The 115,343-nt window shown below is 69.8% G+C and carries 108 protein-coding genes, 2 tRNA genes, 3 rRNA genes, 3 pseudogenes and 1 riboswitch (1 of these 117 only partly in view); of the genes and pseudogenes, 80 read left to right on the plus strand and 36 right to left on the minus strand.

What is annotated here, in order from left to right:
* Positions 1-88: 88 nt before the first annotated feature.
* Positions 89-955 carry a helix-turn-helix transcriptional regulator gene (locus O7632_RS11785; RefSeq protein ID WP_278113989.1) on the minus strand — a complete coding sequence of 289 codons (867 nt, stop codon included), beginning with the start codon at positions 953-955 and terminating at the stop codon, positions 89-91.
* 103 nt (positions 956-1,058) lie between these two features.
* Here O7632_RS11785 and O7632_RS11790 point away from each other — a divergent pair, with 103 nt between their 5' ends.
* A complete protein-coding gene (locus tag O7632_RS11790; protein ID WP_278113991.1) occupies positions 1,059-1,817 on the plus strand; it encodes an SDR family NAD(P)-dependent oxidoreductase in 759 nt (252 codons plus the stop codon).
* A 25-nt stretch (positions 1,818-1,842) separates the two neighbouring features.
* Complete coding sequence (locus O7632_RS11795) at positions 1,843-2,049, plus strand: tautomerase family protein (RefSeq protein WP_278113993.1); 207 nt, start codon at positions 1,843-1,845, stop codon at positions 2,047-2,049.
* A gap of 99 nt (positions 2,050-2,148) precedes the next feature.
* On the opposite strand, the gene O7632_RS11800 is transcribed toward O7632_RS11795, so the two are convergent.
* From O7632_RS11800 to O7632_RS11810, 3 genes are all read right to left on the minus strand, one after another.
* Entirely contained in the window at positions 2,149-2,727 is a 579-nt protein-coding gene (locus O7632_RS11800; protein WP_278119912.1) for a hypothetical protein, read from the minus strand.
* A gap of 565 nt (positions 2,728-3,292) precedes the next feature.
* A complete protein-coding gene (locus O7632_RS11805) occupies positions 3,293-3,763 on the minus strand; it encodes an NUDIX hydrolase (protein WP_278113994.1) in 471 nt (156 codons plus the stop codon).
* Between the two features lie 24 nt (positions 3,764-3,787).
* Positions 3,788-4,978: a helix-turn-helix transcriptional regulator gene (locus tag O7632_RS11810; RefSeq protein WP_278113996.1), complete on the minus strand. Its 1,191-nt coding sequence runs from the start codon at positions 4,976-4,978 to the stop codon at positions 3,788-3,790.
* Positions 4,979-5,452: 474 nt separating this feature from the next.
* On the opposite strand from O7632_RS11810, the gene O7632_RS11815 reads away from it, so the two are divergent.
* The 4 genes and pseudogenes from O7632_RS11815 to O7632_RS11830 form a co-directional block, all read left to right on the plus strand.
* Complete coding sequence (locus O7632_RS11815) at positions 5,453-5,782, plus strand: hypothetical protein (RefSeq protein ID WP_278113998.1); 330 nt, start codon at positions 5,453-5,455, stop codon at positions 5,780-5,782.
* A 52-nt stretch (positions 5,783-5,834) separates the two neighbouring features.
* Positions 5,835-5,990 (plus strand): hypothetical protein, encoded by a 156-nt coding sequence (locus tag O7632_RS11820; protein WP_278114000.1) that lies wholly within the window; start codon positions 5,835-5,837, stop codon positions 5,988-5,990.
* Between the two features lie 58 nt (positions 5,991-6,048).
* Positions 6,049-6,189 carry a hypothetical protein gene (locus tag O7632_RS11825; RefSeq protein WP_278114002.1) on the plus strand — a complete coding sequence of 47 codons (141 nt, stop codon included), beginning with the start codon at positions 6,049-6,051 and terminating at the stop codon, positions 6,187-6,189.
* Positions 6,190-6,404: 215 nt separating this feature from the next.
* A pseudogene (locus O7632_RS11830) lies at positions 6,405-6,799 on the plus strand (DUF2637 domain-containing protein); the annotation flags it as partial.
* Between the two features lie 172 nt (positions 6,800-6,971).
* On the opposite strand, the gene O7632_RS11835 reads toward O7632_RS11830, so the two are convergent.
* Positions 6,972-7,286, minus strand: coding sequence for a CPCC family cysteine-rich protein (locus O7632_RS11835; RefSeq protein ID WP_278114004.1), 315 nt, complete (start codon positions 7,284-7,286; stop codon positions 6,972-6,974).
* Positions 7,287-7,470: 184 nt separating this feature from the next.
* On the opposite strand from O7632_RS11835, the gene O7632_RS32220 reads away from it, so the two are divergent.
* Both O7632_RS32220 and O7632_RS11845 read left to right on the plus strand, forming a co-directional pair.
* Positions 7,471-7,695 carry a hypothetical protein gene (locus O7632_RS32220; RefSeq protein WP_347403565.1) on the plus strand — a complete coding sequence of 75 codons (225 nt, stop codon included), beginning with the start codon at positions 7,471-7,473 and terminating at the stop codon, positions 7,693-7,695.
* A 93-nt stretch (positions 7,696-7,788) separates the two neighbouring features.
* Positions 7,789-7,914 (plus strand): hypothetical protein, encoded by a 126-nt coding sequence (locus tag O7632_RS11845; RefSeq protein ID WP_347403566.1) that lies wholly within the window; start codon positions 7,789-7,791, stop codon positions 7,912-7,914.
* Positions 7,915-8,085: 171 nt separating this feature from the next.
* On the opposite strand, the gene O7632_RS11850 is transcribed toward O7632_RS11845, so the two are convergent.
* Positions 8,086-8,159 (minus strand) — tRNA-Gly (locus O7632_RS11850).
* Positions 8,160-8,396: 237 nt separating this feature from the next.
* On the opposite strand from O7632_RS11850, the gene O7632_RS11855 reads away from it, so the two are divergent.
* The 6 genes from O7632_RS11855 to O7632_RS11880 all read left to right on the plus strand — a co-directional run bounded on the left by O7632_RS11855 (position 8,397) and on the right by O7632_RS11880 (position 13,854).
* Positions 8,397-8,470, plus strand: a tRNA-Pro gene (locus tag O7632_RS11855).
* A 165-nt stretch (positions 8,471-8,635) separates the two neighbouring features.
* The gene (gene tig / locus O7632_RS11860) at positions 8,636-9,982 is read left to right on the plus strand and encodes a trigger factor (protein ID WP_278114007.1); all 1,347 of its coding nucleotides are present in this window, start codon (positions 8,636-8,638) and stop codon (positions 9,980-9,982) included.
* Between the two features lie 167 nt (positions 9,983-10,149).
* Complete coding sequence (locus tag O7632_RS11865) at positions 10,150-10,794, plus strand: ATP-dependent Clp protease proteolytic subunit (RefSeq protein WP_278114010.1); 645 nt, start codon at positions 10,150-10,152, stop codon at positions 10,792-10,794.
* Between the two features lie 11 nt (positions 10,795-10,805).
* Positions 10,806-11,468, plus strand: coding sequence for an ATP-dependent Clp protease proteolytic subunit (locus O7632_RS11870; protein ID WP_278114012.1), 663 nt, complete (start codon positions 10,806-10,808; stop codon positions 11,466-11,468).
* 209 nt (positions 11,469-11,677) lie between these two features.
* Positions 11,678-12,967: an ATP-dependent Clp protease ATP-binding subunit ClpX gene (clpX, locus tag O7632_RS11875; RefSeq protein ID WP_278114013.1), complete on the plus strand. Its 1,290-nt coding sequence runs from the start codon at positions 11,678-11,680 to the stop codon at positions 12,965-12,967.
* A gap of 89 nt (positions 12,968-13,056) precedes the next feature.
* Entirely contained in the window at positions 13,057-13,854 is a 798-nt protein-coding gene (locus O7632_RS11880; RefSeq protein WP_278114014.1) for a carbon-nitrogen hydrolase family protein, read from the plus strand.
* Positions 13,855-13,926: 72 nt separating this feature from the next.
* Here the strand turns inward: O7632_RS11880 and O7632_RS11885 are convergent, their stop codons facing one another.
* Positions 13,927-14,145, minus strand: a complete 219-nt coding sequence (locus O7632_RS11885; protein WP_278114016.1) for a hypothetical protein — start codon at positions 14,143-14,145, stop codon at positions 13,927-13,929.
* Positions 14,146-14,900: 755 nt separating this feature from the next.
* Between O7632_RS11885 and O7632_RS11890 the strand changes: the two genes are divergently transcribed.
* The 3 genes from O7632_RS11890 (at position 14,901) to rrf (ending at position 20,060) form a co-directional block, all read left to right on the plus strand.
* A 16S ribosomal RNA gene (locus tag O7632_RS11890) occupies positions 14,901-16,417 on the plus strand.
* Between the two features lie 347 nt (positions 16,418-16,764).
* Positions 16,765-19,867 (plus strand): 23S ribosomal RNA (locus O7632_RS11895).
* 76 nt (positions 19,868-19,943) lie between these two features.
* Positions 19,944-20,060 (plus strand): 5S ribosomal RNA (gene rrf / locus O7632_RS11900).
* The 16S, 23S and 5S rRNA genes sit together here, the layout of an rRNA operon.
* Positions 20,061-20,244: 184 nt before the next feature.
* Here the strand turns inward: rrf and O7632_RS11905 are convergent.
* Positions 20,245-20,913, minus strand: coding sequence for a hypothetical protein (locus O7632_RS11905; protein WP_278114017.1), 669 nt, complete (start codon positions 20,911-20,913; stop codon positions 20,245-20,247).
* A gap of 76 nt (positions 20,914-20,989) precedes the next feature.
* On the opposite strand from O7632_RS11905, the gene O7632_RS11910 reads away from it, so the two are divergent.
* The 3 genes from O7632_RS11910 to O7632_RS11920 all read left to right on the plus strand — a co-directional run bounded on the left by O7632_RS11910 (position 20,990) and on the right by O7632_RS11920 (position 25,517).
* Entirely contained in the window at positions 20,990-23,692 is a 2,703-nt protein-coding gene (locus tag O7632_RS11910; protein ID WP_278114019.1) for a valine--tRNA ligase, read from the plus strand.
* Between the two features lie 77 nt (positions 23,693-23,769).
* On the plus strand, positions 23,770-25,041 hold the full coding sequence (locus tag O7632_RS11915) for a folylpolyglutamate synthase/dihydrofolate synthase family protein (RefSeq protein ID WP_278119990.1): 1,272 nt from the start codon (positions 23,770-23,772) through the stop codon (positions 25,039-25,041).
* Positions 25,038-25,517, plus strand: a complete 480-nt coding sequence (locus O7632_RS11920) for a DUF4233 domain-containing protein (RefSeq protein WP_278114021.1) — start codon at positions 25,038-25,040, stop codon at positions 25,515-25,517. Before O7632_RS11915 ends, O7632_RS11920 begins: the two co-directional genes overlap by 4 nt.
* A gap of 69 nt (positions 25,518-25,586) precedes the next feature.
* Here O7632_RS11920 and O7632_RS11925 read toward each other — a convergent pair whose 3' ends face one another.
* Positions 25,587-27,221, minus strand: coding sequence for a VOC family protein (locus tag O7632_RS11925; protein WP_278114023.1), 1,635 nt, complete (start codon positions 27,219-27,221; stop codon positions 25,587-25,589).
* 355 nt (positions 27,222-27,576) lie between these two features.
* On the opposite strand from O7632_RS11925, the gene ndk reads away from it, so the two are divergent.
* The 4 genes from ndk to O7632_RS11945 all read left to right on the plus strand — a co-directional run bounded on the left by ndk (position 27,577) and on the right by O7632_RS11945 (position 34,249).
* A complete protein-coding gene (ndk, locus tag O7632_RS11930) occupies positions 27,577-28,002 on the plus strand; it encodes a nucleoside-diphosphate kinase (protein ID WP_278114025.1) in 426 nt (141 codons plus the stop codon).
* A gap of 176 nt (positions 28,003-28,178) precedes the next feature.
* Positions 28,179-29,789, plus strand: coding sequence for an alkaline phosphatase D family protein (locus O7632_RS11935; protein WP_278114027.1), 1,611 nt, complete (start codon positions 28,179-28,181; stop codon positions 29,787-29,789).
* Between the two features lie 334 nt (positions 29,790-30,123).
* Positions 30,124-33,408: an isoleucine--tRNA ligase gene (gene ileS / locus O7632_RS11940; RefSeq protein WP_278114029.1), complete on the plus strand. Its 3,285-nt coding sequence runs from the start codon at positions 30,124-30,126 to the stop codon at positions 33,406-33,408.
* 91 nt (positions 33,409-33,499) lie between these two features.
* Positions 33,500-34,249, plus strand: coding sequence for a lysophospholipid acyltransferase family protein (locus O7632_RS11945; RefSeq protein WP_278114031.1), 750 nt, complete (start codon positions 33,500-33,502; stop codon positions 34,247-34,249).
* Here O7632_RS11945 and O7632_RS11950 read toward each other — a convergent pair.
* On the minus strand, positions 34,236-35,528 hold the full coding sequence (locus tag O7632_RS11950; protein ID WP_278114033.1) for a hypothetical protein: 1,293 nt from the start codon (positions 35,526-35,528) through the stop codon (positions 34,236-34,238). The two genes, O7632_RS11945 and O7632_RS11950, sit on opposite strands and share 14 nt — an antisense overlap.
* Positions 35,529-35,693: 165 nt before the next feature.
* Between O7632_RS11950 and O7632_RS11955 the strand changes: the two genes are divergently transcribed.
* From O7632_RS11955 to O7632_RS12005, 11 genes are all read left to right on the plus strand, one after another.
* On the plus strand, positions 35,694-37,691 hold the full coding sequence (locus O7632_RS11955) for a TIGR03960 family B12-binding radical SAM protein (RefSeq protein ID WP_278114035.1): 1,998 nt from the start codon (positions 35,694-35,696) through the stop codon (positions 37,689-37,691).
* Between the two features lie 134 nt (positions 37,692-37,825).
* Positions 37,826-38,620 carry a TIGR03936 family radical SAM-associated protein gene (locus O7632_RS11960; protein ID WP_278114036.1) on the plus strand — a complete coding sequence of 265 codons (795 nt, stop codon included), beginning with the start codon at positions 37,826-37,828 and terminating at the stop codon, positions 38,618-38,620.
* Between the two features lie 142 nt (positions 38,621-38,762).
* Complete coding sequence (locus O7632_RS11965) at positions 38,763-42,062, plus strand: Rne/Rng family ribonuclease (RefSeq protein WP_278114037.1); 3,300 nt, start codon at positions 38,763-38,765, stop codon at positions 42,060-42,062.
* 188 nt (positions 42,063-42,250) lie between these two features.
* The gene (gene rplU / locus O7632_RS11970) at positions 42,251-42,565 is read left to right on the plus strand and encodes a 50S ribosomal protein L21 (protein WP_278114039.1); all 315 of its coding nucleotides are present in this window, start codon (positions 42,251-42,253) and stop codon (positions 42,563-42,565) included.
* Between the two features lie 9 nt (positions 42,566-42,574).
* Entirely contained in the window at positions 42,575-42,832 is a 258-nt protein-coding gene (gene rpmA / locus O7632_RS11975; RefSeq protein ID WP_278114042.1) for a 50S ribosomal protein L27, read from the plus strand.
* Between the two features lie 101 nt (positions 42,833-42,933).
* A complete protein-coding gene (obgE, locus tag O7632_RS11980; protein ID WP_278114044.1) occupies positions 42,934-44,382 on the plus strand; it encodes a GTPase ObgE in 1,449 nt (482 codons plus the stop codon).
* A 113-nt stretch (positions 44,383-44,495) separates the two neighbouring features.
* Positions 44,496-44,957 carry a GNAT family N-acetyltransferase gene (locus O7632_RS11985; protein WP_278114045.1) on the plus strand — a complete coding sequence of 154 codons (462 nt, stop codon included), beginning with the start codon at positions 44,496-44,498 and terminating at the stop codon, positions 44,955-44,957.
* A 60-nt stretch (positions 44,958-45,017) separates the two neighbouring features.
* The gene (locus tag O7632_RS11990; RefSeq protein ID WP_278114046.1) at positions 45,018-45,422 is read left to right on the plus strand and encodes a hypothetical protein; all 405 of its coding nucleotides are present in this window, start codon (positions 45,018-45,020) and stop codon (positions 45,420-45,422) included.
* Positions 45,423-45,547: 125 nt separating this feature from the next.
* The gene (locus O7632_RS11995) at positions 45,548-45,967 is read left to right on the plus strand and encodes a hypothetical protein (RefSeq protein WP_278114048.1); all 420 of its coding nucleotides are present in this window, start codon (positions 45,548-45,550) and stop codon (positions 45,965-45,967) included.
* A gap of 3 nt (positions 45,968-45,970) precedes the next feature.
* On the plus strand, positions 45,971-46,198 hold the full coding sequence (locus O7632_RS12000; protein WP_278114050.1) for a helix-turn-helix transcriptional regulator: 228 nt from the start codon (positions 45,971-45,973) through the stop codon (positions 46,196-46,198).
* Positions 46,199-46,247: 49 nt separating this feature from the next.
* On the plus strand, positions 46,248-47,240 hold the full coding sequence (locus tag O7632_RS12005; protein ID WP_278114051.1) for an NAD(P)-dependent alcohol dehydrogenase: 993 nt from the start codon (positions 46,248-46,250) through the stop codon (positions 47,238-47,240).
* 101 nt (positions 47,241-47,341) lie between these two features.
* Here O7632_RS12005 and O7632_RS12010 read toward each other — a convergent pair whose 3' ends face one another.
* The 3 genes and pseudogenes from O7632_RS12010 to O7632_RS12020 form a co-directional block, all read right to left on the minus strand.
* Positions 47,342-47,749: a hypothetical protein gene (locus O7632_RS12010; RefSeq protein WP_278120565.1), complete on the minus strand. Its 408-nt coding sequence runs from the start codon at positions 47,747-47,749 to the stop codon at positions 47,342-47,344.
* A 17-nt stretch (positions 47,750-47,766) separates the two neighbouring features.
* A pseudogene (locus O7632_RS12015) lies at positions 47,767-47,898 on the minus strand (SAM-dependent methyltransferase); the annotation flags it as partial.
* Positions 47,899-48,187: 289 nt separating this feature from the next.
* On the minus strand, positions 48,188-48,406 hold the full coding sequence (locus O7632_RS12020) for a DUF397 domain-containing protein (protein ID WP_278114053.1): 219 nt from the start codon (positions 48,404-48,406) through the stop codon (positions 48,188-48,190).
* A gap of 111 nt (positions 48,407-48,517) precedes the next feature.
* On the opposite strand from O7632_RS12020, the gene pepN reads away from it, so the two are divergent.
* The 9 genes from pepN to O7632_RS12065 all read left to right on the plus strand — a co-directional run bounded on the left by pepN (position 48,518) and on the right by O7632_RS12065 (position 59,099).
* A complete protein-coding gene (pepN, locus tag O7632_RS12025) occupies positions 48,518-51,061 on the plus strand; it encodes an aminopeptidase N (protein ID WP_278114055.1) in 2,544 nt (847 codons plus the stop codon).
* A gap of 57 nt (positions 51,062-51,118) precedes the next feature.
* Positions 51,119-51,748 (plus strand): nicotinate-nucleotide adenylyltransferase, encoded by a 630-nt coding sequence (gene nadD / locus O7632_RS12030; RefSeq protein ID WP_278114056.1) that lies wholly within the window; start codon positions 51,119-51,121, stop codon positions 51,746-51,748.
* A gap of 92 nt (positions 51,749-51,840) precedes the next feature.
* On the plus strand, positions 51,841-52,239 hold the full coding sequence (rsfS, locus tag O7632_RS12035; protein ID WP_278114057.1) for a ribosome silencing factor: 399 nt from the start codon (positions 51,841-51,843) through the stop codon (positions 52,237-52,239).
* Complete coding sequence (locus tag O7632_RS12040; protein ID WP_278114060.1) at positions 52,236-52,865, plus strand: histidine phosphatase family protein; 630 nt, start codon at positions 52,236-52,238, stop codon at positions 52,863-52,865. The genes rsfS and O7632_RS12040 overlap by 4 nt, the downstream gene beginning before the upstream one ends.
* Positions 52,866-52,947: 82 nt before the next feature.
* A complete protein-coding gene (locus tag O7632_RS12045; RefSeq protein ID WP_278114061.1) occupies positions 52,948-53,814 on the plus strand; it encodes a DegV family protein in 867 nt (288 codons plus the stop codon).
* A gap of 104 nt (positions 53,815-53,918) precedes the next feature.
* Positions 53,919-54,782, plus strand: coding sequence for a ComEA family DNA-binding protein (locus tag O7632_RS12050; RefSeq protein WP_278114063.1), 864 nt, complete (start codon positions 53,919-53,921; stop codon positions 54,780-54,782).
* Entirely contained in the window at positions 54,779-57,301 is a 2,523-nt protein-coding gene (locus O7632_RS12055; protein WP_278114065.1) for a ComEC/Rec2 family competence protein, read from the plus strand. Before O7632_RS12050 ends, O7632_RS12055 begins: the two co-directional genes overlap by 4 nt.
* A 197-nt stretch (positions 57,302-57,498) precedes the next feature.
* Positions 57,499-58,485: a DNA polymerase III subunit delta gene (gene holA, locus O7632_RS12060; protein ID WP_278114066.1), complete on the plus strand. Its 987-nt coding sequence runs from the start codon at positions 57,499-57,501 to the stop codon at positions 58,483-58,485.
* Between the two features lie 5 nt (positions 58,486-58,490).
* Complete coding sequence (locus O7632_RS12065; RefSeq protein WP_278114068.1) at positions 58,491-59,099, plus strand: hypothetical protein; 609 nt, start codon at positions 58,491-58,493, stop codon at positions 59,097-59,099.
* Positions 59,100-59,256: 157 nt separating this feature from the next.
* Here O7632_RS12065 and rpsT read toward each other — a convergent pair whose 3' ends face one another.
* On the minus strand, positions 59,257-59,523 hold the full coding sequence (gene rpsT, locus O7632_RS12070) for a 30S ribosomal protein S20 (RefSeq protein ID WP_278114070.1): 267 nt from the start codon (positions 59,521-59,523) through the stop codon (positions 59,257-59,259).
* A 111-nt stretch (positions 59,524-59,634) separates the two neighbouring features.
* Entirely contained in the window at positions 59,635-60,735 is a 1,101-nt protein-coding gene (locus tag O7632_RS12075; protein ID WP_278114072.1) for a phosphotransferase, read from the minus strand.
* A 233-nt stretch (positions 60,736-60,968) separates the two neighbouring features.
* Between O7632_RS12075 and lepA the strand changes: the two genes are divergently transcribed.
* From lepA to O7632_RS12090, 3 genes are all read left to right on the plus strand, one after another.
* Positions 60,969-62,855, plus strand: coding sequence for a translation elongation factor 4 (gene lepA, locus O7632_RS12080; RefSeq protein ID WP_278114074.1), 1,887 nt, complete (start codon positions 60,969-60,971; stop codon positions 62,853-62,855).
* Positions 62,856-62,860: 5 nt separating this feature from the next.
* On the plus strand, positions 62,861-63,391 hold the full coding sequence (locus O7632_RS12085) for an NUDIX hydrolase (RefSeq protein WP_278114075.1): 531 nt from the start codon (positions 62,861-62,863) through the stop codon (positions 63,389-63,391).
* Positions 63,392-63,469: 78 nt separating this feature from the next.
* On the plus strand, positions 63,470-63,748 hold the full coding sequence (locus O7632_RS12090) for a GlsB/YeaQ/YmgE family stress response membrane protein (protein WP_278114077.1): 279 nt from the start codon (positions 63,470-63,472) through the stop codon (positions 63,746-63,748).
* A gap of 155 nt (positions 63,749-63,903) precedes the next feature.
* Here the strand turns inward: O7632_RS12090 and O7632_RS12095 are convergent, their stop codons facing one another.
* From O7632_RS12095 to O7632_RS12105, 3 genes are all read right to left on the minus strand, one after another.
* Positions 63,904-64,806, minus strand: a complete 903-nt coding sequence (locus O7632_RS12095; RefSeq protein WP_278114079.1) for a phytanoyl-CoA dioxygenase family protein — start codon at positions 64,804-64,806, stop codon at positions 63,904-63,906.
* Positions 64,807-65,127: 321 nt separating this feature from the next.
* Positions 65,128-66,018 (minus strand): hypothetical protein, encoded by an 891-nt coding sequence (locus O7632_RS12100; RefSeq protein WP_278114081.1) that lies wholly within the window; start codon positions 66,016-66,018, stop codon positions 65,128-65,130.
* A 211-nt stretch (positions 66,019-66,229) separates the two neighbouring features.
* Positions 66,230-67,030, minus strand: coding sequence for an enoyl-CoA hydratase-related protein (locus O7632_RS12105; protein WP_278114082.1), 801 nt, complete (start codon positions 67,028-67,030; stop codon positions 66,230-66,232).
* Between the two features lie 17 nt (positions 67,031-67,047).
* Between O7632_RS12105 and hemW the strand changes: the two genes are divergently transcribed.
* On the plus strand, positions 67,048-68,271 hold the full coding sequence (gene hemW / locus O7632_RS12110) for a radical SAM family heme chaperone HemW (RefSeq protein WP_278114084.1): 1,224 nt from the start codon (positions 67,048-67,050) through the stop codon (positions 68,269-68,271).
* Positions 68,272-68,405: 134 nt separating this feature from the next.
* Here the strand turns inward: hemW and O7632_RS12115 are convergent, their stop codons facing one another.
* A complete protein-coding gene (locus tag O7632_RS12115) occupies positions 68,406-69,002 on the minus strand; it encodes a DUF4870 domain-containing protein (protein ID WP_278114086.1) in 597 nt (198 codons plus the stop codon).
* 363 nt (positions 69,003-69,365) lie between these two features.
* Between O7632_RS12115 and hrcA the strand changes: the two genes are divergently transcribed.
* The 10 genes from hrcA (at position 69,366) to recO (ending at position 77,995) form a co-directional block, all read left to right on the plus strand.
* Positions 69,366-70,388 carry a heat-inducible transcriptional repressor HrcA gene (hrcA, locus tag O7632_RS12120; protein ID WP_278114087.1) on the plus strand — a complete coding sequence of 341 codons (1,023 nt, stop codon included), beginning with the start codon at positions 69,366-69,368 and terminating at the stop codon, positions 70,386-70,388.
* 68 nt (positions 70,389-70,456) lie between these two features.
* Positions 70,457-71,590 carry a molecular chaperone DnaJ gene (gene dnaJ, locus O7632_RS12125; protein ID WP_278119992.1) on the plus strand — a complete coding sequence of 378 codons (1,134 nt, stop codon included), beginning with the start codon at positions 70,457-70,459 and terminating at the stop codon, positions 71,588-71,590.
* Positions 71,591-71,625: 35 nt separating this feature from the next.
* Positions 71,626-72,369 carry a 16S rRNA (uracil(1498)-N(3))-methyltransferase gene (locus O7632_RS12130; RefSeq protein ID WP_278114089.1) on the plus strand — a complete coding sequence of 248 codons (744 nt, stop codon included), beginning with the start codon at positions 71,626-71,628 and terminating at the stop codon, positions 72,367-72,369.
* A 57-nt stretch (positions 72,370-72,426) separates the two neighbouring features.
* Positions 72,427-72,777: a histidine triad nucleotide-binding protein gene (locus O7632_RS12135; protein WP_278114091.1), complete on the plus strand. Its 351-nt coding sequence runs from the start codon at positions 72,427-72,429 to the stop codon at positions 72,775-72,777.
* Positions 72,778-72,928: 151 nt separating this feature from the next.
* A complete protein-coding gene (locus tag O7632_RS12140; protein WP_278114093.1) occupies positions 72,929-73,987 on the plus strand; it encodes a PhoH family protein in 1,059 nt (352 codons plus the stop codon).
* 17 nt (positions 73,988-74,004) lie between these two features.
* Positions 74,005-74,472, plus strand: coding sequence for an rRNA maturation RNase YbeY (ybeY, locus tag O7632_RS12145; RefSeq protein WP_278114095.1), 468 nt, complete (start codon positions 74,005-74,007; stop codon positions 74,470-74,472).
* A gap of 11 nt (positions 74,473-74,483) precedes the next feature.
* A complete protein-coding gene (locus O7632_RS12150) occupies positions 74,484-75,878 on the plus strand; it encodes a hemolysin family protein (RefSeq protein WP_278114096.1) in 1,395 nt (464 codons plus the stop codon).
* Positions 75,871-76,248 carry a cytidine deaminase gene (locus O7632_RS12155; protein ID WP_278114098.1) on the plus strand — a complete coding sequence of 126 codons (378 nt, stop codon included), beginning with the start codon at positions 75,871-75,873 and terminating at the stop codon, positions 76,246-76,248. The genes O7632_RS12150 and O7632_RS12155 overlap by 8 nt, the downstream gene beginning before the upstream one ends.
* Positions 76,245-77,123 carry a GTPase Era gene (era, locus tag O7632_RS12160; RefSeq protein ID WP_278114100.1) on the plus strand — a complete coding sequence of 293 codons (879 nt, stop codon included), beginning with the start codon at positions 76,245-76,247 and terminating at the stop codon, positions 77,121-77,123. The genes O7632_RS12155 and era overlap by 4 nt, the downstream gene beginning before the upstream one ends.
* Positions 77,124-77,224: 101 nt before the next feature.
* Positions 77,225-77,995: a DNA repair protein RecO gene (gene recO, locus O7632_RS12165; RefSeq protein WP_278114102.1), complete on the plus strand. Its 771-nt coding sequence runs from the start codon at positions 77,225-77,227 to the stop codon at positions 77,993-77,995.
* A gap of 20 nt (positions 77,996-78,015) precedes the next feature.
* Here the strand turns inward: recO and O7632_RS12170 are convergent, their stop codons facing one another.
* Positions 78,016-79,227, minus strand: a complete 1,212-nt coding sequence (locus tag O7632_RS12170) for an RNA-guided endonuclease TnpB family protein (RefSeq protein WP_278114103.1) — start codon at positions 79,225-79,227, stop codon at positions 78,016-78,018.
* 155 nt (positions 79,228-79,382) lie between these two features.
* Here O7632_RS12170 and O7632_RS12175 point away from each other — a divergent pair, with 155 nt between their 5' ends.
* The 7 genes from O7632_RS12175 (at position 79,383) to O7632_RS12205 (ending at position 85,130) form a co-directional block, all read left to right on the plus strand.
* The gene (locus O7632_RS12175; protein WP_278114104.1) at positions 79,383-80,192 is read left to right on the plus strand and encodes an isoprenyl transferase; all 810 of its coding nucleotides are present in this window, start codon (positions 79,383-79,385) and stop codon (positions 80,190-80,192) included.
* A 25-nt stretch (positions 80,193-80,217) separates the two neighbouring features.
* On the plus strand, positions 80,218-80,904 hold the full coding sequence (locus O7632_RS12180) for a nucleoside/nucleotide kinase family protein (RefSeq protein WP_278114106.1): 687 nt from the start codon (positions 80,218-80,220) through the stop codon (positions 80,902-80,904).
* Between the two features lie 263 nt (positions 80,905-81,167).
* Positions 81,168-81,413 carry a hypothetical protein gene (locus O7632_RS12185; RefSeq protein ID WP_278114107.1) on the plus strand — a complete coding sequence of 82 codons (246 nt, stop codon included), beginning with the start codon at positions 81,168-81,170 and terminating at the stop codon, positions 81,411-81,413.
* A 126-nt stretch (positions 81,414-81,539) separates the two neighbouring features.
* Entirely contained in the window at positions 81,540-82,625 is a 1,086-nt protein-coding gene (locus tag O7632_RS12190) for an iron ABC transporter permease (protein WP_278114109.1), read from the plus strand.
* 29 nt (positions 82,626-82,654) lie between these two features.
* Positions 82,655-83,653: an ABC transporter substrate-binding protein gene (locus O7632_RS12195; RefSeq protein WP_278114111.1), complete on the plus strand. Its 999-nt coding sequence runs from the start codon at positions 82,655-82,657 to the stop codon at positions 83,651-83,653.
* On the plus strand, positions 83,650-84,435 hold the full coding sequence (locus tag O7632_RS12200) for an ABC transporter ATP-binding protein (protein ID WP_278114113.1): 786 nt from the start codon (positions 83,650-83,652) through the stop codon (positions 84,433-84,435). Before O7632_RS12195 ends, O7632_RS12200 begins: the two co-directional genes overlap by 4 nt.
* A complete protein-coding gene (locus O7632_RS12205; protein WP_278114115.1) occupies positions 84,432-85,130 on the plus strand; it encodes a class I SAM-dependent methyltransferase in 699 nt (232 codons plus the stop codon). Before O7632_RS12200 ends, O7632_RS12205 begins: the two co-directional genes overlap by 4 nt.
* Positions 85,131-85,322: 192 nt before the next feature.
* Here the strand turns inward: O7632_RS12205 and O7632_RS12210 are convergent, their stop codons facing one another.
* The 5 genes from O7632_RS12210 to O7632_RS12230 all read right to left on the minus strand — a co-directional run bounded on the left by O7632_RS12210 (position 85,323) and on the right by O7632_RS12230 (position 90,791).
* Entirely contained in the window at positions 85,323-85,835 is a 513-nt protein-coding gene (locus tag O7632_RS12210) for a hypothetical protein (protein WP_278114116.1), read from the minus strand.
* Between the two features lie 11 nt (positions 85,836-85,846).
* Entirely contained in the window at positions 85,847-87,559 is a 1,713-nt protein-coding gene (locus O7632_RS12215; protein WP_278114118.1) for a PHP domain-containing protein, read from the minus strand.
* Between the two features lie 197 nt (positions 87,560-87,756).
* On the minus strand, positions 87,757-88,575 hold the full coding sequence (locus O7632_RS12220; RefSeq protein ID WP_278119993.1) for an energy-coupling factor transporter transmembrane component T: 819 nt from the start codon (positions 88,573-88,575) through the stop codon (positions 87,757-87,759).
* Between the two features lie 89 nt (positions 88,576-88,664).
* On the minus strand, positions 88,665-90,107 hold the full coding sequence (locus O7632_RS12225) for an ABC transporter ATP-binding protein (RefSeq protein ID WP_278114120.1): 1,443 nt from the start codon (positions 90,105-90,107) through the stop codon (positions 88,665-88,667).
* 48 nt (positions 90,108-90,155) lie between these two features.
* Positions 90,156-90,791, minus strand: a complete 636-nt coding sequence (locus O7632_RS12230) for an ECF transporter S component (RefSeq protein WP_278114122.1) — start codon at positions 90,789-90,791, stop codon at positions 90,156-90,158.
* A riboswitch (TPP riboswitch) is annotated at positions 90,788-90,891 on the minus strand. Its footprint overlaps the gene before it by 4 nt.
* A gap of 275 nt (positions 90,892-91,166) precedes the next feature.
* Here O7632_RS12230 and O7632_RS12235 point away from each other — a divergent pair.
* The 3 genes and pseudogenes from O7632_RS12235 to O7632_RS12245 all read left to right on the plus strand — a co-directional run.
* On the plus strand, positions 91,167-92,123 hold the full coding sequence (locus tag O7632_RS12235; protein WP_278119994.1) for a permease: 957 nt from the start codon (positions 91,167-91,169) through the stop codon (positions 92,121-92,123).
* On the plus strand, positions 92,120-92,926 hold the full coding sequence (locus tag O7632_RS12240; protein ID WP_278114124.1) for a TIGR03943 family protein: 807 nt from the start codon (positions 92,120-92,122) through the stop codon (positions 92,924-92,926). The genes O7632_RS12235 and O7632_RS12240 overlap by 4 nt, the downstream gene beginning before the upstream one ends.
* A gap of 152 nt (positions 92,927-93,078) precedes the next feature.
* Positions 93,079-93,549: pseudogene (locus tag O7632_RS12245) on the plus strand (DUF6328 family protein); the annotation flags it as partial.
* 76 nt (positions 93,550-93,625) lie between these two features.
* Here the strand turns inward: O7632_RS12245 and O7632_RS12250 are convergent.
* From O7632_RS12250 to O7632_RS12280, 7 genes are all read right to left on the minus strand, one after another.
* The gene (locus tag O7632_RS12250; protein ID WP_278114126.1) at positions 93,626-94,231 is read right to left on the minus strand and encodes a hypothetical protein; all 606 of its coding nucleotides are present in this window, start codon (positions 94,229-94,231) and stop codon (positions 93,626-93,628) included.
* Between the two features lie 87 nt (positions 94,232-94,318).
* Positions 94,319-94,762 (minus strand): transcriptional repressor, encoded by a 444-nt coding sequence (locus O7632_RS12255; protein WP_278114128.1) that lies wholly within the window; start codon positions 94,760-94,762, stop codon positions 94,319-94,321.
* Positions 94,763-94,785: 23 nt separating this feature from the next.
* On the minus strand, positions 94,786-95,085 hold the full coding sequence (locus tag O7632_RS12260) for a metalloregulator ArsR/SmtB family transcription factor (RefSeq protein WP_278114130.1): 300 nt from the start codon (positions 95,083-95,085) through the stop codon (positions 94,786-94,788).
* 86 nt (positions 95,086-95,171) lie between these two features.
* Complete coding sequence (locus O7632_RS12265; protein WP_278114131.1) at positions 95,172-96,059, minus strand: metal ABC transporter permease; 888 nt, start codon at positions 96,057-96,059, stop codon at positions 95,172-95,174.
* Positions 96,056-96,805, minus strand: a complete 750-nt coding sequence (locus O7632_RS12270; RefSeq protein WP_278119996.1) for a metal ABC transporter ATP-binding protein — start codon at positions 96,803-96,805, stop codon at positions 96,056-96,058. The genes O7632_RS12265 and O7632_RS12270 overlap by 4 nt, the downstream gene beginning before the upstream one ends.
* A gap of 5 nt (positions 96,806-96,810) precedes the next feature.
* Positions 96,811-97,848: a metal ABC transporter substrate-binding protein gene (locus O7632_RS12275; protein ID WP_278114133.1), complete on the minus strand. Its 1,038-nt coding sequence runs from the start codon at positions 97,846-97,848 to the stop codon at positions 96,811-96,813.
* Between the two features lie 184 nt (positions 97,849-98,032).
* Positions 98,033-98,290 (minus strand): DUF6703 family protein, encoded by a 258-nt coding sequence (locus O7632_RS12280; RefSeq protein ID WP_278114135.1) that lies wholly within the window; start codon positions 98,288-98,290, stop codon positions 98,033-98,035.
* 44 nt (positions 98,291-98,334) lie between these two features.
* Between O7632_RS12280 and O7632_RS12285 the strand changes: the two genes are divergently transcribed.
* The 5 genes from O7632_RS12285 to ppdK all read left to right on the plus strand — a co-directional run bounded on the left by O7632_RS12285 (position 98,335) and on the right by ppdK (position 105,142).
* Positions 98,335-98,676: an antibiotic biosynthesis monooxygenase family protein gene (locus tag O7632_RS12285; protein WP_278119997.1), complete on the plus strand. Its 342-nt coding sequence runs from the start codon at positions 98,335-98,337 to the stop codon at positions 98,674-98,676.
* A gap of 25 nt (positions 98,677-98,701) precedes the next feature.
* The gene (locus O7632_RS12290) at positions 98,702-99,421 is read left to right on the plus strand and encodes a hypothetical protein (RefSeq protein WP_347403567.1); all 720 of its coding nucleotides are present in this window, start codon (positions 98,702-98,704) and stop codon (positions 99,419-99,421) included.
* Positions 99,422-99,490: 69 nt separating this feature from the next.
* The gene (locus tag O7632_RS12295) at positions 99,491-100,885 is read left to right on the plus strand and encodes a glycine--tRNA ligase (protein WP_278114137.1); all 1,395 of its coding nucleotides are present in this window, start codon (positions 99,491-99,493) and stop codon (positions 100,883-100,885) included.
* Positions 100,886-101,014: 129 nt separating this feature from the next.
* Positions 101,015-102,190: a tRNA dihydrouridine synthase DusB gene (dusB, locus tag O7632_RS12300; protein ID WP_278114139.1), complete on the plus strand. Its 1,176-nt coding sequence runs from the start codon at positions 101,015-101,017 to the stop codon at positions 102,188-102,190.
* A 216-nt stretch (positions 102,191-102,406) separates the two neighbouring features.
* Positions 102,407-105,142: a pyruvate, phosphate dikinase gene (gene ppdK, locus O7632_RS12305; protein ID WP_278114141.1), complete on the plus strand. Its 2,736-nt coding sequence runs from the start codon at positions 102,407-102,409 to the stop codon at positions 105,140-105,142.
* 74 nt (positions 105,143-105,216) lie between these two features.
* On the opposite strand, the gene O7632_RS12310 is transcribed toward ppdK, so the two are convergent.
* On the minus strand, positions 105,217-105,708 hold the full coding sequence (locus O7632_RS12310; RefSeq protein ID WP_278114143.1) for a roadblock/LC7 domain-containing protein: 492 nt from the start codon (positions 105,706-105,708) through the stop codon (positions 105,217-105,219).
* Positions 105,709-106,190: 482 nt separating this feature from the next.
* On the opposite strand from O7632_RS12310, the gene O7632_RS12315 reads away from it, so the two are divergent.
* The gene (locus O7632_RS12315; protein ID WP_278114145.1) at positions 106,191-106,550 is read left to right on the plus strand and encodes a VOC family protein; all 360 of its coding nucleotides are present in this window, start codon (positions 106,191-106,193) and stop codon (positions 106,548-106,550) included.
* A 100-nt stretch (positions 106,551-106,650) separates the two neighbouring features.
* On the opposite strand, the gene O7632_RS12320 is transcribed toward O7632_RS12315, so the two are convergent.
* A complete protein-coding gene (locus O7632_RS12320; RefSeq protein WP_278114146.1) occupies positions 106,651-107,163 on the minus strand; it encodes a hypothetical protein in 513 nt (170 codons plus the stop codon).
* Positions 107,164-107,400: 237 nt separating this feature from the next.
* On the opposite strand from O7632_RS12320, the gene O7632_RS12325 reads away from it, so the two are divergent.
* Positions 107,401-108,720, plus strand: coding sequence for a deoxyguanosinetriphosphate triphosphohydrolase (locus O7632_RS12325; RefSeq protein WP_278114147.1), 1,320 nt, complete (start codon positions 107,401-107,403; stop codon positions 108,718-108,720).
* A gap of 55 nt (positions 108,721-108,775) precedes the next feature.
* On the opposite strand, the gene O7632_RS12330 is transcribed toward O7632_RS12325, so the two are convergent.
* Positions 108,776-109,072, minus strand: coding sequence for a hypothetical protein (locus tag O7632_RS12330; RefSeq protein WP_278114149.1), 297 nt, complete (start codon positions 109,070-109,072; stop codon positions 108,776-108,778).
* A 386-nt stretch (positions 109,073-109,458) separates the two neighbouring features.
* Between O7632_RS12330 and dnaG the strand changes: the two genes are divergently transcribed.
* Together dnaG and O7632_RS12340 are read left to right on the plus strand one after the other, a co-directional pair.
* The gene (dnaG, locus tag O7632_RS12335) at positions 109,459-111,336 is read left to right on the plus strand and encodes a DNA primase (protein ID WP_278114151.1); all 1,878 of its coding nucleotides are present in this window, start codon (positions 109,459-109,461) and stop codon (positions 111,334-111,336) included.
* Between the two features lie 2 nt (positions 111,337-111,338).
* The gene (locus tag O7632_RS12340) at positions 111,339-111,926 is read left to right on the plus strand and encodes a hypothetical protein (protein WP_278114152.1); all 588 of its coding nucleotides are present in this window, start codon (positions 111,339-111,341) and stop codon (positions 111,924-111,926) included.
* 51 nt (positions 111,927-111,977) lie between these two features.
* On the opposite strand, the gene O7632_RS12345 is transcribed toward O7632_RS12340, so the two are convergent.
* Positions 111,978-113,168, minus strand: a complete 1,191-nt coding sequence (locus tag O7632_RS12345) for an ROK family transcriptional regulator (RefSeq protein WP_278114154.1) — start codon at positions 113,166-113,168, stop codon at positions 111,978-111,980.
* 295 nt (positions 113,169-113,463) lie between these two features.
* On the opposite strand from O7632_RS12345, the gene O7632_RS12350 reads away from it, so the two are divergent.
* The 3 genes in view from O7632_RS12350 to O7632_RS12360 are tightly spaced (at most 41 nt apart) and all read left to right on the plus strand, a layout consistent with a single transcriptional unit that may run on beyond the window.
* A complete protein-coding gene (locus tag O7632_RS12350) occupies positions 113,464-114,402 on the plus strand; it encodes an ABC transporter ATP-binding protein (RefSeq protein ID WP_278114155.1) in 939 nt (312 codons plus the stop codon).
* A gap of 12 nt (positions 114,403-114,414) precedes the next feature.
* Positions 114,415-115,020 (plus strand): GNAT family N-acetyltransferase, encoded by a 606-nt coding sequence (locus tag O7632_RS12355; RefSeq protein WP_278114156.1) that lies wholly within the window; start codon positions 114,415-114,417, stop codon positions 115,018-115,020.
* A gap of 41 nt (positions 115,021-115,061) precedes the next feature.
* Positions 115,062-115,343: the 5' portion of a nitroreductase family protein gene (locus O7632_RS12360; protein WP_278114158.1), read on the plus strand. The gene runs 60 nt beyond the window's last position; only the first 282 of its 342 coding nucleotides appear in the window; it begins with the start codon at positions 115,062-115,064; its stop codon lies off the right edge, out of view.

A 115,343-nucleotide genomic window follows, 5' to 3' on the forward strand; every position in this document is an offset into this window, starting at 1 on the left:
GGTCGGAACCTAAGTCCGACCGGGCCGGAGCGCGTCCGGACGGCGGACGGCGGACCGCCGTACCAGGCACGACGCAGTGAGGTTCGCGCTATCGGGCCGTCACCGTTTCCGTACCCGTACCCGCGAAGTCCTGATGCCCGAGCACCGCGAGCAGCCGGATCTTCTCCTCCGCCTCGCTGCCCGGCCGAGGCGTCAGCACCAGCAACGCCTGCCCCTGGTCCTCGGTGAACAGCGCCTGACAGTCCACCTCGATGTCGCCGACCTCGGGATGCACCAGCGTCTTGTGGTCGGCGAACCGGCGAGCCACCTCGTGCCGCTCCCAGAGCGCGCGGAACTCACCCGACGCGGCTGACAGCGCCCGTACCAACTCGCCGGCCCGCGACCCGGGGCCCGCCGCGCCGTACGCCACCCGCAGCGAAGCGACCAAGCTACGGCCCTGCCGGTCGTGATCCTCCGACGGATACACCGACCGGGCGGCCGGGTCGGTGAACCAGCGGTAGACGTCGCTGCGGGCCAAACCGGTCCGCGACGCCGGATCACCGAAGATCGACACCGCCAGGCGGTTCGCCACCAGCACCTCGCTGAGCGACGACAGGATCAGCGCCGGAGTGTCCGCCATCCGGTCCAGCACCCGAAGCAAGGTCGGAGCCACATGCCCGTCCTCGGGTGTCCGACGCGGCGCGTTGTGGCCGACCAGCCGGTACAGGTGATCGCGTTCGTCAGCGGTCAGCCGCAGCGTACGGGCGAGCGCGGCGAGCATCTGCTCCGACGGCTGCGGCCCCCGCCGCTGCTCCAACCGTACGTAGTAGTCGACCGACATCCCGGTCAACGCCGCCACCTCCTCGCGCCGCAACCCGGGCGTACGTCGGCGCTGACCCGACACCAGGCCGACATCGGCGGGACGCAGCGCCGCACGACGACGGCGGAGAAAGTCGGCCAGCCCTGCACGATCCATGCCTGCCATCCTGCGACGCGCGGGGCCGGCGCAACCAGGGATCGCCGGTCCCCCGATCACCGGGTCTCTGCCGCCGGGGGTACGCGGCGCCGAAGGTGGAGGCATGAACCTGACCGGAAACACCATCTTCGTGCCCGGTGCCACCTCCGGCATCGGGCTCGCCCTGGCCCAGCGGCTGCAGACCAACGGCAACACCGTGATCGTCGGCGGGCGGCGCACCGCCCTGCTCGACGCGCTCGCCGCCGAACACGGATTCGGCACCGTACCCATCGACATCGCCGACCCGGAGTCGGTCGCGACGGCGACCGCGAGCGTCGTCGAGCGCTACCCGGACCTGAACGTCCTGATCGCGATGGCCGGCATCATGCGTGCCGAGGACTGGACCACCGCCGGCTTCCTCGCCGACGCCGAACAGGTCGTCACGACCAACCTGCTCGGCCCGATCCGGCTGATCGCCGCGTTGACCGAGCACCTGCGGACCCGCCCCGGCGCCGCGATCGTGACCGTCTCCTCGGGCTTGGCGCACGTCCCGCTGCGCGTGACGCCGACCTACAACGCCACCAAGGCCGCCATCCACCGGCTCAGCGAGACGCTGCGGCTGCAACTGGCGCCAGTGGGTGTCCAGGTGATCGAGTTGGTTCCACCCTCCGTACGGACCGCGCTGTTGCCCGGGCAGGAGACCTCGGAGTTCGCGATGCCGCTCGACGAGTTCGCCGACGAGGTCGTCAGCCTGATCCAGGCCGACCCGAACGCCGACGAGATCCTGGTCGACCGGGTCAAATTCCTGCGGTACGCCGAGGTACGCGGCGACTACGACCAGGTGGTGGCCACCCTCAACGCCGCCGACCCGCACGCCCGCTGACCCACCCCTGTCAGGAGGAAACGCCATGCCGTACGCCAACCTCAAGGTCCCCGCCGACACGCTTACCGCGGAGTCGAAGAAGAAGCTGCAGGACGCCGTCACGGATGCCTTCGTGTCCGTGTACGGCGAACGCGCCCGGCCGACCACCCTGGTCATCGTCGACGAGGTGACCGATGGTGGCTGGAGCCTGGGCGGCACCATCCTCGACGCCGAGCTCCTCGGCCGCAGTTGACCGACGTGATGTAGCGGCTGCCGCTGAACATGCGTCGAAGGGCCGGGCCCCGGTGGTCGGGGTCCGGCCCTTCGTGTGTCCTGCCCGTCTGGCGGTGGGTCAGCTGTTCCAGTGCTGGGCGACGAGTTCGGCGGCCTGGGTCTCCCACTGGGCGTAGTGGTCCGGGTACGCCGACACCTGCACCACCTGCGCGGCCTCGGTCAACGCCATGTCCTGCCAGCCGTCCACCTGCTTGAGCCCGGTCAGGAACGCGGTGGTGGAGTACTCGACGTCGGTGATCTGCTCCACCGTGCCCCAGCCCGACGACGGCCGCTGCTGGAACAGGCCCTGCGAGTCGTGGTCGTTACGGTCACCCAGGTGACCCAGGTTCTCCAACTTCGACTCCTGCAGGGCGGTCGCGATCGCCACCACGGCGGCCCGCTCGTCCATGCCGGCCTTCTTCGTCGCGGCGATGATGCCCTTGACGTTGTCGGTCTGCTCGCCCGACAGGTCGATCCGGGACTGCTCGCCCCGCACACCGTGCGGGATCAGCTTGTCGTTGTCGACGCTCGCGGCGGCGACGGGGGCGGCCAGGGCGGTCGGGGCGTGCTCGGCGGCCAGGGCGGGGGCGGCGATCGCCCCGCCGGCCAGGGTCAGACCGGCGATGCCCAGGGCGGTGTTCCGCAGGCTGGTACGCAGGGTACGGGTGATGATCGTGGTCATGGGGGGTCCACCTTCCGTTTCCGGGGGGCGCGGGCCCGGACCGGGGGTCGGGGCGCGCGGGTAAACGGTCATCCGGGTGGTACGGGGATGATGCGGGGGTCGCCGGACGCTCACTCGCCGGCCGGCACCGTCGGGGGCACCGTCACCGTCGGGTGCGGGGCGCTGGTGAGCGTCGTGACCATGCACAACGACCCGGCCCACCGGATCATTCCGGCCCACGTCCGCCGGAGGTGGGCCGGGACGTTTCCCACCGATTACGTCTGCCCCGGAAGACGTCAATAGGCACTGCGGTGTAGCACGCGATGGCCCGCAAGATCGACAAGGGCTTACCAGGAAGTGGATACCGGTCTCGGGAACCGCCGCCGACCTAGCCGCAAAGCGGCCCGCAGCCGATCGCCCTACCCTCGACATCGAGGCCGACCACCCCCGCGATCGTCACGGCCGTCGTGCATCTTCTGGGGCCGATGCCGCATCGGTCGGCTGGGGCCGGTTGGGGCCGCATCGGGTGTTGTCTGTCGTAGAGACTCGTGAAGCAGCGGGTTCAGTGTGATCCGATGCCGTGCTCTGCGTAGCTGTTGCCTTTTCCGGTTCGGTTGGTTACGGCTGTCCGGATTCGCCGGGTCAGGCGATCGGGGCCGTAGCTGTCGAGGCTGTCCGGAGCGATGAACCGGTACTCGGTGACCTCTCGATCCTTGAAGATGATCCGGTCCTGGTCGTCCGCACTCATGGTGCCGGCGTCGAAGATGAAGAGGAGCTTGTCGCCTTCGGCGGGCGCGGGTGCCCAGTCGACGACCAGGAGGCGTCCGACTTCAACGGTGAGTCCGAGTTCCTCGGCGATCTCGCGTATGCATGCGGCGCGGGGTGACTCGCCGGGCTCGACGTAGCCGCCGGGGATGTCCCAGTGGTTCTTGTAGGCAGGCCGTACGAGGAGGATGCGGCCGGCGTCGTCGAAGAAGAGTGCGCCAGCGGCAACGCGTGGGGTCGCCATGGGCGGTGTCTCGGGCTCGGTCACCCTTGGCAGGGTAGACGGGGTGGGTCAGTCCAGCACGTTCAACCGGCGGGCGAGGCCGACGAGTTGAGTTGAGGGCTTGCCGCGCTGGCGGCGTACCCAGGTGAGGGCGAGTTGCCGGCTGAGGTAGTGGTGGCGGACCTGTTCGGGTGCCATCTGCTCGGCGTCGAGGAGGATGGCTTGTGCCTCGTCGGTGCGGTTCCACGAGCTGAGGGCGCGGGAGACTTCCAGGGCGTGGCGTATCCGGCGTTCCATCGGTAGTGCGCTGGTGTCGATGCGCGGTCCGAGGTCTACGGCAACCTGGATGTCTCCGAGTTCGGCGGCGGTGGCTACCCGGTGGATGGCGACGTTGGTGGGGCCGAATGCTGTCCAAAGGTGGTTGGCATCGTTCCCGAGTCTGGCGGCGGCCTCTTCGGCGGCAGTCAGGAAGGTCCTGGTGGTGCTTGCGTCATCGGACCGGGCTGCGGCCATCGATCCCGCGAGCATCAGCGTGCCGTAGACGGAGAGCAGAGCCGGGCTGGCGGTGGTGCCAACGTGCGGGGCGAGGTAGGCGGCTGCGTCCTCGGTGAGGCGGACTGCTTCGCGGTATCGGCCGGTGGAGTGCAGCGCGTGGGACACCGAACGGAACAGGGAACCCATGATGACGGGGTCGCCGGTGGGCCGTACGGCGGTTAATCCGCGGTCGGCGGCAATCCACGCGAGGTCAGCTTCTCCAAGTTTGGTGAGCTGCGTGGCGGCGAGTTGGTAGGTGAGGCCGAGCAGCTGGCGGGCCTGGTCCTGGTCGGCGCCGTCGCTTCCGTCGACTGCCGCGTGTGCGTTGTTGATCAGCGCGGGTAGACCGCTGGTGACGTAGCCGAACCGGGAGCCCTGGTAGGCGCTCCACAGGTCGTCGACCTGGCGTCGGAGGTCTGCCGTGTCGGGTGCCTCGTCACGGCTGCCGCTCCCGGCGAGCTGGGTGACTGCGTGGTAGTCGGTGAGCGCTGCCCGGAGGGCGGGGACGGTGCTGGTGCCGCTGTCGCCTGTCCACTCCAGCAGGGTTGGTTCGGCCAGGAGGTCACCGAGTCCGACGTCAAGGACATCGGCGAGGGCCGTGATCACTGACAGCCGGTCGAGGTCGATCCGGTTGTTCTCGACCTTGCCGAGCCAGTCCGCCGTACGGCCGACAAGTCCGGCCAGGACTTGTTGGGAGAGACCACGGCGGCGACGATACCAGGCCACGCGTTCGCCGATGGTAAGTGAAGTGTTCTTCCCACGCATGGTGATGACCCTCCCGCGCCGTGGCTGTGGTAACCCGGAACGATTTTCCGGGTTGCGGGGCCAGTTGTGCCACAGCCTGTGTCCATGAACGAGCACAACCCGAACAGCTACCGCCTCCCGCACTGGGTCCGGGCGGAGTACCTCACCCGACGGACCGGCCTCCAGACGTCGCCAGGGTGCGGATCGCGGACAGGCGTTGGCGCGTCGGTCGTGTGTGTACTGATCCGGTTCGGGAAGGGCCAGTGGCGTGAGCTGGGCACCGGGACGACCCGTACCGCCTGCGGCGGCGGCCGGGTGATTGAGACAGGGCGCCGGGCTGGGTGCTGGGTAGGTGGCGTGCTGGCCGTGCCGCTGATCCCGACAGCGGTGCACGTGGGGGCTGCTGATCCCCGCCCGGCTCGGGCGCCCATCCAACCGTTCGGGGGTGGCCCGGTGATGGATCTGAAGGTGGGGGATGTGCTGCGGATCGGTGCTGCGGCGTCGGTGCAGTTCGCCGGTGACCGGGCGTTGATCTTCCGGGTGACCGCGATCCGGAAGGAGCAGACGTACATGGGCTGGTGTTGGTTGACGGGTTACGTGCTGGATGCGACGGGTTCGGCGGTGGAGCGGCGGGAGGTGTTCGTCCGGCGGGCGGGGCTGCGTCGGATCGTCGTCCACGACCGGCGGCCGCCGGCCGGGGGACAACGATCGGCGTCGGGGATGACGCCGGCAGGGGCGAGGATGGAGGGTAACCGTGGCGTTCGACATCCGGGTCAGACTCGGTGACACGATCCGACTGCGACCGACGGATCGGTATCGGCCGGCGGACGGTCCGGTCGTGATGCGGCTGACCGGCGTACGGCTGATCACGAACCGGCCGGACAGTGACGAGTGGATCTGGCTCGAAGGTCTGAAGCTCAACCTCGACGGTACGTGGGGCGATCACGCGTTGGTGATGGCGCGGGCGTCGCTGCTGGCAGCCGACCGGAACTGAACCGCCGCCATGCGCCGCCCGCCGCCGTATGTCGAGCTGCGTGCTGCGCAGCGGCTGCTTGACCGGCATCCCGGACCTGACCGTGACGGCCGGTGTCCGGGGTGCGGCCGGTCGGACTGCCGGCCGGCGGCGGATCGCGTTGCGGGTCTTCGGCCGGTACGGCTACCTACCGCGACAATGGCCGAACCGGCAGACCTGAGGCACCCGGCGGTGACGGGACAACCATCACTCACCGGCGACCGGATTCCGGAGCTTTCCCGGGGGTCGGCTACGTCGTCCTTGACGGTGTCCGGGAACCCGTCCGGGTTCGGTTCGCCTTCCTGTCCGACGACCACGTTCGTGGGCTGGGCTCCGGACCTATCGGCACCTCGACGACACCGACAACGGCGCTGGTGGCGGGCCGGGGGTAGTCGCGTGACGGCCTCGACCGGTGGACCGACCAGCGCGGAGCGGGCGGAAGGTGTGCTGTTGGTGGTGATCCTGCTCGTCGTCGGTGGTCTGGCGGGGGCGGCGTCGTTCACCCACGTGCACGAGTGGACGAGGATAACTCCCCGGCGGGTACGGGGGAGTGGTTCGGCTGGGCCAACGCCGCGATCTCCGAACTGATCCCACTGGCCGCGTCGCTGACGATCCGGCGGCGGCGTCGTACGGGTGGGCCGGTCGCCTATCCGATGTTCTTGCTCGTCTGCGCGGTCTGCCTCTCCCTGGCGGCACAACTCGCCGTCGCCAAACCGGGGATCTCGGGCTGGCTGCTGTCGGCGGTGCCGGCGTTGGCGTTTCTCGGCCTGTCGAAGCTCGTCCTGTCCACCAAACCCGCCCCGCCCCGGTCCCGGCCGGTGTCGACCAGCCGGACAACCAGCAGTCGGCGAACGTCGACCAGGTCGACACGGACTACGCTGCCGCAACCGGCGGCGCCCGTTCGGACCGCTGTGGTGCCCGTCGCGGCGGGTGTCTCTCCACCCGTAACGGTGCCCCAGCAGGTCAGGTGCCGTCGTGACCAGCCGGCGGATGCTCCTCGGGTCGTGGCGGTCGTACGTGTTTCAGGTCGCGGCGATCGCTCGCGGCGATCGCGGCGAAGTTCTTCCGGGCATCGAGCAGGCTCAGCCCTCGGTTGGGGCCGCCGCGCACCCGAGCCGCGTCGTGTTCGTCCTGGCCGTCGTCCTCCCAGAAGCACACCGGACAGATCTCGTAGCTACCACGCTCAGCCAACGTCAGGTAGCCGCAGCACGGACACGCGTACGGACCGTGCTCCGGACCTCGGAACACGTTGACGAACGGTCCCTGATCAGCCGTCATGCCCGGCAGCGTGCCATGCCGATCTCCCGATCGGAGTCCGACCGATGAGGCTTCCAACCCCTGGCCAAAGACGCCCTACGGCAGCTGGCGGAGCAGCATCAGGTGTGCGTACGGCCGGTGGTGCTGCGCCGCACCGACACCGTGACCGGCCACCGATATCGTCGAAGTCCCCTGCTGGGCGACCTTGGCGGCGAAGTGCAAGCCGTGCGCGGAACGCGGCCGACGGCTGCGGATCCAGCAGATCCGGGAAGGCTGGCACCCGACAAGCCGGGTGAGGACGTCCTGTCGCTGGTCCAGCTCCGGGCGCACCTCGAATTCGAACGCCATGCCCTGGCCTACGAACCGATGCATCCGGACGCGGGCGGCGCAGGTCGCCGACCTGGACGCGGCGATCGTCGAAGTCGACTAAGCGCTGGCGGAATCGAACCTACGCGGCAAGCTCACCCCGACAGAGCGGGACGAGTGGCCTCGGCGTCGGCACACCGGCAACAACCTGGCGGCGGTGACGGGTGCGAGTACCCGTGACCTGATGTCCCGGATGGGGCACGCCAGCATGCGGGCGGCGCTGATCTACCAGCATGCCAACAGCGAGCGGGATCGGGAGATCGCGGCCGGCATGACCGGGTGATCACCGCTGGGTTGCCGCGTCCTGCGGGCCGGCAGACGAGTGCTCCGGACGGCACGCCGAAGGGCTCGGCCGGAGCTAGCGGCACGCGGATAGCCCGCAAGATCGACAAGGGCTGACCGGGAGAGTGGTCACCGGTCGCCGGAAAGCGCCGCTGACCTGGAGCGGAGCGTCTGGAGCGGGCGACGAGAATCGAACTCGCGTAATCAGTTTGGAAGACTGAGGCTCTACCATTGAGCTACGCCCGCGCGCGCCCCGGCGGCCGGGGTCACGGCGTCTAGCGTACAAGTTGTCGTCGGTGTGCCGCACGGGGGTATCACCAGCGGATGCCGCGGCCGGTGGTCCTCCGGACCGCTGGGGTGGTGGACCTGCGGTCGGACCGCGCCCGCCGACGGGTTTAGCCAGAGGCCACGGAGCGCTCCGCGCGTCGGGGCGGATACCGGGCGGCGTGGTACTTGGCCGACCGCATAGACTGAGCGACGCCACGGGGTGTGGCGCAGCTTGGTAGCGCACTCGCTTTGGGAGCGAGGGGCCGTGGGTTCAAATCCCGCCACCCCGACTGTGAGCCGCCGGCACAGGCGCCGGGCGCAGGATGTCCGGCGTTTCGCCATGCCTACACTCGATGGGCTGTGCGACAGCCATGTGCCGGGCGGACCCTTCCGGGAGTGGCCCGGAGCGGACAGCGACGACCGGACAAGACTGACATGCATCAAGGAGTACGCCTGTGAAGAGCACCGTCGAGACCTTGAGCCCGACTCGGGTCCGGCTCGCCATCGAGGTGCCGTTCGTCGAGCTCGAACCGAGCCTGCGGAAGGCGTACCGGGAGATCGCCCAGCAGGTCACCATCCCCGGCTTCCGCAAGGGCAAGGTACCCGCCGCCGTCATCGACCAGCGGGTCGGCCGGGGCGCGGTGCTCAACGAGGCCGTGCAGGAGGCGATCCCGCAGAACATCCTGGCCGCGGTGCGTGAGCACGAGGTCAGGACGCTGGGTCGCCCGGAGGTCGAGATCACCGAGTTCACGGACGGCGAGCCGCTCAAGTTCACCGCCGAGGTCGACGTACGGCCGCAGCTGACCCTGCCGGACCTGTCGGCGATCGAGGTCACCGTCGACGAGCTGCAGATCGACGAGAGCGAGATCGACGAGCAGATCAAGGGGCTGCGTGAGCGGTTCGCCACCCTCAAGACGGTGGAGCGACCCGCGCAGGACGGCGACTACGTCCAGATCGACCTGGCGGCGACGGTCGACGGCGAGGAAGTTCCAGGCGGTTCGGCCACCAACATCTCCCACGAGGTCGGCAGCAAGCAGCTGCTCCCCGGCTTGGACGAGGTGCTGGTCGGCATGGCCGCCGGCGGGTCGACGAGCTTCGTGACCCAGCTGGTCGGCGGCGACTTCGCCGGCCGGGACGCCGACGTCGCGGTGACGGTACGCACCGTCAAGGAGAAGCAGCTGCCCGAGCTGGATGACGAGTTCGCGCAGCTGGCCAGCGAGTTCGACACCCTCGACGAGCTCCGTGGCGACCTGCGCGAGCGCGTCGAGAGGGCGAAGCGGGTCGAGCAGATCTACGCGGCCCGCGACAACGCGCTGGACCAACTGGTCGAGGCCGCCGGGGTGCCCGCGCCCGAGGGCGTGGTCCGTGAGGAGGTCGAGCACCGCAAGCAGGCGATGACCGACCAGTTGGAGCGGATCGGTGCCTCCTGGGAGGACTACCTCGCCTCCGAGGGCAGGACCGAGGAGGACATCGACACCGAGTTGACCGAGGCCGCCAGCAAGGGCGTCAAGATCCAACTTCTGTTGGACACGCTCGCCGACGCCGAGGACGTCCAGGTCTCCGACGACGAGTTCGGCCACGAGATCGTGCACCGGGCGCAGCGGGCCGGCATGGCGCCGCAGCAGTACTACGACCAGCTGGCCCGCTCGGGCGCGGCTGGCGCGGTCTACGGCGACGTCCGTCGCGGCAAGGCGCTGGGCCTGGTGATGGAGCGGGTCTCGATCAAGGACGCGGCGGGTAACCCGGTCAGCATCGACGCGATCCGGGCGGCGAGCGAGGCCGAGCACGACCACGGTCACTGAGTACGGCGGCGGCGGTTGTCCGCCGGGCACGATGCCCGGCGGACAACCGCCGCCGGAGTTCGGGACACCGACCTGCGCTGTGAGCGAACAGCACCTGGAGAACGGCGCCCGGCCCGTTCCCAACGGTTAATGTCGGGCTAACGACGCACGGAGAGCGAAGGGCTGCCATGACCGATCTGCACATCCCAGCTATGCCCATCCGGGTGAGCGAGGCCCGCGGCGGTGACTCACTCAGTGGCAACCTCGACGACACGGTCTTCAACCGGCTCCTGAAGGAGCGGATCATCTTCCTCGGCAGCGAGGTGACCGACCAGGTGGCCAACCGGATCTGCGCCCAGTTGCTGCTGCTGGCGGCCGAGGACCCGGAGCGGGACATCAACCTCTACATCAACTCGCCGGGCGGTTCGGTCTACTCGGGCATGGCGATCTACGACACCATGCAGTACGTCAGCAACGACGTGGCGACCATCGCGATGGGCATGGCCGCCTCGATGGGCCAGTTGCTGCTCTGCGCCGGCGCGGCGGGCAAGCGGTACGCCCTGCCGCACGCGCGGATCATGATGCACCAGCCGTCCGGTGGCATGGGCGGTACCGCCTCCGACATCGCCATCCAGGCCGAGCAGATGCTGTACACCAAGCGGATGTTCCAGGAACGGGTGGCGTTCCACACCGGGCAGGAACCGGCGCAGATCGAGGCGGACTCGGACCGTGACCGTTGGTTCACGGCGGCCGAGGCGCTCGACTACGGATTCATCGACCGGGTGATCACTGGAGCCACGCAGGTCCCGACCGGCGCTGGCACCCGCAACTGAGGAAGGCGACGATGACTGACCTGACCATGCCGCCCGGGTTCGCTCCGGTGCACAACCGGTACGTCCTGCCGTCGTTCGTGGAGCGGACCTCGTACGGGATCAAGGAGTCGAACCCGTACAACAAGCTCTTCGAGGACCGGATCATCTTCCTCGGCGTACAGGTGGACGACGCGTCGGCCAACGACGTGATGGCCCAGCTGCTGACCCTGGAGGGGACCGACCCGGACCGGGACATCATCATGTACATCAACTCGCCGGGCGGGTCGTTCACCGCGATGACGGCGATCTACGACACCATGCAGTACGTCCGCCCCGACATCATGACGGTCTGCCTGGGTCAGGCGGCCAGCGCCGCAGCGGTCCTGCTGGCGGCGGGTACGCCGGGCAAGCGGATGGCGTTGCCCAACTCCCGGATCATCATTCACCAGCCGGCCACCGAGGGCGGCTACGGCCAGGGCTCGGACATCGAGATCCAGGCGCGGGAGATCCTGCGGATGCGGACGCAGCTGGAGGACATGCTGTCCCGGCACTGCAACCAGCCGGTCGAAAAGGTCCGCAAGGACATCGACCGTGACAAGATCATGACTGCCGAGGAATCCCGTGAGTACGGGCTGGTCGACACCATCCTGACCAGCCGCAAGAAGGGCCTGCTGGCGGCCAGCTCGGCCAGCTGACACGGGGCGGTCGGAGGCCGGCCGGTCGATGAGTAGACTGGCCGACCTCTGACACACCCGATTTTGGGGGTCGGAGTTTGACCCGGTAGCGGGTAACGTCGAGATGCACCGTCTGACGGGGCTGACCGGCAGCAGATGTCCCACTGACGAGGCAGACCGTCCTTAGGCCAGGGCCGGCGTGACCGGCCGAGAGCGCAGGGAGAACGTAGGTGGCACGGATCGGCGACGGCGGCGACCTACTCAAGTGCTCCTTCTGCGGCAAGTCGCAGAAGCAGGTGAAGAAGCTCATCGCGGGCCCCGGGGTCTACATCTGCGACGAGTGTATCGATCTGTGTAACGAGATCATCGAGGAGGAGTTGGCCGAGTCCGGCGAGGTGAAGTGGGAAGAGCTTCCCAAGCCGATGGAGATCTGCCAGTTCCTGGACTCCTACGTCGTCGGCCAGGACCACGCCAAGAAGGCGCTCGCGGTCGCGGTCTACAACCACTACAAGCGCATCCAGGCCGACGCGGCTGGCGCTCCCGGGGCCAACGACACGGTCGAGGTCGCCAAGTCCAACATCCTGCTGATCGGGCCGACCGGCTGCGGCAAGACACACCTGGCGCAGACCCTTGCCCGGATGCTCAACGTCCCGTTCGCCATCGCCGACGCCACCGCGCTCACCGAGGCCGGCTACGTCGGGGAAGACGTCGAGAACATCCTGCTCAAGCTGATCCAGGCGGCGGACTACGACATCAAACGCGCCGAGACCGGGATCATCTACATCGATGAGGTCGACAAGATCGCCCGCAAGTCGGAGAACCCGTCGATCACCCGGGACGTCTCCGGCGAGGGCGTCCAGCAAGCGCTGCTCAAGATCCTCGAGGGTACGGTCGCCAACGTCCCACCGCAGGGTGGACGTAAGCACCCCCATCAGGAGTTCATCCAGATCGACACCACCAACGTGCTGTTCATCCTCGGCGGGGCGTTCGCTGGACTGGACCGGATCATCGAGGCCCGCACCGGCCAGGGCGGCACCGGCTTCGGTGCCCGACTGCGGGCGGTGTCCGAACGCTCGACCGATGACATCTTCAGCCAGGTCATGCCGGAAGACATGCTCAAGTTCGGGCTGATTCCCGAGTTCATCGGCCGGCTGCCGGTGATCACCAACGTGCGCAGCCTCGATCGTGAGGCGCTGGTGCGGATCCTGACCCAGCCCCGGAACGCCCTGGTACGCCAGTACCAACGGCTCTTCGAGCTAGACAACGTCGAGTTGGAGTTCGAACCCGCTGCTTTGGAGGCGGTCGCGGACCAGGCGATGCTGCGGGGCACCGGCGCGCGCGGGCTACGGGCCATCCTGGAAGAGGTCCTGCTCTCCGTCATGTACGAGGTGCCCAGCAATCCGGACGCGGCCCGCGTGTTGATTACTCGGGAAGCCGTGTTGGAAAATGTCAATCCGACGATCGTGCCCCGGGAGTTCACCGGCCGTCGCCGCAGGGACCGTGAGGAGAAGTCGGCGTAGTCGGCGTCGGTTCAGGCATCGGCTCCATCGTCCGCTGATGACCCCGCCGCCCGGCGCCTCGGGCCACGGCCGAAGGAACAGGTGATCTCGTGCGTGTGGCGGTCTGTCAGCTCAACAGTCGGGACGACCAGGACGCCAATCTGGCAACCGCTCGCAAGCTGGTGGAGGCGGCCGCTGCCGGCGGAGCGGACCTCGCCGTCCTGCCGGAGTACGTCGACTACCTCGGCACCGCTGCCGGCCTGCCGGACCCCGAACCGATCGACGGTACGGTCGGCACCTACTTCGCCACCGCCGCGCGGGAGCTGGGCATCTGGGTCCTGGTCGGGTCGTACCATGAGCGTGGCCCCGACCAGCGACGGACCTACAACACCTCGTTGATGTTCAACCGGCAGGGCGAACTCGTCGGTACCTACCGGAAAATCCATCTCTACGATGTCGAGATTCCCGGCCGGGTCTCCTATCACGAGTCGCGCAACGTCGCGCCGGGCACCGACCTAGTGGTGGTGGAGTGCGAGGGTGTCCGGATCGGCCTGTCCATTTGCTACGACCTGCGGTTTCCCGAGTTGTACCGGCGGTTGGCCGTCGACGGCGGAGCACAGGTTCTGGTGGTGCCGGCGGCGTTCATGACCCACACCGGGCGGGATCACTGGGAGGTCCTGCTCCGAGCCCGGGCGATCGAGAACCAGTGCTACGTGCTCGCCGCCGGGCAGATCGGTGAGCACCAGCCCGATCGCACATGCTACGGCCGCAGCATGGTGGTGGATCCGTGGGGAACCGTCGTGGCGCAGGCCCCGGACACCGTGGGGATCGTGCTTGCCGATCTTGATCTGGCTCGGCTGGCGACGATCCGGAGCGAACTGCCCAGCCTGGCCAACCGCCGTCTGTAGCACGGCGCGGTCGGCGGCCTGAGCGTCTTCTTTACGGTGCCGGTTCGGGTTCAGCCCGGCTGCGCGGCCATTTCACCAGGTCGAGGTCAGGACACCGATGATCGCCAGGCCGATGATCGCTCCGCCGAGCACGAGCAGGGCGTTCGTCATCCGCGACCGACCGCGTCGGGCCAGCCGATGGATCGAGACGACGACCGCGAGTACGACCACCGCGCCGATCACCAGCTGCCAGAACGGCAGGAGCAGCGCGGAGATCGCGTCGATGGCGAGCGGCGATCCTTCGACAGTCATGACGCCACTCTGGCACGGGTCGCCCGTCGGTGGGGGCCCAGCTGATCGCCCTCCGCTGGGACCCGGCTGCGGGCGCGACTACGTCGGGTTAGGGCTGAAGGCTGCGGCATCAGGGCGCGTGGTGGGTGCCCACACGTCGGTGAGCTGCGACTTTGTCGGACTCGACCCGGTCTTTCAAGATCAATTTGCGTTCGAGCGGCAAGCCGCGTAACTTTCTCTCTGCAAGCGGGACACGGACAAAACGGCCGGAACCGCAAGCGCCAGGATGGGGTGGGTGACCACCGAACCAGACTGGACCGGGTGGTGCGGATCGCCGGCAAGCCGGACTTGAGTTCGCGAAACCAACCGGGTAAGGTAGGAAGCCGGCAGGAGCCGGGCCGAGCTTCGGTTGACGAAGTGGGCCGGTTTGCTGGACACCCCGACCTAACGACCGCGACTGCGGTTGACGAAGCACGGGGAAGCCTGGGCGGTGCGAAGGCGAGAGCCGAAACTGGTTCTTGACAGCGCGAAGCCGACCGGGTAAGGTAGAGAAGTTGCCCGGCGGATGCCGGGTGTGTGGTTGGCCCTGGTGGGGTTGCCTGGTTGTTCTGGGTGGTTCTGCTGGTGTGTGTTTGTTCTTTGAGAACTCAACAGGGTGCTTGATAAGCCAGTGCCAAAGTTTGTTTGGTTCCCGGCTGGTTTCTGCCACGTTGGTGGTGGTTTCTGGTTGGTGATTCCTTGGCATTTTATTATGCCGGGTTTGATTTTCCAAGTTTTTGTTGGAGAGTTTGATCCTGGCTCAGGACGAACGCTGGCGGCGTGCTTAACACATGCAAGTCGAGCGGAAAGGCCCTTCGGGGTACTCGAGCGGCGAACGGGTGAGTAACACGTGAGCAACCTGCCCCAGGCTTTGGGATAACCCCGGGAAACCGGGGCTAATACCGGATACTACATGTTGCCGCATGGTGGTGTGTGGAAAGTTTTTCGGCTTGGGATGGGCTCGCGGCCTATCAGCTTGTTGGTGGGGTGATGGCCTACCAAGGCGACGACGGGTAGCCGGCCTGAGAGGGCGACCGGCCACACTGGGACTGAGACACGGCCCAGACTCCTACGGGAGGCAGCAGTGGGGAATATTGCACAATGGGCGGAAGCCTGATGCAGCGACGCCGCGTGAGGGATGACGGCCTTCGGGTTGTAAACCTCTTTCAGCAGGGACGAAGCGTAAGTGACGGTACCTGCAGAAGAAGCGCCGGCCAACTACGTGCCAGCAGCCGCGGTAAGACGTAGGGCGCGAGCGTTGTCCGGATTTATTGGGCGTAAAGAGCTCGTAGGCGGCTTGTCGCGTCGACTGTGAAAACCCACAGCTCAACTGTGGGCTTGCAGTCGATACGGGCAGGCTAGAGTTCGGTAGGGGAGACTGGAATTCCTGGTGTAGCGGTGAAATGCGCAGATATCAGGAGGAACACCGGTGGCGAAGGCGGGTCTCTGGGCCGATACTGACGCTGAGGAGCGAAAGCGTGGGGAGCGAACAGGATTAGATACCCTGGTAGTCCACGCTGTAAACGTTGGGCGCTAGGTGTGGGGGGCCTCTCCGGTTCTCTGTGCCGCAGCTAACGCATTAAGCGCCCCGCCTGGGGAGTACGGCCGCAAGGCTAAAACTCAAAGGAATTGACGGGGGCCCGCACAAGCGGCGGAGCATGCGGATTAATTCGATGCAACGCGAAGAACCTTACCTGGGTTTGACATGGCCGCAAAACCTGCAGAGATGTGGGGTCCTTCGGGGGCGGTCACAGGTGGTGCATGGCTGTCGTCAGCTCGTGTCGTGAGATGTTGGGTTAAGTCCCGCAACGAGCGCAACCCTCGTTCGATGTTGCCAGCGCGTTATGGCGGGGACTCATCGAAGACTGCCGGGGTCAACTCGGAGGAAGGTGGGGATGACGTCAAGTCATCATGCCCCTTATGTCCAGGGCTTCACGCATGCTACAATGGCCGGTACAATGGGCTGCGATACCGTGAGGTGGAGCGAATCCCAAAAAGCCGGTCTCAGTTCGGATCGGGGTCTGCAACTCGACCCCGTGAAGTCGGAGTCGCTAGTAATCGCAGATCAGCAACGCTGCGGTGAATACGTTCCCGGGCCTTGTACACACCGCCCGTCACGTCACGAAAGTCGGCAACACCCGAAGCCGGTGGCCCAACCCCTTGTGGGAGGGAGCTGTCGAAGGTGGGGCTGGCGATTGGGACGAAGTCGTAACAAGGTAGCCGTACCGGAAGGTGCGGCTGGATCACCTCCTTTCTAAGGAGCGCTCTCCCGGCGAAGGTCGGGTAGGGAGCCTGCCGCCTCCGAGTGTGGGGTGGGGGTGCTCATGTGGCGGAGACACTGGTGAGTTCGTGTCGGCAACGGCTGATGCTGCTAGTACTGCCTCTTTCGGGGGGTGTGGAGGGTGGTGTTGGTGCGGCTGGTGTGGATGGTGAGCATCCTGTTGGGTCCTGAGGGAACAAGCCACGTGTGGGTTGTTGTCTTGGTTGCCAGGCATGGCCTGGTCTCGCATACCGGCTGCCGGTTGGTGGTGCTGGTGTGGGGCTTGGGGTTGTGGGTTGGTCGTTTGTTGAGAATTACACAGTGGACGCGAGCATCTTTGTGGTCAAGTTGTCAAGGGCGAACGGTGGATGCCTTGGCACTAGGAGCCGATGAAGGACGTGGGAGGCCGCGATAGGCCTGGGGGAGCTGTCAACCGAGCTGTGATCCCAGGGTGTCCGAATGGGGAAACCTGGCATCAGTCATGTGGTGTCACCCGCATCTGAACACATAGGGTGTGTGGAGGGAACGCGGGGAAGTGAAACATCTCAGTACCCGCAGGAAGAGAAAACAATTGTGATTCCGTGAGTAGTGGCGAGCGAAAGCGGATGAGGCTAAACCGGCTGCGTGTGATACCTGTCAGGGGTTGCGTGGTCGGGGTTGTGGGACTCTGCTGATCGGACTGACATTCGGTCGAGAAGTGAGAAAGCCAGTTGCTAGCTGAATGGTGTGGAAAAGCCAACCGTAGACGGTGATAGTCCGGTATGTGAAAGCTTCTGGTCTTCTGTGGATGTTCCCGAGTAGCGGCGGACCCCTGAAATCTGCCGTGAATCTGCCAGGACCACCTGGTAAGCCTAAATACTTCCTAGTGACCGATAGCGGACGAGTACCGTGAGGGAATGGTGAAAAGTACCCCGGGAGGGGAGTGAAATAGTACCTGAAACCGTTCGCCTACAATCCGTCGGAGCCTTTAGGGTGACGGCGTGCCTTTTGAAGAATGAGCCTGCGAGTTAGTGGCATGTGGCGAGGTTAACCCGTGTGGGGTAGCCGTAGCGAAAGCGAGTCTTAATAGGGCGTTGAGTCGCATGTTCTAGACCCGAAGCGGAGTGATCTAGCCATGGGCAGGCTGAAGCGCGGGTAAGACCGTGTGGAGGGCCGAACCCACCAACGTTGAAAAGTTGGGGGATGACCTGTGGTTAGGGGTGAAAGGCCAATCAAACTCCGTGATAGCTGGTTCTCCCCGAAATGCATTTAGGTGCAGCGTCGCGTGTTTCTTGCCGGAGGTAGAGCACTGGATGGTCTAGGGGGCCTACAAGCTTACCGAAATCAGCTAAACTCCGAATGCCGGTAAGTGAGAGCGCGGCAGTGAGACTGCGGGGGATAAGCTTCGTAGTCGAGAGGGAAACAGCCCAGATCGCCAGCTAAGGCCCCTAAGCGTGTGCTAAGTGGAAAAGGATGTGGGGTCGCTTAGACAACCAGGAGGTTGGCTTAGAAGCAGCCACCCTTTAAAGAGTGCGTAATAGCTCACTGGTCAAGTGGTTCCGCGCCGACAATGTAGCGGGGCTCAAGCACACCGCCGAAGCTGTGGCATTCACGCGTGTACTTCGCTGATCCTTTTGGGGTTGGTGCAGGTGTGTGGATGGGTAGGGGAGCGTCGTGCCGGGGGTGAAGCAGCGGGGTGACCCAGCTGTGGACGCGGCACGAGTGAGAATGCAGGCATGAGTAGCGAAAGAAGGGTGAGAAACCCTTCCGCCGGATGACCAAGGGTTCCAGGGCCAGGCTAATCCGCCCTGGGTGAGTCGGGACCTAAGGCGAGGCCGAGAGGCGTAGTCGATGGACAACGGGTTGATATTCCCGTACCCGCGAAGGAGCGCCCATGATGAACCTCGTTGTGCTAACTGCCCGAACTTGGTGAGGTTTTCGGACTGATCTGAGGGAGCGCGGGAACCTGGCGGGTAGTAGTCAAGCGATGGGGTGACGCAGGAAGGTAGCTGATCCCGGCCGGTGGTTGTGCCGGGGTAAGCGTGTAGGCTGCATCATAGGTAAATCCGTGGTGCGTGAAGGCTGAGACGTGATGCCGAGCCGATTCAGGTGAAGTCAGTGATCCTATGCTGCCGAGAAAAGCCTCTAGCGAGCTTCTAGCGGCCCGTACCCCAAACCGACACAGGTGGTCAGGTAGAGAATACCGAGGCGATCGGGCGAACTGTGGTTAAGGAACTCGGCAAATTGCCCCCGTAACTTAGGGAGAAGGGGGGCCGGAGACGTGAAGCCCCTTGCGGGTGGAGCGTTGTATGGCCGCAGAGACCAGGGGAAAGCGACTGTTTACTAAAAACACAGGTCCATGCGAAGAAGTAATTCGATGTATATGGACTGACGCCTGCCCGGTGCTGGAACGTTAAGGGGACCGGTTAGCTCTTCGGGGCGAAGCTGAGAACTTAAGCGCCAGTAAACGGCGGTGGTAACTATAACCATCCTAAGGTAGCGAAATTCCTTGTCGGGTAAGTTCCGACCTGCACGAATGGCGTAACGACTTTCCTACTGTCTCAACCACAGGCCCGGCGAAATTGCAGTACGAGTAAAGATGCTCGTTACGCGCGGCAGGACGGAAAGACCCCGGGACCTTTACTATAGCTTGACATTGGTACTCGAATTAGCTTGTGTAGGATAGGTGGGAGACTGTGAAGCTGGTACGCCAGTATCGGTGGAGTCATTGTTGAAATACCACTCTGGTTGCTTTGGGTATCTAACTTCGGACCGTGATCCGGTTCAGGGACAGTGTCTGGTGGGTAGTTTAACTGGGGCGGTTGCCTCCTAAAGGGTAACGGAGGCGCCCAAAGGTTCCCTCATCCTGGTTGGCAATCAGGTGTTGAGTGTAAGTGCACAAGGGAGCTTGACTGTGAGACTGACAGGTCGAGCAGGGACGAAAGTCGGGACTAGTGATCCGGCACTTGCGTGTGGAAGCGGTGTCGCTCAACGGATAAAAGGTACCCCGGGGATAACAGGCTGATCTTCCCCAAGAGTCCATATCGACGGGATGGTTTGGCACCTCGATGTCGGCTCGTCGCATCCTGGGGCTGTAGCAGGTCCCAAGGGTTGGGCTGTTCGCCCATTAAAGCGGTACGCGAGCTGGGTTTAGAACGTCGTGAGACAGTTCGGTCCCTATCCGCCGCGCGCGTAGGATACTTGAGAAGGGCTGTCCCTAGTACGAGAGGACCGGGACGGACGAACCTCTGGTGTGCCAGTTGTCCCGCCAGGGGCACGGCTGGTTGGCTACGTTCGGAAGGGATAACCGCTGAAAGCATCTAAGCGGGAAGCTCGCTTCGAGATGAGGTATCCCACCCAGTGATGGGGTAAGGCTCCCAGTAGATGACTGGGTTGATAGGCCGGAGATGTAAGCCAGGTAACTGGTTCAGTTGACCGGTACTAATAGGCCGAGGACTTGACTTACGAAGATGTACGCGTCCACTGTGTGATTCTGGGCAAACGGGCATACCTGTGGGTGTGTTTGGTTTGTTGTGAGGGTTACGGCGGTTATGGCGGAGGGGAAACGCCCGGTTACATTCCGAACCCGGTAGCTAAGCTCTCCAGCGCCGATGGTACTGCACTCGTGAGGGTGTGGGAGAGTAGGTCACCGCCGGACATCATTAACAGTTGAGGGCCGCTCCCTGCGGGGAGGCGGCCCTCAACTGTTTGTCTGTTCCTGTGTTTCTCCACCCCTGCCAGGCCGGCGTGTCGGCGGGGGAGCTTCGAAATCTCGCTCCGAGATCGCTCCGAGATCGTGCCGGCCCCGTTGGCTCCCGCTAGCAGGCCCGTGTTCCTCGGTGTCAGTCTCGCTGCTGGATCGCGTCGCGTAGCTCAACGAGCAGCGCGGCGGATTCGTCGACGCCACGCTGTGGAAAAAGTGCCACGGCGATGCTCCCGTGGTCGGCCCATCCGCATACCGGCATCTGGGTGTCGTCGACCGGGGTCGTGCCGCATTTCATCACGCCACCGAGGCGTCCCGCCGGCACCTGGTGCACCCCGGAGACGGTGCCCTGGTCGTCGCCGACCAGAGCGAGCATCGTGTCCAGGTCTCGTTCCGGAGACCACAGCAGCGTGGTCCCGCCGACCAACAACACCGCGCGGTCCTCTGCGTTCGGGTCGGCGTACACCACGCCGATGCTGCGGTCGAGAGCTATCCCGGCGGCGAACGCCGTGTTGAGGTAGTCGGCGGTAGCGCTGGCCTGCTCGCTGTCGTCGCGGAGCAGCCCGGCCGCTTCAGCCGGTGCGCTGAGCGCGGCGTCGGACTGCTGCAGCACCCGCCACGCGGGGATGCCGATCAACCCGGCCCCGACCAGCCCGGCAGCGGCGACGGCGGCGACAGCGATGGTGCGGCGTCGGCGTGCCGGTCGGTCGTCGTGGTCCGCGTCCGGTCGGGTCGCCGCCGGCAGCGGTGTCACATCGATCGGCTCCCGATCGGGTGCTCGCCGTCCCCCGAACATGTCGTCGACCATGTTCGACACCGTACGCCACCGGCTGACGTGGCCGGGTGCCTCGCTACGCCCCCCGGGCGCTCCGTAAACTCGATGGGTGACCGAGACTGCGCAGACCCACCGCGTCGATGCTGCCTCCTTGCCGGCCCAGTACCAGCCCGGTGAGGTAGAACAGCGACGCTACGAGCAGTGGGTGGCCGAGGGCTACTTCCGGGCGGACGCCCGCAGCGGGAAGCCGCCGTTCTCCATCATGATTCCACCACCCAACGTGACCGGGTCGCTGCACGTCGGCCACGCGCTTGATCACACGGTGCAGGACACCCTCACCCGACGCAAGCGGATGCAGGGCTTCGAAGCGCTGTGGCTGCCGGGCATGGACCACGCGGGAATCGCCACCCAGAACGTCGTGGAGCGGCAGCTGGCCGCCGAGGGCCTGTCCCGGCACGACCTCGGCCGGGACAGGTTCGTGGAGCGGGTCTGGCAGTGGAAGGCCGAGTCCGGTGGGGCGATCCTCGGCCAGATGCGCCGGCTGGGTGACTCCGTCGACTGGGACCGTGAGCGGTTCACCATGGACGCTGGGCTGTCGAAGGCCGTACAGACGATTTTCAAGCGACTCCACGACGACGGCCTGATCTACCGCGCGGAGCGCATCATCAACTGGTGCCCGCGGTGCCTCACCGCGCTGTCGGACATCGAGGTCGAACACACCGACGACGAAGGGGAGCTCGTCTCCATCCGCTACGGCGACGCAGACGCGTCGATCGTGGTCGCCACCACCCGGGTGGAGACGATGCTCGGCGACACCGCTGTCGCGGTGCACCCCGACGACGACCGTTACCGCCACCTGATCGGCACCGAGGTCGAGCTGCCGCTGACCGGGCGGCGGACCCCGATCGTCGCAGACACGCACGTCGACCCGACCTTCGGTACCGGTGCGGTGAAGGTGACCCCGGCGCACGACCCGAACGACTTTGAGATCGGTCAGCGGCACCAGTTGCCCAGCCTGACCGTGCTCGACGAGCGGGCGGTGGTTACCGCCGCAGGCCCGTTCGAAGGGCTGGACCGGTTCGAGGCCCGACCGGCGATCGTCGCGGCGCTGCGCGCCGAAGGCCGGATCGTCGCCGAGAAACGGCCCTACCTGCACGCGGTCGGACACTGTTCCCGCTGCCGGACGACCGTCGAGCCACGGCTGTCGTTGCAGTGGTTCGTCCGTACCGGTCCGTTGGCGAAGGCCGCCGGTGACGCGGTGCGGGACGGCCGGACCCGGATCGAGCCGCCGGAGTTGGCGCCCCGCTATTTCGCCTGGGTCGACAACATGCACGACTGGTGCATCTCGCGGCAGCTGTGGTGGGGCCATCGGATTCCGGTCTGGTACGGCCCGAACGGCGAAGTCGTCTGCGTCGGGCCGGACGAACAACCACCGTCCGGTGCCGGCTGGAGCCAGGACGAAGACGTCCTCGACACCTGGTTCTCCAGCGCGTTGTGGCCGTTCTCCACGCTGGGCTGGCCGGAGCGGACCGAGGACCTGACCAGGTTCTACCCCACCAGCGTGCTGGTGACCGGCTACGACATCCTGTTCTTCTGGGTGGCCAGGATGATGATGTTCGGCCTGTACGCGATGGACGGCCGGCAGCCGTTCGACGTGGTCGCCCTGCACGGCATGGTCCGCGACCAGTACGGCAAGAAGATGTCGAAGTCGTTCGGCAATGTGGTCGACCCGCTGGACTGGATCGACCGGTACGGTGCCGACGCGACCCGGTTCACGCTGGCCCGTGGCGCCAACCCAGGTGCCGACGTGCCGATCAGCGAGGAGTGGTGCCAGGGTTCCCGCAACTTCTGCAACAAGCTGTGGAACGCGACCCGGTTCGCGTTGCTCAACGGCGCCCATCTCGACGGTGACCTGCCGCCCGCCGAGCAGCTGGGGACGACCGACCGGTGGATCCTGTCCCGTCTGCAGCAGGTCGTCGCCCAAGTCGACGAGTGGTTCGAAGCGTATGAACTGGCCAAGGTCTGCGACGCCCTCTACCACTTCGCCTGGGACGACGTCTGCGACTGGTATCTGGAGTTGAGCAAGCCGGTGCTGGCCGCCGGCGGCGAGGCGGCCGACCGGACGCGGCGCGTGCTCGGTCATGTGCTCGACCAGTTGCTGCGGTTGCTGCACCCGATGATGCCGTTCGTCACCGAGGAACTCTGGACGGCGCTGGTCGGCGCGGCAGAGCCGTCGGCCGAACCGCTGGCGCAGCAGACGGCCCAGCAGTCGTCGCAGCGGGCTCGCAGCGTCGTCGTCGCGGCGTGGCCGGTCGCCGACCGCTCGCGGCTGGATCCGGCGGCGGAAGTTGAGCTGGCGGTGGTGCAGCGGGTGGTCACCGAGATCCGGCGGTTCCGCTCGGACCAGGGCCTGCGCCCGACTCAACGGGTGTCGGCCCGGCTCGCCGGGCTCACCGAAGCCGGCGTCGGTGCGCACGAGCCGCTGATCCGGTCGTTGACCAGGCTCGACGAACCGGCGGCTGACTTCTCCGCGACCGCGAAGCTCGCGGTGACCGCTCAGGTCGGTGTCGAGTTCGACACCCGGGGCACGATCGACGTGTCCGCCGAGCGTAGCCGGCTGGCCAAGGACCAGGCGGCGGCCGAACGGGAGGCCGCGCAGTGCCGGGCGAAGCTGGGCAACGCGGCGTTCGTCGACAAGGCTCCGGCACCCGTCGTCGACAAGATCCGGGCCAGACTGGCCGCTGCCGAGGCGGAGCTGGCCCGCATCGCGGGTGCGCTCGCCGCGCTGCCGGCCACGGACGGCCAACCGTGACCGGTCGTCGGGCGGCGGCGGGCGGCGAGGAGTTCGCCGAGGTCGAGCGGGAGCTGGCGGGCCGGGGCTTCACCCGCATGGTGTTCGATCTCGACCGGATCGGGCAGCTGTTGGACCTGCTGGGCAGCCCGCAGCGGGCGTACCCGTCGATCCATCTGACCGGGACGAACGGCAAGACGTCGACCGCCCGCATGATCGATTCGCTGCTGCGCGCGTTCGGCCTGCACACCGGGCGGTACACCAGCCCGCACCTGGAGACCGTCCGGGAGCGGATCAGCCTCGACGGCGAGCCGGTCGGTGCCGACCGGTTCGTGTCGGCGTACCGGGAGATCGCTCCGCTGGTCGCGCTGGTCGACAAGCAGGCGGCCGAGCCGTTGACCTATTTCGACGTGACGACGGCCCTGGCGTTCGCGACGTTCGCCGACGCGCCGGTCGACGTCGCGGTGGTGGAGGTCGGTCTCGGCGGGGCGGAGGACGCGACCAACGTTCTGGCCGCCGGGGTTTGTGTGATCACGCCGATCGGTCTGGACCACACGGAGTGGCTGGGCGACACGCTCACCGACATCGCGTTGGCCAAGGCCGGGATCGTGCACCAGGGCGCGACGGTGATCACCGCCGTACAACCGGAGGAGGCGGCCGAGCCGATCCTGGACCGCTGCGCCGAGGTCGGCGCGACCATCGCACGCGAAGGCGGCGAGTTCGGCGTCGTGCACCGGGCGGTCGCGGTCGGCGGCCAGGTACTCACCCTGCAAGGGCTCGGCGGACGGTACGACGAGATCTTCCTGCCGTTGCACGGTGCCCACCAGGCACAGAACGCGGCGCTCGCGTTGGCCGCGGTGGAGGCGTTCCTCGGTGCCGGCCCGGGCCGGACGTTGGACGCCGAACCGGTGCGCGAAGGCTTCGCGGCGGTGTCGTCGCCGGGGCGTCTGGAGCGGGTTCGCAACGCGCCCACGATCCTGCTCGACGGGGCACACAACCCGCACGGCATGGCAGCCACGGTCACCGCGTTGCGGGAGGAGTTCGCGTTCCGGCGGCTGGTGGTCGTGCTGTCGGTGCTCGGCGACAAGGACGTGGACGCCATCCTCGACCTGCTGGAGCCGGTCGCCGACGCGGTGGTGGTGACCACCAACACGTCGCCTCGGGCGATGCCGCTGGCCCAGCTCGCCGACGCCGCGGTCGAAGCGTTCGGTGAGGACCGGGTGCAGGTGGCGCAGACCATGCCGGACGCGATCGAGGCGGCCGTGGTGTTGGCCGAAGCCGACGTGGACGGGGAACTGACCGGGGTCGGGGTGCTGGTGACCGGGTCCGTGGTGACGGTCGCCGACGCGCGGCGGCTACTGGCCCGATGAGCGGTCCACCGGCGGACGGCCCGGTCCGGGGTTCTCCTGAACCGAAAGGCCGGGGCGGCGAAGGAGCCGACGCGAGGCCGGCGGGCGGCGGGCCGGTCGAGAGCGGGCCGGCGGGTAGTGGACGACCGGTCGGGCCGAGACGGTCCGGACTGCGCAACCCGGTAGCGGCGGCGCGCGGGCTCGGCGCGGCGACGCTCGGGCTGGAGGCGTTGGTGCTGGTCCTGGCGGTCCAGCCGATCCGTGTCCTCAGCGCGGGCTTCGGTACGGCGGCCGTCGTCGCCAGCGTCGCACTCGCCGTCGGCGCGATCGTCGTGGCGGGCCTGTTGGGGCGCGCGTGGGCCTGGTACGCGGGCACCGTACTGCAGGCACTGGTGTTGCTCGCCGGCCTGCTGCACTGGTCGCTGCTCGCGGTCGGGGTCCTGTTCGCGCTGGTGTGGGGGTACGTCTGGCACGTTCGACGGGTCATCCTGAGCTGACGGCGCTGACGGCGCTGACGGCGCTGACGGCCAGGTCGTCCGGCCCGCCGGCCGGCCGGACCGACCGGCTCAGTCTTCCGCAGTGGTGGACGCCGACGGTGGTTGATCCCGGTCACGCCATTCGATGATGGCGACGCCGTGTCCGTCAGGGTCGCGGAACGCGGCCGCCCACAGCTCCAACCGGGCTCCCCGGTTGACCGCCCGGGGCGCGTAGGTGAACCGTACGCCTTTCGACTTGAGCTCGTCGTGGACCCGCAGCAGATCGTCGACTTCGAGGTTGATGTGCATCAGCCGTCGGTTGACCGGCGCGACCTCCGGCACCGACCGCAGCACCAGCCGGGTCTGTCCGGACGCGAGTACGGCGTTGCCGTCTCCGCCGTCGATCTCGAAGAAGCCGAGCATGTCGCGGTAGAACTCGACCGACCGGTCCAGGTCGGCGACGAGCAGGGTGAGACCCACGCCGTGGAACCTCCCGGCGTCGCCGGCAGGCGTCGACGCGCCGGCCTGGACCGGCCCGGCTGCGGCCAGGTCCTCCAGCGGCTGCGCGAGGTCTGCGGTGGCGGCCTCCTCGCCGGAGGTGTCGGGCTGGTCGGCGAGGACGGTGCCGGTGGCGGCGGGGCCGGTCTCCGGTCGCATCTCGCTGGAATGCGTGCGCTCGCCCGGCGGTGTCATGCCGGTACCGGAGGTCTGCGGATCGTCCGAGGGATGGGGCTTCGGCCTCGGTCGCCTCGGCAGCGGAACCGCCGGGGGATCGACCAGGGTGCCTTCCAGCACGATCGGCCCGCCTGGGGTCTGACTCACCACGACCGGCTCGCCGCGTGGCCCGGTGTCGCGGTCACGGGTGGGTGGCGGGTCGAGGTCGGAGCGATCCGGCGCGGTGAAGTCCTTGGCGAAGTCGGCGTCGAAGTCGGCGTCGGCGAAGTCCGGGCGGGGATTTTCCGCCGGGCCGCGTCCGGTGCCGCGCGGGACCGGGCCGGACGGTGAACCGGTCGTGGCACGGTCGCGCGAGGCACCGTCTGGAGTGCCGGGCTCCGGTTGGTCGCTGTCGGGCGCCGCGCTGGCGCGTAGGCCGCTCAATTCGTCGCTGAGGTCGGCAGTGCGGACCGTGTCCGGGTCGAGGAGCAGGTCGTCGTCGGCGCCACGGCGGGCCCACGGCGGTTCGGTGTCGACGCCGAGCAGGTCGTCGTCGACCAGTAGGTCGTCGTCGAGCGGGCCGAAGTCGGGTTCGTCGAACTCTGGTGGCAGCTCGGCCCGTTGGGCAGCGGCCTCGGCGTGGGTGAGCACGTCGTCCCACATGATCCGGACGTGTCGCTGGTCGTCGATCGCCACCATGATCGGCAGCGTGGCCCCCGGGTCGGGCCACTTGGCGACCGGCACCCGGGGATCACGGATCTTGACCGAGCGTGGCGGCACTCCGGGCGCATCCACCAGGATCTGCAGTTCGCAACGCCCGTACGCCGAGGAGGCTGGCGGTTCCGAGACGCTGCGGACGTGGGCGATGCCGGCGACCCAGGCCCGTTCGGCACCGGGAAAGGCGGTGATGAGTACCAGGCTGATCGCCAGCACCAGCAGCGCGACGCCGAGGGCGGCGATCGCCCAGCTCGTCATGCCCGCGCCGAACAGAATGACGAACGTCGCGAGGGTGCCCAACACCGCGGCGACGAGCTTACGGACAGTGGAAACAGGTCGACGGCCGTTCGCCACAGTAGACCTCCCTGCGTTAAGGCCAGGCTAGGCCGGGCTGGGCGTTGACGGAAGACCCGCGATCGGCATGGTGTGCCGGGCACACGCGATACCCGAGACTTCTGTCTCCATGATGACGCGCCGGGCGGCGACGCGCCGCGCGGTGCCGACACGGCGCGCCGCGCGGTGCCGCGACGGCGGGCCGTCCAGCACCGTGCCGCGACGGCGGGCCGGTCGAGGCGGGCCGGGTCGCCCGACCGGTGTCGTATGTGACCAAGCCGACCGGGCGGTCGGGTCGACCCACTAGGCTGGCAACGCCAGCCCGTACCGGAACGCACGGCGCGTAGTGGCGCCGGTCCGCCGAGGAGGAACCAGCGTGTCCAGCCCCACCGACGTCGAACGTACCCTGGTGTTGATCAAGCCCGATGCGGTTCGGCGTGGTCTGGTCGGCGAGATCGTCGGCCGTTTCGAGCGCAAAGGACTGCACCTCGTCACGTTGACCCTGCGGGAGATGGACGCCGACCTGGCCGACGCGCACTACGCCGACCATGTGGACAAGCCGTTCTATCCGCCGCTGAAGGAGTTCATGACCGGTGGGCCGCTGATCGCCCTGGTGCTCGCTGGTGATCAGGCCATCGACGTGGTGCGGGGGCTGATCGGGTCCACGGACGGACGCAAGGCGGCGGCCGGCACCATCCGCGGTGACCTCGCGTTGTCCAACCGGGAGAACCTGGTGCATGCCTCGGATTCGCCGGAGAGTGCCGCGCGCGAGATCAAGCTCTGGTTTCCCGAGCTGGGCTAGGCCCGCCGACGCCCTGGAGCCGATCCGCGCTGGGCAGGCCGACTAGCTGGGCTGGTTCGGCTACCGCCGGGCGTTTTCGGCTGGTTCGTGTGCCGGCCACCTGATCATGGGGGCGGCAGCCACCTTCCATCGATAGATCTCTGTGGACACGTTCGGACGTCTTCTGGAGGACATCGATGGAACCCTTGGATCGCCGTACCCTGCTGCGAGCCGGTCTGACCACCGGCGCCGGCCTCGCCGGCGGCGTGCTGCTCGGCGGTGCCGGCGCGTCCGGCGTACCCACGACGGCCGGTCGGCCGGGCGTACCGGCCTGGCGGCCCAGCGGCCGGCCGGTGCTCACCCACGGCGTGCAGAGCGGCGCCGTCGGCCCCGGCGAGGCGGTGGTCTGGACCCGGGCCGACCGGCCGGGTCGGCTCGTCGTCGAGATCGGCCGCCGTCCGGACCTGCGCGACGCCCGTCGGGTACGGGGACCGGTGCTCCACGGCGGCGGTGACTTCACCGGCAAGGTGCGGTTGCGCGGCCTACCGGCCGGCGAGCGGTTGCACTACCGGGTACGGGTGGAGAGCCTGCACCGCCCCGGCCTGCTCAGCGAGCCGCTGACCGGGTCGTTGACGACCGCGCCCCGAGGCGGTGGCGTACCGGGCCCACGTCGGTCGGGGCGACCGGCCGGCGTGCGGTTCGTGTGGACCGGCGACATCGCCGGCCAGGGCTGGGGGATCAGCGACGACTTCGGCGGCATGCGGATTTTCGAGGCGATGCGGCGATGCCAGCCGGACTTCTTCCTGTGTAGCGGTGACACCGTGTACGCCGACAACCCGCTCGCCGAGACGGTGACCCTGCCCGACGGCCGCATCTGGCGCAACCTGGTCACCCCGGCCAAGACGAAGGTCGCCGAGACGCTCACCGAGTTCCGGGGCCAGTTCGCGTACAACCTGCTGGACGCCAACCTGCGGGCGTTCTGCGCCGAGGTGCCGCAGCTCAACCAGTGGGACGACCACGAGGTCACCAACAACTGGTACCCCGGCGAGATCCTGACCGATCCGCGGTACACCGAGACCCGGGTCGACGTGTTGGCCGCGCGCGCCCGGCAGGCGTTCCACGAGTGGCTGCCGACTCCGGACGACGGGCCGCTGTACCGGGTGGTGTCGTACGGTCCGCTGCTGGACGTCTTCGTGCTGGACATGCGGACCCACAAGGACCCCAACGACGGCAACACGTACGCCGATCCGCGCCGGGGGCTGCTCGGCGCGCGGCAGCGGGCCTGGCTGATCCGGGAGCTCACGCGGTCGCGGGCCACCTGGAAGGTGATCGCCAACGATCTGCCGCTGGGTCTGATCGTGCCGGACGGTTCCGCCGCGCAGGAGGGCGTCGCGCAGGGTGACGACGGCGCGCCGGCCGGACGGGAGCTGGAGTTCGCCGAGATTCTCGGCGCCGCGCATCGGGCCGGGGTGCGGGGGATCGTGTTCCTCACCGCGGACGTGCACTACACGGCCGCGCACCACTACGACCCGGCGCGGGCGGCGGTCGGCGATTTCACCCCGTTCTGGGAGTTCGTCTCCGGGCCGGCGCACGCCGGCGGGTTCGGCCCCAACACGCTGGACGGGACCTTCGGCCCGCAGGCGGTGTTCGTACACGCCCCGCCTCGGGCCAACACCTCGCCGGCCGAGGGCTTCCAGCACTTCGGGGAGGTCGCCATCGACCCGCAGTCCCGGGCGTTCACCGTGCACCTGCGTGACGCCGACGGTCGGTCGCTCTGGTCGACGACCCTGCCGGCGGCCGATCACTGACCCGTACCCCGCAGAGGGGGGCGGGGCAGGGGCGGGGGCGGCGGAAACGGCTGGCGCGGTCCGCTACGCTTGGTGTCACCAGGCGATGACCCGGCTATCACCGGTGAGCCCCCGGAAGAACCGGTCGCCCGTACGGCGGCCGCAGTAGAACCGGGCGGGTCCGGCCCGTCACAGCCGGCCGACGAGCGGGCGGCCGATCACTCGACCGTCAAGCGAGGTGGTACCGCGGCCCGTCGTGGGCGGCATCCGGCCCGGCGGCCGGTGCCCACCCCGGCGGGTTCGTCCTCGCCGACCACGACGACAGTGAGCTGCGCGCGCGAGGAGAACGACCACCATGGCGTACCCGATGACCGGTCCCGTCACCCGGGCGTCCGACGGCAGCGATCAGGCCGAGACCGGCGATCAGGCCGAGACCGGCGTACCGGCCAGTCCTGACCTGCCGGCGGTGGAACGCCGGGTCCTGGAGTACTGGACGGCCGACAAGACCTTCGAAGCCAGCGTCGACCAGCGCGACCCCGGCCCGAACGGGGCCAACGAGTACGTCTTCTACGACGGTCCGCCGTTCGCCAACGGGCTGCCGCACTACGGCCACCTGTTCACCGGCTACGTCAAGGACGTGGTGCCGCGTTACCAGACGATGCGGGGACGACGGGTCGAGCGCCGCTTCGGCTGGGACTGCCACGGCCTGCCCGCCGAGGTCGAAGCCGAACGGCAGCTCGGCATCTCCACCAAGGCGGAGATCGTCGAGCTGGGCATGGAACGCTTCAACGACGTGTGCCGCAGCTCGGTGCTGGCCTACACCCAGGACTGGGAGCGGTACGTCACCCGCCAGGCCCGCTGGGTCGACTTCGCCAACGACTACAAGACGCTCGACCTCGACTACATGGAAAGCGTCATGTGGGCTTTCAAGGCCCTGCACGACAAGGGCCTGATCTACGAGGGCTTCCGGGTGCTGGCGTACTGCTGGCGGTGCGAGACGCCGCTGAGCAACACCGAGACCCGCATGGACGACGTCTACCGGGACCGGCAGGACCAGACCGTCACCGTCTGGTTCGAGCTGGCGCCGCAGCAGCCGGGCGGCGAGCCGGAGCGGATCGGGGTGTGGACCACCACGCCGTGGACCCTGCCGTCCAACCTGGCCCTCGCCGTCGGCCCGGACATCGAGTACGCGGTGCTGCGGCGCGACGGGCAGCGTTACCTGCTCGGCGCGGCGCGGGTCGAGGCGTACGCCAAGGAACTGGACGGGTTCGAACGGATCGGCACCGTGCGCGGGGCCGACCTGGTGGGCCGCCGCTACACCCCGCTGTTCGACTTCCTGGTCGACCAGGCCGGCCCGAACGCGTTCCAGGTGCTCGGCGCGGACTTCGTCACCACCGAGGACGGTACCGGGGTGGTGCACATGGCCCCGGCGTTCGGCGAGGACGACCAGAACGCCTGCACCGCCGCCGGAATCCCGACGATCGTCACCGTCGACGACCACACCCGGTTCACCGCGCTGGTCCCGCCGTACGTCGGTGAGCAGGTGTTCGACACCAACAAGCCGATCATCCGCCAGTTGCGCGAGCGGGGTGTGCTGCTGCGTCACGACACCTACACCCACTCGTACCCGCACTGCTGGCGGTGCGACACGCCGCTGGTCTACAAGGCGGTGTCGTCGTGGTTCGTGGCCGTGTCGACGTTCCGGGACCGGATGGTGGAGCTGAACCAGCAGATCGAGTGGTCACCGGCGCACGTCAAGGACGGCTCGTTCGGCAAGTGGCTGGCCGGGGCCCGGGACTGGTCGATCAGCCGCAACCGGTTCTGGGGCTCGCCGATCCCGGTGTGGAAATCCGACGACCCGGCCTACCCCCGGGTCGACGTGTACGGCTCGCTCGACGAGCTGGAGCGCGACTTCGGCGTCCGCCCGGCCGATCTGCACCGGCCCGGCATCGACGAGCTGACCCGGCCCAACCCGGACGACCCGACCGGCCGGTCCACGATGCGCCGGGTGGCGGAGGTGCTGGACTGCTGGTTCGAGTCCGGGTCGATGCCGTTCGCCCAGGTGCACTACCCGTTCGAGAACCGGGAATGGTTCGAGCACCACTACCCGGGTGACTTCATCGTCGAGTACATCGGGCAGACCCGGGGCTGGTTCTACACCATGCACGTGCTGGCCACCGCGCTGTTCGACCGGCCGGCGTTCCGGACCTGCGTCAGCCACGGCATCCTGCTCGGCGCCGACGGGCGCAAGATGAGCAAGAGCCTGCGTAACTACCCGGACGTGTACGAGGTGTTCGACACCTACGGCTCGGACGCGATGCGCTGGATGCTGATGGCCTCGCCGGTGCTGCGCGGCGGGGACATGGCGGTGGTGGAGAGCGGCGTCCGCGACGCGGTCCGGCAGGTCCTGCTGCCGCTGTGGAACGTCTGGTACTTCTTCGCGCTGTACGCCAACGCGGAGGGCTACACCGCGACGCGGCGGACCGACAGCACCCACCTGCTCGACCGGTACGTGCTGGCCAAGACCGGGGAGCTGGTCGACGAGGTCACCCGGCAGATGGACGGCTACGACATCTCCGTTGCCTGCGCCAGCGTGCGGACCTACCTGGACGCGTTGACCAACTGGTACGTGCGTCGGTCCCGGGACCGGTTCTGGTCCGGCGACGCCGACGCCTTCGACACGCTCTACACCGTGTTGGAGACGCTGGCCCGGGTGGTGGCGCCGCTGGCGCCGCTGACCAGCGAGGAGATCTGGCGAGGGCTGACCGGGGAGCGGTCGGTGCACCTGACCGACTGGCCGGTGGCGGCCGAGTTCCCCGCCGACCGCGACCTGGTCGCGGCGATGGACGCGGTCCGGGACGTCTGCTCCGCCGGGTTGTCGCTGCGCAAGGCGCGTAACCTGCGGGTCCGGCTGCCGTTGCCGGCGATGACCGTGGCGACCTCGGCGGCGGACCGGCTGCGGCCCTTCGCCGACCTGGTCACCGACGAGGTCAACGTGAAGTCGGTGACCTTCACCGACGCCGTCGACAGCTACTGCCAGCAGGTGCTGACCGTGGTGCCCCGGGTGCTCGGGCCACGGGTGGGTGGCCAGGTCCAGACGGTGATCAAGGCGGTGAAGGCCGGGGACTGGACGTTGAGCGACGACGGTGCGCCGGTCGCCGCCGGGGTCCGGCTCGCCGAGGGGGAGTACGAGCTGAAGCTGGTCGCCGCCGACCCGGAGCACTCCGCGCCGCTGCCGGCCGGCCAGGGGGTGGTGGTGTTGGACACCACCGTCACCCCGGAGCTGGCCGCCGAAGGCCTGGCCCGGGACCTGGTCCGGGTGATCCAGCAGGCCCGCCGTGCCGCCGACCTGCGGATCACCGACCGGATCCGGGTCAGCGTGGCGGCCGGCGATCAGGTGGCCGAGGCGGTACGGGCGTACCACGGCTTCGTCGCCGGTGAGGTGCTCGCCGACGACGTGTCGTTCCGACCGGCCGGTGCCGGCGTCGGTGATGACGCGGACGGTGGTGCCGGTGATGACGCGGACGGTGGTGTCGGTCCTGGTGCCGACGCCGGCGTCGGGTTCGCCGGTGAGGTGGGTGAGGGTGAGCCCGTCACCGTCCGGGTACGCCGGTCTGAGCGGGGGCGCGCACGGGTCTAAGCGGGCGGGTCTGAGCGGGCGGGGCGGGATCCCGTCCGCTACCGTGTCATCCCGACCACCCCATGCCCGCTGTCCCGCCGCCGGAGGATCCGTGCCGCCGCTGTATTCGATCGGCAAAGTCACTGTCGCACCCGCTCTGATGCTCGGCTGGCGGCCCAAGGTGGAAGGCCTGGAGAACGTCCCGTCCACTGGCGGGGTGATCCTGGCCGCCAACCATCTGTCCGTCGCCGACGAGTACTTCCTCGGCGCGGTCCTGCCCCGGCACGTGGCGTTCTGGGCCAAGGCGGAGTACTTCACCGGTACCGGGGTTCGGGGTTTTCTGACCCGGAGCCTGGTGACCGGGTTGGGGGCGATCCGGGTGGAACGCGGTGGCGGACGGGCCGCGTTGAGTGCGTTCGACGGCGCGATCCCGCTGCTGCGAGCCGGCCGGCAGGTGGCGGTGTTTCCGGAAGGGACCCGGTCACCGGACGGCCGGCTGTACCGGGGCCGGACCGGTGCTGCCCGGCTCGCGCTGGCCGCCGGGGTGCCGATCGTGCCGGTCGGCTTCCTCGGCACCGACGAGATCCAGCCTATCGGCGCGCTCTGGCCGAAGTTCAAGCGTGGCACGGTCGTGGTCCGGTTCGGTAAGCCGCTGGACTTCACCGGGCGCGCAGACGACCACACCGAGTTGCGCAAGATGACCGACGAGATGATGAGCGAGATCCAGCGGCTCACCGGCCAGGAGTACGTGGGGCGCTACGCTCCACCGCGTACCGGTGCCGGCCGGGCCGTGAACGGTTCGACCGGCGACGCGCCGCCGCCGGCCGGCCCGGCCGGCGACGACCCGGTCACCCCCGGCTGACGACGTCGGCGCGCAGCCGTCGGGTCAGCTCGGCGCTCTCGTCGACCGATCGGCGGGTGAACATCGCGGTACCGAGGCTGCCGTGGTCGGCCCAGGCGCACACCACCACGTCGGTCCCGTCGGCCCGTCCGGTGCCGCAGCTCAGATGCATGCCACGGGCGTCCGTCTCGAAGGCCACGACGTCGGTGAACCGGAATTCACCGTCGATGCGGATGATTTCGTCGTCGAGGTCGGTGCCCGGTGTCATCCGGAAGCCGGTGGTGCCGGAGAGCACCACCAGCTTGCCGTTGCCGTCGCGGTAGACGCCGGCGAAGGTGTCCTCGGCGAGCAGATGCGCGGTGCGCATCTCGCTTTCCAGCCGGGTCACGGTTTGCAGGCTGGTCCGGTCGTCGCTCAACCGTAGGTCGGCTATTTGCGCCGGCAGTGCTGCGCTCGCCGGGTACTGGTCCCACAGCGGTTTGCCGTAGTAGGCCGGGCAGCCGCAGCAGCAGGCGAGGGTGAGCAGAGTGAACAGGGACATCGTCCAGGGCCACCGCCGTCGGCGGCGCCGGGGGCGGCTGGGCGTCGGTGGCGGGCGGAAACCGGCGGCCGGGGGCATCGGTCGTGCTGGCACCCGCGACGGCGGCCCGGGTCGCGTTTGGGGCTTCGGGGCGACCGGCGTCGCCGGCGGTGGCACCACCGCCTGTCGTGGTGGCGGCTGTCGCCGGGTTGGCTGATAAGGGGTAGCGGGATCCATCGGCTCGTCCGCGACCGGCCAGTCGTGGTGGTGTCCGGCGTGGTGGTGTCCGCCGGCCGGGTCGCCGGTCGGCCACGGATCGGCGGCCGCCCACGGATCCACCGGGGTACGGGTCTCCGGGTCGTCGCCGGGCACCTCACCGATCGGCAGACGCAGGGTGGGATTGCGAGGCGGGGCGGGTGCTTCGGGTACCGGGTCGTCCCGTCGCCACCACGCCTGCCTGGGCCGTGGCGGTGGTACGGCGGCGGAGCCCCGCCACGGCGCCGGCGACACCGAGGTCGCCGGCTCGTCTGCGGCCCCGGTGCCGTCTGCGGCCCCGGTGCCGTCGACGGTCGGAGTCGCGTCGATCCGGGTCGCGTCAGTTGCCGCGGTCGCGTCAGTGGCGGGGGTCGCGTCGATCCGGGTTGCCTCGGCGGCCCGCGTGGTCGCCTCGGTCGGGCGTACCTTGGTCGGGCGTACCTCGGTGTCCGGCGCGGTGGGGTCACCGGCCGCCTCGGGCGTCCGGTCCGTGGTCGGACCCTCGTCCGGTCGCGGCTGCCGCATCGCAGATGCATCTCCTCTCGGGCCTCGTTCGAGGTTAGTACCGCCCGGCCAACCCGCCACCGGCCGCTGCCCGACGGCACCTCGGCCACCCGGGCCACCCGGGCCGGCGGTACGCGTACCCTGGGTGGTTGATCTGTGCGTCCGGTGCGGTCTGGAGGAGGTTTGATGAGTGTCACGGCGGGTGCTGCGCCGGCAGGTGTCGAGAGCGGCCCGGTGACCCGATCGGTCTGGCCCCGGTTGGAGCCGCTGCTGCCGCAGGTCAGCAAGCCGATCCAGTACGTCGGCGGCGAGCTGGGCGCGGTGACCAAGGACTGGGACGCGACGATCGTGCGTTGGGCTCTGATGTATCCGGACGCCTACGAGGTCGGACTGCCCAACCAGGGGGTGCAGATCCTCTACGAGGTGCTCAACGAGCAGCCGGACGTGCTGGCCGAGCGGACGTACGCGGTGTGGCCTGACCTGGAACGGCTGATGCGCGAGCACGGGGTGCCGCAGTTCACCGTCGACGCGCACCGGCCGGTCGGCGACTTCGACGTCTTCGGGATCTCGTTCGCCACCGAGCTGGGCTACACGAATCTGCTGACCGCGATCGACCTGGCCGGCATTCCGCTGCTGGCCGCCGACCGTACCGACGCGCACCCGGTGGTGCTGGCCGGTGGGCACGCGGCGTTCAACCCGGAGCCGATCGCGGACTTCATCGACGCGGCGGTGCTCGGCGACGGTGAGGAAGCCGTCCTGGAGATCACCGCGATCGTCCGGCAGTGGAAGGCCGACGGCTCGCCCGGCGGGCGCGACGAGCTGCTGTTGCGGCTGGCCCGTACGGAGAGCGTCTACGTGCCGCGCTTCTACGACGTCGACTACCTGCCGGACGGCCGGATCCAGCGGGTGGTGCCGAACCGGGCGGACGTGCCGTTCCGGGTGCACAAGCGCACCACGATGGACCTGGACGCGTGGCCGTACCCGAAGAAGCCGATCGTGCCGTTGGCCGAGACGGTGCACGAACGGTACGCGGTGGAGATCTTCCGGGGCTGTACGCGCGGCTGCCGGTTCTGCCAGGCCGGCATGATCACCCGTCCGGTGCGGGAACGATCGATCACCACGGTCGGCCAGATGGTCGCCGACGGCCTGGAGTACTCCGGCTTCCACGAGGTCGGCCTGTTGTCGCTGTCGTCGGCCGACCACTCGGAGATCGGCGACATGTGCTCGGGTCTGGCCGAGCAGTACGCGGGCACGAACGTGTCGCTGTCGTTGCCGTCGACCCGGGTCGACGCGTTCAACATCGAGCTGGCGCAGGAGCTGTCGCGCAACGGCCGGCGTACCGGGTTGACGTTCGCCCCGGAGGGTGGCTCGGAGCGGATCCGTCGGGTGATCAACAAGATGGTCTCGGAGGAGGACCTGATCCGGACCGTGGTGACGGCGTACACCAACGGTTGGCGTCAGGTGAAGCTCTACTTCATGTGCGGGTTGCCGACCGAGACCGACGAGGACGTGCTGCAGATCGCCCGGCTCGCGCACGAGGTGATCAAGGCGGGGCGGGCGGCGACCGGTTCCAAGGACATCCGCTGCACGGTGTCGATCGGCGGCTTCGTCCCCAAGCCGCACACCCCGTTCCAGTGGGCGTCGATGCAGTCGCCGGAGGTGATCGACAACCGGCTGCGGCTGCTCAAGCAGGCGATCAACGCCGACCGGTCGCTGGGGCGGGCGATCGGCTACCGCTACCACGACGGCCAGCCGTCGCTGATCGAAGGGCTGCTGTCGCGCGGTGACCGGCGGGTCGGCGCGGTGATCCGCCGGGTCTGGGAATCCGGCGGCCGGTTCGACGGCTGGAGCGAGCACTTCTCGTACCAGCGCTGGGTCGACGCGGCGGCCGAGACGTTGCCGGCGTACGGAGTCGATCTCGACTGGTACACGGCGCGCGAGCGGGACGCCACCGAGGTGCTGCCGTGGGATCACCTCGATTCGGGCCTGGACAAGGACTGGCTCTGGCAGGACTGGCAGGACGCGATGAGCGAGTACGAGCAGGACGACTGCCGATGGACGCCCTGTTTCGACTGCGGTGTCTGCCCGTCGATGGACACCGAGATCCAGATCGGCCCGACCGGGCAGAAACTGCTGCCGCTGACGCCGGTGAACACCGGTCTGCGGGCACCGGCCGCCGGCTGACTGGTACGGCGGTGTCACCTGGGCGACGATTGCCCGGTCAGGTGGCCATCGTCGTCCGATCGGCATCCCCATCTCATTCGAGGAGCATCGCGATCAGCAGGAAGCCACAGCCAGAAGGCGGCCAGGCGCCGGTCGTGCAGCGGATCCGGATCCGGTACGCCAAGCGTGGGCCGCTTCGGTTCACGTCGCACCGCGACTTCGCCCGGGCGTTCGAGCGCGCGTTGCGCCGGGCCGGCGTACCGGTCGCCTTCTCCCAGGGGTTCACGCCGCATCCGAAGATCTCCTACGCGAGCGCGGCACCGACCGGGGTGGCCAGCGAGGCCGAGTACCTGGAGATCGGCCTGCAGCGGGCCGTCGACCCGGGCGAGCTGCGCGTGGCGCTCGACGCGGCCCTGTCGCCGGGCCTGGACGTGCTCGACGCTGTCGTCGCCAGCGGCGGCAGCCTGGCGGACCGGATCGACGCGTCGCGGTGGCGCGTCGAGTTGCCGGGGATCGAGCCGGATCTCGCCCGGCGGGCGGTCGAGGTGTTCACCGCCGCCGACGAGGTGCTCGTCGAACGGATGACCAAGCAGGGGCGGCGGACCTTCGACGCGCGCGCGGCGGTGCTGCGGATCGCGGTGGTCACCGGGTACGGCGAACCGGCTGATTCAGGTATCGGACCGGATGCTGGCCTACCTTCCGAGGTCAGCTCGGTGCCGTGTGCGATACTCGACCTAGTCGTCCGGCAGGTCACCCCGTCGGTACGACCCGATGACGTCCTTTCCGGCCTGCGCGTCATGGCCGACCTGGAGCCGCCGGTGCCGCCCAGAGTGACCCGGCTAGCGCAGGGAACACTGACCGCGCAGGTGGAGATCGTCGATCCGTTGGAGGCGGATCGCGTCGGGCAGTCACCGGTGAACGCCGACCGTGTTCCGGCCGGCGCTCAGTAAGCCAGACTTCGGCGGTCTGCCTCCGGGTCTTTCGCCCAACCGGGCCGGGAGCTCAGCGGCGTGTCCGCCGGAACACCTTTGCGGCAACCCTGCGTGGCAGCGCTCACCCGCGCCCGGGGCGGCCAGAACTGGAGAACGTCCGATGCTCGACAACGAGCCCGAGGGCGGTGACCTGACCGGCGTGCAACCGGTCAGCGACACCACCGACACCACTCGTACCGCGCCGGCCAAGGCCACCCGGCGGCGCAGCACCAAGGCGGCCGCTGCTGCCGAGGCCGCTGCTGCCGAGGCCGCTGCTGCCGAGGCCGCCGCAGCCGAGGCTGGCGGCCCGTCCGCCGGCGCATCGTCGTCCGGTGATCCGGCCGGTGGCGAACCACCGGCGGCACCCAAGACACGTCGTCGCCGTACGACCGCGGTGAAGGCCACCAGCGACGCCGCCGAGACCAGCGGCGGCCCGGAACCGACCGGCGGGGAGTCCGCCGGCACGGCAGGGTCCGCCGGGGCCGGATCCGCCACCAGCGCCGCACCGCCGGCCGCCACCGCCGGCGAACCGGCCAGCGGGTCGGCGGAACCGGTGAAGAAGGTCACCCGACGCCGCAAGAAGGTCGCGGAGCCGGTGGTGGTCCCGGTCGAGGAGAGCGAACCCGCACCCGGATCGGCCGCTCCCGCGTTGGCGGCGGCCCGGCCTGTCGGCTCGCCCGTGGTCACCGAACCGCCGGTGGGCGAGTCGGCACCCACCCCGCCCGGTCAGGTGTCCGACGAGAGCGACTCGGCGGCCGACCCGACGCCGCCGACCCGACGCCGTCGTACGGCTGCGGCCAGTCCGCCGGTGGTGCTGTTCATGGCGCCGGACCCGCAGGCACCGCCGCCCGCCGGCGCGGCGCGTCCATCGACCGCTTCTGCCAGCTCGGCCGGTCCGGCCGGCTCGACCTCGATCGAGCCGGCCGTGGCCGAGCCGCCGGCACCCGAGCCGGCCGCCGCGGACACCGAGCCGACCCGTCGGCGGCGGCGCGGCCGGCGCAGCGCGGACGGCGACGCCGAGTCGGTGGCCGGCGCGGCGACCGCCGACGTCGACGAGCCGGCGGCGGCCGCCGCCTCGACCGAGTCGCTCGACGAGGACGACGACGATGACGACGACACCCCGGCGGGACGCCGTCGGCGCCGTCGCGGACGCCGTGGCCGGGGCCGGGGCAAGGGCGGTGCCGAGGACGACGGCGTCGACGAGACCGAGCCGGTCGGCGCGGTCGACGAGCCGGCGGCCGACGACAGCGACGCCGACGCCGACGGCGGTGGTGACGGCGACGGTGACGGCGACGGGCTGACCCGCCGTCGTCGTCGGCGGCGTCGCCGGGGGGCGGGCGATCCGGAGTCGGGTGCCGAGGACGGCGTACCGACGGTGGTGAAGATCCGCGAGCCGCGCAAGACCGCCGACGAGGTGCAGGGCGTGTCCGGGTCGACCCGGTTGGAGGCCAAGCGTCAGCGTCGCCGCGACGGGCGGGAACAGCGCCGTACCCGGCCGCCGATCCTCAGCGAGTCGGAGTTCCTGGCCCGACGTGAGGCCGTGGACCGGGACATGGTGGTCCGCCAGCGCGGCGACCGGACCCAGATCGCGGTGCTCGAGGACGGCGTCCTGGTCGAGCATTACGTCACTCGTGCCACCTCCGGCACCATGGCCGGCAACGTCTACCTGGGCAAGGTGCAGAACGTTCTACCGAGCATGGAGGCGGCGTTCGTCGACGTGGGGCGCGGCCGCAACGCCGTGTTGTACGCCGGGGAGGTCAACTGGGACGCCACCGGTCTGGAGGGGCGGGCCCGGTCGATCGAGCAGGCGTTGCGGTCCGGCGACTCGGTGCTCGTCCAGGTCACCAAGGATCCCATCGGGCACAAGGGCGCTCGGTTGACCAGCCACATCGCGCTGTCCGGCCGGCACCTGGTGTACGTACCCAACGGCAACGCGTCGGGGATCAGCCGCAAGCTGCCGGACACCGAGCGTAAGCGGTTGCGGGACATCCTCAAGAAGCTGGTGCCCGACGGCGCCGGTGTCATCGTGCGGACCGCCGCCGAAGGCGCCAGCGAGGACGAGTTGGCCCGTGACGTCAAGCGGCTGCAGGCGCAGTGGGACGACATCCGGGCCAAGGCGACCGGCGGTGGCGCGCCGACCTTGCTGTACGAGGAGCCGGATCTGGTCATCCGGGTCGTGCGGGACCTGTTCAACGAAGACTTCCGCGAGCTCGTCGTGGAGGGCGACACGGCGTACGAGATGGTCGAGTCCTACCTGGCGCACGTGTCGCCGGATCTGTTGCCTCGGCTTCGTCGGCACGCCGGGGTCGTCGACATCTTCGCCGAGCGTCGGATCGACGAGCAGATCCTCAAGGGTCTGGACCGCAAGGTGTTCCTGCCGTCCGGTGGGCACCTGGTGATCGACCGGACCGAGGCGATGACCGTCATCGACGTCAACACCGGCAAGTACACCGGTGCCGGCGGCAACCTCGAGGAGACGGTCACCCGCAACAACCTCGAGGCCGCCGAGGAGATCGTCCGGCAGCTACGGCTGCGCGACATCGGCGGGATCGTGGTCATCGACTTCATCGACATGGTGCTGGAATCCAACCGTGAGCTGGTGCTGCGTCGACTGACCGAGTGTCTCGGCCGGGACCGCACCAAGCATCAGGTGACGGAGATCACCTCGCTCGGTCTGGTGCAGATGACCCGCAAACGGATCGGCGCCGGCCTGCTGGAGGCCTTCAGTGAGACCTGTGACTGCTGCAAGGGGCGCGGGTTGATCATCCACACGGAGCCGGCGCCGGACAAGCCCAGGGCGGCAGGCACGTCCAGCGCCAGCGCGAGTGCCGGTGCCGGTGACAAGGTACGGGCGGTCGCTGCGGCCACCGCTCCGGTGCCGGTGTCGGCCGGTACCGGTCGGCGACGGGGCCGCAAGGCCGTCGAACCGGTGGTCGACGTGGTCGACTCGGCCGAGGCGGTGGAGACCGACCGCACCGGTTCAGCTGGCGTCGAGGGGACCGGTCCGGCGGTGGAGATCGGCGGAGCAGGTGGCGTCGATGACACCGCTGGCGTCCACGACTCCGCTGGTGCGCAGGAGTCCGCTGGTGCGGCTGAGCCCACCGGCACCGGTGAGCCCGGCGGCCGGGTCGAGCGGCCGGCCGTGTCCGGTCTGATCACCGCGAAGGCCGGCGGCGTGGTGTCCGGGTTGACCGCCGAGACCGACGACGAGGACGACACCATGGGCTACGACCTGTCCCGGTACGAGGTCGACTTGGCCCCGGACGGTGGCAACGGGCGGGAGCCGACCCGGCTGGCCGGCGACGATGATCCGGATCTGGCCGGCGACGATGATCCGGACCGGGACGCGGTGTCCGACAACGGCTCGGTGGGCCGGCGTCGGGTTCGTCGGGGTGGTACCCGGCGCCGGACCCGCCCCTGAACCGTGAGGTTCACCCGCCCTCGGTCGGGGTACCGATTTGAGGGCGGGGACCGGCATGGCGTACGCTTGCCGGTGGCGCACCCGGTGCGCCACGTTCCCGCGCGCCCGTGACTGGCCGGTTCGTCCGACAGTGTGACGGGCCGACGCGAACATCATCCGCCAGCGACAAACGACAGGAGCCGCGTCCGATGTACGCGATCGTCAAGACCGGCGGCAAGCAGTACAAGGTCGCCGAGGGCGACGTGATCGAGGTCGAGAAGCTCATCGGCGTACCCGGTGACGCGGTGACGCTGCCCGCAGTGCTCCTCGTCGATGGCGACGACTTGGTGACCGACGCGACCGCGCTTGCCCAGGTTGCGGTGACCGGCGAGATCGCCGCGCACACCAAGGGTCCGAAGATCCGGATCCACAAGTTCAAGAACAAGACCGGTTACCACAAGCGCCAGGGTCATCGTCAGCCGCTGACCCAGGTCAAGGTGACCGGCATCTCGAACGGGAAGTAGGCGCCAGACATGGCTCACAAAAAGGGTGCATCCAGCTCGCGTAACGGCCGCGATTCCGAAGCCAAGCGCCTCGGGGTCAAGCGTTTCGGCGGCCAGGTGGTCAGTGCCGGCGAGATCCTGATCCGTCAGCGTGGTACCAAGTTCCACCCGGGTGACCTGGTCGGCCGGGGCGGCGACGACACGCTGTTCGCGTTGGCCGCCGGGTCGGTGCAGTTCGGCACCAAGCGCGGCCGCAAGACGGTCAACATCGTGCCGGCGGCGCAGTAGGCGTTCGCGTCGATCCATACGCGTCGAGCGGGCCGTGGACCTGAGGTCCCGGCCCGCTTCGTCGTGTCGGAGTCGATTCCGTACCAGGAGAGGACAGGGCCGTGACCACGTTCGTCGACCGGGTCGTGCTGCACGTACAGGCCGGTAACGGTGGACACGGCTGCGTGTCGATCCACCGGGAGAAGTTCAAGCCGTTCGGCGGGCCGGACGGCGGCAACGGTGGACATGGCGGCAGCGTGACGCTGGTGGTGGATCCCCAGGCACACACGTTGCTCGACTTCCACTTCCGTCCGCATGCCAAGGCCGAGAACGGCAAGGGCGGCGCGGGCGGCAACCGGGACGGCGCCAAAGGCGCTGATCTGGTGCTCAAGGTGCCGAACGGGACCACCGTGCAGACACTCGACGGCACCGTGCTGGCCGACCTGGTCGGTGCCGGGACCAGCTTCGAGATCGCCCGGGGTGGTCGGGGCGGCCGGGGCAACGCGGCGCTCGCCAGCGCGCGACGTCGGGCGCCGGGCTTCGCCGAGTTGGGTGAGCCGGGTGACCAGCTCGACGTCGTCCTCGAGCTCAAGAGCGTGGCCGACGTGGGCCTCGTCGGGTTCCCCTCCGCCGGCAAGTCGTCGCTGATCTCGGTGATCTCGGCGGCCAAGCCCAAGATCGCCGACTACCCGTTCACCACCCTGGTGCCCAACCTCGGGGTGGTCCGGGTCGACGAGCACACCTTCACCGTCGCCGACGTACCGGGACTGATCCCGGGTGCCGCCACGGGCAAGGGGCTCGGTCTGGAGTTCCTGCGGCACATCGAGCGGTGCGCGGTGCTGGCCCACGTCGTGGACACCGCCACCTTGGAGTCGGGACGCGATCCGGTGGCGGACATCGACGCCATCGAGGCGGAGCTGTCCGCGTACGGCGGTCTCGCCGACCGTCCCCGGCTGGTCATCCTTAACAAGATCGACATTCCGGACGGCCAGGAGATGGCCGACCTGGTACGTCCCGACCTGGAGGCCCGGGGGCTGCGGGTCTTCGCCGTCAGCGCGGTGAGCCGGCAGGGTCTGCGGGAGCTCAGCTACGCGCTGGCCGAACTGGTCGCCGCCGCCCGCGCCGCCGCTCCGCCGTTGGAACCGACCCGGATCGTGCTGCGCCCGAGAGCGGTCGACGATGCCGGCTTCACCGTCGAGCCGCTCGACGACGGCGCGTTCCGGATCAACGGCGTGCGTCCGGAGCGGTGGGTACGGCAGACCAACTTCGACAACGACGAGGCCGTGGGTTACCTGGCCGACCGGTTGGCTCGTCTCGGGGTGGAGGACGCGCTGGCCAAGGCGGGTGCCGAACCCGGCGCACTGGTCAGAATCGGTACGTACGAGTTCGACTGGCAGCCGAGCCATTTCGCGGACGTCGACTATGTGCCGAGCTCCCGCGGGACCGATGTCCGGCTCGCCGAAGCGCCGACCCGGCACTCCGCCGCCGAACGGCTCGCTGCCCGTAAGGCCCGCCGACAGCGACCGGCCGACGAGATCGACGGGGACGGGGACGACGATACCGGAGAGTAACCGTCCGGTGTGGCTTCCGCTTCATCTGACGCCGGCCAAGTTGTCGAAGTCGGGCCTGATCCCGGCCAACTGGACGAAACCTCCGGGAAATGCGGATTGTCTACCGTGACAGAGTGTTAATCGAGCGTCGCCCGTCCACCGATCCCGAGGTGGCCGCTCTGGTCGCGACTCAGGAACGGGAACTCAGGGAGGCGGAACGCGCCGGCCGTACGGTCGATCCGGTGGTCTACCCGGTACACGACGACGCGCGGTACCTGGTCTGTGTGGTGGACGGCCGGGCGGTGGCCTGTGGAGCGATCCAACCGGTGGACGCCCAGACCGTGGAGATCACGCGGATGTACGTCCGTCCGGCGTACCGGGGTCGGGGGATCGCCCGGCATCTGCTGACGGCGCTGGAGGAGTTGGCGTACTCGTCGGGGTACACGGTGTTCCGGCTGGAGACCGGCAGCTATCTGCCGGCCGCGCTGCACCTCTACGCGTCGGCCGGTTACTCGCGGATCCCGGTGTACGGCGAGTACGTCGGTAACCCGTACAGCGTCTGCTTCGAAAAGCGCATCCCGGTGGCCGCGGCCTGACCGGTCGCACTCCGCCCCGGGGTGGCGATAGCCGGGCGAATGGTGGGATCATGTCATGCCATGAGCGATTCGCCGGTTCTGGACGGCCCCGAGGCTATCGATGCTCATCTGACCGCCTCCATCGAGCGGTGGGAACGGGGACGGCACGGTGTGCGGTTCGTCCTGTGTGACGACCAGGACCGGGTGCGGATGCACTGCCCGGTCGACGATCTTCCCGCCAGCCCGGATCCGACCGACTGCGCCCAAGCGGTCTCGATCTTCGCCAACGCGTTGGCGGAGCGGGCCGGCAACGGGGCCATGCTCGTCGTGCTGACCAGGCCGGGGTCGAGTGCGGTCAGCGATCCGGACCGCGTCTGGTTCCACGCGGCGTACGGCGTCTGCGGCAAGGTCGGGGTACGGCTGCTCGGCGTGCATCTGGTCACCCCCGCCGATCAACGGCGCATCCTGCTCGACGACGCACTCTGAACCTGCTCCCGGATGTCGCGTGCTGGGGGCTGCTGCCGGCTTGTGTAAAAGATTATTGACATCGTGTCGGGGTTACTTTACCTTGGTGATGTCAGGTTTTCTTTACATCTGGTTGGTGGTGCAGCGTGTCGTACGAGGAGAAGGGCACCTGGGTGTTCCTGGTGACCACCCTGGGCACGTTCGTGGGCTACACGGTGGCCGTCCTGCGGCGAGCCGGCGACGGGCCACTCGTCGAGGCACCGTACGTGTCGACGATGCTCTGGGCGATCGGCGTCGCCATCGTCGCGGCCATGGTCGTGCGGATCGTGGTCGAGATGGCCGCGCCGAGCGAGACCTACCAGATTGACGTGCGCGACAAGGAGATCAATCGGCGGGGCGACTACGTCTCCGGGCTGATCCTGTCGGTCGGGATGGTCCTGCCGCTCGGGCTGACCCTGGCCGAACTCGACCACTTCTGGATCGCCAACGCCATCTACGCGGTGTTCGTGGTGTCCACCTCCATCGGCGCGATCGTCAAGATCGTCGTGTACCGGCGGGGGTGGTGACGCATGGGCAAACCGACCAGGGTGACCAACTCGATCCGGGCCCTGCGTTTCGCCAACGGTGAAATGACCCAGGCCGAGCTGGCCAAACGACTCGGCGTCACCCGGCAGACGGTGATCGCCATCGAACAGGGCAGGTACTCGCCGTCGCTGGAGATGGCGTTCCAGATCGCCCGCGTGTTCGCGGTCCCCCTCGACGACGTCTTCCAGTACGCCGCCGACGAACCCGCCTGACCACAACCCCGCTGTGCCATTGATCGCCACCCCCTCGGGAGGACCCGCCATGCAAGCGATCACCCAGGATTCGTACGGCCCACCGCAGGACGTGATGGTCCTGCGCGAGGTCCCCCGGCCGGTGCCGGAGGAGCGTGACGTGCTGGTTCGCGTACACGCCACGCCGGTCAGCGGCACCGACTGGCATCTGACCAGAGGACTGCCGTACGTCGCCCGACCGGTCACCGGCTGGCGTCGACCGAAGTCCCGGATTCCCGGCTACGACCTGGCCGGCACCGTCGTCGAGACCGGAGCGGCGGTGACCACCCTGCGACCGGGCGACCAGGTGTACGGCTGGGCCGCCAGCACCTTCGCCGAGTACGCCACCGTGCCGGAGCGGCAACTGGTGCCGGTCCCGACCAACCTCACCCTGGAGCAGGCGGCGGCGGTGCCGATCGCGGCCTTCACCGCGCTACAGGCGGTGCGCGACGGGGGCGGCCTGCGGCCCGGCCAGGCTGATGAGCCCGGCCGCCGGGTGCTGATCACCGGAGCGTCCGGCGGCGTCGGGACCTACGCGGTCCAGTTCGCCAAGGCGTACGGTGCCCACGTCACCGGTATGTGCCGGACCAGCAAGATGGACCTGGTCGCCGGGCTCGGCGCCGACGAGGTGGTCGACTACACCACCACGGCGCTGCGCGACCTCGGCCGCCGCTTCGACGTGCTGATCGACCTGTACGGCAACCCGTCGCTTGCCGACTGCGCCCGCGTGCTGGTCCCCGGTGGCAGGATCGTCTACGTCGGCGGTACCGGCGGCCGGTGGTTCATGGGCGTCGACCGGTGGCTGCGCGGCATGGTGCTCGCGCCGCTGCGCCGGCTCCGCACCCGGCCGGTGATCCACTCCGACAGCCGCGACGACCTGGTCACCATCACCGGGATGATCGAGTCGGGAGCGGTCCTACCGGTGCTGGATCGGACGTTCCGGCTGGCGCAGGCGGCCGAGGCGATCCGCTTCGTCACCGCCGGCGAGGTACGCGGCCAGGCCGTGCTGCGCTGCGCCGACTGACCACCGTACTCGCCTCAGTTCGACGACGAATCAGCCGATCGACACCTGACCCGGGCACTGGATCCACCACCGCGATCTCTCTGGTCCGCTCCGCGAACCGGTCACTGTCCGACGATCGGGTCAGCAGGTCGCGCAGGTCCGAATCGAAGGCCGGCAGGCGATCGGCGAACAGGTGCGGTGCCGAACTGGACAGGGGAGAACACCGCAGCGGCGACCTCGTCGACCGTACGCCTCACGATCTGACCGCCGCCGACCTCGATCCGGGCCGGTCCGGTGAAGCCGGCCCGGCGCATGACGTCCTCTCCGCCGGAGCGGGTCCCGACGGGCAGTAGACCCTGTCCGGCCCTGCGTACCGGCCCGAGGTCGTCGGCTACCAACTCGTCGACGCGGTCCCACGGCGGGCGGGGGTGTGGCAGCGGGTCGGCGCCGTCCACGCCGCGATGGGTAGTGGCGTGGACGTGGACCCAGGCACCATCCAGGTCGAGCATGTCCCGGACCCGGTTCGCCACCAGGACTGATCCATCCAGTGGAACGACTGGGCGAACGTGACCACCCGGAAGGTGCCCAGATCCGCCGGTAGCTCCTCGGCCCGCAGCCGACGCCACTCGATGCTGGCAACGCCCGCCCGGTCGGCGCGGCGGGCCGCCTCGGCGAGCATGCCGGCATCCGCGTCGACCGCCGACTGCCGTCTCGAACAACGGCGCCGGCGGCAGCGTCAACGAGCCGGGGCCGCAGCCGACGTCGAGTAGCCGACCCCGACCGTCGAGACCGAGCGCCCGGCGGATGTCGTCAGCGAGGATCGACGGGTACGGCATCCGGCCGGCGGCGTAGTGCGTGGCGCTGCCGGCGTACAGGGTCTCGTCCCCGCCCTCAGCTGTGGCAGGGCACCTGGCGCCTGGCCGAGCCGTCGCTCCGTGAGGCGGTCGGACCGGACGGCGAACCCTGTGTCAGTCCAGGTCGAACTCGCCGTCTTGGGCGCCGGCGACGAAGGCGTCCCACTCGGCCTGGGTGAAGACCAGGATCGGGCCGTCCGGCTCGGCCGAGTTGCGCATGCCGATCAGGTCGTCGACGAACGCGATCTCGACCGCGCCCTCGGAGTCGTCCCCTTCGGCCCGCTGCCACACCGCCCGCGACAGGTCGAAATCGCCCTTGGGGTGCTGCGCCATCGTCGACTCCTTCTGCACGGGAACACACGCGAGTGATGTCGGGCGGTACACGCCCGGTTACCGGCACAGGCTAACCCCCGCCGATCCCGGGTCGTGCGGCAGGATGGGCGAATGCCGAGTCTGACCCGCGCCGAGGCCGCCGAACGCGCCGCGACGATCACCGTCGAGTCGTACACGATCGACCTCGACCTGACCACGAGCGACACCGAGTTCGCCTCGACCGGCGTGATCGAGTTCCGGGCCGCGCCGGGAGCGGCGACCTTCGTCGAGGTCGCCCCCGTGACGCTGACCCAGGTACGGCTCAACGGCGTCGACCTGGACCCGGCGACGCTCGACGGCAACCGGATCCCGTTGACCGGGCTGGCCGGGCACAACACGCTGACGGTGCGGGCGCGGATGGCGTACTCCAACTCGGGACAAGGGCTGCACCGCTTCGTCGACCCCGCCGACGGCGAGACCTACCTGTACGCGATGTCGTTCCTGGACGACGCGCCGCGCATCTTCGCCTGCTTCGACCAGCCCGATCTGAAGGCCCCGGTCCGGCTGCGGGTCACCGCACCGCCGCAGTGGACGGTGGCGGCCAACGGCCAACCGACCGGACGACCGGTCGACGGCCGCTGGGAGTTCGCGCCGACGCAGCCGCTGGCCACGTACTTCGTCACTTTGATCGCCGGGCCGTACCACGCCCGCCACGCCGAGCACGACGGAATTCCGCTGGCGGTCTACTGCCGACGGTCCCTCGCCGAACACCTGGACGCCGACATCGAGGAGATTCTCACGGTCACCCGGCAGTGCCTGGACCGGTTCCACGAGCTGTTCGACGTGCGCTACCCGTTCGGCGGGTACGGGCAGGCGTTCGTGCCGGAGTTCAACGCCGGCGCGATGGAGAACCCGGGCTTGGTGACCTTCCGCGACGACCACATCTTCCGGTCGGCGGTCACCGACAGCGAACGGGAGAGCCGGGCCACCACGATCGCCCACGAGATGGCCCACATGTGGTTCGGTGACCTGGTCACCATGCGCTGGTGGGACGACCTGTGGCTGAACGAGTCGTTCGCCGAGTACCTCGGGGTGCGGGTGACCGCCGAAGCGACCCGGTTCACCGACGCCTGGGCCACCTTCGGCATCCTCTACAAATCCTGGGGGTACGCCGCCGACCAGCGGCCGTCCACCCACCCGGTCGCGCCGGAGGAGGTGGCCGACGCCGAGCAGGCACTGCTCAACTTCGACGGCATCTCGTACGCCAAGGGCGCGTCGGTGCTGCGCCAACTCGTGGCCTGGCTGGGCGACGAACCGTTCCTGGCCGGGCTGCGCGCCCACTTCGCCGCCCACCGGTTCGGCAACGCCACCCTGGCTGACCTGCTCGAGGCAATGACCAAAGCCAGCGGTCGGGACCTGTCCGACTGGGCGGCACGGTGGCTACGCCAGGCGCAGGTGAACACGATCCGCGCCGAGGTGACCGTCGACGAGGCCGGCCGCTATCAGCAGGTCACGCTGGTGCAGACCGCCCCGGACAGCCATCCGGTGCTGCGCCCGCACCGGATCGGCCTGGGCCTGTTCGACGCCGGAACGACCGCCGACCAGCCGGTGACGCGGCGGGGTCGGCTGGCGGTGGACCTGGAACCGGACGTCGACGGTGGGCGGACCCTGGTGCCGGAACTGGTCGGCGAGCCAGCGGCCGATCTGCTGCTGCTCAACGACGGCGACCTCGCGTACGCCAAGGTGCGGCTCGACCCGGCGTCGGCGGCCGCGTTGCCGGCGATGCTGCCCGGCATTTCCGACCCGCTGGCCCGGGCGCTGTCGTGGACCGCCACCCTGGACGCGGTCCGTGACGCGCAGCGGCCGGTGGCCGCGTTGGCCGATCTGATCGAGCGGGCCCTGCCGGCCGAGACGGCGGTGGTCATCGTCGAGGACGTGCTGCGGCTCAGCCGGTCGATCATCGACCGGTACGCGCATCCGGCGGACCGGCCGGCGCTGCGGGCCCGGCTCGCCGCCGCCTGCGCGCGGCTGTTGGCCGCCGCCCCGGAAGGCGGATCGGTACGGTTGGCGGCCGCGCGGGGTGTGATCGCCGCGAGCGGGGACGCCGACGTGTTGCGGGGGTGGCTGGCGGGGCGGGCGGTGCCGGCCGGGATCGTGGTCGACGCGGAGTTGCGCTGGTCGTTGCTGTACCGGCTGGCGGTACTCGGCGAGGTCGGGACGAGCGACGTCGACGCCGAGCTGGGGCGGGACCGCAGCGCGGCCGGTGAGCAGTGGGCCGCGAAGTGTCGGGCGGCCCTGCCGGACGCCGCCGGCAAGGAGCGCGTCTGGCAGGCGATCGTCACTGACGTCGAGCTGTCGAACCGGATCGTCGAGGCGTACGCCGAAGGGTTCTGGCAGCCGGAGCAGGCTGAGCTCACCGCGCCGTACGTCGACCGCTACGTCGCCGACCTGCCGGCGGCTGCCCGGCGCCGCGCGGCCTGGCTGGCCGACCGGGTGGCGCAGCTGGCGTTCCCGCAGTACGCGGTCAGCGAGCAGACCCGGTCGGCGGCGGCGGCCCTGCTCGCCCGCGACGATCTCACCGCCGGGCTGCGGCGGGTGGTCGTCGACGCCGCCGACGAACTGGATCGGGCGTTGGCGGCGAGGTCGGCCTACGGCCCCGGGGCAGGCACTCGATAGTGTTGGCTGCACCACGCGACCGGGCCTTCGGGTGGATCACCGGCATACCATTCGTCGATGGACGAGGGCATCCGTCGGGTCGGGATCATGGGTGGGACCTTCGATCCGATTCACCAAGGTCACCTGGTGGCCGCCAGTGAGGTGGCGGAGCGCTTCGCGCTCGACGAGGTGGTGTTCGTCCCGACCGGTGATCCGTGGGAGAAGGCCGGGCTGTCGGTGAGTCCGGCGGAGGACCGCTATCTGATGACGGTGATCGCGACCGCGTCCAACCCGCGGTTCCAGGTCAGCCGGGCCGACATCGACCGGCACGGTCCCACGTACACCATCGACACCTTGCGTGACCTGCAGACCGCGTACGGGCCGAAGGCGCAGATGTTCTTCATCACCGGTGCCGACGCCCTGGAGAAGATCCTGTCCTGGAAAGACGCCGCCGCGATGTTCGAACTGGCCCATTTCATCGGCGTCACCCGGCCCGGGTTCGAGCTGTCCGACGCTCATCTGCCGGCCGACACGGTGACGTTGGTGGAGGTGCCGGCGATGGCCATCTCGTCGACCGAGTGTCGGGCACGGGTCGCGGCCGGCAAGCCGCTGTGGTACCTGGTCCCCGACGGTGTGGTGCAGTACATCGCCAAACGGGGCTTGTACCAAGGGGAATCCCGGGCAATTCATCCTGATTTGATGCAATAAGACCAATATGGTAGGATTGGTCGACCGCTCGGGTGTGAGAGGCTAGAGCAGCATGAGCTGTCTAGCTGAAGGAGTGTTGTCGAGGTGATCCGATGAGCGCCTCCGAGCGCGCGCGCGAGCTGGCCCTGACGGCCGCCCAGGCCGCCGCTGACAAGAAGGCGCAGGACATCGTCGTCATTGACGTGGCGGACCGAATGGCGATCACCGACGCCTTCGTCATCGCCTCCGCGCCCAACGAGCGTCAGGTCCTGGCGATCGTCGACGCCATCGAGGAAAGCCTGGTCGGTCTGCCGGAAAAGGCCAAACCGATACGCCGCGAAGGCGACCGCGCCGGACGGTGGGTACTGCTCGACTTCAACGACATCGTCGTGCACGTCCAACACGCCGAGGAACGCGAGTTCTACGCTCTCGACCGGCTCTGGAAGGACTGCCCCGTCATCCCGTTCGTCGATCGGGACCTGGTGGACGCCGAGGCTGGTAGCGGCGAATGACCCGGCTGATCGTCTGGCGGCACGGTAACACCGACTGGAACGCCGCCGACCGGGTGCAGGGCCAGACCGACACCGCCCTCAACGATCTCGGCCGGGACCAGGCCACCGCCGCCGCGCCGTTGATCGCCGCCCTGCAGCCGGACGCCATCGTCGCCTCCGACCTGCGGCGTGCCGCCGACACGGCCGCCGCCCTGGCCGCGTTGACCGGACTGCCGGTACGGACCGATCCACGGCTGCGGGAGCGCTACTACGGGCTCTGGCAGGGACTGACCATGCCGACCATCGCCGAACGCTTCCCGGCCGAGCACGCCCGGTCGCGCGCTGGTGACCAGTCGCCCGGTTGCGAGGTGGAAAGCCTCGACGACCTCGGCAAACGGGTCGGGGAAGCCCTGCAGGAAGCAGCCGACGCCACCCCCGGCGGTACGGTCGTGGTCGCGACCCACGGGGGCGCCGCCCGCCAGGGCTGTGGCTACCTGCTCGGCTGGGGTGCCGAGATCCTGCGTACGGTCGCCCCGCTGCAGAACTGTCACTGGACGGAGTTGCGCCACGATTCCGTACGTGGCTGGCAGTTGCGGGCGCACAACATCGGGGTGAGCGGCACCCACGACATACCCGCCCCGACCTGACCGCCGGGTCAGGTCGCGTCCGCCGGGCGGCGTCGTCCGTCGCCGACCGGCGGATCCGGTGATGATCAGCTACCGTGCCCAGATGCCCGTCGCGGTCGTCACCGACTCCACCGCCTACCTGCCGGCGGAGTTGGCCGGCCGGCACGACCTCACCGTGGTGCCGCTGACCGTGGTGATCGACGGTGTGGGTCGCCGCGAAGGCATCGACCTGACGCCGGCCGCCGTGGCCGCCGCGTTGACCAGCCGCAGATCGACGGTCAGTACCTCCCGGCCCGCGCCGGAGCAGTTCGCGACGACGTACCGGGACCTGTTCGCGGTCGGCGCCACAGGCGTCGTCTCGGTGCACCTGTCGGCGGGACTGTCCGGTACCGTCGCCGCCGCCGAGCTGGCCGCCCGCGAGGTCGACCCGGAGCGGATCCGAGTGGTGGACAGCGGATCGACCGGAATGGGACTCGGCTTTCCCGCCCTGGCCGCTGCCGCTGCCGCTGCCCGGGGTGCCCCGCTGACCGACGTCCACAGCGCGGCGGCGGCGACCGCCGCCCGCACCTACACCCTGTTCTACGTCGACACGCTGGAGTTCCTGCGTCGAGGAGGTCGGATCACCGCCGCGTCGGCGCTGCTCGGCACCGCGTTGTCGGTGAAGCCGATCCTGCACGTCGACCAGGGTCAGGTCGTACTCCGCGACAAGGTGCGTACCGCCGGACGCGCGCTGGCGAAACTGGTCGATCTGGCGACCGCCGCGGCCGGCGACGCCGACATGGTCGACATCGCCGTTCACCACCTCGACGACCCGGAGCGGGCGACGGCATTGGGCGACGCGCTGGCCGATCGGTTCGGCAGCCGGCTGGGTGACCGCTACCTGGCCGAGATCGGCGCGGTGGTCACCGCCCATGCCGGTCCCGGGCTGCTGTCGGTAGTGGTCCACCGGCGTGAGCACGCCGCGCCATAGCACACTCGGCGACGGTCCGGGCGGCTGTCCACAGCCGCAGCGTCGTCCACAGCCGTTCTCCTGCCTGACGCGCGTCGCGCGTCGTCGTTTCTAGGGTCGGCGGCGTGACCGATGAGGAGACCGTCCGGCGACGGTTGGCGCGACTGACCCGACCGGTGGACGCTGGGCCGGCGGAAGCCCGACCGGCGGACCGCGACGTTGCGCCGGACACCGACGCGGAGTCGTCGCGGGCCGACGAGTCCGACCGGGCCGACGAACTCGACTTCGTGTCGGGTTCCAGGCAGGGATTCCGGACCGCCGCCTTCGATCCCGGACGCCGGGGTGTGAAGGCACTCGCGGTCGTCGCGGTCGTGGTGACCGTCGTCGTGGCGATCCTTGTCTGGCGGTCCCGGCCGCAGGTCGAGCCGGTGCGGCCGGTGGACGGAGCGGCCGTCGTCGGCGCGACGGCCGGACCGGCGAGCGGCGTGCCGGCTGACTCACCCGCGATCGTCGACCCGGCGGCCGAAGCGACGGCGGCGGACGCTTCCACCGAGGTGGTGGTCGCCGTCACCGGCCGGGTACGCCGTCCCGGCCTGGTCCGGCTGCCGGTCGGCGCCCGGGTGGCCGACGCGGTGCACGCCGCGGGCGGAGCTTTGCCCGGCACCGACCTGGCCTGGCTCAACCTGGCCCGCAAGGTCACCGACGGCGAACTGATCGCGGTCGGGGTGACCCCGCCACCCGGAGTGGCCGCCGGACCGGGCGCTGTCGCTGGTGCCGCCCCCGCGTCCGGCGGCGGGGCAAAGGTCGACCTCAACGCGGCGACCACCGAACAACTGCAGACGCTTCCCGGCATCGGGCCGGTACTCGCCCAGCGGATCGTCGACCACCGGGACCGGGTCGGCGGCTTCGACTCCGTCGCCGATCTGCGGGAGGTCAGCGGGATCGGAGACACCCGCTTCGACCAGTTGCGCGAACTGGTGACGGTGTGAAGCCGGCGCGACGGGACAATCCACCTCCCGACCTTCGGCTGGCCGGATTCGCGATCGCCTGCTGGCTCACCGCGTTCGCTGTCGTGCAGACCTCGACCAGAACCGGGCTGTGCGTCGTGGGTTTGGCCGCAGCCGTCGCGGTGGTAACGGCCGGCTGGCTGCGCCGCGTCTCGGACGACCCGGGCGGACGACGGCGTGGCCGGTCCGCTGTCCACGCGCGTCGCCACGGTTGGCTGGTCGTCGCGGTGGCCCTGGGCGTACTGACCGGGGGAGTGGCCGCGGCCGCCCGCGTCGTGGTCCGGGACGCCGAGCCGATCGCCGGGCTCGTTCGGGACCGGGCGGCGGTGACCGTGGTCCTGGTGATCCGGGACGATCCCCGGCAGATCCGGTCAACGGTCGGCAGTGCCCCGCTGTGGCTGGTGACGACGCGGCTGGTCGACCTCACCGTGGCCGCGCCGGCACCATCGCCGAGCGGATCGTCGGCCGCCTCCGGCGCACCGGCGCGGCCCGGACCGGTTGCCGGTCAGGGCCTGGGCGGTCCAGGTGGCATGGTCGGGGACCCCGGTACCGTCGGCCGCCAACTGGTGGTTTCTCCCCGGTTGCTGGTGCTCGGCACCAGCGGTCGATGGGAAGGGCTGTTGCCAGGCCAACGGGTCCGGCTCAGCGGTCGGCTGGCGCAGTCCCGGGGAGGTGACCTCAACGCCGGGGTGCTGTCGAGCGACGATGATCCTCGGCGTATCGGTGAGCCGAACTGGGCGCAGCGCGCCGCCGGGACCTTGCGGACAGGACTGCAGCGTGCCTGCGCGTCGTTGCCGGGCGAACCTGGCGGCCTGCTGCCGGGTCTCGTGGTGGGCGACACCAGCCGACTGAGCCCTGAGGTGGAGGAGGACTTCCGGGCCACCGGACTGACCCATCTGGTCGCCGTCAGCGGCTCCAACGTGGCGATCATCGTGGGTTTCGTCCTGCTCGGCATGCGGTGGTGTCGTGCCGGCCCTTGGCTGACCGCCCTGGCCTGCGCGATCGCGTTGGTCGGCTTCGTGATCCTGGCCCGTCCCTCACCAAGTGTGGTGCGTGCCGCGACGATGGGTGCGATCGGACTCCTCGCGCTGGCCACCGGGCGCCCCCGTGCCGCGATTCCCGCGCTGGCCGCCGCGATCGCCGTGCTCGTCGTGGTGGATCCGCAGCTCGCGGTGGACGCGGGGTTCGCCCTGTCCGTGATGGCCACCGGCGGCCTGTTGCTGTTGGCCCCCCGTTGGCGCGACGCGATGGTGGCCCGTGGGCTACCGACCGGTGTGGCCGAGGCGCTGACGATTCCGGCTGCCGCGCAACTCGCCTGTACCCCGGTCGTCGCCGGGCTGTCGGGCGTGATCAGCCTGGTCGCGGTACCGGCCAACCTTTTGGTAGTACCGGCGATCGCACCAGCTACCGTGCTCGGCGTCGGTGCGGCGATCCTCTCGCTGGTCTGGCCGACGGGTGCCGAGTTCGTGGCGTGGCTGGGCCATTGGCCGGCGTGGTGGTTGGTGTTGGTCGCCCGGTACGGCGCACAGGTTCCGGCGGGCTCGCTGCCGTGGCCGGACGGGGCGGTCGGGGCGTTGTCGTTGGCCGGGTTGACCGTACTGCTGCTGATCGTCGCGCGGCGCCGGACGGCCCGTCGGCTGCTCGCGGTCGTCGCGGTCGCCGCGCTGGTCGGGGCCTTGCCGATTCGGATCGCCGCTCCGGGCTGGCCGCCGGACGGCTGGGTGGTGGCGGTGTGCGCGGTCGGTCAGGGCGACGCGGTGGTGCTGCCGGCAGGTGCCGACGCCGCCGTCGTGATCGACGCTGGTCCGGATCCGAGCGCGGTCGATCGCTGTCTGCGCCGATTGGGTGTCCGCAGGGTTCCGGTCCTGATCGTCAGCCACTTCCACGCCGACCACGTCGCCGGGATGCCCGGGGTGTTGCGTGACCGGCGGGTGGGGGCGGTCGTCACGACACCGTGGCCGGAGCCGGCCGCCGGCCGGGACGCTGTGCATCTCGCGGCGGTCCGCGACGGGGTGGGGGCCGGCCCGGTCCAGGCCGGCTGGACCTATCGGTACGGCGACGTGGAACTGACGGTGCTCGGTCCGACGCGACGCTTCTCCGGCACTCGGTCGGATCCCAACAACAACTCGTTGATGGTGTTGGCCGTGGTGCGTGGGGTGCGGATCCTGCTGACCGGTGACGCCGAACACGAATCACAGCGCGCGCTTCTCGACCGTTATGGACCGGACGGGCTGCGGGCACATGTCCTCAAGGTCGCGCATCACGGCTCGGCGTTTCAGGAACCGGCCTTCCTGGACGCGGTCCGTCCAGCGGTCGCGCTGGTCCCGGTCGGTGTCGAGAACCGGTACGGACACCCGAACCCGGCGGTGCTGGCCCGGTTGGCGGCGGGCGGCGCCCGAGTGCTGCGGACCGATCTCGACGGTGAGTTGTCGGTGGTGTACCGCGACGGCGCATTGGGGGTCGCCAACCGCGAACTCGACGCCACCGACAGGGCTGGCTGAGCCGTCAGCCGATGGCTGTGATCGCACCCGGTGGGTCCGGGATCGCATCCGGTGGCTTTGGCCGATCCAGGAACCTTCGAGTTGATCGACCGTGTTTCTGCTGTACTCGGCGTAAATGTCTATATTCTCATAGAGTGATCGAACGACTACCTAAAGCCATGATGGGGGTTGTTCGCGACGCTTCGGGTCATGCGACCATGGCGGGCGTGAAATCAGCCGCCCTGCCCGCCGTGTTGCTCGTACTCGGGGATGAGGAACTTCTGGTCACCCGAGCGGTCGCCGAGACCACCCAGGCCGCCCGAGCTGGCGACCCGCAGACCGACGTACGCGAATACGAAGCCGGCGCGGTGAGTCCGGGCGAGATCGCCGAGATGCTCAGCCCGTCGCTGTTCGGCGGCCGTCGTCTGATCGTCCTGCGCGCCGGCCAGGACGCCCGCAAAGACCTGGCGGCCGCACTGCTGGCGTACGCGAAGAGCCCCGACCCCGAGGTCACCTTGGTGGTCACCCACCTCGGTGGCGCAAAGGGCAAGGCCTTCGCCGACGGTCTGCGGTCCGCCGGGGCGACCGTGGTGCCCGCCGCGAAGCTCAAAGGGCACCGGGAACGGGTCGCGTTCGTCCGGGACGAGTTCCGCCGAGCCGGTGGACGCTGCACCGACGACGCGGCCGAGGCGCTCCTCGCCGCGGTCGGCAACGACCTGAGAGAGCTGTCCGCCGCGTGCGCCCAGCTGCTCGCCGACACCAATGGGCGGATCGACGCGGACACGGTCGCCCGCTACTACCGGGGGCGTGCCGAGGTCAGCGGGTTCACCGTGGCGGACGCGGCGATCGTCGGCGACGTACCCGGGGCGCTGGAGGCGCTGCGCTGGGCACTGCATGTCGGAGTCGACCCGGTGCCGATCGCCGATGCGCTCGCCGACGGCATACGTACCGTGGCCCGGGTGACCTCGGCCGGCCGGGGCAGCGCCTACCAGCTCGCCAGCACCCTGGGAATGCCGGCCTGGAAGGTCGAACGGGCACAGCGGCAGGGGCGGGGTTGGAGCGCGCACGGTCTGGTCGACGCCATGCAGGCCGCCGCACGGTGCAACGCCGAGGTCAAAGGTGGCGCCGACGATCGAAGCTACGCACTGGAGCGTGCGGTCGTCGCGGTCGCCCAAGCCCGGCACGTCAGTGGCGATCAACGGTGACGGGCGTGGCGGACGACGTGGCGGAGGACCAGGAGTACCAACCGCTCTACGCGCGGGTGCTTCGACTACGTCACGTACACCCCAGCGGGTTGAGCTGCCTGATGTTCTTCGAAGGCGGCTTCGTGTTCGGCGGGCTGCTCGCCTTGGCCGAGCTGATCCCCTGGTGGGGCCTGTTCGTGCTGCCGGTCGCGATCGCCGGCATGGTCAAGATCAACGATGTGGTGGCCGGGGCGGTGAGCCGATCGGCCGCGCTCGTCCCGGAGCGGGAGCAGGAACTGTTCCGCCGAGAGGTGGCACCCGCTGTTGGTTGGCGGCCCCGACCCGTGGTCCCGGTCTGGGCCGGGGCCACCGCGACCTGCGATGGTGGCACCGCGCCGGGGATCGAGATCCGTCGGCTGGGCCGGGCACACACCGAGTCGACCGCCGCGCATGCCGCCCTCACCGGACCGACGGTGTTCCTGGAGACCGTTGCGATCGGGCCGGTGCTGGAGCCGGCCCCGATCGATCCCGCGACAGTCGCGGCGCTCGGCGCGCCCACCGTGATCCTCGACGTCCTCGCCGAGCGAGACCGACGGGTCGCGGTCGACTCCACCGGCGACGCCGGCTGCCGGTGAGTGATAGTCGGCATCGCAGGCGGTAGCCGGCTGTTGGTAGCCGGCTGTTGCGGCGGCGCCGGCCGAGGTAGCCGTCGACACAGACAAGGCGCAGCCCGACGGGCTGCGCCTTGTCTGACGCGAGATCGCGGTGATGCTTGCGGCGACGTCCGTGTCGTCAGGACGAGAGCGACTGCAGGCGCTTGGCGATCGCGGACTTCCGGTTGGCCGCCTGGTTCTTGTGGATGACGCCCTTGCTGACCGCCTTGTCAAGCTTGCGGCTCGCCTCGCGCATCAGAACCGTGGCCTGATCGCTGTCACCACTGGAAGACGCTTCGTTGAACTTGCGGACGGCGGTCTTCAGCGCCGACTTGACCGACTTGTTGCGCAGCCGACGCTTCTCGTTCTGCCGGTTGCGCTTGATCTGGGACTTGATGTTCGCCACGCGACAGCCTCGCCCTGCTCATCCGAAATTGAAACGGCCAATCAGCGACTCGCGCTGACTGACACACGCTGACTGCGCGTGTCTCCACGCGCGAAAGGTCAGGTTACCAGCTCATCCGTCCAGCGGCCAAAACGGGCCCGACCACCCGCGGCGGGCAGCGAGCCAGGCGAGCGAGGTCTCGCCACTGAACTGTTGGTGGGCACGCGCGTGTGGGGAAGCGCCGGTCGGGTCGGCGGCGGCGCGGGTCAGCCAGTAACCGGACAGGGCGGCCAGCGCGGCGTCCAACGCGCCGGTCGGCGCGTGCGCCGAGGTCGGATGCGCGGCGAACAACGCGTCGGCGTCCACCCCACTGGCGTACGCCGTGACCAGCAGGGTCACCGTGTCGAACCAGGCGGGGCCGCGGCACAGCCAGGTCCAGTCGCAGATCCATGCCGCCCCGGCCCGATCGATGAGGACGTTGTCCAAGCGCAAGTCGCCGTGGATCACCGCGTCGTCGACCACCAGATCCGGCAACGCCGCTTCCAGCCGCGCCAACTCGGCCAACCGACCGTCGGCAGCCGTACCTCCGGCCAACCGACCGTCGGCAGCCGTACCCCGGACCGCTGGACCCCCGGCGGTGGTGTCGGCCGCCACGGTGGGCTTGGCCGCCGCGTTCGTCGCGCGACCCACCAGGGCCGGCGGCACCGGCTCCCGGCCGGCGGCGATCTCCTGCCACCAGGCCAGATCGGCCCGGGCCAGGTCCGCCAACCGGGGCAGCCCGATGGCGGTCAGACCGTCGGGGGGCCGCCGCAACGCCTCCGCCGTCCGGGACCATGCCGCCAACGCCGCGTTCAGTTCGGCATCCACCCACGGCAGCGCCGGAATCCGGCCGTCGATCGCGTCGAGGCAGAGGACGAAGTAGCCGGCCGTGGTCAGCGTCCAACGAGGCCTGGCCACCGGGACTCCCGGCGGTAGCTCGGCGGTGAGCGCCGCTTCCCGGGCGTACCAGTCGCTGAGATGGCGCTGCTCGACCAACGAGGCGGCCTTGACGAAGACCCGGTCGCCCGCCTTGGTGGTCAGCACCCCGGCGAAGCCGCGGGTGAATCCACCACCGGTGCTGGTGGCCCAGTTCACCGGGCTGCCGAGTCGACCGGAGATCGCCGTACGCAGATCGGCGGGTAGATCCGCCCAGGTGGGCCGGACCGCTGTCGCGTCATATCGAATGTCAGGCAACCGCACTGTAGCCACCTGTCCATTTTGCCGTGCCGGTCGCCTGACTCGGCACAACCGGCGGTGGCGAATTTCGCGTGGCTCGCCGACAGACCAGGTGACCAGGTGGTCGTACGGGCCGGCCGGGCTCGGGTGGCATGGCCGCCGTGTCGCCGACGATGGCGTGGGAACATAGGGAGCGACCGGCGACGACACCGGTCGAGACGACGTACTCCAGCCGAGCAGAACGGACCACCGTGCCACCGACGCCCGACTCCGGCGTGAACGCCCCCGGCGCCACCGATCCCGGCCGCATCAGGAACTTCTGCATCATCGCCCACATCGATCACGGCAAGTCGACCCTCGCCGATCGGATGCTTCAACTGACCGAGGTCGTGGACCCCCGGCAGATGCGTGCGCAGTACCTGGACCGGATGGATATCGAGCGCGAGCGCGGTATCACGATCAAGAGCCAGGCGGTACGAATGCCGTGGACCATCCGGGCAGGCGAGCGCCAGGGCGAGTCCGCCGTGCTCAACATGATCGACACACCGGGTCACGTCGACTTCACCTACGAGGTGTCTCGCTCGCTGGCCGCCTGCGAGGGCGCGGTGCTGCTGGTCGACGCGGCGCAGGGGATCGAGGCGCAGACGCTGGCCAACCTCTACCTCGCGCTGGAGAACGACCTGCACGTCATTCCGGTGCTCAACAAGATCGACCTGCCGGCGGCGCAGCCCGACAAGTACGCCGAGGAGCTGGCCCACCTGATCGGCGGGGACCCAGCCGACTGCATCCGGGTGTCCGGCAAGACCGGTGAGGGTGTGCCGTACCTGCTCGACGAGATCGTCCGGCAGTTCACCCCGCCGGTCGGCGACGCGGACGCCCCGGCCCGCGCGATGATCTTCGACTCGGTGTACGACGTCTACCGGGGGGTGGTCACCTACGTCCGGGTCATCGACGGGCGGATCGAGGCCCGGGACCGGATCAAGATGATGTCCACCGGCGCGGTCCACGAGCTGCTGGAGATCGGCGTCATCTCGCCCGAGATGATCAAGGCGCAAGGGCTCGGCGTCGGCGAGGTCGGATACCTGATCACCGGGGTGAAGGACGTCCGGCAGTCCCGGGTCGGCGACACGGTCACCATCAACACCCGGCCGGCGACCGAGGCGTTGGGTGGCTACAAGGACCCGAAGCCGATGGTCTACTCCGGCCTGTACCCGATCGACGGGTCCGACTACCCGGCGCTGCGCGAGGCGCTCGACAAACTCAAGCTCAACGACGCGGCCCTGACCTACGAGCCGGAGACCTCGGGTGCGCTCGGCTTCGGTTTCCGCTGCGGCTTCCTCGGCCTGCTGCACCTGGAGATCATCCGGGAACGACTGGAGCGGGAATTCAACCTCGACTTGATCTCCACCGCCCCCAACGTGGTCTATCAGGTGTCGATGGAGGACGGCGAGACCGTCACCGTCACCAACCCGAGCGAGTATCCGACCGGCAAGATCGCCGAGGTACGGGAACCGGTGGTCCGGGCCACGGTGCTGACGCCCAACGACTTCGTCGGCGCGGTGATGGAGCTGTGTCAGGGCCGGCGCGGCTCGCTGCAGGGCATGGACTACCTCTCCGCCGATCGGGTGGAGCTGCGCTACACACTCCCGTTGGCCGAGATCATCTTCGACTTTTTCGACCAGCTCAAGAGCCGGACCAAGGGGTACGCCTCGCTGGACTACGAGCCCTCCGGCGAGCAGCCGGCGGACCTGGTGAAGGTCGACATCCTGTTGCACGGGGAGCCGGTGGACGCGTTCAGCGCCATCGTGCACAAGGACAAGGCCTACGGCTACGGCACCACGATCGCCGCCAAGCTGCGCAGTCTCATCCCGCGCCAACAGTTCGAGGTCCCGATCCAGGCCGCGATCGGCAGCCGGGTGATCGCCCGGGAGACGATCCGGGCGATCCGCAAGGACGTGCTGGCCAAGTGCTACGGCGGTGACATCAGCCGGAAGCGCAAGCTGCTGGAGAAGCAGAAGGAAGGCAAGAAGCGGATGAAGATGGTCGGCCGGGTGGAGGTGCCTCAGGAAGCCTTCATCGCCGCCCTGTCGACGTCCGACGGCGGCGGTACGGACGGGAAGGCCGGCGGGAAGCGGTGAGTTCGTTGGCGGCCATCCCACGCGGGTATGGCCCCACGGCGGCGTACTGCCCGCGCTGCGCCGCCGGCCTGCCCGCCACCCCGCCGACCCGCTGCCGCGACTGTGGCTACCAGCTGTTCCACAACGCTCGGCCAGCGGCCAACGTGATCGTGGTCGACGCCAGCCGCAGTCGGTTCCTCGCCATCCGCCGGGTGGTGCAGCCCCGAGCCGGCCACTGGGAGACGCCCGGCGGGTTCTGCGATGGTGCCGAGCACCCGAGCGACGCCGCCGTACGGGAATGCCGTGAGGAGCTCGGCGTGCGTGTCGAGCTGGGCGGGCTGGTCGGGCTCTACCTCGGCGAGTACGAGTTCCAGGACGAGACGTTGGCGGTGCTGGAGTGCTTCTACCTGGCGACCATCTCGGGAGATGACCGGGTGCGGCTCGATCCGGCGGAGGCCGACGCGGCCGGGTGGTTTCCGTTGACCGATCCGCCCACTCTCGCGTTCCCGACCATGGATGCCGCAGTCCGGGACGCGGCGTCGATGTTGGGACGATGAACCGGTTTGGTTTTCACGATCCTCGGGAACATTGCGGTCACCAACGACAACGTGACATCTCCGACAGGAGGACGAGCAATGACTATCGCCGGGATCATCACCGCGCTCATCGTCGGTCTCATCATCGGTGCGCTCGGGCGCCTGGTCGTGCCGGGCAAGCAGAACATCCCGATCTGGCTGACCATGCTGATCGGTGTGGGTGCGGCTCTGCTGGGCACGGTGATCGCTCGGGCCGCCGGGTTCGCCACCACCGCCGGTTTCGACTGGCGTGAGCTGTTCGTCCAGGTCGTGCTGGCGGCGATCGGTGTGGCTCTGGTGGTCGGCGTCACCGGCCGGCGCAGCGTGAGCCGTTACTGACCGGAGTCCGCACGCAAGGTCGACGACCAGGTTCGTAGCGTCGACAGACACCGAACGGGTCCGTCGTCGCCGCCCGTCCCGTAGCTCGCGGGATCGGGTGGCGTCGACGGACCCGTTCCGGTTTCTCGTCCGACAACCGGCTGGTACGTAGCGCGTCAGCGCAACCAGGGAATGGTGCGGTCGAGTAGCCCGCGCTGCTTGAGCTCCTTGCGCAGCGGGATCTCGTCGTCGATGTACCCGTCCCAGTTGATGCCCCAGTAGTTCGCGGTGTGCGTGCCTTCGCCGAGTAGCTGCCGCTGCACGGGGGTGCGGTTGGCCCACCAGGAACCGTTCTTGTCCGGGTGCAGCTCGTCGAGGGGCCGGATCCACCGGTAGGTGTAGCCGATGAAGAGCATCTTGCGGGTGACGGTCGACAGGTTGGTCGATCGGGAGTGCCACTGCCGCCGGTCGAAGATAAAGGCGTCACCCGGGTTGGCGGTGATCTCGACGGTGCCCTCCGGATCGGGGTTGTGCACGCTCAGATCCGTCGGTCGGGGCAGTGAGTTGCGCAGGTGGCTGCCGGGGATCACCTTGGTCGCGCCCCGGCCGGTCTCGGACAGGTCCGACAGGACGTAGGCCACCTTCAGCGAGAACATCGGTCGGGGCAGGTTCGGATCCATGGTCTCCGGGTCCGAGTTCTGCCGGTAGCCGTCCTGGTGCCACCCCCAGTAGGGCTTTTCCGGCTCCAGCGCGGGGGGGGTCACGTCCAAGTGGTTGTGGTGGGTGTAGATGTTCCAGCCCGCCAGTCCCCACATGTACGGGAACGCGACCGGCTGGGTGAGCAGGTCGCCGAAGAGTTCGTCGCGCTCCAGGAAGCCCAGCAGGTGCAGGGTGCCGTCGGCGGTGGTGTTGCCAGCTGCCTTCTCTTCGGCGTACACCCGGTCGACCGCCGCTTCCAGCGCGGCTCGGTGTTCCTCGGTGAGAACGTTGCGCAGCAGCAGGAAGCCCTGCTCGTGGAATTCCTTCCGGTCGATATCACTGATTGCTTCGTAACCGGTTCGCCCACCGTAATCGAACACAGCTTTCCCGTCCCATCGACTTGAGCAAGCCTCGTGAAGGCCCTGGCGGATGGTGATCCTAGCTCTTCTGGGTCCGGCTGAACGGGCTCCTTGTCGACGGGTGCGGGATTCCCCGCGAATACCCAGAAACGACAGCTCCAGGTGCCTATCTGACTACTTCTAGTAACTACCTATCGGCGATAAAATATGGCATATGGTGATTTGGCGCTTGTTGCGCTAACCGTCGGTCAGCGAGAGCAACCTTCCGGTGGTGCCGAACGTCCGTCTCGCCGCGCCCCGGTCACCGACATCCGATCGCCGGCACCCGAACTCCCTGTTCGATCAGGCGAAGACTTCCGCCGTCACCTGTCCGGCTTCGGCCCCACCGCCGGAAATCGGCACCCAGACGCCGTCCTCGGCGGTCCATTCCTGATCCGCGTACGCGACCCTTTTCACCCCGTGGTCCGTGGCGTGCGACACCAGCCAGTGTGCGTAGCGCCAGCCCGCCCGCACATCGGTGACCGGCACCGTCAACGCGGGCGACTCCCACGCCGGGAAGAGCGTCTCCAGATCTCCCCAGTCCAGCCGCAGCCCGTCGGCCAACGCCGCCGTCGCCTCGACGCCGCGCATCGCCGGATCACGGTCGACAGTGCAGGAGACGGCACCGGTGGCGTCGCCGAGCAGCGCGGCGGTCAGCACCTCGGACTCGTCCGCCCACTTCTCGTACGCCTCGGGGAAGGCCGACCGCTGCACGGCCTGCGCCGCATCGGTCACCCGCATGTCCTCCCAGCCGCGGACCCGTTCCAATCCGGCGTAGAAGGCGTTGGTCGCGTACCTCGTGTCCCGGATCTCGGCCACCGATCCCCAGCCCTGGCTCGGCCGCTGCTGGAACAGCCCGACCGAGTCCCGGTCGCCGCCGGCGAGGTTGCGTAGCTTGGACTCCTGGAACCCGGTGGCCAGCGCGACGACGACGGCCCGCGGCGGCAGCCCCCGCTGTACGCCGATGGCCGCGATCGTCGCCGCGTTCGCCATCTGTTCGGTGTCCAGCACCACCCGGCGCAGCTCGGAGTCACCGGCACCGGGCATCGTCTCGGGAATCACCACGACGCAACCGCTGCTGGCACCCGGCAACGAGAACTCGCCGATCCACCGGCCCAGGCCCGCCCCACCGAGCAGCGCGACCACCACCAGTACGGCCACCAGCACCATCATGGTCCGAATTCGCACCGACACCCCCAACCGAAACGCTGCGACCCTTGGTACACCAGAGTCTGATGTGACGTCCAGCGCGCGCGACCGACACACGCCGTCACCGGATCCCGGCGTACCCTGTCAGGGCGTCCGCGCACCCCGAACCGAACACGGTGCGGACCCCGATCGAGTTCGACGGCCCGGCGGTCAGACCGGCCCGGCCGGCCGACGACTCACCCGGCCGGCCGACGACTCAGGGCCTCGGCACCCAGGACGGGTCGCGCTTCTCCCGGAAGGCCGACACCCCCTCCCGGCCCTCGTCGGAGAGGAAGTAGTCGGTGGACAGCCCACGCAGGAACTCGACGTCGTCGCCGATGTGTTCCGCCGGGACCCGCCGGAGCAACTCCTTGGTGCCGGCCAACGCGCCCGGGGCGCCCCGGACCAACGCGGCGCAGCAGGCCGTGACCGCCGCGTCCAGTTCGTCGGCGGCGACGGCGGCGGAGACCAACCCGATCCGCTCCGCCCGCCGCCCGTCGAACACCTCACCGGTCAGGTAGAGCTCGGTGGCGGCCCGGGGCTGCAGCCGGCGCAACACGGTGGCGGAGATCACCGCCGGGACGACACCCAGCCGGACCTCGGTGAAGGCGAAGGTGGCCGTATCGGCACAGATCGCGATGTCGGCGGCGGCGATCAGCCCGAGACCGCCGGCCCGCGCCGGGCCGGCGACCCGGGCCACGACCGGCTTGGGACACTCCCACAACGCGGCGAGCACGTCGCCGAGCATGCCGACGGGCACCTGCCGCGAGGCGTACGCGGCGGCCGTCTCGGTCAGGTCCGCGCCCGAGCAGAAGACCGGTCCGGTGTGACTGAGCACCACCACCCGTACCTGCGGATCGGCCACGGCCGCCGCCAGTTCGGCCAGGAACAGGGTCATCAGCGGGGTGGACAGCGCGTTGCGGTTGGTCGGGCTGTCCAGGACCAGGGTGGTCACCCCGGACTCGGTGACCGTACGGATCAACGGTTGCGCGGGCCTGGTGGGCCGAGGCTCATCCATGCCGGCACACTAGTCGTATGCCAGGACCGCTTCCCGACGGTGTGCCGGTGCCCGCCGACGGTTCCTTGCCGGAGCCGGCCCGCGCCGACGTGGGACGCCGTGGGTTCGGGGTGTACCTGCATGTCCCCTTCTGCGCGGCGCGGTGCGGCTACTGCGACTTCAACACCTACACACCGGCGGAGTTGGGCGGCACCGCTCCGACCGGCCAGTACGTCGAAGCCGTACTCGCCGAACTCGACCTCGCCGCGAAGGTCCTGGCCGACGGTTCTCCCCGGCGGGTGGACACGGTGTTCGTCGGCGGCGGTACGCCGAGCCTGCTGCCGGCCGACGACCTCGCCCGGCTGATCGCCGCCGTCGACGCCACCTGGGGTCTGGCCGACGACGCCGAGATCACGACCGAGGCCAACCCGGAATCGGTCGACCCGCGATCGTTGCGGGCCCTGCGCCAGGCGGGCTTCACCCGGATCTCGCTCGGCATGCAGTCGGTGGCACCGGCCGTACTCGACGTGCTGGAGCGCCGGCACGCTCCCGGCCGCGCCCTGGCGGCGGCCCGCGAAGCCCGGGACGCCGGCTTCGCGCACGTCAACCTGGATCTCATCTACGGGACGCCGGGGGAGACGGCGGACGACTTCGCCGCGTCGTTGGCCGCCGTGATCGGTTCGGGGGTGGACCACGTCAGCGCGTACGCCCTGATCGTGGAGGAGGGCACCCGGCTCGCGGCGCGGGTCCGTCGGGGCGACGTCGCGCGGCCCGACGACGATCTGGCCGCCGACCGCTATCTCGCCGCCGAGGCGGCCCTCGACGCCGCCGGCTTCACCTGGTACGAGGTGTCGAACTGGGCGCGGTCGCCGGCCGGACGGTGCCGGCACAACCTGCTCTACTGGACCGGTGGCGACTGGTGGGGCCTGGGTCCGGGGGCGCACAGCCACGTCGGCGGGGTTCGCTGGTGGAACGTCAAACACCCCACCACATACGCCGCCCGGTTGGCTGACGGGCGCTCGCCGGGTCAGGGACGTGAACTGCTGAGTCGCGCGGACCAGCGGGTCGAAGAGGTGATGCTGGCGATCCGGCTCGCCACCGGCGTGCCGCTGGACCGGCTGGAACCGGCGGGCCGGGACGCCGCCGCGCGGGCGGTCGGAACCGGACTGCTCGACGGGTCCGCGCATCGGTCCGGACGCGCGGTGCTCACGCTGCGCGGGCGGCTGCTGGCCGACGCGGTCCTGCGTGATCTGCTGCCGTGACCGCGCCGCGTCCGGACGGCATCGCCAGCGTCGTCTTCGTCGGTCCGCACGGTCTGATGCCCCGCCTGCACGGTCTGATGCCCCGGAGCCGCCCGGCTCCGGGGCATCAGACCGTCACGTGATGACGCTTGCCGTCACTTGATGAAGTTGGCGGACATCGGGTACTTGTAGACGATCCCGTCGTTCGCCTTCATACCGGCGATGATGCCGAAGACGATCTGGATGGCGAAGACCACCAGACTCGGGATGAACAGCAGGCACCAACTGACGAAGAGCAGCACGAACGCGATCGCCGACCAGAGGATCTGGAAGTTGAGCGCGGCGAGCGCGTGCGCGCGGACCGTCGGCGACTGCTGGCCCTTCGCCAGGTAGGCGATGAGCGGGCCGACGAAGCCGAGGGGTCCGAAGCTGATGAACGCGCCGAGCGCGCCACCGAAGTGGGCGATCAGCGCCCACGTCTTCTCGTCGTTGTTGGCGTAGCCGGGTGGGGGCGGACCTCCGTAACCCGGACCGCCCGCCGGTGGCGGGTAGCCGCCGCCAGCTGGCGGATAGCCCCCGTCCTGCGGTGGGTAGCCGGGCGGCGGGTAGCTCTCGCCGCTGGGCGGCGGGTTGTATCCGGGAGAGGAGGCCTCGCCCGGCATCGAGTAGGACGCTGGGGGTGGGGGCGGAGAAGTCGGGTCCGGCGTGCCGCCGAAGCCGCCTTCTCCTGGTGGGCGAGGTGGTTCAGTCATGCCGTCACGGTAGGGGGACGGATCAAGCCGCGCCAGCTAGCCCCGCCGACGATTTTCCCAGGCCGTAGGTCCGTAGGGCGGGCAGAGCCGCCAATGGGCCCGTACCTGTCGTCCGGGTAACGGGCCGCCTGCGCCCTGTCACCTGATTCGTGGCGCGGGGCGAGAACCGTCGGGTTCAGCCCGAAAACCGGCCGTCGCCTACCGCTGCCGGGCGAAGTATGCTGGCACTCACTATTGCCGAGTGCCAGTGTGACGAACCAGTGCGACGAACCAGTGCGTCGAATCGGCGGGTCGAAGCGGCGGGTCGAAGCGGACATCGGCTGACCGCGGCCACGACGGCCGCCGCCCTGGAGGAGGTGAGAGATGGGACTCGACGACCGTAAGCTCGACGTGCTCCGGGCGATCGTCGAGGACTACGTCGCCACCCAGGAGCCGGTCGGCAGCAAGGCCCTGGTGGAGCGCCACCAGCTTGGTGTCTCGCCGGCCACGGTCCGCAACGACATGGCGGTGCTGGAGGAAGAAGGCTACATCCGCCAGCCGCACACCAGCGCCGGACGGGTGCCGACGGATCGTGGCTATCGACTTTTCGTCGACCGGCTCTCCCGGGTCAAGCCACTGAGCCCCGCCGAGCGCCGGGCGATCGAGCGGTTCCTCGCCGGCGCGGTGGATCTCGACGACGTGGTGCACCGTACGGTCCGGTTGCTGGCACAGCTCACCCGCCAGGTCGCCGTCGTGCAGTACCCCAGCCTCTCCCGGTCGGCCCTGCGGCACCTGGAGTTGGTGCCGATCTCCACCACCCGGCTGATGGTCGTCCTGATCGTGGACACCGGACGGGTCGAGCAACGGCTCGTCGAGCTGCCCGCGCCGATCTCGGCCGACGACGTGACCGACCTGCGCCGGCTGGCCAACGAGAAACTCGGTGGCTGTCGGCTCTCCGACACCCCGCCGTTGGTGCAGGCGCTCGTCGACGAAGCGCCGTCCACGCTGCGACCGGCGATGACCACGCTGTCCACGGTCCTGCTGGAAACGCTGGTCGAGCGGCACGAGGAACGCATCGCGTTGGCCGGAACCGCTAATCTGACCAGGGGAGGACTACTCGACTTCCAGGGCTCGCTGCGTCCCATACTTGAGGCGTTGGAGGAGGAGGTCGTTTTGCTCAAGCTGATCGGTGAGGTGGAGCCGAGCACGCTTCGGGTACGCATCGGTGACGAGAACGAGATCGACAACCTGCGGGCCGCCTCGGTGGTCAGCACCGGATACGGACCGGGTGCCACCATCGTCGGTGGTCTCGGCGTACTCGGGCCGACCCGGATGGACTACCCCGGAACCATCGCCACGGTTCGCGCCGTGGCACGCTACGTCGGCGATCTGCTGGCGCAGAACTGACCGACGGGCAGCATTCCTGACCCGGCGAACTGCACACGCGAGACTGACACATGAGGACACCAGACGCAGTGGCCAAGGACTACTACGGCATTCTCGGCGTGAGCCGGGACGCCTCCGCTGATGACATCAAGCGGGCCTACCGCAAGCTGGCCCGGCAATACCATCCGGACGTCAACCCGGACCCGGCGGCGGCTGACAAGTTCAAGGACATCAACGCCGCGTACGAGGTGCTCTCCGACGACCAGAAGCGGCAGATCGTCGACCTCGGCGGTGACCCGCTCGCCCCCGGTGGCGGCCCTGGCGGTGGCCCCGGCGGTGCCGGACCCTTCGTCGGCTTCCAGGACATCATGGATGCCTTCTTCGGAGCGGCCGCCGGATCCCGTGGGCCCCGGTCGCGTACCCGCCCCGGCGCCGACGCGATCCTGCGCCTGGAGCTCGACCTGTCCGAGACCGCCTTCGGGGTCGAGGCGCCGATCACGGTCGACACGGCGGTGATCTGCACCACCTGCTCCGGCGCGGGCACCGCCACCGGCACCCATCTGGCCACCTGCGAGGCGTGTGGTGGCCGGGGCGAGGTGCAGTCCGTGCAGCGGACCTTCCTCGGCCAGGTCGTCTCCTCCCGGCCCTGCGTCGCCTGCCAGGGCTACGGCACGGTCATCCCGCACCCCTGTCCGACCTGCGCCGGGGACGGCCGGGTCCGGACCCGGCGTTCGCTGACCGTCAAGATCCCCGCCGGGGTGGAGGACGGCATGCGGATCCGACTGGCCCAGCAGGGGGAGGTCGGCCCCGGGGGCGGCACCGCCGGGGATCTCTACGTGGAGATTCACGAGCGGCCGCACGACGTCTACTCCCGCAAGGGCGACGATCTGCACTGTCGGGTCACCGTACCGATGACCGCCGCCGCCCTGGGTACCCGGCTGACCATCCGCACCCTGGACAGCGACGAGCCGCTCGACGTCAAGCCGGGCACCCAGCCGGGCGCCACGCTGCGGCTGCGCGGCCGGGGAGTGCCACACCTGCGCGGCACCGGTCGTGGTGACCTCTACGTGCACCTCGACGTCCGCACCCCGACCAAGCTCGACGCCGACCAGGAACGGATCCTGCGGGACTTCGCCAAGACCCGGGGCGAGGAGGTCGCCGAGCTGAGCAAGCAGGGCGGCTTCTTTTCCCGGATGCGCGACGCGTTCAACGGCCACGGCTGATCCTTGATCACCAGTCGGTCGACCACCCGCCCGTCGTGAGCGCACCGCTGTTCCTGGTCGAGCGGGTGCCGACCGACTCGGCGTACACCCTCGACGGCTCGGAGGGCCATCACGCCGCCGCCGTCGTGCGGCTGCGCGCCGGCGAGGAGCTCCTGCTGGCCGACGGTCGGGGTGCCACGGCGCTGGCGGTGGTCGAGGCCGCCGGTCGGCGCAGCCTGGACCTGCGGATCGTCGACCGCCGGTACGTCGCACCGGCCGACCCGGCCCTGGCGGTCGTCCAAGGCATCGCCAAGGGCGACCGGGGCGAGTTGGCGGTGCAGGCGATGACCGAGGTCGGAGTCGACGAAGTCGTGCCCTGGGCGGCGGCCCGGTCGGTCACTCGCTGGCGCGACGAACGGGGTGCGCGGGCCCGGCAGCGGTGGGTGAGTACCGCCCGGGAAGCGGCCAAGCAGGCTCGCCGGCCCTGGGTGCCGGCCGTCGCCGGCTCGGACGACGTCCCGGCCGAATCGACCTCGGCGGTGGCCGCCCGGCTCGGTGGCGCCGCCGCCGGCCTGGTGTTGCACGAGGCCGCCGACGAACCGTTGAGCCGGGTCGATCTGCCAGCCGCCGGCCAGATCGTCCTGGTCGTCGGGCCGGAGGGTGGGATCGCCGACGAGGAACTGGCCGCCTTCGTCGCCGCCGGAGCCCGACCTGTCCGGCTGGGGGACTCCGTCCTGCGGACGTCGACCGCCGGCCCGGCCGCGCTGGCCGTCCTGTCCGTCCGGCTCGGCCGCTGGTAGTAGCGCGCGACCCGGTCGGGTTCGACCCCCGATCCCGGTCCGCCTACCATCCGTGACGTGAGTGACAACTGTGTCTTCTGCCGGATCGCCCTGCGTGAGCTACCGACCGAACTGGTGCACGAGAGCCCGAACACGGTCGCGTTCCGCGATCTTCGTCCGCAGGCTCCCGTGCACGTACTGGTCATTCCCAAGCCGCATCATCCGGACGTGGCGACCCTGGCCGCCGCCGACCCCGCACTGGCGGGAGAGGTACTGTCGACGGCCGCCGCCGTGGCCGAGGCGGAGGGCCTGCGCGCGGACGGGTTCCGGTTGATCTTCAACACCGGGCGGTACGCCGGGCAGGAGGTCTTCCATGTGCACGCCCACGTCGTGGGCGGCGCTCCGCTCGGGCCGATGCTCAGCAGCTGAACCGCCGGCCGGTCGGGCTTGCGCGCGACGGCGGCGAAATGGAGACGGTGCGTCCGGCGTTGAGCCGATACGATGGGAGTCATCCGCCCGCCGCGACCCAGGGTGCGGCGCCGAGTTTGAGAGCAGGTGCGAAAGGCCCGCGGGCCGACCCATGACCGGCACTCCACCTCCCGGGCAGGCCCGGGTGCAGACCAAGATCACCGTTCCGGACCCGCAGATCATGGTCAACCTGCTCGGCGCAGGCGACGAGATCTTGCGGCTGGTCGAGCGGTCCGTCGCCAGCGACGTGCACGTACGTGGCAACGAGATCACCATCACCGGGGCCCCCGCCGACAACGCGGTGGCCGAGCGTCTCTTCAGTGAACTGCTCGAACTCATCGCCAAGGGCGAGACCCTGACCACCGACGCCGTCCGGCGGACCGTCGGCATGCTCGCCCAGGGCGGCACCGAGCGGCCTGCGGACGTACTCACCCTCAACATCCTGTCCCGGCGCGGGCGCACCATCCGGCCCAAGACGCTCGGTCAGAAACGGTACGTCGACGCCATCGACGCGCACACCATCGTCTTCGGCATCGGCCCGGCCGGCACCGGCAAGACCTACCTGGCCATGGCCAAGGCGGTCCAGGCGCTCCAGGCCAAACAGGTCAACCGGATCATCCTGACCCGTCCGGCGGTCGAGGCCGGTGAACGGCTCGGCTTCCTGCCGGGGACGCTCTACGAGAAGATCGACCCCTACCTGCGCCCGCTCTACGACGCGCTGCACGACATGCTCGACCCCGACTCGATCCCGAAGCTGATGGCGGCGGGCACCATCGAGGTGGCGCCGCTGGCGTACATGCGGGGCCGCACCCTCAACGACGCCTTCATCATCCTCGACGAGGCGCAGAACACCACGCCGGAGCAGATGAAGATGTTCCTGACCCGGCTCGGGTTCGGTTCCCGGATCGTGGTGACCGGCGACATCACCCAGGTCGACCTGCCCGGCGGCACCACCAGTGGGCTGCGGGTGGTGCGCGAGATCCTGTCCGGCGTCGACGACGTGCACTTCGCCCAGCTTTCCAGCACCGACGTGGTCCGGCACCGGCTGGTCAGCGACATCGTCGACGCCTACGCCCGCTGGGACGCCGACCGCGAGGCCCAGCAGAATCAGGGCGTCCACGCGGTGCCGGGTCGGGCCGCCCACGGCGGCCGGGCGAACCGGCGCCGCTAACAGCTTCGGGAGATCAGTTGTCCATCGAGATCGCCAACGAGTCCGGGGTCGACGTCGACACCGACGCGGTGCTCGCCGTCGCCCGCCACGCGCTGGACGAGATGGGCGTCAACCCGCTCGCCGAGCTGTCCGTACTCCTGGTCGACCACGACTACATGGCCGAGCTCAACCATCGGTGGATGGGCGGCGACGGGCCGACCGACGTGCTCGCCTTCCCGATGGACGAGGGCAGCGTGGACCACGGCCCGGGCGAGTCCAGTCCGGGTGAGCCCGGCCTGCTCGGTGACATCGTGCTCTGCCCCGAGGTGGCCGCCAAGCAGGCCGCCACCGCCGGTCACGCCGCCGCCGACGAGCTGCATCTGCTCACCGTGCACGGCGTGCTGCACCTGCTCGGCTACGACCACGCCGAGCCGGACGAGGAACGGGAAATGTTCGAACTGCAGGCTCGCCTGCTCTACAGCTGGAAGGAAACCCGGGCCAAGTGAACCCTGGCCATATGTCCGGCACCCCGCTCGCCGCCGTCGCGGGCCAGGCGGGGCTGCCGGACCTGCAACTTCTGATCGTCGCCGCGGGGCTGGTGGTGGTGGCCGGGATCATCGCGATGACCGAGGCCGCGCTGGTCATGGTCTCCCCGGCCCGAGCCGCCGAACTCGCCCGTAGCGGCAGCCGGGGCGCCCACGCGCTGAAGCTGGTCGCGGCGGACGCCGTTCGGCACGTCAATCTGCTGCTTCTGCTGCGCCTGCTGTGCGAACTCACCGCCACCACGCTCGTCGCGCTGGTCGCCGTGGACACCCTCGGCGCGGGCTGGGCCGCCGCGCTGGTCACCGCCGGCGCGATGACCGTGGTCAGCTTCGTCGTCGTCGGCGTCGGGCCACGCACGATCGGTCGCCAGCACGCGTACGTGGTGGCCCGGGCGGCCGCGCCGTTGGTGCGCGGGCTGGGCCGGGCACTCAACCCGCTGGCGTCGTTGCTGATCCTGATCGGCAACGCGGTGACCCCGGGTAAAGGCTTCCGGGAAGGGCCGTTCGCCACCCAGATCGAGCTACGTGAACTGGTCGACCTGGCCGAGCAGCGCGGCGTCGTCGAGCACGGCGAGCGGCAGATGATCCACTCGGTCTTCGCGCTCGGCGACACCATCGCCCGTGAGGTGATGGTGCCCCGGACCGAGATGGTGTGGATCGAGCAGCACAAGACGCTGCGTCAGGCCCGGGCGCTGTTCCTACGTTCCGGCTTCTCCCGGATTCCGGTCGTCGGCGACAACGTCGACGACGTTCGCGGCATCGTCTACCTCAAGGACGTGGTCCGCCGTACCCAGGGAGCCGGCCCGGAGGCGGAGGAGATCGCCGTGGTCGACCTGATGCGGGCCGCGACCTTCGTGCCGGAGTCCAAACCGGTGGACGACCTGCTCTCCGAGATGCAGGCCGCCCGTACCCACATGGTGATCGTCGTCGACGAGTACGGCGGCACCGGCGGTCTGGTCACCATCGAGGACATCCTGGAGGAGATCGTCGGGGAGATCACCGACGAGTACGATGTCGAACGTCCTCCGGTCGAGCGGCTCACCGACGACCAGGCGCGGGTGACCGCGCGACTGCCCGTCGAGGACCTCGGCGAACTGTTCGACATCGAGCTCACCGACGACGAGGTCGAGACGGTCGGCGGGCTGATGGCGCACGCACTGGGCCGGGTACCCATTCCCGGGGCGGAAGTCGTCGTCGCCGGACTGCGACTGGTCGCCGAAGGCACCACCGGCCGGCGAAACCGGGTCGACACCGTCCTGGTGACGCGGGTCCTCGACCAGCCGCCGTCGAGGCCGACCGATGGCACCCCCGCCGAGCGGGGCGAACGCCGACATGTCCGCACGCAGGAGAGGCAACACGCTGATGCCTGAGTCACCATCCACCGCACCCGTCGGGGAGCAGACCGCCCCGTTGTCCGACGAGGACGCCAAGCTGGTCGTGCTGGCCCGTGGCGCGCGGGCCCGGATCGGCGCGGTGGAGGGTGCCGCGGTCCGGGACCAGGACGGCCGCACCTACGCCGGGGCCAACGTGGCCCTGCCGTCGCTGACCCTGACCGCGCTGCAGCTCGCGGTCGCCTCGGCGGTCGCCGCCGGCGCCACCCGCCTGGAAGCGGCCGTCGTGGTGACCGAGGCCTCCACGCTGGACGGTGCCGGCCACGCGGTGGTGCGTGACCTGGCCGCCGAGGCACCGATCCACGTCGCCGCCCCGGACGGGACCCTGCTCGGTACGGTGCGTCAGTGAACTTTCGGGCCGGGTTCGCCTGTTTCGTCGGCCGGCCCAACGCCGGTAAGTCGACGCTGACCAACGCTATCGTCGGCCAGAAGATCGCGATCACCTCCAGCAAGCCGCAGACCACCCGGCACATCATTCGCGGGGTTTTGCACCGGCCGGAGTCGCAGCTCGTCCTGGTCGACACCCCGGGCCTGCACCGGCCCCGGACACTGCTCGGCGAACGCCTCAACGACCTGGTCCGGCAGACCTGGAGCGAGGTCGACGTCATCGGGCTGTGCATTCCCGCCGACGAGACGATCGGCCGGGGCGACCGCTTCATCACCGCCGAGATCGCCGGGCTGAAGGCCACCGTACTGGCCGTGGTCACCAAGACGGACCTGGTCGACCGCGCGCGGCTCGCCGAACAGTTGCTGGCAGTCAGCGAACTGGGTGACTTCGCCGAGGTGGTGCCGGTCAGCGCGGCGACCGGCCACCAGGTCGACACGCTCGTCGACGTGATGACGAAATACCTTCCGCCCTCGCCCCGGCTCTACCCCGACGACATGCTCACCGACGAGCCCGAGCAGGTGCTGATCGGTGAACTGATCCGGGAGGCGGCGCTGGAAGGCGTCCGCGACGAACTGCCCCACTCGATCGCGGTCGTCGTCGAGGAGATGATCCCCGAGGACACGTTGATCCGGGTGTTCGCCGACGTGTACGTCGAGCGGCCGAGTCAGAAGGCGATCGTGATCGGCGCCGGCGGTAGCCGACTGCGTGACGTCGGCACCCGGGCCCGCCGCGAGATCGAGGAACTACTCGGCAGCCGGATCTACCTCGACCTGCACGTACGGGTCGCGAAAGACTGGCAGCGCGACCCCCGACAGTTGCGCAAGCTGGGATTCTGAACGGCCGAGCGGCACCATCGCCGAGCGATCCCGCATCGTGACCCCGAAAACGGACCAGGGTCGCCGTGTCCCGGCCCGCTCCCGCCCGCGACAATAGGCGGGTGCCCGGATACCGCCGCCAGCTCTACCGCGACGACGCGGTGGTGCTGCGCGTACAGAAGCTGGGCGAATCCGACCGGATCATCACCCTGCTCACCCGCCGGCACGGCCGACTGCGCGCGGTCGCCCGAGGGGTACGGCGGACCACGTCCCGCTTCGGCGCCCGGCTGGAGCCGTTCGGCCACGTCGATCTGCAGCTCGCCGGCAACCCGGACGGTCCGGGTAGCTCGCTGCACACCGTCAGCCAGGTCGAAGGGCTGCAGCTGTACGGCAAGCGGTTCCTGGGCGACTACCCCCGCTACACCGCCGCCAGCGCGATCGCCGAGACCGCCGAACGGCTCACCCCGGTGGAACGGGAGCCGTCGCTGCGGCTGTTCCAGCTCACCCTCGGCGCGGTGCGGGCGCTCGCCGACGGCACCCACGCCCCGACGCTGGTCCTCGACGCCTACCTGCTGCGCGGCATGGCCCTGGCCGGGTGGGCGCCCGCGCTGGTCGAGTGCGCCGTCTGCGGAACCCGGGGGCGGCACCGGGCGTTCTCCGTACCGGCGGGGGGGTGTGTCTGCCCGGACTGCCGACCACCCGGCGCGGCCCATCCGGCACCCGCCACCATCGACCTGATGGCGGCGCTGACCACCGGCGACTGGCGGGTGGCCGACACGTCCGAGCCAGCGAGCCGCCGGGAGTGCAGCGGGCTGGTGGCGGCGCACCTGCAGTGGCATCTGGAACGCGCGCTACGCTCGCTGCCGCTGGTCGACCGTTCGGCAGGAGACTGATCTTGACAATCCTCCCCGCCCTAAAGGACGGGGATTCCCTGGGTCGCCCCAGGGGGTTCCTGCTTCACCGACGACCGCCCCGTCCGAGAGGAGGACTCCCGGTGAGGTCTTACACCGCCTCCACAGGCAATCACGGAGAGCCCCTCCGCGAGAAGGTTGCGGGCCGCGTTCACGTCCCGGTCATGGGCCTGCCCGCACCGGCAGGTCCACGACCGGACCGCCAACGGCATCCGCTCGGCCAAAGCACCGCAGGCCGAGCACCGTCGGGTCGACGGGAACCAGCGGTCCACGACCACCAGGTCCCGGCCGTACCAGTCCGCCTTGTACTCCAGCATCGTCCGGAACTGCCGCCAGCCCGCGTCCGAGATGGCGCGGGCCAGACTGTGGTTGGCCATCATGTTGCGGACGGTCAGGTCCTCGATCACGATCGTTTGGGTGTCACGAACGAGCCGAGTGGTCAGCTTGTGCGGGTGGTCGCGGCGGCGGTCGGCGATCCGGGCATGAATCCGGGCCACCGCCAGCCGGGCTTTGGCCCGGTTCGCCGAGCCCTTGGCCTTGCGGGCGAGGTTGCGTTGGGCGCGGGTCAGCCGCTGGTGGTCGCGGCGTTCGTGCCTCGGGTTGGCGATCTTCTCCCCGGTGGACAGGGTGAACAGGCTGTCGAGGCCGGCGTCGACCCCCACCACAGCGGTGGAGGCCGGGGCCGGCGCGATCCGGCCGTCGCAGAGCAGGGACAGGAACCAGCGGCCCGCCGGGTCCTGCGACACGGTCACCGTCGACGGCGACACGCCCTCCGGCAGGGGCCGGGACCAGACGATGTCCAACGGTGCGGCCATTTTCGCCAGGGTGAGGCGGCCGTCACGCCACCGGAACGCGCTGGCGGTGTACTCCGCCGACCGCCGCGACCTTTTCCTCGACTTGAACGAAGGGTACCGGGCGCATTTCGCCCAGAAGTTGGTGAACGCGGTCTGCAGATGCCGCAGCGCCTGCTGCAGAGGGACGCAGGAGACGTCGTTGAGGAACGCCAACTCGTCGGTCTTCTTCCACCCGGTCAGCATCGCCGACGTCGCGTTGTAGGTGATCCGTTCCTGGCGTTGCGTCCACGCCTGGGTGCGGGCGGCCAGGGCCTTGTTGTAGACCAGCCGGACACAGCCGAACGTCCGGGCGAGCTCGGCCGCCTGCCCGGGGGTCGGGTAGAAGCGGTACTTGAACGCACGCTTCACGGTCCTGGACACAGTCCACAGTCTAACGATCCAGTCGGGAGCCGTGGGGTTGCGTGTGGGGTGGACGCCGATCCGCCTTGGCGGCGGATCGACTTGCCCTGTCCTGCTCCGCAGGGGTTCCGTTTCCTCCCCGGCCGCAACGCCGGAGTATCCACGGAAGGAATCCGATGACCAAGGGCCGAGGCTCGCGTCCGCCGGTGGCACCGACTCCGCACCCGTCCGGTGCCCGGCCGCCGGAGTTGCCGAAGCAGGCGCTGCCCGACCACGTGGCGATCGTGATGGACGGCAACGGCCGGTGGGCGAAGGAGCGGGGTCTGCCTCGGACCAAAGGTCACGAACATGGGGAGTTCTCGCTGTTCGACACCGTCGAAGGCGCGATCGAGCTGGGCATCCCGTACCTGTCGGCGTACGCCTTCTCGACGGAGAACTGGCGGCGCTCGCCGGACGAGGTCCGGTTCCTGATGGGCTTCAACCGCGACGTGATCCGCCGCCGCCGCGACCAGCTGGTCGACCTCGGCGTACGGGTGGTGTGGTCCGGCCGGGCCGGCAGACTGTGGAAGAGCGTGATCTCCGAGCTGCAGACCGCCGAGGAGATGTCCCGGCACAACAGCACGCTCACCCTGCAGTTCTGCGTCAACTACGGCGGCCAGGCGGAGATCGCCGACGCGGCGGCGGCGATCGCCCGCGACGTCGCGGCCGGCAAGGTCGACCCGGCCCGGGTCAACGAGAAGATGCTGGCCCGCTACCTCTACCACCCGGAGGTGCCGGAGGTGGACTTGTTCCTGCGGCCGTCGGGGGAGCAGCGGACGTCGAACTTCATGCTCTGGCAGTCGGCCTACGCCGAGCTGGTCTTCCTGGACACGCTCTGGCCCGATTTCGACCGCCGGCACCTGTGGTACGCCTGCGAGCTGTACGCGCAGCGGGACCGCCGGTTCGGTGGGGCGCTGCCCAACCCGGTCGCGCCGACGACAGCCTGACCGGGCGCGGGTGCGGGTGCGCTGGATGCTCGACAGCCTGATCGCGCGGGCCCGTCGGCTCGCCCAGACCGTCGGCCGGACTGACGGCCGGACTGACGGCCGGACTGACGGCCGGACGCTTCTTGGTATCGCCGGCTGCCCGGCGGCGGGCAAGTCCACCCTGGCCGCGACGCTTGTCGACGAGCTGCGTCGGCTCGGCGAGCCGGCGACGCTGGTGCCGATGGACGGGTTCCACCTGTCCGACGCCGCGCTGGACCGGCTCGGCCGGCGGGACCGCAAGGGCGCCATCGACACCTTCGACGGCGAAGGTTACCTGGCCCTGCTCCGCCGGATCCGCGTCGACCGGCAGCGGACCATCTGGGCACCGGGATTCGAACGCGATCTGGAGCAGCCGATCGCCGGCACCATCCCGGTCGAGCCGGCGGCCCGGCTGGTCGTCACCGAAGGCAACTATCTGCTCGCTTCGGACGATCCGTGGCCGTTGGTCCGCGCCGAGCTGGCCGAGGTGTGGTACTGCCAGCTCGACGACGCCGTACGCCGTGAGCGGCTGGTGCGCCGGCACGTCGAGTTCGGCAAGACCGAGGACGAGGCGCGACGGTGGGTGTCGGCGGTGGACGATCCCAACGCCCGGCTGATCGAAGCCGGTCGGGACCGGGCCGACCTGATCGTGGACATGGGTAATTGGGGTGCGCCAGGGGAACGCACCGGTTAGCGTGACAGTCATGCGCTACTGACGCCCTCTCGCAGTACCGCGGCCGCTCGGCGGTCGCCGTCGATCCGAGCCGTACGCGTATCCGCCGGCCGGGTCGGCTCTGCGGGCGTCACGGCGTACCGGTTGTCCGACCCTCGTGTCGGCACCGCCCCGACACCGCCTCGACCGTGGGCCGTTGTCGATGCCTTCGGCGCCCGCCTGCCGCATTCCATTCGTCACCGCTGCGGTTGTCCGTGGCGGTTGCGCAGCCAGGAGGTTCTCAGATGGCGGAACGACCAGAACGAGACATGACGACGCCCGGGTTCACCGTGCCCGATCTTGCCCGGGGTGCACTCGACTCGGGTGAGCTCGCCCTGCCCGAGGTGGAGCTGCCGGCCGAGGTACGGCGTCCGGCCCGCCCCGTTGTGCCGGGTACCGGCCCTCAGCCGAAGGGTGCCCGGTCCGGCCGTGTGGCCGGTCGCGGTCAGCGGACCGGCACAGGCCGCAACTACCAGTTCCGGCGCAGCTGAACACCGGTCCGCGCTGGTCGACAGGGAGGTGAACACTGACTCACCGCCTTCCGATCCCGTGATCTTGCTGCTAGTTTTTTGCCAGTCAATGGCAACAGCAATATCTGGGCGGTTGGGGGTGGGTCGGTGGCAGCCACCCTGCTGGCGACGGGAGCGGATCCGCTCGGCGTCGCCGCGCAGCGCCGCCGGACCGCCACCTGGCTGGTCGCGCTGACCCTGGGGCTGCTGGCGACCACGGTGGCAGCGGTCGGCTCCGGCGCCATCGGGATCGCCCCCACCACCGTCGCCAAAATCATCGGACATCAGCTCGTCGGGCTCCCCGCCGAAGTGACCTGGAGCCTCCCGGAACAGTCCATCGTCTGGCAGGTACGGCTGCCCCGGGTGCTGCTCGGCGTACTCGTCGGTGCCGGGCTGGCCGTGTGCGGCGTGGCGTTGCAGGCCATGGTCCGCAACGTGCTCGCCGACCCGTACCTGCTGGGCATCAACTCCGGAGCCTCCAGCGGCGCGGCGGCGGCCATCCTGTTCGGAGCCGGCGCCGGCTTCGGCCAGTACGCCCTGTCCACCAGCGCCTTCCTCGGCGCGCTCGCCGCGTCGTTGCTGGTCTTCCTGATCGCCCGCAGCGGCGGCCGGATCACCTCGATCCGGCTACTGCTGTCCGGCGTCGCCGTCGGCTACGCCCTGTACGCCACCACCAGCTTCCTGATCTTCGCCTCCGGGTCGGCTGAAGGCGCCCGGTCGGTGATGTTCTGGCTGCTCGGGTCGCTGGGGCTGGCCCGCTGGGACGCGCTGCTGGCGGTGGCCGCCGTCGTGCTGGTCGGGATGACCGGCTACCTGACGATCGTCGGTCGGCGACTGGACGTGCTCGCCATCGGCGACGAGACCGCGCAGACCCTCGGCGTTTCGCCCGACCGGTTCCGGCTGCGCCTGCTGGTGCTCGTCTCGCTCAGCGTCGGCGTGCTGGTCTCCGCCGCCGGCAGCATCGGCTTCGTCGGCCTCGTCGTGCCCCACCTGGCCCGGCGGATCGTCGGCGCCCCGCACGTACGGGTGGTGCCGGTCGCCGCGCTGCTCGGCGCGATCCTGCTGGTCTGGGCCGACGTGCTCGCCCGGGTCCTGCTGGCCCCGCAGGAGATCCCGATCGGCATCATCACCGCCCTGCTCGGCGCGCCGTTCCTGCTCGTACTCATCCGACGCCTGCACGCCACCACCGCCTGACCACCCGCGCGAACGTCCGAGGAGTAACGATGACGACCACCCGTACCGCCGCCCTCGCGGTGGCGGCCGCGACCGCCCTGCTCGTCGCCGGCTGCGGCGGTGCCAGCGCCGGCGGCGACAGCGCGACGACGGCCGCCGACGAGGGCTACCCGGTCACCGTCACCAACTGCGGCGTCGACGTCACCTTCGACGCCGCGCCGGAGCGGGTCGTGCTGCTCAAGAGCGCGGCCGTGCCGTACCTGCACGCGCTCGGCGTGCTGGACCGGGTGACCGCCCGCGCCGGGCAGTACCCGGCGGAGTATTACGACGAGGCGACCCTCGCCGAGCTGGACCGGATCCCGCTGCTGACCGACAAGACCGACACCAGCGGCCACCTGCAGATCTCCAAGGAAGTGGTGATCAGCCAACAGCCCGACCTGGTGCTCGGCGAGGTGGACAACCTGTCCCGGGACACCCTGTCTGCGGTGGACATCCCGCTGCTGGAGGAGCCGGCGATGTGCCCCGGCACCACTGCGGTGCCGAGCTTCGACGACATCTACGCGCAGATGCGGACGTACGGCGAGGTGTTCGGCCGGCCGGACGAGGCCGAGGCGGCGGTCGCCGCGCTGGAAGAGCGGATGGCCCAGGTCGAGCAGCAGGCCGGCGTGGCGTCCGGGCGGACGGCGGCGGTGCTGTACCCGACCGTCGGCGGCGGCGTCACCTACGCGTACGGCACCGCCAGCATGGCGCACCCGCAGCTGGAGGCGGCCGGGTTCCGCAATGTCTTCGACGACGTACCGGAACGGGTCTTCGAAGTCACCGTGGAGGAACTCCTCGGCCGCGACCCCGACGTGCTGATCCTGCTCTACAGCGACGGCGACCCGGCGGCGGTGGAACAGGGCCTGACCGGTCTGCCCGGGGCGGAGAACCTGACCGCCGTACGCAACGGCGACGTGATGACCCAGCTGTTCAACTTCACCGAGCCGCCGACCCCACTGTCCATCGACGGGCTGGAGCGCATCGCGCAGCGCTTCGGGGCCACGTCGTGATCGCCGCGACCGGGGTCTCCTGGCGCTACGGCGCCAACCCGGTCATCGACGGGGTCAGCGTGACCGCCCGGCCCGGTCGGGTCCTCGGGCTGATCGGCCCGAACGGCAGCGGCAAGACGACCTTGCTCCGGCTGCTCTACGGTGCGCTACGCGGCCGGACCGGTCAGGTCGTCGTGGACGGCGACGACCTGACCGGCCTGCCGGCGCGGGAGACCGCGCGACGGCTGGCCGTGGTGGTGCAGGAGGCCGGCGGCGACAACGCGTTGACTGTGGCGGAACTGGTGCTGCTCGGGCGCGGACCGCACCTGTCGACGTTCCAGCGCACCGGCCGGGCCGACCACGACATCGCAGCCCGCTGCCTGGCCCGAGTCGGTGCCGCTCACCTGGGCGCGCGCAGCTTCGCCAGCCTGTCCGGCGGCGAACGTCAGCGGGTCCTGATCGCCCGCGCGCTGGCCCAGCAGGCCACCCACCTGCTGCTCGACGAGCCCACCAACCACCTGGACATCCGCTACCAGCACGAGATCCTCCGGCTGGTCCGCGATCTCGGCACCTGCTCGATCGTCGTGCTGCACGACCTCAACCTCGCCGCCCGCTACTGCGACGACCTGGTGCTGCTCGGCCAGGGCGGGGTGGTCGCCGCCGGCAGCGTCGACGACGTGCTGCGACCGCCGGTCCTCGAACCCGTCTACGGCATCGGCATCCGGCGGGTGGAGCTCGACGGCACCATCCACCTGTTGTTCCACCCGATCGATCAACCCGCCGAGGAAAGGATCGCAGCATGACGGACGTGCAGGAGCGCATCAACGACTACTGGACCGGGCGGGCACCCGGCTACGACGCTTATGTGCAGCGTCCGGAGCGGTTCGCCGCCGACCAGCAGGCCTGGTCACAGGTCTGGGCGGCGGCACTGCCGCCGGCACCGCTGGACGTGCTCGACGTCGGCACCGGCACCGGGCAGGCGGCGATGGTGCTGGCCGGCCTCGGCCATCGGGTCATCGGCATCGACCTGTCCGAGGGGATGCTGGAGCGGGCCCGGCACCACGCCGCCGCCATGCCCGACGGCCCGGTCATCCAGTACGGCGACGCCGTGTCCCCGGACTTCCCGGCGGCCAGCTTCGACGCGGTGACCAGCCGCTACCTGATGTGGACGCTGCGGGAGCCGCAGGTCGCCGTGGCCAACTGGGTACGCCTGCTGCGCCCTGGCGGCATCGTCGCCGTGGTCGACAGCACCTGGTTTCCCGACGGGCTGGACAACGCCTCGGAGAACTTCGCCGACCACTACGACGACGCGGTGCGGTCGGCGCTGCCGCTGGCCACCGCGAAGTCCATCGAACAGACCGTGGTGGTGCTGCAGGGGGCCGGACTGCGCGATGTCACGGCCGTACCGCTCACCTCGATCTACGAACTCGATCAACGGTTCGGCGTGGCACCCGACCACGAGCTCAAACTGCAGTACATCGTCACCGGCCGGCGCTGACCGTAGCCACCCCGCCCGGGACCCTATGTCTTTTTCGCGGTGATCCCCTACGGGGATCATGATCCCGCAACGGGATCGGGCCGGATCGGAGTATCGGTCGGCGGGGCGGTCAGTGGTCAGGGTAGTGAAAACGCCTCCGGCGCTGGCCACCGGATGTGACCAGCGCCGGAGGCTGGATAGGCAGGTGTGCGATCAGTGCTTGTCGGCGCAGCAGGGGGTCGGGTCAGGCAACTCGAACGGGGCGATCCGGCCGGCTCCGACCGGCGCGGCGATCAACGTCAGCACGCCGTTGATCCACACCGGTCGGACGAAGTCCCGGGTCAGCAGCCGGGTGTCCTCGTCCGGCTGCGCGCCGCCGAGCAGGGTGACCTGCTCGATCGCGCTGCGCTCCAGCAACTCGGCGACACTCAGCTCGCCGACCAACGACTCGACGCCGGGGTAGAGCACCGCCCGACCCGAGCGACGCTCCCGGTGCTCGGCCGCGGCCACCTCCGCCGCCGAGGCGAACTCGGCGGCGGAAGCGGCTAGGTTGTCGGGCAACCCGTCCGGGGCGGCCAGGCTGACCGCCACGTGTGGGCGCGGCGTCCGGACCAGATGGGTGCAGGCGACGAGCCCGGGTACGCCCGCCGGCCGGACCACCTCGTGCAGCCAGTGTTCGGCGGTGCGGTCGTCGGCGTGCCCGAAGCTCACTCCAGTGACGATCATGGCGGCGGCGGTCAGGACGGCAGAACCCAGATCGGGTTGCCGTAGAACCACAGGTCCAGCCACGGGTCGGCGTCGCCCATCACATCCATCGCCGGGCCGTACGGGTCGACCGCCGCACCCATCAGGCCGGGCGCGCCGCGGTTGCCGTCGGTACCCCGGACCCGCACGTACATCGGCCGGTCCACCCGACCCAGCGGGTAGCTGAACGACACCCGCTTGCGACCCGGCTGCACCTCGAACGACGCGGCGACCCGGGTGTTCTGGGCGGTGAAGGTGTCTCCGTCGGCGACCGGGCCGGTCACGTCGCCCACGATCAGGTCCACCCGGGCCAGCTGCGGCAGGAACTGCGCCCAGTTGGGGGTGGTGGCCAGGTCGATGTCGAGGGTCACCACGACCGACGTACCACTCTTGACCTTCAACGTCCCGCCCAGCGTGGCCCCGGTACCCGGCCGCTGGTCGTTGAGCCGGCGGACCCGCATGTCCAGGCCCCGGATCAGACCGCCGTGGTCCACCCAGACCCGGCCGGCCCGGATCGCGTCCATCACCGCGCGGTAGCCGAACGCCTGCGCGCCGACGTGGGTCCGGCTGTACTGGCCCGGCCAGAAGTCACCGGCGGTGGTGATCAGCGGCCCGTACACCGGGTCGTTGTACTTGCCGTTGGCGTTGAAGTCGCTGTTCGGCCCGCGCATCGACGTACCCAGGTAGTTGATGTGCGAGTCGGAGTTGGCGCTGATCCACCACGGCTTGCCCTCGGCGAGCAGGCTGTCCCACAGCCCGCCCACGGTGGCGGTCATCCAGTCGAAGCCACCCCAGGTGCGGTAGCTCTCCAGCGGGTAGCCGGGGAACGATGCCGCCGAGGGGCTGCCCTCGTAGTAGCCGCGACCTCGGCCGGGGCCGTTCGGCGCGGGCAGGCTGGACGCCTGGTGCCCGGGTGCGCCTTCCATACCGACCGCCACGGTCGGGTCGGCGTCGCGCCAGGCGCGGATTTCGTGCGGCGAGTCGACGCCGCGCCGGGCCGGGTGGTTGGCCAGGAACAGCGCACCGCCGATACGGCGCCGGCGGACCTCCTCGCCGAGGAACTTGATGCCGGCGACGGCGAGCGCCTCGTTTTCCGGGCTCGGGCCGCTGGTTCCGGTCACCGAGCCGTCGTAGTCGGTCTCGAACTGCTTGAGTACGGCGACCTCGTTCGGTCCCGGCTGGACGAAGACGGTGCCGTGCTCCGCCGACGGGATGTTCCACTCCAGACCCTGGTAGATCAGCAGGTCCTTGATCTCCTGGCGGGTGGCGACGATGTCCGGGTTGACCTTTTCCACCCCGATCCGGGAGTGGGTGACGTTGCCGTGGTCGGTGATGACGATCCAGTCCAGGCCGTACGCGCGGGCGTGCTTGGCCTGGTCGACCACCCGGTACATGGCGTCGGAGCTGTACTGGGTGTGGATGTGGTGGTCGCCGGCCAGCCAGACGAACTCGCCGTCGTTGGCCTGGCCGCCGCCGGTGCCGGTGTCGGCGTGGTCGTCGGCCGGGGCCGCGTGCGCGGCGTGCCCGCCGGCTAGCACCGACGCGGCTGCGCCGGCACCGAGCAGACCGGCGCCGCGCAGGAAGGTACGCCGCGACGCCTCGGTCGGCGACAGTTCGGCGTCCGGCACCGACATGTCGAGCGCAGCCGGTACGTCGGCCCCGGCCACCGCGTGGTCATGGTCGTGATGGTGGTGGTGATGTCCCATCCCTGTTCCGCCTCCCAGATCAACTTTGTCGCGGTCAATCTCGTGGAGATCGGGAAACAACAGGCGACGTGCTGCCGTCGGGACGGCACACTCGACGTGAAAGCGTAGCCATGTGTGCATCTGTGACACCTAGCGTGACCTGCTGATCTTCTCTTCGAGCGGTGCACGGGCCAGAGCCGCGCGCCGGTGACGCCGAGTCAGCCGAGCACCGGGCGGAAGACGCCGGCCGCGACGCTCACCGCCAGCGACAGCGCAGCGGCCGCCGTGGCACCGGCGACCAACGCGGCGTCGGCCACCCCGAACCGCTGCCGCCGGGCGCTGCTGCGTCGGGCGTCGGAGTCGAACCCGCGCGCGTCCATCGCAGTGGCCAGCCGAGTGCCCCGCCGGATCGCCAGCACCAGCAGTCCGAAGCCGGTCGCCGCGAACAACCGGAGTCGTCGTACCGGATTGCGACCCGCGTCCACCCCTCGGGCCCGGCGGGCCATCGCCAGCAGCTGCCACTCGGCGGCCAGCATCGGCACCAGCCGGAACGCGGCGAGTGCTCCGATCGCGAACCGAGGCGGGGCCTTGACGTTCTGGATCAACGCGTCGGCCAGGTCGGTCGGGTCGGTGGTGGCGAAGACCAGCACCCCAGGCAGCGCCACCGCCAACAGCCGCAACGCCAGCCCCAGCGCGGTGACCAGGACACCGCTGGTCACCACCAGCGGGCCGGCGGCCAGCAGCACCGTCCCGGTGCGTTCGGCGGCGAACAGCACCAGGGTGACCAGCACCCCGGCGGCGCTGAGCAGCAGCGGCGCCGTCCGGCGCAGCAGCGTGCGGTAGCCCAGTCCGAACAGCGGCACGACGGCGAGTTCGACCGCGATCGCGACGGCCGGTGCCACCGGGTCCAGGGTGGCCAGCAGCAGCACCGAGAAGATCAACGCGGCGGCGAGCTTCGCCACCGGGTTGCGGCGGGCCAGCGGCGCGGCTGCGACGGCGTCGTCGTCGGTCTGCGCGCCGACCGGCTCGCCGGCCAGACCGCCGACGGAGCCGACCGCGTCGTCGTCGGCCTGCCCGCTGGCTTGCTCGCTGGCTGGCCGGCCGGCCGAGTCGACCGCGTCGCCGGTCACAGGGTCAACCGCCGGTCGGCGATGGCGTCGACGAAGTCGACGTCGTGCGTCACCGCCACCACGCCGTGCCCGTCGTCACGCAACCCGGCGAGCAGACCGACCAGCTCGATCCAGGTCCGCCGGTCCTGGCCGAACGTCGGCTCGTCCAGCACCAGCAGGCGTGGCGCGGTGGCCAGGGCCGTCGCCACGCTGAGGCGCCGCGCCTCACCACCAGACAGGGTGTACGGGTTGGCCCGCGCCAACCGGTCCAGCCGCAACCGCCCGAGCAGGTCGTCGACCACCCGCCTGACCGCCGGCTCCGGCATGCCGCAGCGACGGGGACCGAGCGCCAACTCGTCGGCGACGGTGGCGGTGACGAACTGATGCTCCGGGTTCTGGAACACGGTGCCGATCCGCCGGACCAGCTCCGGCGCCCGCCATCGGTGCGGCACCGCCCCGACCCGTCCACCGGTCAGCGCGGAGGTGGCCCGCACCGTACCGGTGCCGGGCGCGACCAGCCCGCCGAGCAGCAACGCCAGGGTCGTCTTGCCGGCGCCGTTGGGGCCGAGCACTGCCACCGCCTCACCGGCGTTGATCGGGATCTCGTCGGGCAGCGCGGCCAGCCGGGGCGTCAGCCCGACCCGGTCGGCGTGCAGCAGCGTCGGTCCCGCCGCGCCGGTGCGGTGGCGCACCGGCAGCGGCTGGTCCGGCACCCAGACGCCCTCGGCGGCCAGCTGCTCGCCGTACCGATCGAAGACCTGCTGGGGCGGGCCGTCGGCCCGCACCCCGCCGCCGGGGGAGAGCACCACCACCCGGTCGACCAGCGGCAGTGCCTGCGCCACCCGGTGTTCGACGACGACCATCGTGGTCTGCCGGTCGTGGTCGAGGATCCCGTCACGGGTCCCGTCGAGGGCCCCCCTGAGGGCCGTGCGGACCAGCGTGGCACCGGCCGGGTCGAGGTTGGCGGTCGGTTCGTCGAGCAGCAGCAGGTCCGGTCGCAGCGCGAGCACCCCGGCCAGGGCCAGCCGCTGCTGTTCGCCGCCGGACAGCGCGGCGGTCGACCGTCGCCGGTCGTACCGGAAGCCGACCCGGGCCAGCGCAGCGTCCACCCGGGGCCAGATCTCGTCGGTCGGCACCCCCCAGTTTTCCAGCCCGAACGCCACGTCGTCGCCGCTGCGCGCCATCACCAGCTGGGTCTGCGGATCCTGGAAGACGATGCCGACTCGTTCCCTGGCCTTGCGCGGATCGAGCCCGTCGATCGTGATCGTGCCGGCCTGCTCACCGGAGTCGTCCGGTAGCAGGCCGGCCATCGCCGCCAGCAAGGTGCTCTTGCCGGCACCGGACGGACCCAGCAGCAGCACCCGTTCGCCGGCGTCGATCCGCAGGTCGACGTCGCGGACCGCCCAGGCGCGGCGGCCGGCGTGCCGCCAACCGAATCCGCGCAGCTGAAGCCGGCTCACGACCGGGACGGCTTCAGTCGGCTCACGACGGCGACGGCTTCAACCGGCTCATACCTCAGCGCGGTCCCGGCCGGCGGGGAACCGGTCGAGGACCCCGGTGCGGGCCAGGGCCCGGGTCAGCGCCAGGCTGCCGGCTCCGGCCAGCACGACGGCGCTGACCACGGTGACGATGAAGATCGGAATCCGGAAGGAGACCAGGTCGTACGGGGCGTAATAGCGCACCTGGTCGAAGATCGCCGCCCCGAGCCCGGCGGCGGCAGCGGCGGCCAGCGCCACCGGCAGCCGGAACGAGCGGTACGCCACTGCCAGGAACACCAGCTCGGCACCGATGCCCTGCGCCAGTCCCTGGACGATCACCACGGCACCCCACTGGCTGCCCAGCGCCGCCGAGACCAGTGCGGCGACCAGCTCGCAGAAGAGCGCGGCCCCGGGTTTGCGGATCACCAGCGCGCCGAGGACGGCCGGCACCAGCCACACGCCGTACAGCACCGCCTGGGCGGGTGGGAAGAAGGTGAACGCGGCCTCGGTGGCGGCCCAGATCAGCCCCCAGAGCCAGAAGATCACCCCGAAAGCGACCGCGATCACCGAGGCGACCACGATGTCGACGGTCCGCCAGCGGCGGTTGGCACCGGGGTTGCCGGTCGAGCCCGGGGTCGCGGACGGATCGATGGACGAATACGTCATCTGTGTCTCCAACTCCCTGCGCTGGCATTACCCAGATCAGGTTCGAGGGTCTGCGGATTTCCGCACTCTCAGCGCTGTACGCGCTCCCCTGTCGGACATGAGGTTGTCTCGTTGACGCTAGCACCGGCCACCGGTGCGCGACAGTGGTCGAGGTTCAGGTATGGCGGTCGACACCCCATGGCGGGTTATCGTGAACTGCCCACCTCATCCACCAGCGAAGGGTGCCAGCCTGTCGTGACCGCCGCCGACCGCACCACCACGCGTCCGGCCGGGCCGGGTACGGAGATCGACTGGAGCACACCGGCCGACGGCGAGCCGTCGCTACCAGCCGGACCTGCCGGTCCGCCCGACCCACCGCGTCCGCCTCGGCGGCGGCTGTTCGGCGACCGGGTCGGCTCGGTCGAAGTGCTCGCCTTCCTGCTCATCGGATTGGTGATCTTCCGGGACCCGCTGGCCAACCTGATCTCCGATCCCCGGTTGCAGACCTGGACCACCGTGTTCGTCTCGGTGATGGTCCAGGCCATGCCGTTCCTCGTCTTCGGGGTCGTGCTCTCCGCCGTCATCGCCGTCTTCGTACCCCGGTCGTTCTGGGCCAAGGCGCTGCCGGAACATCCGGCGTTGGCGGTGCCGGTCGCCAGCGCCGCCGGCGTGGTGCTGCCCGGCTGCGAATGCGGCTCGGTGCCGATCGCCGGGTCGTTGATTCGGCGCGGGGTGGCGCCGGCCGCCGCCCTGGCGTTCCTGCTAGCCGCACCGGCGATCAACCCGATCGTGCTGGTCGCCACGGCGGTCGCCTTCCCCAACAACCCGGAGATGGTGCTGGGCCGGGGAGTCGCCAGCCTCGCCGTGGCGATGATCATGGGGTGGATGTGGCTGCGGCTCGGCCGGACCGACTGGATCCGACTGCCGCACCGGCCCGATCTCGACGACCTGTCCCGGGCCCGGGCGTTCTGGGCGGCCGTCCGGCACGACATCATGCACGCTGGCGGATTCCTGGTGATCGGGGCGATGGCCGCCGCAAGCATCAACGTGCTGGTGCCGGAGCGCTGGTTGCAGACCCTGGCCGACAATCCGGTGCTGTCGATCCTGGCTCTCGCCGTGCTCGCCGTACTGCTGTCGATCTGCTCGGAGGCGGACGCGTTCGTGGCGGCGTCGCTGTCGCAGTTCTCGCTGACCTCCCGGTTGGTGTTCCTGGTGGTCGGACCGATGGTCGACCTCAAACTGATCTCGATGCAGGCCGGTACGTTCGGACGCCGGTTCGCGGCCCGGTTCGCTCCGGCGACCTTTGTGATCGCCATCGTGGTGGCGGTAGCGGTGGGGACGGTGCTATGGTGAACAAGCAGGCGCAAGGCGTCGTGTTGCTGTTGCTCGGTGGTGCGGTGGTCAAGGCCAGCGTCACCGACATGTATCTGCGCTACGTCAAGGAAGGCCTCCAGCCGTTCCTGATCACCGCCGGGTTGCTGTTGATCGCGGCGGCGGTGATGACGCTCTGGCACGATCTGCGGCGTCGGTCGACGGCGGCCCCGGCCGCTGTCTCGGCGGGCCATGTCGCCGGGGCGAGCCGCCGCCATGCCGCCAAGGACGGCCATGCCGCTGGGGACGGTGACAACCACGGACACGAAGGCGGCCACGCGCATCACGAGCCCCGGGTCGGCTGGCTGCTGATCCTGCCGGTACTCGGACTGCTGCTGGTCGCACCGCCGGCGCTCGGCTCGTACGCGGCAGGCCAAGCGGGTACGGCGTTGAGCAGCCAGCAGGCGTCCTCGGACTATCCGCCGCTGCCGGACGGCGACCCGGCCGAGATCAGCGTGCTCGACTACGCCTCGCGGGCGATCTTCGACGAAGGGGAGTCGCTGCAGGGCCGCGACATCGCACTCACCGGGTTCATCACCGACGGCCCGGACGGCGAGCCGATGCTGGCCCGGATCGTGCTTTCCTGCTGCGCCGCCGACGGCCGCCCGATCAAGGTCGGTCTGGCCGGCAGCGTACCGAGCGGTCTGCCGGTGGACACCTGGGTGTCGGTGGTCGGTCGCTACTCGGAGCAGATCGGCACCGACCCGGTCAACGGCGCAAGCATTCCCTACCTGCAGGTGGAGAGCTGGCAGCAGATCGACCCGCCCCGGCAGCAGTACGAATAGCCGCCCATCGACGCCGCGACCAGGTGAAGGCTCAGCCGCGACCAGGTGAAGGCTCAGCCGCGACCAGGTGAAGGTTTCACGTTCGACGATCCAGGGCATCTTTCGGGCCGCCACATGACGTGGTGATCGTGGTCGCGGAAGGATGTTCGTCGATGAGCCGGGAAACCGAGAAGGAACGCTGGCAGCGCAATTTCGCCGATCTGTTGCAGGAGTTGCGGGTCGCGCAGACTGGTGTGCAGATCCTGTTCGCCTTCCTGCTGACCTTGCCGTTCAGCAGTGGTTTTCCGGACACCACCGCCTTCCAGCGGGACATCTACGTGGTGGCCTTGCTGGCGGCCGCCGCCGCAGCGGCGATGATCATCTCGCCGGTGGCGTTCCACCGCATGCTGTTTCGCCAGGGCCGCAAGCCGCAACTCGTCCGGTTCGCGCACCGGATGGCCAGCGGCGGCCTCGCCTTCATGCTTGTCGCCATGGTCAGCGCGGTGCTGCTGGTCACCGACTTTATCCTGCCCAGGCCGGTCGCGTTCGTCCTCAGTGGTGTCACCGGGGTCTGGTTCCTGACCTTCTGGGCGGCACTGCCGATCGCCCACCGGAGCTGGCTCGACGACGACGAGGACGACGAGAACCGCGAGAAGGACGGCGACAAGCACAACGACGAGAACGACAAGCACCAGGTCCGGTCGACTCCGGCAGGCGCGATCAGCTCGGCGGGCGCAGACCCAGTGAGCGTAGCTCCAGGGCGGCCAACGCGGCCGTGACCTGCGGATCACCGCGCCGCCATCCCTCGGCAACGTCCGTACCCAGCGCGGCCAGCGAGCCGATCGGGCGGGTGGCCAGAGCTCGTAGCGCCAGTAGATCCTGACCAGCCGGTGCCGTCCGGAGACGCCGTGCGGCGCTCGCCCGCCGAATCCAGCGCAGCCGCAACGGTAGCCAGCCGAAGATCACCAGGCCGATCGGGACGATCAGCATCGTGGCGGTGAGCGCCAGCGCCAGGTCGCCGACCAGCTCCTGCTGTTCCTGGCCGGCCTCGGCCACCGACCTGGCCGCGCCAGCCGCCTGTTCGAACGGGCTGGTCAGCTCGTCACCGACCAGGGGCACCCGGCCGACCCGACCACCGACGTCGGCGAGGTTGTCGGCTAGGCCGGTCCCGGCGTCCTGGAGGGTACGACCCGGCCCGGCGAGCCGGCTGACCAGATCGTGCAGCCAGAGCGCCGCGCGGATCCAGAGGTAGACCCAGATCACGACGACGAGATCGGTGACGATTTGCCGTACGGCGGTAGGGAGGCGGTCTGCGTAGATCTGCATGCGCACAGGGTGCCGTACCCGGCTCGGTCGTGCCGACCCGCGCGGCGGCCGACCCGACCGGTGGTCCGACCGGTGGTCAGTCGGTGGTCAGCCGGCCGTGGTGCGCCGGGCCGCGCACTTCGGGCAGGTGCCGAAGATCTCCATGGTGTGGCTGACGCCGACGTACCCGTGTTGGGCCGCCACCCGTTCCGCCCACGCCTCCACCGCCGGCCCTTCCACCTCGACGGCGCTGCCGCAGGACCGGCAGACCAGATGGTGGTGGTGACCCTGGCTGCAGCGCCGGTAGAGATGCTCGCCCCCGGGCGGGCGCATCACATCCACCTCGCCGGAGTCGGCGAGCCCCTGAAGAGTCCGGTAGACGGTGGTCAGACCGACCCGGTCACCGCGTTCCCGCAGCATCGCGTGCAGTTCCTGGGCACTGTGAAAACCCGCCAGCTCATCCAGGATCGCGCTGACCGCGCTGCGCTGGCGGGTGTTGCGTACGGCGGCCGTCTCCGTGCCGCCGACCTTCGTGTCGTCTCCGACTTTCATCCTGGTGCCTCCGGACGGTGAGCTCATCGGATCTCCCGGGCATGACTGACCGCGTCCGCCACGATGTGCGCGACATGTTCGTCTACCAGCGCGTACGCGATCTCCCGACCCCGTCGGGAACCGTGGACGACGCCCGCGCCCCGCAGTACCCGCAGATGTTGGGACACCAGCGGCTGTGGGGCGCCGAGCTTCTCTACGAGCTCGTGGACACAACGTTCACCCTGGGCGAGTTCGGTCACGATGGCCACCCGGATCGGGGCGGAGAGCGCGCGCAGCAGTTCTCCGGCGCTCTCGTATCCCTCGTACCCGTTGGCCGTCGTCACCCCGCAACGGTAACCAATACCGGGGGCGTGCCGGCAGCCAGGCAGGGCAGGACCGGCCGTTCAGCGCGTGTGGCGGGACCGGCCGTTCAGCGTTCGAGGACGACTTCGGGTGGCTCGACCTCCCGGACGGTCCGGGGCTGGACCGTCAGCCGGGCGGTGCGTCGGCGCAGCAGCCGCCAACCGCCGGCGCCCACCGAGGCGGCCAGGAACGTGGCGATCGCCAGCATCACGATGGTGGCGCCCAGCGCCGTGTTGGCGGTGCCGGCCAGCCACACCCCGCTGCCGGCGGCCGCGAAGCCGATGACCATCGCGGCGGCCATGGTGCTGCGGAAACCCCGGGTGAACTGCTGCGCCGTCGCCACCGGAATCACCATCAACGCGCTGACCAGGAGCAGGCCGACGGCGCGCATGGCGATCGTGACGGTCACCGCGGTGGTGACCGCGAGCAGCAGGTTGAGGGTACGCACCGGTAGGCCGGACACCCGGGCGTACTCCTCGTCGTGGCAGATCGCGAACAGCGCCGGGCGCAGCAGCAGCATCGCGGCGAGCACCGCCACCGCCAGTCCGACGATGATCCACAGATCCTCGACGGAGGTCGTGGTCAACGAGCCGAACAGGTACGCCATCAGGTTGGCGTTGCTGCGGTCGCTGGCCAGCCCGACCAGCAGCACACCGCCGGCGATCCCGCCGTAGAACAGCAATGCCAGTGCCATGTCGCCGGAGGTACGGCCACGTTCGCGGACCAACTCGATGGCGACGGCACCGATCGTGGCGACGACGACTGCGGTGAGTACCGGCGACTGGTCGAGCAGCAGGCCGACGCCGACCCCGGTGAGCGCGACGTGGCCGACCCCGTCGCCGATCAACGACATCCGCCGCTGCACCAGATAGATGCCGAGGGCGGGTGTGGCCAAGCCGATGACCAGCGCGCCGATCAGTGCGCGGATCATGAACTCGTACTGGAAGATGCTCATGCGCTCCACATCCGGGACAGCTCCACCGGCGCGTGCGGGTGTACGTGGTCGTGGCCCGGGTCCGCGTGGTGACCGGCCGGCGGCGGCACCGGACCAACATGCACGACCTCGCCGTGATGCAGCACGACAGCCCGGTTGATCAGCGGTTGCAGCGGTCCGAGCTCGTGGGCGACCAGCAGTACGGTGCCGCCACCGTCGACGAAGGTGCGCAGGGCGCCGGCGAAGGCCTCCTGACTGGCGGCGTCGACACCGGCCGTCGGCTCGTCGAGGATCAGCAGCTCGGGTTCGCCGGCCAGGGCTCGGGCGATCAGCGTCCGTTGTTGCTGTCCGCCGGAGAGCGTGGTGACCGGGTCGCCGGCCCGGTCGGCGAGCCCGACGGCGGACAGCGCGGCGGCGACGGCGGCCCGATCGGCCGCGCTCGCTGGGCGCAGGACGCCTCGGCGCGCGAGCCGACCGGAGTGCACCACCTCACCGACGGTCGCGGGGACCCCACTGCCCGCGCCGAGACGCTGCGGTACGTAGCCGATCCGTTGCCATTGCCGGAAGCGCCGCACCGGCTGCCCGAAGAGGTGTACGGTGCCGTCACTGAGCGGCACCAGGCCGAGGACGGCCCGGATGAGCGTGGACTTGCCGGAGCCGTTGGCGCCGAGTAACGCGACGACCTCACCATTGGTCACGGTGAGGTCGACGTCGCGCAGCACGGGGCGGCCGTCGTAGCCGGCCACCCCGTGCGTCACGTGGACGATCGTCGTCACGAACAGCCCAGCGCCGTGGTCAGTGCCTCGAGGTTGGCACGCATCACCGAGAAATAGTCGCCGTCGGCGTCGGGCTGCAGTCCCTCGATCGGATCGAGGACCGCGGTCTCGGCGCCGACCTCGTCGGCGATGGTCTCGGCGATGCTCGGGCTCACCAGGGTCTCGAAGAAGATCGTGGTGGCCTGGTGCTCCCGGGCCTCCTCGACGACCTCGGCCAGCCGTTGGGGCGCCGGTTCGTCCTCCGGACTCAGCCCGGAGATGCCGATCTGCTCCAACTCGTAGCGGTTGGCCAGGTAGCCGAACGCGGCGTGGCTGGTGATGATCTCCCGCCGCTCGCAGGTCGCCAGCCCTTCGGTGTACTCGGTGTCGAGCGCCGTCAGTTCGGTACGTAGCTCCTCGGCCCTAGCGGTGTAGTCGGCTGCCCGGTCCGGATCGACCGCGCCCAGCCGTTGGGCCAGCTCGTCGCCGACGGCGGCGAACCGCTGCGGGTCCAGCCACAGGTGCGGGTCCTTCCCACCGGTCTCCTCGGCGTGTTCGTCCTCCTCGGCGTGTTCGTCCTCGCCCGCGTGTTCGTCCTCCTCGGCGTGTTCGTCCTCGCCCGCGTGCTCGTCCTCGTGGCCGTGGTCGTGGTCGTGGTCGCCGGTCGCGTCCAGCAGCGGCTCGACTGTGACGACGTCGAAGGCGTGCTCACCGCCTTCCTGCTCGACCGCGGCGTCGACGGCGGGTTGGAAACCGCTGAGGTAGATCACCAGATCGGCATCGCTGATCTGGCCGACCTGCTGTGGGTTCAGCTCGAGGTCGTGCGGCTCGGCGCCGGGCGCGGCCAGGCCGGTGACCGTGACCGCGTCGCCGCCGACGCGTTCGGCCAGGAACTGCAGCGGATAGAAGGCAGCGACCACCCCGAGCGTCTCGGCGGGGGCAGCGGGATCATCGGAACCAGTGGAGCCCTCCTCGGCGCACGCCGCGATGCCGCCCAGGGCGAGCACCGCGCCGGCGGTGGAGGCGAGAGTGCGGCGCAAGAGGTGGTTGTGCATGTGGCCACTGTCCGCGCGGACGACAACCATTGTCAAAAACGCATGGTTGCATGCGTGCGGCGGGTTGGGCTGCGAAAACGGGGACCGGACCGGACGGGACCGGACCGGTTCGCCGGCGCGGGACCGGCTGAAGATCTCGGCGCGCGCGGGAATGGCTAGAAGATCTCGGCGCGCGCGGGAATGGCTAGAAGATTTTGGCCAGCGCGACCGCCACCAGCAACGTGAGAACCAGTAGCCGCACCAGCCGGCCGCCGGCCGGCAGCACCGGCCAGGTGAGCCGCAGCAACCAGACCAGCCCTGCCGCCAACAGCAGTAGGAGCGCCCCGCCGACGATCCCCGGGGCGAACAACCCCACCACCATCAGTCCGAGAGCGACCAGGAACGCGGCGGTCGGACTGATCCGCCGGAGTCGGGCCGTCCCGGACGGCTGCGTAGGCTGCATCCGACAGACTCTAGCCAGTGGACTCCGACCAGGAGGCTGAGATCGTGCGGGTGATCAATCGGTTCGCCGTACCGTCGGCAGACGCCACGGACTTCCGCGAACGCGCCCACGCCGCGCTGGGTGCTCTGGCCAGCTGCCCCGGCTACCTGCGCGGTGAACTGATTCGCGCTCTGGACGACGAGCACGAGTGGTGCCTGGTGACCGAGTGGGAGTCCGTCGGCACCTATCGACGGGCGCTCGGCTCCTTCGATGTGAAGATCAACGCCACGCCGCTGCTGGCGCAGTCGCGTGACGAGCCGTCCGCCTTCGAGACCCTCGCCGTGGTCGGGTCCGGCGGTGAACTCGAGTCGCGTCCGAGCGACCGGGCCACGGACCCCGGCCGGTGATCCGGCGGGCACTAGTCTTCTCCCCATGACCGATTCCGGACCGGTGCAACCGCCCCCGACGCATGCCGTACCCGCCGGCCCGTCGCCGTGGCAGCCGCCGTCGCCGTGGGCACCGCCCGGTCGCCAACAACCGCCGGAAACGACCGGGTCGACCACCGACACCCCAGCCGACCTCGGTACGGAGTCGGCCGGAACCCACCGGACACCGGCCGAGGCTGGTTCGCTCGCCGAGACACCACCGCCGGCTGGTCCGCCACCGGCCGGTGCTCAACCGGTGCCGCCCGGCCCCGGTGCCGTACCACCCTTCGCCGCACCGCCGGTCGAGGGCCGTACCGCCCGGGTCTGGATCGGGCTCGGGGTCGCCGCGCTGGCGCTCGTGCTCTGTTGCGGCGGCGGCACCGTCGCGCTGGTCGGGTTGATCGTCACCGGCTCGGAGGCGGTCAACGAGCAGGCCCGCGTCGCGGTCGGCGACTACTTCGACGCGCTCAGCGATCAGGACTTCGACGCGGCGTACGGACAGCTGTGCGCGGAGGCGCGGCGGCGCGAATCACCGGACGAGTACGCCCGCCGGCTGTCCGCCGAACCGGAGATCGAGTCCTACGACATCGGGCAGGTCTCGTTGACCAGTCGGATCGTCGTACCCGTCGACGTCACCTATGCCGGCGGCGGCGGGGACAGCCTGCGGGTCGCGCTCAACCAGGACACCGGCACCGGTGAGCTAGAGGTCTGTGACATCGAACGGTAACCTCCGAGCATCTGGAAATCGACCGTGGAGAACATCCCCGCTGGCCGCCAGCCAGCGTAGGAGCAGCGCATGTCAGCCGACCGTATCGACGCCGTGATGAGCCTCGCCCGCCGGCGGGGCTTCGCGTTCCCGTCCGGCGAGATCTACGGTGGTGAACCGCTCGCCTGGGACTACGGTCCACTCGGGGTCGAGCTCAAGGACAACCTGCGGCGTCAGTGGTGGACGTCGATCGTCCAGCAGCGCGACGACGTCGTCGGCCTCGACGCCGCGGCGATCCAGCCCCGGGAGGTGTTTGCCGCCGGCGGCCACCTCGACACTCACAGCGAGACCCGGACCCGCTGCCGATCGTGCGGGCTGAGCCGACGGGTCGACCCGGCCGCCACCGGACTGGCCGCACCCGACCTGACCGCCGGACGGAGCCCGGCGGCGGTGACGATCGCCGAGCGGAGTTGCCCCCGCTGCGGCACCCGGGGAAGCTTCACCGACCCGGAGACCGTCAGCGGTCTGCTCGGCGTTCAACCGGACCGGGCCGACGGCGAGACCGGCCGGCACTACCTGCGTCCCGAGGCGGCGCCTGGCACCTTCGTCAACTTCGCCAACGTGATGATCGCCGCCCGCAAGAAGCCGCCGTTCGGCATCGCTCAGGTCGGCCGGGTGTTTCGCAATATCAACGACCCGGGTGAGTTCCTGCTGCGCAGTCGAGAGTTCGAGCGCATGGAGCTGGAGTACTTCGTCGAGCCGGGTTCCGACGACGAGTGGCTGGAACACTGGGTACGGCAGCGCTGGGACTGGTACGTCGATCTCGGCCTTGCCCCGGGCAATCTACGGCTGGCCGAACATCCGCTCACCGAGCTTCCGCCGTACGCCAAACGAATCGTCGACATCGAATACAGGTTCCTCGCCGACGGCCAGGAATACCTCGGTCTGGAAGGCATCACCAACCGGGCTGATCACGATCTCACCGCACACGCCAAGCACTCCGGTGCCGATCTGTCGTTCTTCGACCAGGAGCGCGGAAAACGCTGGGTCCCGTACGCGATCGAGCCGGCCGCGAACCTGACCGCCACCGTCCTGGCGATCCTGCTGGAGGCCCACGACTGTGACGAGGCGCCGAACACGAAAGGCGGAGTCGACAAGCGTACGGTGTTGCGGTTCGACCCCCGCCTCGCCCCGGTCAAGGTGGCAGTGCTGCCGCTGTCGCGCAATCCCGAGTTGTCGCCGAAGGCTCGCGATCTGAGTGCGGCGCTACGCCGCCGATGGGTGGTCGAGTTCGACGACTCGCAGGCCATCGGCCGCCGCTACCGGCGTCAGGATGAGATCGGCACTCCGTACTGCGTGACCGTCGATTTCGAGACCTTGGTCGACGACGCGGTCACCGTACGGGACCGGGACACGATGGCGCAGCAACGGGTCTCCCTGGATCAGGTGGAGCGATACCTGCTGGAACGGCTGCCGACCGGCTGACCGGCAACCCGGCAACCCGGCAACCCGGCAACCCGGCTGACCCGCCGACCTGCTGTCCGGCAGCCTGGCAGCCCGGCGGTCGACGGGCCGGTGACCGTCGACCGGGCCGACCGTGGAATCCTGGTGGGTGTGTCCGTGACGCAGGCCGTACCCGCTCTCCGGCCGCTGCCGCTCGGTCCGCACCAGGTGTGGCCGCCGGTGGTGCTGGCGCCGATGGCGGGGATCACCAACATTGCCTTCCGCCGGCTCTGCCGTGAACAGGGTGGCGGGCTGTACGTCTGCGAGATGATCACGACCCGGGCGCTGGTCGAACGGAACCCCAAGACGCTGCGGATGGTCACCTTCGCCGCCGGCGAGCGGCCCCGGAGCCTGCAGCTCTACGGCGTCGATCCGGAGATCACCGCGGCGGCGGTACGGATCGTCGTCGACAACGACCTGGCCGACCACATCGATCTCAACTTCGGCTGTCCCGTACCCAAGGTGACCCGTAAGGGCGGTGGGGCGGCGCTGCCCTGGCGGCATCGGCTGTTCAGCCGGATCGTGCGGGCCGCCGTGCGGGCGGCCGCGCCGGCCGGGGTGCCGGTGACGGTCAAGATGCGCAAGGGCATCGACGACGACCACCTGACGTACGTGGCGGCGGGGCTCGCCGCCCAGGAAGCCGGGGTGGCCGCCGTCGCGCTGCACGGTCGGACCGCGGCGCAGCGCTACTCGGGTACGGCGGACTGGGACGCGATCGGCCGGCTCAAGCAGGCCCTGACCGTGCCGGTGTTGGGCAACGGCGACATCTGGGAGGCCGACGACGCGGTGCGGATGATCGCGCACACCGGTGTCGACGGCGTGGTGGTGGGCCGAGGCTGCCTGGGGCGGCCGTGGTTGTTCGCCGACCTGTCAGCGGCCCTCGCCGGCAGCTCACAGCGGGTGCTGCCGTCCCTGGACGTGGTGGCCGCGACGATGTACCGGCACGCGCAGCTGCTGGTGGAGTGGTTTTCGGCCGGTCGCGTGGACCGGACGGCGGCCGAGCGGGACGGCTGCACCGACTTCCGCAAGCACGTCGCCTGGTACCTCAAGGGTTTCCCGGTCGGTGGTGAACTCCGTCGGTCCCTGGCGATGGTCTCCACCCTGGCCGAGTTGGCGGCGCTGCTGGATCAACTCGATCAGCGTCAGCCGTTTCCGGTGCACACTCTCGGCCAGCCACGAGGTCGGACCACCGCCCCGGGCAAAGTGTTTCTGCCGGACGGCTGGTTGGCCGACCGGGACGACGACTCAGTGCCGTACGAGGCGGAACTGTCCGATTCCGGCGGCTGATCCGGCGGTCGTCGGCACCGTGACCAAAGGCACAGATCAATGTTCGCTTCTGCGCATGGAAGCGTTCCCAGAAACCACTTCGAACGTGTCGTGTTCGCGCGTTTGTGCGACTGGTCACCAGCCCCTGCCGATATCCCGTACCGGTCGCTTAACCTGCGCGAACCAATAGCCATTGGTGAACCATCGTTCAGCGCGGAACGGCACATGGAGGCCACAATGGCACCAGCAGACCTGACGCACCCCGCCAACCGGATCGCACCAGATCATCCCAAGTACGTGTACGACTTCACCGAAGGCAACCGCCAGCTGCGGGACCTGCTCGGTGGCAAGGGAGCGAACCTGGCCGAGATGACCAACCTCGGCCTGCCAGTTCCTCCCGGCTTCACCATCACGACCGAGGCGTGCCGGGCCTACCTGGCCGAGGGCGCGCTACCCGATGGACTGGCCGGGCAGATCGCGACCGCGCTGACCGACCTGGAGCGGCGCCGGGGCAAACGTCTCGGTGATCCGGCCGACCCGCTGCTGGTGTCGGTCCGCTCCGGCGCCGCGTTCTCCATGCCGGGCATGATGGAGACGGTCCTCAACGTCGGCCTCAACGACGCCGGGGTGCCGGGGTTGGCCGCGCGGTCCGGCGGCGACCACCGGTTCGCCTGGGATTCCTACCGGCGGTTGATCCAAATGTTCGGCAAGACGGTCTGCGGCGTACCGGGGGAGGAGTTCGAGCAGGCACTGGAGGCGGCCAAGCGGACCCGAGGGACCGACCTCGATCTCGAGCTCGACGCCGACGACCTGCGCGCGCTGGTGCGGACGTACCAGAAGATCTTCTTCGCGCATACCGGTCGGGACTTCCCGCAGGATCCCCGGGAGCAGCTCGACCTGGCGATCCGGGCGGTCTTCGATTCCTGGAACGCCGACCGGGCGATGATCTACCGGCGTCAGGAGCGTATCCCGGCTGATCTGGGCACCGCCGTCAACGTGGTGGCGATGGTCTTCGGCAACCTGGGTCCGGACTCCGGCACCGGGGTCGCCTTCACCCGTGACCCGGCCACCGGCGCTCAAGGCGTCTACGGCGACTACCTGGCCAACGCGCAGGGCGAGGACGTGGTGGCCGGGATCCGCAACACGTTGCCGCTGCAGCGACTGGAACGGATCGACAGGCGCTCCTACGACGAACTGTTGGCGATCATGGCCCGGCTGGAGAACCACTACCGGGACCTGTGTGACATCGAGTTCACCATCGAACGCGGCCGGCTGTGGATGCTGCAGACCCGGGTCGGCAAGCGGACCGCGGCGGCGGCGTTCGTCATCGCCTGCCAGCTCGTCGACGAGGGCATCATCGACCTGGACGAGGCGCTGCACCGAGTCACCGGCAGCCAGTTGGCGCAGCTGATGTTCCCCCGGTTCGACCTGTCCGGGTCGCCGCGGGCGATCGCGACCGGAGTGGGTGCCTCACCCGGAGCCGCCGTCGGGCAGGTCGTCTTCGACTCGGCGCGGGCGGTGGAACTGGCCGGTCAGGGCGAGTCAGTGATCTTGGTCCGCCGGGAGACCACCCCGGACGACCTGCCCGGCATGATCGCCGCGCGAGGCATCCTGACCAGTCGGGGCGGCAAGACCAGCCACGCCGCAGTGGTGGCCCGGGGGATGGGCAAGACGTGTCTGTGTGGGGCGGAAGCGCTCGACGTCGACCCGCGTGGCGGCCGGTTCATCGTCGGCGAGCATACCGTGTCCGAAGGTGACGTCGTCTCCATCGACGGCACCACCGGGCATCTCTACCTCGGCGCGGTGCCGGTCCGTCCGTCCGAGGTGGTGCGGTACTTCGAGGGCGAGGTCGATCACGCGACCTCGTCCGATCCGCTGGTGCGCGCCGTACATCGGATCCTGTCGCACGCCGATGCCCGACGGCGGCTGGCGGTGCGGACCAACGCCGACACCGGGGTGGACGCGGCCCGGGCCCGGCGCTTCGGCGCGGAGGGGATCGGGTTGTGCCGCACCGAACACATGTTCCTCGGCGATCGGCGGGAGCTGGTGGAACGGCTGATCCTGGCCCACGACGAGACCGAACGCTCGGACGCGCTGGCCGACCTGCTGCCGCTGCAACGGGCCGACTTCGTGGAGCTGTTCCGGCAGATGGACGGGCTGCCGGTCACCGTACGGTTGATCGATCCGCCGCTGCACGAGTTCCTGCCGTCGTTGGAGGAACTGGCGGTCACCGTCGCGCTGGCCCACGCCCGGGGTCAGCAGGCCGGGCGCGACGAAGCCCTGCTGGCGGCGGTACGCCGGATGCACGAGCACAACCCGATGCTGGGGCTGCGCGGCGTCCGGCTGGGCCTGGTGATCCCCGGCCTGTTCGCCATGCAGGTGCGGGCGATCGCCGAGGCCGCCGTGCAGTTGTCCGCCGCCGGGCTGCGGCCGCGTCCGGAGATCATGGTGCCGCTGGTCGGCGCGGTCCAAGAGCTCGAGACGGTACGGGCGGAAGCCGAACGGATCATCGCCGACGTGCGGGGCGACGCGCCCGTGGACATCCTGATCGGCACGATGATCGAGGTACCTCGGGCGGCGCTGACAGCGGGACAGCTCGCCGAGGCGGCGCAGTTCTTTTCGTTCGGCACCAACGATCTGACCCAGATGGGCTGGGGCTTCTCCCGTGACGACGTCGAGGGCGCGTTCTTCTGGCGCTACCTGGAACTCGGCATCTTCGGCATCTCCCCGTTCGAGTCAATCGATCGCGACGGGGTCGGCCGGCTGGTCCAGATCGCGGTGCGAGAAGGTCGGGCCGCGCGTCCGGATCTCAAGATCGGTGTGTGCGGTGAGCACGGCGGTGATCCCGATTCGGTGCACTTCTTCCACCAGTCCGGCCTGGACTACGTGTCGTGTTCGCCGTTCCGAGTGCCGATCGCCCGGCTCGAAGCCGGTCGCGCGACGGTCGAGTCGGCTGGTTCGGACAGCCGCTGATCCCTGCCGGAGTGGTGAGCGGCCGGTCGCCCCCTGGGGGCGGGAGGGGCGGCCGGCCGCGGATCGGGGTCTGATCAGAGGTGCCGGCGCGGGATCGCCGGGTTGTACGGCAGGGTGGCCATCGGGGTGCGGACCGCCAGCGGTGCCCGGTTGTCCAGGAAGCCGGGGGGCGAGCTGGGCACGTTCGTCGCCGGTGGGGTGGCCCGGAGCAGGTCGCTCAGTAGCCGGGCGACCCGTCGGGCCTCCATGTGGAGCAGCCCGAGGTTGGTCTCCGCGCCGGACAGGACGGTGAGCAGTGCGTGACTGCCTGCGGCGTAGATGGCCACGTAGCCACGAACACCTTGGATGACGGTCTCCTGAAGTTCGCCGTGACCGGCGGTGAGCGCGAACCGGCGGCCCAGCCCGAGGCTCGCCGCGGCCAGCGCGGCGATGCTGTCCGCGTCGGCCCCGGGCAGGTCGGCGGTGATCAGTAGCCCGTCCACGCCGGCCAGGGCCGAGCCGGTCACCTCGGGCATTCGGCGACGCAGGCCGTGTAGTTCGGCGATGATGGCGGTGTCAGTGTCCACCGGCGGTCTCCTTCACTCGATCGTCCGGGCGGCCGGCCGCGATGTGGTCCCGAACGATCGGGTGCCGCCCGGTGGCGGCTCGGGATGCGATCGGGTGGGGTGTGGGCGACCGGATGTCTGGCCATGGCTCGACGTCGATGCGTGCGTCGCGGCGGCGGGGCGCGGCGGCGAGGCGCGGATCGTCACTGTCGGGCCGGCGAAACGCTTGTGGTCTCGACCTGTCGATGCTCGACATGCAGAGCGGTCCATTCGTTTCGGTCGAGGCTGACAGTGACGTAGTGCTCCTGGCACGCTACCCGATGCGATTTGTCTGCGCAGGCCCGTAACCATCGGCAATCGGACAGCAACTGATAGCTGATCGGCTATTGCGAATCGTGCTCACCGTTGCTTGACGTGTTTGGACTGTCACCCCGAGGTCGGCCGCCGTGCCCCGTACGGTAGGTCTGAGCTCGTGTTTCGCAAGGAGCAGGGAGGTGGCCCCGGTGGCCAGTCGGTGGGAGAACCTGGTGGTGGACGCCCACGATCCGGCGCGACTCGCCCGTTGGTGGGCGGAGGTGCTCGATTATCAGATCGTGCACGAAGTCACCGACGAGGTGGAGATTCGGCGGTCTCCCGACGAGCTTCCCGGGCTGATCTTCGTGTCCGTACCGGAGACCAAGCAACTCAAGAACCGGCTGCACGTCGACCTGCGTCCGGTCGATCAGATGGCGGAAGTCGAGCGGCTGGTCGACATGGGTGCCCGGCGGGTCGACATCGACCAAGGTGAGGCTTCCTGGATGGTGCTGGCCGACCCGGAGGGCAACGAGTTCTGCGTGCTGAGCGGGACGGGGTTGGTCGGCTGAGTCGGCCACGGTCGGGGTCGGTCGGCGTGGCCCGCCGCCGGTGGTGGTGGTGCGGATGGCGTACGCCGGGTATCGGGTGATGGCGTACGCCGGGTATCGGTCAGGCCGGGCAGTTCGGCCGCAGGGCCGAAGCGTGGCCAGGCGGGTCCGCGGTCGCCTGGGTCAGGCGCCGTACGGCTGAGCGGAGCAGCGATACGAAGGCGCGAGCCTCGGCCTCGGCGCCGAAGCCCAGCCAGCAGGATTCGGCCAGTCGGTGCGCGCTCCAGCGCGCGGTGACGAGAACTCCGATGTCGTCGCCGTGATCGCCGGTGTGTTCCGCCGGGGCGAGGGTGAGGTCGGCCAGTCGCGCGGAGCGGGCGTAGCCGCCGGGCCAGCCGTCTCCGGCGATGACCAGATGCCGTGCGAAGAGGATGTCGACCCGGTCGTGTCTGGCGGCGATCGCCCCGTCGGCCCAGGGGACCGGTCCGGACGACCGGGTCAGGCAGCAGGCACTGGCGCCGGCCAACTCGCCCATGAGTTGGCCGGCGCAGTGCTCCTCGACGGCGTAGCGCATCGGCTCGGCTATCTCGGCGACGCCGACGAGCCGGCTGGTACGAGTCCACCCCTGGGTCACCTCCTGATTGTGTGCCGTACGGATGACGGCCGAAGGGCTCCGGTCAGGATTGCGACACAAACCGGTAATCTCACCGAAACATTCGGGCGTGGGGTCGATGCTCGTTCCGGTCCCGCCGGTGGTGGCGACTCGTCGGGTGGCGTGCTCGTTGGATGGTGTGCTCGTCGGGTGGCGTGCTCGTCGGGTGGCGCGGCCGGCCGGCGGACCGGCGGACCGGGTCGGGATAGGCTCTCCAGGGTGAACTCGACCACCGGTCGGTCGACGCCTGCTGCCGCCGATGTCGATCCGGACGCCGACACCCGACGCTGGGTGCCCGAGCCGTCCAAGGACACCGGTCACGGTCGAAGCCCGTACGAGCGGGACCGGGCGCGGGTGCTGCACTCCGCCGGATTTCGCCGGCTGGCCGCCAAGACCCAGGTGCACACCGCCGACATCGCCGCCGACGATGGCGCCGACCTGGTGCCACGGACCCGACTCACCCACTCCCTGGAGGTGGCGCAGATCGCCCGGGAGATGGGTGCCCGGCTCGGTTGCGACCCGGACGTGGTGGACGTCGCCGGGCTCGCGCACGACCTGGGACACCCGCCGTTCGGGCACAACGGCGAGCAGGCACTCGACGAGCTGATGGTCGACCACGGCGGATTCGAGGGCAACGCGCAGACGCTGCGGGTGCTCACCCGGCTGGAGGCCAAGGTGCTCGGTCCGGACGGCTCGTCGGCCGGGCTCAACCTGACCCGGGCCTCGCTCGACGCGGTCTGCAAGTATCCCTGGCGGCGTCGGCCGGGGCAGCGCAAGTTCGGGGTGTACGCCGACGACCTACCGGTCTTCACCTGGCTGCGGCAGGGCGCACCCGGCGATGAGCGGCGCTGCCTGGAAGCGCAGGTCATGGACTGGGCGGACGATGTCGCCTATTCGGTGCACGATCTCGAAGACGGCATCCACGGCGGCTTCATCGATCTGAGCCGGCTTGGCGCCGACGCCGACGAGCAGGCCGCCCTCGCCGCCGACGTGGCCGAGGTCTACTCCACGGAGTCGGCCGACGAGCTGGCCGCCACGTTGGCGGAACTGCTGGCCCATCCGGCCCTGCGTCCGCTCGCCCGCTACGACGGCAGCCACCCGGCGCAGGCCGCGTTGAAGGGCACCACCAGTCGGTTGACCGGCGCGTTCGTCGCCGCGGCGGTGGCCGCGACCCGGGAGTGTTCGGCCGGTACGCCGGTCCGCCGGTACGCCGCCGACCTGGTGGTGCCTCGGGTGGTCCGCGCCAGGTGTGCGCTGCTGAAAGGGCTGGCGCTGCGCTACGTCATGCGCCGGCCCGGAGCGGCCGCCGGCTACCTGCGGCAACGGGAGGTTCTCGCCGAACTGGTCGCTGCGTTGACGGTACGCGCGCCAGCGGGGCTCGACGCGGTCTTCGCGCCCTTGTGGTCGGCGGCACCGGACGACAGCGCCCGCGCCCGGGTGATCATCGATCAGGTGGCGTCGTTGACCGACCCGGCGGCGGTGTCCTGGCATCGCCGCCTCACCGCGTCACCGCGTCGGGCGTACCCGACCTTGCGCTGACCGGGTCCGACGCCGCGGGGATCGCGGTCGCGTCCGGAGGGTAGCGCCTCACCGCTCAGCCGCTGGTCGGCTGCTGCACCGCCACCAGGTCGGCGGCGAGTAGGGCGGACCACCAGCTTTCGACGTTGGACAGCGACCCGGAGATGATGCGTGGCTGCTCGCCCTCGGTGAGCAGAGTGAGGGCTGACCCGTCCGGCCAGGCGAGGACCCAGCCGGCGATGTCCGGCAGATCCTCCTCGGTGGCGAACTCGGCGTCGTGCGTGCGGTAGAGCGCGCACAGGCGGGGAGCACCGTCGAGCGCGATCACGTCCAGGTGATCGGTGGCGCTGGTCTCGGGCAGCAGCTGGGGCATGGGGTGCCTCCTCCTTCGAACGTCGAGCTGAATGACCGGCAATGTAGACAAGACACAGTGATTCGTGAAGAAAGAGAAACAAGCCAGCGAACGGTTCACTAGGTGCGACACAGACAGTATTGCTGTGGTTACAGGGAAGGACAAGGTCTGTTCTGCGGCGAGGCGTGGAAAGTGCGTATTGACAGCCGCCGCCCTGGTCGTCGCCGGTCTGGGGCCTCGCTGGCGCCGCCGCGCCTCCTCGACGGCGGTCACGGCGCGTCCTCGCGGCCGTCACAACGCGTCCCGGTGGTGGTCGCGACGAGCCCGGGAGCGGGTCTTCGCCACCCCCGCCCGTCATGATCGCCGAGGCAGGGCAGGATGTACGCGAGAGGGGGTGTCGCCACGGCATGGCTGGTCGGATCCGGGACGAGGACATCTCGCTCGTACGCGAGCGGACGTCGATCGTCGACATCATCTCGGAAAGCGTCACGCTCAAGTCGGCCGGCGGCGGAAACCTCAAGGGGCTCTGCCCGTTCCACGACGAAAAGACCCCGTCGTTCACGGTGGCGCCAGGCCGTAATGTCTATTTCTGTCATGGTTGTGGCAAGGGCGGTGACGCGATCACCTTCCTGATGGAGGCGGAGCACCTCACCTTCGTCGAGTCGGTGGAACGGCTCGCCGGCCGGGCCGGCATCCAACTGCGCTACATCGAGGCCGGTCCGGCACCGGTGCGTCAGCAGACCGGACAGCGGCAGCGACTGGTCGCCGCGCACGCCGCCGCCATGGAGTTCTACGCCGACCAGTTGACCAGCCCCGGCGCCCGTGCGGCCCGGGAGTTCCTGGCCCGTCGCGGCTTCGACCGGGAATCGGCCCAGCGGTACGGATGCGGGTTCGCCCCGGACGCCTGGGACGAACTCACCCGCCATCTGCGCCAGCGCGGCTACACCGCGCAGGAACTGGTCAGCGCGGGCCTGGCCCGACAGGCGCGGTCCGGGTCGCTGATCGACCGGTTCCGCCGGCGCCTGCTCTGGCCGATCCGCGAGCTCAGCGGCGACGTGATCGGATTCGGTGCCCGTAAGCTGTTCGACGACGACGACGGCCCGAAATACCTCAACACCCCGGAAACCCCGATCTACAAGAAATCCCACGTGCTGTACGGGATCGACCAGGCCAAACGGGAGATCGCCCGGCAGGGCCGGGCGGTGATCGTCGAGGGTTACACCGACGTCATGGCATGTCATCTGGCGGGTGTGCCGACCGCCGTGGCGACCTGCGGCACGGCCTTCGGCGCCGACCACATCGGAGTGTTGCGCCGGCTGCTGATGGACACCGACGCCGTCGCGGGCGAGATCATCTTCACCTTCGACGGTGACGCAGCCGGGCAGAAGGCGGCACTGCGCGCGTTCGAAGAGGACCAGCGGTTCGTCGGCCGGACCTTCATCGCCGTCAGCCCGGACAACATGGACCCGTGCGATCTGCGGCTGGCAAAGGGCGATCTGGCCGTACGCGACCTGGTTGCCCGCCGCGAGCCGCTTGTCGACTTCGCGTTGCGCCAGGTCATCAACCGGTTCGACCTGGACACCGTCGACGGCCGGGTGGAAGCGATGCGCCGGGCGGCGCCGCTGGTGGCCAAGCTCAAGGACCGGGAGAAAAAACCGGAGTACGTCCGCAAACTCGCCGGCGACCTCGGCATGGAGATCGAACCGGTCCAACGCGCCGTACTGGCCGCTGCCGCCGCCCCGACCAGGTCGACGACCGGCGGCCGGCCCGAGTCGGCGGATCGACCACCGACGCCGCGCCGCCCCGAACCCGACGATCCACAGACGCTGGTGGAACGCGAAGCGCTGAAACTCGGTCTGCAGGTGCCGGTCCTGGCCGGGCCGATGTTCGACACGCTCGGGCCGGAGGTCTACCAACATCCGCTACACGCGGTGGTGCGTGACGCCATCACCCGGGCCGGCGGAGTCGCCACCGCCGTCGGCGGGGCGGTCTGGATCGAACAGGTCCGCGACGGCTGTGCCGACGTGGCCGCCAACGCCCTGGTGGCCGAGCTCGCCGTCGAACCACTGCGGCTCGATCGTGAGGCGGACCCGCACTACGTCTCGGTCACGCTGGCCCGCCTGCAATGGGGAGCGGTCACCGCCCGGATCCGGGACCTGAAGTCGAAGGTACAGCGGATCAACCCGGTGGCGAACAAGGACGAGTACCTGACGCTCGCCGGGGAACTCTTCTCGCTGGAACAGCACGCGCGGGCGCTGCGCGAACAAGCGGTGGGAGGACTGTGACGATGTGGGGGTTGCTGCGACGCGCGCCGCGACTACCGGCCGCGAAGCGGCCGCCGCTGGACCGCGACGAACGGGTGCTGGCCTGGAGTCGGGCTGCCGCGGCTGGCGAGCCGACCGCCGACTCGTCAGCCACGGCGGATGCCGGCCCGGCGGGCGACGACGACGCCGTACTGGTGGTGACCAATCGCGGCTTGTGGCTGCCCGGCCACCCGTCCCGGCTGGGCTGGCACGAGGTACACAAGGCAGTCTGGTCGGGGGCCGATTTGACGATCGTCCCGGCCGAGGTGACCGAGGAGCGCGACGGGTACACCGTCGTCGCGGACGGGTCACCGTACACGCTCGTCCTGCCCGATCCGGCCGAGGTCCCGCACCAGATCCGGGCCCGGGTGACCGGGTCGGTCGGTTACAGCGTGCATCATGGCGGCGATTTCGGCGGGGTACGGGTGGTCGGCCGCCGGGTCCCCGGAATCGACGGCGTGCGCTGGACCGTCCGCTACGATCCCGACGCCGATCTCGAATCGCCCGAATCGCGGGCGCTCACCGACGCGTTGGTGGCCACCGCACGGGCTTCGGTGGGTCAGGAACAATGATTGAGGTTGCGGTCGCCGCCGGATGTCCGGCCGGCTGTGTTCGGTACGGGCTCAGCCGGTGGTGAAGACGTGGTCGCTGACCATTCGGGTGGCCCCGATCAGGCCGGCCTGGTCGCCCAGTTCGGACAGGACGATCGGCATGTCGCCGGTGGCCAGCGGGAGCGAGCTGCGGTAGACCACCGCGCGGATCTCGGCGAGCAGAGCGTGCCCGATGCCGGCCAACCCGCCACCGATGACGACCATGCCGGGGTTGAAAAAGCTCACCAGCCGGGCGAGTACCTGGCCTACCCGGCGGCCACCGTCACGGACCAGACCGATCGCGGTGTGGTCACCGGCCGCCGCGGCCGCTGTGACGTCGAGCGCGGTCAGCGTACCGGCGCGGGCGAGCTGCTCGGCGAGCTGGTCGGAACGGCCCGCGCGGGCGGCGGCTATCGCGTCGCGGGTCAGCGCGGCCCCGCCGAAGTAGGCCTCCAGACAGCCGACGTTGCCGCAGAGGCACTGCGGACCGAACTCGTCGACCGCCGTGTGGCCGATGTCGCCGGCGCAACCGTTCGCGCCACGGTAGACATCGCCGCCCACCACGATCCCGGCGCCGATGCCGACGCCGATCTTGACGAACAGGAAGTCGTCGAAGGCTTTCGCTATCCCGGCGTGTTTCTCGCCGAGGGCCATGATGTTGACGTCGTTGTCGACCAGGACCGGGCAGCCGAGCTCGGTGCTGAACACCTCCCGCACCGGGAAGCGGTGCCAGCCTGGCATGAACGGCGGTGAGACCGGGACGCCCTCGTGGAAGCTGACCGGGCCGGGAACGCCGATGCCGGCGCCGGTGAACCGCGTGGTGCCGGATTCCGCGCTCAACTTGGTCACCAGCTCGAGGGCCTGGGTGATCACAGCGGTCGGCCCTTGCCGGAGCTCGGTGGTCTCGGTGATCCGGTCGACCACCGCGAGCTCGCCGTCGGTGATCGCGACCTCCAGGGTGTTGACGCCGATGTCGATGCTGAGGAACCGGGTGGCGGCCGCGATCCGGATGATGGCCGACGGTCGGCCGCCTCGGGACGCCGCCGACCCGGCGGTCTCGACCAGCCCTCGGCCGAGTAGTCGGTCGAGTTCGGTGGCCACCTTGGAGCGGGACAGACCGACCGCGTCGCCCAGTTCGGCGCGCGACCGGGACCCGTCGCGAAGCAGGCGCAGGATCTGTGCCTGATGCGGGTTCTCCGGCCACACTCCTAGCACGTCTGTCATGTCCTTTACCTGGGAGCCGGCGCGGGACACATCCGGCGTGGACGGCCGGCGGACACGCGGGCGAGGCGAACCGACGGGGACGGAACCGTGTGGGGCATCGGCTCTACACGCTGACGCGCGGGGGTCGCCGTCAGGATCGCAAACTTAGTGCATTGAAGCGCCAACTTCAAGGTGCATTTCCCGTACTTTGTCCTCGATCCGACAAAAGCTGGCTGGTGATTCCGCGCGCCCGCTGGCCGGCCCCACGACGCAAAACGAGTGCGCCGATGTCGGGGTCGCGCGGTAGCGTCGCCGAGTGACTGAACGAAGCCGGCCACCACTGATTCACGCCCGCGGGTTGATCAAGCGCTTCGGTAGCTTCACCGCGGTCGATGGCATCGACGTCGACGTCGCCCAGGGTGAGGCGTTCGGATTTCTCGGCCCGAACGGCGCGGGGAAGAGTTCCACCATGCGGATGGTGGGCTGCGTCTCCCCGCCGTCGGAAGGGACCCTGCGCATCCTCGGACTGGATCCGGGCCGCGACGGTCCGGCGATCCGGGCACGGCTCGGCGTGTGCCCGCAACAGGACAATCTAGACCAGGAGTTGACGGTTCGGGAAAACTTGACCACCTATGCCCGCTACTTCCGGATCCCGCGAGCGGTCGCCCGGCGACGCGCCGATGACCTGCTCGACTTCGTCCAGCTGCGGGAGCGGGCCAACAGCAAGGTGGAGCCGCTGTCCGGCGGGATGAAGCGCCGACTCACGATCGCCCGTGCCCTGGTCAACGAGCCGGACATCGTGCTGCTCGACGAACCCACCACCGGTCTCGACCCGCAGGCTCGCCACCTGGTGTGGGAACGGCTGTTCCGGCTCAAGCAGCGCGGCGTCACTCTGGTGCTGACGACGCACTACATGGACGAGGCCGAGCAGCTGTGCGACCGCCTGGTCGTGATGGACGGCGGTCGGATCGTGGCGGAGGGTTCACCTCGGGACCTGATCAGCCGCTACTCCACCCGGGAAGTCGTCGAGCTGCGCTTTCCCGCCGACGACCAGAGCGGGTTCGCCGGCAAGCTCGCTGGCGTCGCCGACCGGATCGAGGTGCTGCCCGACCGGATCCTGCTGTACACCGGCGACGGCGACGCCGCGTTGAACGAGGTACACAGCCGGGCGCTGGCACCGGCCAGCGCCTTGATCAGGCGTAGCGGTCTGGAGGACGTCTTTCTGCGGCTGACCGGCCGGACGCTCGTCGACTAGACTGGTCCGGGCATGATCGCACAGACCAACCGGCTGCTCCTGCGCCGATTCACCGCCGACGACCTGTCCTTGCTCGTCGAATTGGACAGCGATCCCGAGGTGATGCGTTACCTCACCGGGGGCCGTCCGACCCCGCAGGAGCGGATCCGCCGGGACGTGCTGCCCGCGATTCTGCGCGACTACCTGCGGTTTCCTGGCTTCGGCAAGTGGGCGGCGATCGAGCGGTCCAGTGGCACCTTCGTCGGCTGGTTCGCGCTCAAGCCGGCCGTCGCCGATGGCCCGGACGCGGGCACCGACCCTGCTGGCCCGGTCGCGCGTGGCGGCCAGATCACCGACGTCGAGCTCGGCTACCGACTCCGCCGGGTGTTCTGGGGGTACGGCTACGCGTCCGAAGGTGCCCGGGAACTGATCCGGTTGGCCTTCTCCCATCCCACCGTCGACCGGGTCTTCGCCGAGACGATGGCGGTCAACGTCGCCTCGCGCCGGGTCATGGAGGCTGTCGGTCTGCGTCTCGTCCGGGTCTTCCACCTGCTCTGGGACGATCCGATCGAGGGTGTCGAGCACGGCGAGGTCGAGTACGAACTGCGTCGGGCCGACTGGTCGGTCCGGGTCCGCTGACTCCGCCGGTCGGCCGTCGCCGATGGTCCGCCCGTACGGGCATGAAGCCGTTGCGTGACGTCGGCCTGGCCACGCCGCGACGTGTACGGTCGACCGAACGGTTCGAGCCGTTTCCGACGATTCTGGTGCTCACCACTCGTGGCGGCACCGAGCGGCATTGGGTTGCCGCCGGTCAGGCGTTGCAGCGGGTGCTGCTGCTGGCCACCGTGCACCACCTCGCGACCACCCCGATCAGCCAGCCGTTGGAGATCCCCGCCATCCGGCGGATGCTCGCGAACCCGGAACGTGGTGTCGAGGCGCAGATGATCATCCGGGTGGGATGC

Source organism: Solwaraspora sp. WMMD406 (genome assembly GCF_029626025.1).
Taxonomy (GTDB): Bacteria; Actinomycetota; Actinomycetes; order Mycobacteriales; family Micromonosporaceae; genus Micromonospora_E.

What these genes read in the sequence shown, in the direction of transcription:
- O7632_RS11785 (WP_278113989.1), bottom strand. Translation starts at nt 955, where the DNA reads ATGGATCGTGCAGGGCTGGCCGACTTTCTCCGCCGTCGTCGTGCGGCG.
- O7632_RS11790 (WP_278113991.1), top strand. Translation starts at nt 1,059, where the DNA reads ATGAACCTGACCGGAAACACCATCTTCGTGCCCGGTGCCACCTCCGGC.
- O7632_RS11795 (WP_278113993.1), top strand. Translation starts at nt 1,843, where the DNA reads ATGCCGTACGCCAACCTCAAGGTCCCCGCCGACACGCTTACCGCGGAG.
- O7632_RS11815 (WP_278113998.1), top strand. Translation starts at nt 5,453, where the DNA reads ATGGATCTGAAGGTGGGGGATGTGCTGCGGATCGGTGCTGCGGCGTCG.
- O7632_RS11835 (WP_278114004.1), bottom strand. Translation starts at nt 7,286, where the DNA reads ATGACGGCTGATCAGGGACCGTTCGTCAACGTGTTCCGAGGTCCGGAG.
- O7632_RS11865 (WP_278114010.1), top strand. Translation starts at nt 10,150, where the DNA reads ATGACCGATCTGCACATCCCAGCTATGCCCATCCGGGTGAGCGAGGCC.
- O7632_RS11870 (WP_278114012.1), top strand. Translation starts at nt 10,806, where the DNA reads ATGACTGACCTGACCATGCCGCCCGGGTTCGCTCCGGTGCACAACCGG.
- O7632_RS11885 (WP_278114016.1), bottom strand. Translation starts at nt 14,145, where the DNA reads ATGACTGTCGAAGGATCGCCGCTCGCCATCGACGCGATCTCCGCGCTG.
- O7632_RS11905 (WP_278114017.1), bottom strand. Translation starts at nt 20,913, where the DNA reads ATGGTCGACGACATGTTCGGGGGACGGCGAGCACCCGATCGGGAGCCG.
- O7632_RS11915 (WP_278119990.1), top strand. Translation starts at nt 23,770, where the DNA reads ATGGTGTTCGATCTCGACCGGATCGGGCAGCTGTTGGACCTGCTGGGC.
- O7632_RS11920 (WP_278114021.1), top strand. Translation starts at nt 25,038, where the DNA reads ATGAGCGGTCCACCGGCGGACGGCCCGGTCCGGGGTTCTCCTGAACCG.
- O7632_RS11935 (WP_278114027.1), top strand. Translation starts at nt 28,179, where the DNA reads ATGGAACCCTTGGATCGCCGTACCCTGCTGCGAGCCGGTCTGACCACC.
- ileS (WP_278114029.1), top strand. Translation starts at nt 30,124, where the DNA reads ATGGCGTACCCGATGACCGGTCCCGTCACCCGGGCGTCCGACGGCAGC.
- O7632_RS11950 (WP_278114033.1), bottom strand. Translation starts at nt 35,528, where the DNA reads ATGCGGCAGCCGCGACCGGACGAGGGTCCGACCACGGACCGGACGCCC.
- O7632_RS11955 (WP_278114035.1), top strand. Translation starts at nt 35,694, where the DNA reads ATGAGTGTCACGGCGGGTGCTGCGCCGGCAGGTGTCGAGAGCGGCCCG.
- O7632_RS11965 (WP_278114037.1), top strand. Translation starts at nt 38,763, where the DNA reads ATGCTCGACAACGAGCCCGAGGGCGGTGACCTGACCGGCGTGCAACCG.
- rplU (WP_278114039.1), top strand. Translation starts at nt 42,251, where the DNA reads ATGTACGCGATCGTCAAGACCGGCGGCAAGCAGTACAAGGTCGCCGAG.
- rpmA (WP_278114042.1), top strand. Translation starts at nt 42,575, where the DNA reads ATGGCTCACAAAAAGGGTGCATCCAGCTCGCGTAACGGCCGCGATTCC.
- O7632_RS11990 (WP_278114046.1), top strand. Translation starts at nt 45,018, where the DNA reads ATGAGCGATTCGCCGGTTCTGGACGGCCCCGAGGCTATCGATGCTCAT.
- O7632_RS12000 (WP_278114050.1), top strand. Translation starts at nt 45,971, where the DNA reads ATGGGCAAACCGACCAGGGTGACCAACTCGATCCGGGCCCTGCGTTTC.
- O7632_RS12005 (WP_278114051.1), top strand. Translation starts at nt 46,248, where the DNA reads ATGCAAGCGATCACCCAGGATTCGTACGGCCCACCGCAGGACGTGATG.
- O7632_RS12020 (WP_278114053.1), bottom strand. Translation starts at nt 48,406, where the DNA reads ATGGCGCAGCACCCCAAGGGCGATTTCGACCTGTCGCGGGCGGTGTGG.
- pepN (WP_278114055.1), top strand. Translation starts at nt 48,518, where the DNA reads ATGCCGAGTCTGACCCGCGCCGAGGCCGCCGAACGCGCCGCGACGATC.
- nadD (WP_278114056.1), top strand. Translation starts at nt 51,119, where the DNA reads ATGGACGAGGGCATCCGTCGGGTCGGGATCATGGGTGGGACCTTCGAT.
- rsfS (WP_278114057.1), top strand. Translation starts at nt 51,841, where the DNA reads ATGAGCGCCTCCGAGCGCGCGCGCGAGCTGGCCCTGACGGCCGCCCAG.
- O7632_RS12040 (WP_278114060.1), top strand. Translation starts at nt 52,236, where the DNA reads ATGACCCGGCTGATCGTCTGGCGGCACGGTAACACCGACTGGAACGCC.
- O7632_RS12045 (WP_278114061.1), top strand. Translation starts at nt 52,948, where the DNA reads ATGCCCGTCGCGGTCGTCACCGACTCCACCGCCTACCTGCCGGCGGAG.
- holA (WP_278114066.1), top strand. Translation starts at nt 57,499, where the DNA reads ATGGCGGGCGTGAAATCAGCCGCCCTGCCCGCCGTGTTGCTCGTACTC.
- O7632_RS12090 (WP_278114077.1), top strand. Translation starts at nt 63,470, where the DNA reads ATGACTATCGCCGGGATCATCACCGCGCTCATCGTCGGTCTCATCATC.
- O7632_RS12105 (WP_278114082.1), bottom strand. Translation starts at nt 67,030, where the DNA reads ATGGATGAGCCTCGGCCCACCAGGCCCGCGCAACCGTTGATCCGTACG.
- hemW (WP_278114084.1), top strand. Translation starts at nt 67,048, where the DNA reads ATGCCAGGACCGCTTCCCGACGGTGTGCCGGTGCCCGCCGACGGTTCC.
- O7632_RS12115 (WP_278114086.1), bottom strand. Translation starts at nt 69,002, where the DNA reads ATGACTGAACCACCTCGCCCACCAGGAGAAGGCGGCTTCGGCGGCACG.
- hrcA (WP_278114087.1), top strand. Translation starts at nt 69,366, where the DNA reads ATGGGACTCGACGACCGTAAGCTCGACGTGCTCCGGGCGATCGTCGAG.
- O7632_RS12140 (WP_278114093.1), top strand. Translation starts at nt 72,929, where the DNA reads ATGACCGGCACTCCACCTCCCGGGCAGGCCCGGGTGCAGACCAAGATC.
- O7632_RS12150 (WP_278114096.1), top strand. Translation starts at nt 74,484, where the DNA reads ATGTCCGGCACCCCGCTCGCCGCCGTCGCGGGCCAGGCGGGGCTGCCG.
- O7632_RS12155 (WP_278114098.1), top strand. Translation starts at nt 75,871, where the DNA reads ATGCCTGAGTCACCATCCACCGCACCCGTCGGGGAGCAGACCGCCCCG.
- O7632_RS12175 (WP_278114104.1), top strand. Translation starts at nt 79,383, where the DNA reads ATGACCAAGGGCCGAGGCTCGCGTCCGCCGGTGGCACCGACTCCGCAC.
- O7632_RS12180 (WP_278114106.1), top strand. Translation starts at nt 80,218, where the DNA reads ATGCTCGACAGCCTGATCGCGCGGGCCCGTCGGCTCGCCCAGACCGTC.
- O7632_RS12185 (WP_278114107.1), top strand. Translation starts at nt 81,168, where the DNA reads ATGGCGGAACGACCAGAACGAGACATGACGACGCCCGGGTTCACCGTG.
- O7632_RS12195 (WP_278114111.1), top strand. Translation starts at nt 82,655, where the DNA reads ATGACGACCACCCGTACCGCCGCCCTCGCGGTGGCGGCCGCGACCGCC.
- O7632_RS12205 (WP_278114115.1), top strand. Translation starts at nt 84,432, where the DNA reads ATGACGGACGTGCAGGAGCGCATCAACGACTACTGGACCGGGCGGGCA.
- O7632_RS12210 (WP_278114116.1), bottom strand. Translation starts at nt 85,835, where the DNA reads ATGATCGTCACTGGAGTGAGCTTCGGGCACGCCGACGACCGCACCGCC.
- O7632_RS12215 (WP_278114118.1), bottom strand. Translation starts at nt 87,559, where the DNA reads ATGGGACATCACCACCACCATCACGACCATGACCACGCGGTGGCCGGG.
- O7632_RS12230 (WP_278114122.1), bottom strand. Translation starts at nt 90,791, where the DNA reads ATGACGTATTCGTCCATCGATCCGTCCGCGACCCCGGGCTCGACCGGC.
- O7632_RS12250 (WP_278114126.1), bottom strand. Translation starts at nt 94,231, where the DNA reads ATGCAGATCTACGCAGACCGCCTCCCTACCGCCGTACGGCAAATCGTC.
- O7632_RS12255 (WP_278114128.1), bottom strand. Translation starts at nt 94,762, where the DNA reads ATGAAAGTCGGAGACGACACGAAGGTCGGCGGCACGGAGACGGCCGCC.
- O7632_RS12265 (WP_278114131.1), bottom strand. Translation starts at nt 96,059, where the DNA reads ATGAGCATCTTCCAGTACGAGTTCATGATCCGCGCACTGATCGGCGCG.
- O7632_RS12275 (WP_278114133.1), bottom strand. Translation starts at nt 97,848, where the DNA reads ATGCACAACCACCTCTTGCGCCGCACTCTCGCCTCCACCGCCGGCGCG.
- O7632_RS12280 (WP_278114135.1), bottom strand. Translation starts at nt 98,290, where the DNA reads ATGCAGCCTACGCAGCCGTCCGGGACGGCCCGACTCCGGCGGATCAGT.
- O7632_RS12290 (WP_347403567.1), top strand. Translation starts at nt 98,702, where the DNA reads ATGACCGATTCCGGACCGGTGCAACCGCCCCCGACGCATGCCGTACCC.
- O7632_RS12295 (WP_278114137.1), top strand. Translation starts at nt 99,491, where the DNA reads ATGTCAGCCGACCGTATCGACGCCGTGATGAGCCTCGCCCGCCGGCGG.
- ppdK (WP_278114141.1), top strand. Translation starts at nt 102,407, where the DNA reads ATGGCACCAGCAGACCTGACGCACCCCGCCAACCGGATCGCACCAGAT.
- O7632_RS12330 (WP_278114149.1), bottom strand. Translation starts at nt 109,072, where the DNA reads ATGCCCCAGCTGCTGCCCGAGACCAGCGCCACCGATCACCTGGACGTG.
- dnaG (WP_278114151.1), top strand. Translation starts at nt 109,459, where the DNA reads ATGGCTGGTCGGATCCGGGACGAGGACATCTCGCTCGTACGCGAGCGG.
- O7632_RS12340 (WP_278114152.1), top strand. Translation starts at nt 111,339, where the DNA reads ATGTGGGGGTTGCTGCGACGCGCGCCGCGACTACCGGCCGCGAAGCGG.
- O7632_RS12345 (WP_278114154.1), bottom strand. Translation starts at nt 113,168, where the DNA reads ATGACAGACGTGCTAGGAGTGTGGCCGGAGAACCCGCATCAGGCACAG.
- O7632_RS12355 (WP_278114156.1), top strand. Translation starts at nt 114,415, where the DNA reads ATGATCGCACAGACCAACCGGCTGCTCCTGCGCCGATTCACCGCCGAC.